This window comes from Halopseudomonas pelagia, assembly GCF_009497895.1.
In the GTDB taxonomy this organism is placed as follows: Bacteria; Pseudomonadota; Gammaproteobacteria; order Pseudomonadales; family Pseudomonadaceae; genus Halopseudomonas; species Halopseudomonas pelagia_A.
In genome coordinates this window covers 1547408-1660784 of record NZ_CP033116.1, presented here as the reverse complement: position 1 = coordinate 1660784, position 113377 = coordinate 1547408, and the positions used below count along the sequence as shown (strand labels likewise).

Sequence of the window (113377 nt, the reverse complement as noted above, 5' to 3'; positions counted from 1 at the left end):
ACAACATGGCGCTCAGGTACAGGCTGATGGTAGCACCCGCTTTTCTCTCTGGGCGCCGAATGCTCGGAACGTCACCCTGGTTATAACGGACTGGGTGATAGCGGGGGACAGGCCAGAAGTGGTCATGGCCGCCGAGCAGGACGGCTGGTTTACCGCACGGGTGCCCGAGGCTGTTGGTTGCCGCTACCGTTTCCGTATTGATCAGCAGCTGGAGGTGCCCGACCCGGCGTCGCGCTGGCAGCCCGAGGGCGCTGCGGGGCCCAGTTGTGTGATCGACCCGCGTTCATATAGCTGGCACGTCAGCGACTGGCTAGGCCGCCCTTGGCATGAGACGGTGCTCTACGAAGTTCATCCTGGCACCATGGGCGGTTACAGCGGCATACAAGCGCAATTGCCGCGACTAGCCGAGATGGGTATTACCGCGATTGAGCTCATGCCTCTAAATGAAGTGCCCGGGGAGCGCAATTGGGGTTATGACGGTGTATTACCTTTCGCGCCCCAGTCGTCCTACGGCACACCCGAGGAATTGCGCCTACTTATAGACCAGGCCCACGCGTTGGGTCTGATGGTGTTCGTCGATGTGGTGTATAACCACTTCGGGCCGGAGGGCAACTATCTTGGCGAGTACGCTGCGGATTTTTTTCGCACGGACATTGTGACTCCCTGGGGTCCGGCTATCGATTTTCGTCGGCCAGCGGTCCGCTCGTTCTTCTGTGAAAATGCCCTTATGTGGTTGCAGGACTACCGGGTCGACGGTCTGCGTCTGGACGCCGTACATGCGATCAGCGAACGGAGCTTCCTGGTGGAACTTGCCCGCCAGGTACGCCGCGTTTTACCACCCGAGCGCCACGTGCACCTGGTGCTGGAAAATGAACACAACAACGCAGGTTTGCTGGCCGAAGGGTTCGATGCCCAATGGAACGACGACGGGCACAATACCCTGCACGCCCTGCTTACCGGTGAAAGCGAAAGTTACTACGCTGACTTCGCCACGGACACCACACAGAAACTCGCCCGCTGCCTGCAGGAAGGTTTTGTCTACCAGGGCGAACCTAACCGGCATGGCATAGCGCGCGGCGAGCCCAGCGGTGGCTTGCCTCCCACCGCATTTGTTCTGTTTTTGCAGAATCATGACCAGGTGGGTAATCGCGCGCTCGGCGAACGCTTGATCCAGCTCACCGAACAACCTGCGCTGAAAGCCGCTACCGCGCTGTTGTTGTTAAGCCCCATGATCCCGCTGTTATTCATGGGTGAAGAATGGGGCAGCGAACAACCCTTTCAGTTTTTCACCGATTACCACGACGAGCTGGCGCAGGCAGTGCGCGAAGGCCGGCGTAACGAGTTCTCCGAATTTTCCGCCTTTGCCGACGTCGTTGCCCGCAACCACATACCTGATCCGAATGCTGCCGCGACTTTCCACGCGTCTCAGCCAAACTGGTCTGATCTGCAACTTCCCAAGCATCAGGAGTGGACTGACTACTATCGCCGGCTGCTGCAGCTTCGCCATCAATATATCATTCCACATCTTGTCGGTAGCCGCGCTGAAGCGGCTCATGTACTGGCCGACAAAGCGGTGACTGCCTCCTGGATTCTGGGCAATCAGAGCCGGCTGCGCATCGACCTGAACTTGTCCCAGTCGTCGGTGGCTATCCCGCCCATGGCCAAAACTGCCGAGGTGATATTCGGTTACGGCGACGCCGCCGATCATCTACCGCCACTTAGCGTGGTTGTCAGCGTGGAGGCCGAGACATGAACGATACATCGCTCATAGAACTGGCCGAAACCGTCGGCATCACGCTGCGCTGGGATGACGCCTTCGGCCAACCACAACAACTGACGCCTGAGGCATTGCAGGGGGTCCTTGGCGCCCTGGGCCTTCCCGCGCAGAACGAGAAGCAGATTCGTTCTAGCCTGGCCGAACAGCGCGAACGGCTGCGTCTGGCCAAAGAAGGCCCTCTGGTCATGGCGCTGGTCGATCGCCCCTGTTCATTGCACGAGCGGTTCCCGGCGGGCAGCGCATTTAGAATACAGCTGGAACAGGGCGGCACTCTTAGCGGCCGACTGGATGAACAAGGTCGTTTGCCACCGATCGCTAGCTGCGGCTATCACCAACTCCTGATCGCAGAGACCAAGCTGACCCTGGCCACGGCGCCGCCTAGCTGCCAGAGCGTCAGCCAGCTCACCGAGGGGCAGCGCAGTCACATCTGGGGGTTGTCTGCTCAGCTATATTCGCTCCGCCGCCCAGGTGATGGCGGCCTGGGCGATACTCTGGCGCTGGAGACGCTGGTCAGGCAGGCCGCAAGTAAAGGTGCGGATGCGATAGCCATCAGCCCGATCCACGCCATGTTCAGTGCCCGCCCGGAACAATACAGCCCCTATTCACCCTCAAGCCGACTGTTGCTGAATCCGTTGTATGCCGCGCCCGCCCGAGTATTGGGTGACGCCCTGGTGCAGCAGGCGCTTGAGGACACCGGCCTGCGGCAAGAATGGAATCGGCTTGAACAGCTACCCCTGATTGACTGGGTTGGTGTGGCCAAAGTGCGCGGACAGCTATGGCGACACCTGTACCAAGAGTTCTGCAAAGCCAGTAACCCACTGACGAAGGATTTCAGCCATTTCTGTAAGCGTATTGGCGACACGCTGGAACAGCACTGCCGGTTCGAAGCGTTGCATGCGCATATGCTCGCAAGCGGACAAGCCGGTGATTGGCGTCAATGGCCCGAGCCTTATCGCGACCCGAATGGCGCGGCCGTAGACAATTTCGCCCGGGAGCATAGACACGAGGTTGATTTCCACGCGTTCTGCCAATGGTTGACCGTCTGTAGCCTGGAACGGGTACAGTCAGTCGCCCGTAGCAGTGGCATGCATATCGGCGTGATCGCCGATCTGGCAGTGGGCGCCGATGGCACAGGCAGTCTTGCCTGGGCCCGACAAACCCAGTTGCTGGCAGACGTCAGCGTGGGTGCACCACCGGATATCCTCAACCAGCAGGGCCAGGACTGGGGCGTCTCAGCGTTCTCACCCGATGGCTTAAGACGCCAGGGTTACAGCGCCTTTATCGATATGCTGCGAGCCAACCTGGCCCACGCGGGCGGTATCCGCATTGACCATGTCATGGGCTTACAGCGTCTGTGGGTGATTCCCCGAGGGGCACCCTCCTCTGCCGGGGCCTACCTCAACTATCCATTGAACGACCTTCTGCACCTGGTCGCTCTGGAATCCTGGCGCCATCATGCATTGGTCATTGGTGAGGATCTGGGCACGGTGGCCCCTGAACTACGCGCCAGCCTGACGGACAAGCATTTGCTCGGCATGCGCGTGTTGCAGTTCGAACATGAGGGTGGCCACTTCGTCGCCCCGGAAAGATGGTCGAATGCGGCGCTGGCCACCACCACCACCCATGATCTGCCGAGCTTGATGGGCTGGTTCAACGGCCGCGACATTGAGTGGCGAGAACAGATTGGCCAACGTGATTCGGAGCAAAGCCAACAGGATCGCGAGCAGCGCGAAATCGACAAGAGCGCTTTGCATCAGGCGTTGCTGGATGCAGGCGAACTACTCCAACCGACGACGAACCCCGAGCAACAACTCACCGCCGCCATTGGCTTTATCGGCAGAACGCCGGCACCACTGGTGCTGTTGCCTCTTGAGGACGCTCTGGCCAGCGCAGAACAACCCAACCTGCCAGGGCCCGGCGATGAACATCCGAACTGGCGCCGACGCTGGTCCCAGCCAGTAGAGCAAATGCTTGACGATGCGCGCACGGCCGAACGACTGGCCCGGCTTAACAACGTCAGGCTCGCAGTCGAGGCCGCGCCGCCACAAAGCCCGCAATCAACACCGGCAGACACAGTAGAGAAAGCAAAGCCATGACCCCATTAAGAGCCACGGTACGGCTGCAGTTTCATCCGGAGTTCACGCTGGATGATGCGCTGCTGCTGCTCGACTACTTTGCTGATCTGGGCATCAGCCATGTTTATGCCTCACCGCTGCTGACCGCAAAGCCCGGTTCGACCCACGGTTATGACGTGATAGACCCCACCCGGATCGATCCAGAGCTGGGTGGGGAGCCCGCTTTTGATCGCCTCGTCAGCGGACTCCGTGCACGGAACATGGGCCTGATACTGGATATCGTGCCCAACCATATGGCGGTCACTCACCTCAATCCCTGGTGGCGGAGCGTGTTGGAATGGGGCCGGGCTAGCCCCTACGCGGAGTTCTTCGATATTCAATGGGACAGCCCCAATCCGTTGCTCAAGGGCCGCGTGCTGCTGCCTATCCTGGCCACCGACTACGCTGCAGAGCTGAGCGCAGGCGAGTTGAAAGTAGTGCTGGACCAAAAAGCTGGACAATTTTGCCTGCACTATTTCGACCACCGTGTGCCGCTCACGCCCCCCAGCTACGGCAGCATTCTGCAGCATACCCAGGATGCCCGATTGAACGACCTGGGGATCCGTTTCGACGCGCTCGAGGATGCCGCTGACCCACTCAGCCAGGCATCAGCGCTCTGTCAGGAACTGGTCGCGCTATGCCAGGAAGGCCCTACCGACGATCTGATTCACTACGCGCTGGCGCATTTCAACCCCGACCCGCAAGAAGCCGGAGAGCGGCATGATCGACTCCATCAGCTGCTTGAGCGCCAACACTATCGGCTGGCCAACTGGCGCACGGCCAACGACGAGATCAATTGGCGGCGGTTTTTCGATATCAACGAATTGATCAGCCTGCGCGCCGAGCGTGGTGACGTGTTCGAAGCCAGCCATGCGAAGGTGTTCCAGCTAATCAGCGATGGCAAAGTTGACGGTCTGCGCATCGATCATATCGACGGCCTGGCCAATCCGCGGGCCTACTGCCGCAGGCTGCGCCGTCGCGTCGAACAAATATGCGCTCCTGACGCCCTCCCCTTTCCGATTCACGTGGAGAAAATACTCGGCGCAGGTGAAGTGCTGGAGCCGCAATGGGGCGCCGATGGCACGACTGGCTATGAGTTCATGAACCAGGTCTCGCTGCTGCAGCATGACCCCATGGGTGGTCACCCCTTGCAGGCTCACTGGCACAGGCTGACCGGCCGCCCGGCAAACTTTATGCGCGAGGTGGAGCAGGCGCGCAGACTGGTGCTGACTCATTCTCTGGCAAGTGATTTCGATAGTGTATCCGACAATCTTTTGCAGATTGCCCGCGCGGACCTTGCCACGCGCGACATCACCTTGAATGCCATCCGCCGCGGTCTGCTCGAGCTGGTCGCGCACTTTCCGGTTTACCGCACCTATGCCGCCGCCGCGGGGCGCAGTCAGGCAGATGAGGCGGTGTTCCAGCAAGCGCTGCAGGGCGCCAAGAACAGCTTGCCGGAAGCCGATTCGGCGCTGCTGGAACAGCTCAACGCCTGGCTGGGTGCCGAACCATTGGCACAATTGCCTCCCGGACCCTACCGTTCATTACGCCAACGCACACTGACTCGCTTTCACCAGCTCACCGCGCCGGCTGCCGCCAAAGCGGTGGAAGATACCGCTTTCTATCGTTACGGCGCATTGTTGTCGCGTAACGACGTAGGCTTTGATCCACAACACTTTGCCTCCTCGATCGAGGCCTTCCACGCCTTCAATGTGGCGCGCGCCCTGGCCTGCCCAAACAGCCTGTTGGCCACCGCCACCCATGATCACAAGCGCGGAGAAGATACCCGTGCGCGGCTGCCGGTGGTCAGTGAGCGCAGCGCCTGGTACACGGAAAAAACCCGCCAGTGGCGCAACCTGGCCGCGCCTCTGCGCAGCCAGATGGCCGAGGAACAGGCACCCTCCCCTGCGGATGAGCTGATGCTGTTCCAGTCGATACTCGCAAGCTGGCCACTTGATCTGGACATCGAAGACAGCGCCCAGCGCCAGGACTACGCCCAACGGCTCCAGGGCTGGCAGGAGAAGGCGCTACGCGAAGCCAAGCTGCACAGTGGCTGGACCGCCCCGAATCGCACCTATGAGGAGGCTTGCCAGCAGTATCTAAAAGCCCTGTTCGAACAACCGGAGGCCACCCCACTGCGCACCAGCCTTGCAAAGGCCGCTGATGAGCTTGCTCCGGCTGGCGCACTCAATGGTCTTGCCCAGTGCCTGCTGAAACTCTGTTGCCCCGGCGTGCCAGATTTTTACCAAGGCACCGAGTTCTGGGATTTCAGCCTGGTGGATCCGGATAACCGCCGGCCTGTGGATTACCCGGCGCGAATAGCTGCTCTAGCCGAGCCTGTGTCCGAGCGAGAGCTGTTGATGCATTGGCGCGACGGTCGGATCAAGCAATATCTGATCGCGCGTACCTTGCAGCAGCGTAAAGCAGATCCACAGCTATTCAGCTCTGGCAGTTATCTGCCGTTGGAAATGGAGGGGTCGCAAAAGCACCAGGCTCTGGCCTTTTTGCGTGAATATCAGGGCCGCCTGTTGCTGGTCCTGGTGCCGCGTCTGGCCTCTGATTTGGTCGCACGCCAGGCTTTTCCGCAGGTTGCTGTGGAGCGCTGGGGCGATACCCGCATTCAGATGCCCGGTCATCTGAAAGATCGCACTTGGACCAGCGTGCTAGGTCCAACTCAGCAGCACTCAGGGCAAGAAACATTGACCGTGGGTACTTTGCTGGCGCCTTTTCCTGTCGCCCTACTCATCAGTTCTTGATCATCATCAAAAGGAGTCAACCCATGAGCAATAATGAACAACGCGTGCGTGAACTCGCTTATCAGCTTTGGGAAAACGAGGGTCGCCCAGAAGGTAAAACCGAGGAACACTGGGCTCTGGCGCGCGAACTGGTGGAAAGTGAAAGCCACGGTGAGACCGCGGCGCCACCCGGCAAGGCAAAGCGCACCCGCAAGCCCCCTACGCTCGCTGAAACTCAGGCAGAAAAACCAGCGCTGCTGGGTACCCCGGGCGCTCGCAAAGCATCTGCGAAAAAACCGACAGCCACTGCCGAGAAAGCAGCCAATACCAGTAAGCCCCGGAAGCCCACTGATCAATAATTGCGAGATACCTAAATGACAAAGCCCCGGCAGTCCGTGCGTGCCCAGTTCCAAGCAACCCAACGCTCACGCGTCAAGGAGGGCCTGCCCTTCCCCCTCGGTGCCACCTGGGATGGCCTGGGTGTCAACTTCGCCCTGTTTTCCGCGCACGCCACCCGCGTCGAACTTTGCCTGTTTGATCATAAGGGCGAGGTGGAGCTGGAACGCATTGCACTGCCGGAGTACACCAACGAGATATGGCACGGTTATCTGCCAGATGCACACCCTGGGCAGATCTACGGGTACCGCGTTTATGGCCCGTATGATCCCCAGGCCGGGCACCGTTTCAACCACAACAAGTTGCTGATAGACCCCTATGCCAAGCAACTGGTGGGTGAACTGCGCTGGGACGAAAGTCTGTTCGGTTACACAATCGGTTCACCGGATGCCGATCTGAGCTTCGACGAGCGCGACAGTGCGCCTTTTGTGCCCAAGGCCAAGGTCATTGATCCGGCCTTTACCTGGGGCGAGCAGCACAAGGTTCAGGTGCCCTGGAACAATACCATCATCTACGAAACCCACGTGCGCGGCACCAGCATGCTGCACCCCGATGTGCCGGAGCATTTCCGCGGTACCTTCGCTGGCCTGAAGAACCCGGAGATCATCAAACACATCAAATCGCTCGGCGTGTCCAGTGTCGAGCTACTGCCAATCCACGCCTTCGTCAATGACCAGCACCTGCTGGACAAGGACCTGAACAACTATTGGGGCTACAACAGCATCGGTTTCTTTGCCCCCCATCCGCGTTATCTAGCCAGTGGTCGCGTTGCCGAATTCAAGGAGATGGTCGCGCAAATGCATGAGGCCGGCCTCGAGGTGCTGCTGGATGTGGTTTACAACCATACTGCCGAAGGCAATGAGCTAGGGCCGACGCTGTCCATGCGCGGAATCGACAATGCCACCTATTACCGGCTGATGCCCGAGGAAAAACGCTACTACATCAACGATTCCGGCACCGGTAACACGCTGGATATGGGCCACCCCTGCGTACTGCAGATGGTCACGGATTCCCTGCGCTACTGGGCCACGGAGATGCAGGTCGATGGCTTCCGCTTCGACCTGGCGACCATCTTGGCCCGGCATGCCCATGGCTTTGATGAACGCCACGGTTTTCTTGTCGCCTGCCGCCAGGACCCGATTCTCAGCCAGGTAAAACTGATTGCCGAACCCTGGGACTGTGGCCCTGGTGGCTATCAGGTAGGCGGGTTTCCACCGGGCTGGATGGAATGGAACGACCGCTTTCGCGATACGGTTCGTGCCTACTGGATGGGCCAGGAAAACCAGCTCGGCGAACTGGCCAGCCGCCTCACCGCATCAGGCGACTTTTTCAACGAGCGCGGGCGCAGGCCGTTCGCCTCGATCAATTTCATCACCGCCCATGACGGATTCACGCTACGGGACGTGGTCAGTTATGACCAAAAACATAACGAAGCCAATGGTGAAGACAACAACGACGGCAACGACAATAACCACTCGCATAATCATGGCTGTGAAGGCCCTACAGACGACCCGGAGATCCGCGAACTGCGGGCCCGCCAGATGCGCAACCTGATGGCGACATTGCTGCTCTCCCAGGGCACGCCGATGCTGCTCGCCGGGGATGAGTTCAGCCGCACGCAACAGGGCAACAACAACGTCTACTGCCAGGACAACGAACTCGGCTGGATCCATTGGGATATTGACGATGAAGGCCGCAGTTTGCTCGCCTTCACCCGCCGGGTGATCAAGTTACGCAAGGCTTATCCGATCCTGCGCCGCGGTCGCTTTCTGGTCGGCGACTACGATGAGGAGCTGGAGGTCAAGGACGTCACTTGGCTGTCGCCCGACGGTTCGGAGATGAACGAAGACCAGTGGCAGGACCCGAACGCCAAATGCCTCGGCATGCTGCTGGATGGACGTGCGCGACCCACTGGCATGCGCCGCAAAGGGGATGATTCGACCATGCTGATGCTCTTCAACGCACATGACGATGTGGTGAATTTCCATCTGCCCGAAGTCCCCCAGGGGACGCATTGGATCTGTTTGCTCGATACCCACCGCCCTGAGCTTAGTCATGAAGAACAACATGACCTGGCCAGCCAATTCATGGTCACCAACAGGTCGCTGCTGCTGTTTGAACTGCACAGGGACGACGCTGCATGAACTAAGCGTGGTTCAATTAGTCGGAAAATATAACGCAAGCGAGCAATAGCCTTGGCTATTGGGGGGTAGTGGGTTAGTGAGTGATATCCATATCGGCATTTCCGGCTGGCGCTACACGCCGTGGCGTGGCGATTTCTACCCGGAGGGTTTAAAGCAGCGTCAGGAGCTCGCTTACGCCTCCCGGGCAGTCAGTTCGATTGAAATAAACGGCTCCTTCTACGCCCTGCAAACACCGGAGCGCTATGCCGGCTGGTACGCCGACACGCCGGATAATTTTGTTTTCAGCGTCAAGGCGCCACGCTATATCACCCATGTAAAACGCTTGCGCGATGTTGAAGAACCCATCGCCAACTTTTACGCTTCAGGGGTGCTGGAATTAGGCGACAAACTCGGGGCGACCCTCTGGCAATTCCCGCCCAGTTTCAAATTCGACACAGAACGCTTTGACCACTTTCTGAGCCTGTTGCCTAAGACGGTCAGCGCTGCTCGCCGCTGCGCTGCCCAGGCCACACGCGGCGAACCGCCGCCGATATCCAAGCTGCCGGCGAAAACGCGTCTGCGCCACGCAGTGGAGATCCGCCATTCCAGTTTTGCCTGCGACGAATTTATCGCATTGCTACGCAAATACAAGGTAGCGCTGGTGATCGCAGACACGGCTGGAAAATGGCCGTTCCTGGAAGACGTCACCAGTGATTTCCTCTACCTGCGCCTGCACGGTGACAAGCAGCTATACAGCAGCGGTTACAGCGAAAAAGCCCTGACTCATTGGGAAAAACGCATACGCAGCTGGACCTCTGGTGCACAACCGCGTGACGCCCAACGGGTATCAAAAAAGCAGCCACCCAAACGCAGCTCGCGAGACCTGTTCTGCTACTTCGATAACGATATCAAAGTACGTGCCCCCTATGACGCTCGGCGACTACTGGAAAAGCTCACGCTGACCGACACCCTCGAAGTCACTCCAGGCGAGATGACGGAGAAGCTCGCATGAACATGCCCAACCCGCTACCCAAACGCCCCACCGAAACGGCGCCCGAGGTTCACTGCCTGCGGATAATGACCGTCAACACGCACAAGGGCTTTGCCTGGTTGAACCGGCGCTTTATTCTCCCGGAGCTGCGCGAAGCAGTGCAAACCACCAGTTCGGACATTGTCTTTCTTCAGGAAGTACTCGGCGCACACCACCGCCATGGCAAGAACGTGCGTGGCTGGCCGGACGTACCGCACTACGAGTTTCTCGCCGATAGCCTCTGGCAGGATTTCGCCTACGGCCGCAACGCGGTATATCCCGAAGGCCATCATGGCAACGCGTTGCTGTCCAAGTTCCCGATTCTCGAGTTCAACAATCTGGATGTGAGCATAGATGGTACCGAGGAACGCGGGATGCTCCACGCGATCCTGGATGTGCCAGGCCATAAGGAAGTGCATGCCATCTGCGTGCATCTGGGCTTGCGCGAAAGCCATCGCACCCAGCAGTTGCACCTGCTTGGCGGGCTGCTCGACAGCCTGGCGCCCGATGCGCCGGTAATCGTCGCGGGCGATTTCAATGATTGGCGCCAGCAAGCCGATACGCAGCTCGCCGAGCGCGGCCTCGAAGAAGCCTTTGTCAAAGCGCATGGGGCACCGGCAAAAAGTTTTCCGGCGCGCTGGCCGTTACTGCGGCTGGACCGCATTTACGTGCGCAACGCCAGTACCCATAACCCTGAAGTCCTGTCAAAACGTCCCTGGTCGCACCTGTCCGACCATGTCCCGTTGGTGGTGGAGATCCATCTATGAGCTATATCTGGCGTGAAGGTAACGATGTCGAACTCTTGATCAACGGCGAAGCCTACTTCCCCGCCGTTTTTGCCCGCATCCGCGCTGCGCAAAAGCAGGTGTTGTTGGAGACCTTCATTATCTTTGAGGACAAGGTCGGCAATGAGCTGCAGCAGATACTGATCGAGGTCGCCAGCCGCGGTGTCGAGGTCCAGGTGATGGTTGACGGCTATGGCACCGCGGATCTGAGTGCGCCCTTTGTGGCGGCAATGACCAGCGTCGGGGTTAAATTGCACATGTTTGACCCAAAGCCGAAGATTCTCGGCTACCGCACCAACATGTTTCGGCGCCTGCACCGCAAGATCATCGTCGTTGACGGCGAAGAGGCGTTCGTCGGCGGTATCAACTTCAGTGCCGATCACTTGGCCGACTTCGGGCCAATGGCCAAACAGGACTACGCGGTACGCGTTACCGGTCCTATTGTGGTGGATATTCACCGTGCCAGCCTGGATCTGTTTCGGCAGAACCGGGAAGGTGGCCGCCCCCGCCGCAGCCTGCCCGCCATGCAGGGCCTGCCACGCTTTACCGGTGATGCGCGAATGCGTGTGGCGATTCGCGACAATGATCTGCACCCCACCGATATCGAACGCCAGTATCTGCAGGCGATCCGCAGCGCCAACTATCGGCTGGTGATTGCCAATGCCTACTTTTTCCCCGGGTACCGGCTGATGCGCGAATTACGCAATGCTTCCCGACGGGGCGTGGATGTGACGCTAATCCTTCAAGGCCAACCCGATATGCCCTGGGTCCGGGCCTGCGCCAAGCTGCTGTATAACTATCTGCTGCGTGACGGTGTGAGCATCTATGAATATCGCGAACGGCCGCTGCACGGCAAGGTCGCGCTGGTCGATCAGGAATGGGCCACGGTGGGTTCGAGCAACCTGGATCCCCTGAGCCTGTCGCTGAACCTGGAAGCCAACCTGATCATCCGCCATCCTCCGTTCAACCAGCAGCTGCACCAGCACTTAAAGGAACTGGTCGCCGAAAAATGCCAGCAGGTGTCCCTGGAAACCGCCATGCGCGGGTCCTGGTGGCGCGCCCCACTGACCGTGATGTGCTTTCACTTTATCCGCCGCTTTCCGTCCATGGCCGGTCAGTTGCCGGCCCATGTGCCGATGATGAAGCTGCTACGCCCGCATCTGGAGCCGGCGAATGATGCTAGTGCTGAACCTGAGCTGCAGCTGAATCAGGAGAAAACCTCTTGAGCAATGCCGGACAGAGCGCAGACCCATCACCGAGCCGACCATGGTGGTATTGGGCCAAGCGGATACTCACCTGGTGTTTTTTCATCGCGGTGCCGGTGCTGCTGTTTTACCTGGCACGCAATGTCGACTGGGCCGAAGTCATTACCACGCTGCGCGATTACCCCCTGAGCACCCTGGCCATCGGCGCGGTCATTGCGCTGGTCAGCTATGCCACCTACAGCTGTTTTGATCTGCTCGGCCGCGCTTACACCCGCCACTCCATGCGCATAAGCGAAGTGCTGCCGGTGACCTTCGTCTGTTACGCATTCAACTTGAACATGGGGGCGATTGTCGGCGGCGTGGCGCTGCGCTACCGGCTTTACTCTCGATACGGGTTGGACGTACCGACCATCACTCGTGTCATGAGCCTGAGCATGGTCACCAACTGGCTGGGCTACATTCTGCTCGCCGGCATTCTGTTCAGCCTGGGTCTGTTGCGGCTGCCCGAGAGTTGGGAGATCGGTCAGACCGGATTGCGATTGATCGGGATCGCGCTGGTAATAGTTGCGTTAGGCTATCTGCTGGCGTGTGGCATATCCAAGCGACGTAGTTGGCATATACGCGGGCATGAAATCGTGCTGCCACCGCTGAAGTTCGCCTTGCTACAAGCCGTGCTTGGTGCAGCGAACTGGTCGATGATGGCCCTGTTGATCTTTCTGTTATTGCCGGAGGGTGCCTTCTATCCAACGATTCTGGCCATCCTGATGGTCAGCAGCATAGCCGGGGTGGTTACGCATATTCCGGCCGGACTGGGCGTCATCGAGGTAGTCTTCATTACCCTGCTGCAACAACAGTTTCCTCAAAACGAAATCATGGCCGCGCTTATCGGTTATCGCGCGCTGTATTTCCTGTTCCCGCTGGCTTTGGCTTGTGTGGTTTATCTGCTTCTGGAAAAGCAGGCCCGAGCCCGCCGTACCGACGGGCCCGTTAGCGCAACAAGCAAAGGTTAAGGCCGCAGAACAAGGGTTGCCAGTGGCGGCAGATCCAGCACCAGTGACTGGTCCTTGCCGTGGCTGGCCACCATTTCGCTCGCCAGCGGCCCCCTACTGCCAGCATTTGAGCCGGAATATTGTTCTGCATCGCTATTGATCAATACTTGCCAGTTACCACCGCAGGGCACACCGACGCGATAGCTCAAACGCGGGGTCGGGGTGAAGTTGTGTACCACCAGCACTGGCGGGTCGTCACTCTCGCCCTTGCGCAACCAGGCAAAAACACTGTTCGCCTGATCGTCGCCAATCAGCCATTCGAACCCGGCTTCGCGATCATCATAACGGTGCAGTGCCGGCTCATTGCGGTATAGACCATTGAGGTCGCGCAATAAACCATGAACTCCCTGGTGCTCACCGTACTGCAACAGGTACCAGTCCAGTTCGGCGTCGTGATTCCATTCGCGCCACTGACCGAACTCACAGCCCATGAATAGCAGCTTCTTGCCCGGATGGGTCCACATGAAGCTGAAGTACAGGCGCAGATTCGCCAGTTTCTGCCAGTGATCACCAGGCATCTTGTCGAGCAACGAGCGCTTGCCGTGCACCACTTCATCATGCGATATGGGCAGAATGAAATGCTCCGAGAAAGCATAGAGCAGACCGAAGGTCAGTTGATGGTGATGATGCTGGCGGTGCAACGGATCTTCGGCCATATAACTCAGGCTGTCATGCATCCAGCCCATGTTCCATTTGAAATCAAATCCCAGGCCGCCTTCGCGACTGGGGCGACTAACCCCCGGCCAGGCGGTGGACTCTTCGGCGATAACCATCGCGCCCGGCACCTCGCTGGCGACCACCTCGTTCAGATGCCGTAGAAAATCGATGGCTTCCAGATTTTCGCGTCCGCCATGCTGATTGGGGATCCACTCGTCAGCCTTGCGCGAGTAGTCGCGATAGAGCATGGAGGCCACCGCATCCACGCGCAGTCCGTCGATATGGTAAGTGCGTAGCCAGTGCAACGCCGAGGCGAGCATAAAGCCATGTACCTCGTTGCGCCCAAGGTTGAAGATGCAGGTATTCCAGTCCTGATGGTAACCCTCGAACGGATGAGCGTATTCATACAGGGCGGTGCCATCGAACATCGCCAGCCCGTGAGCATCATTGGGGAAATGCGCCGGTACCCAATCCAGAATCACGCCGAGCCCGGCCTGGTGGCAGGCATCAACGAATGCGGCGAAATCGTGCGGGCTGCCATAGCGTGCGGTGGGCGCAAACTGTGAGAGCGGCTGGTAGCCCCAGGAGCCGCCGAAAGGATGCTCCATGATCGGCAATAGTTCGATATGGCTGAAGCCCAGATCCAGCACGTACGGGATCAATTGCTCACCCAATTCCTGCCAGTTCAGCACATGAAATTCTTCGCCCTCCTCCGTACTCGGACCGTGGCGCCAGGAACCAGCATGAAGTTCATAGATCGAGAGCGCACTGGCGGTTGCAGGGGCCGATGTACGACGCTGCATCCAGGCGTCATCCTGCCAGTCGAATGCCAATTCCGCTGCAACTACCGAGCCGGTAGCAGGGGGCAGCTCGGTCGCCAGCGCCAGCGGATCTGCACGCAATGGCAACACGCCGTGGCTGCCGAGAATTTCATATTTATATACTTCTCCCGGTCCCAGGCGCGGGATGAACAGCTCCCAGACCCCTGCAGAGGGGTGCAGCCGCATCGGGTGGCGGCGGCCATCCCAGCTATTGAACTGCCCCACCACCGATACTCGCCGGGCATTGGGCGCCCAGACGCTGAAACGCACGCCCTTCACACCCCCGACTTCGACCAGTTGCGCACCGAAGCTGTTACCCAGTTCGCGGTGTTTTCCCTCGCTGAACAGATAAATATCCATTTCACCCAGCTGCGAGGAAAATGCATAGGGATCCTCCGTTTCCTGGACTGCATCAGGCCAACTTATACGATATAAATAGTCGACCAACTCAGGCAGGCGCAGGCTGAACAGCCCACTGTGGTCCTGCTGTTCAAGCATGCCCAGGGAGGCACCGGTTTCAGCTGCAACCAGTTCCACCTGCAGCGCACCCGGCTGCAAGGTTCGCACCACCATGCCCTGTTCGTCGACCTGAGGCCCAAGCAGAGCAAAGGGGTCGCCATGTTCCGCTCGCAAAAGCGCTTCCAGGCCCTGGCGCAGTTGCTCATCACTGCGAACTTCACGGTTACTCATCAGTGCTGCCCCCCAACAAAGGTTTAACCAACTCCGCCATACCCCGCAGCGGCACACTCAGCCAATCACGCCGGTACTGAGCTTCATAGAGCATTTCGTAGGCTGCTTTTTCTATGCCGAACAGGGTCAACGCAGCCCCCTCGCCATCCCGGTCACGCCAGGCATGCGGCAATTCTGCCGCAGCTAACCGGTAAGCATCCAAAAACGCGGCATGAGTCTGGAACAGATAGGTTTGCGCAATTGTGCGTCGTGCCTGCGCAGCTTCTTCAGACAGATCGGTACTCTGTACATTGCGTATAGCCATGGCTGCGGCGTAATCAAAAGAACGCAGCATGCCACTCACGTCTTTCAACGGGCTGTGCCGGGCGCGCCGTTCCGCAAGGCTGCGGGTGGGCTCGCCCTCGAAATCAATAAAGCAGGCATCACCCTGCACCACCAGCACCTGCCCCAGGTGCAGGTCGCCATGCACCCGCGTACAGATACCGCCCTCAATCCGCTCGGCCAATAACTGGACCTGCCTCAACAGCTCGCCGTGGCGGGCGTCGAGTGACTGCAGAAGTTGTTGGTCGTCCTCATTCAGATAAGCTTGATAACGCATTGACTCGGTCAAGGCTTGCTGCAACTGCTCGGCCACGCTATCGGCCCAGTTATTGGCGTCCTCCGCGGTACTGACAACATGACCAAAGTCCGGATTGTCAGACCGCAGCGCAAGTAACACATGCATCTCGCCCAGGCGCTGCCCCAGCAATCCGGCAAAGGTTTCCAGTTCCGCCAGCGCAGTAAATTGACTTTCCTGCTCCGACATACCGCCCGCCAACTGGTCCCGGACGGCTCGCTCAAGGGTATCCAGCGTCCATTGCCACGCATCACCCTGGCTGTTCATGTAACCCTGCAGCACCATCAGCGTATGCGGCTCCCCGGCCTGGTTGACCCGGCGCACCTCACCCAACAGCGGCGGAATGTGCGCAAATCCAGCGTTAGTGAGGAAAGTACCCATTTCTGCTTCAGGGTGAACACCAGGTACCACTTTACGAATCAGCTTGAGCATCATCCGTTCGCCCAGCGCAATGGAGGTATTCGACTGCTCGGCGCCAAACAGCCGAGAAGACTCCTGCTCGTTTGGCTCAAGCGCCTGCAAGCCCTGCGCCGGCAGAAACTGGATTTCAAACGGCTCCTGCTCACCAACCGTCTCACCATTGAGTACACTAGACTGACGTAGATGCTTGACCACCTGTGGAGCAAAGTTCTCCAGGCTGACCGCATCGGTTATCAGGCCCACCTGCCGCCCCCGCCGCAACCGTGCCAGTGCCAGCGCCGACTGCTGCACCGAGCCACTTCCGGCCTGCTGCTCGTCGACATACGCCAGCGGCAGTTGATAACACGCTTGCCGACGCCCACCCGATACTTCCCACTCGCTCAGCAGGCTGGGTACCTTCGAGTCATCCAGCGGTATGGCATAGAGCATCTTTACCTCAGGCTGCGCATCTGACGCAGCAAACCAGCGACGGCTGTGCAGATAAGGCGGCAAGCATTCGCGCTCCAGCTGCTCGCGTTGCGCGGGCCGTGTCAGCTCGGACAGATGACTGGTGATCACCAGGGTGCGCAGATCCGGCATGGCTTCTGACGGCTCAACATGCCAGCTCGGCATCTGTTTTTCATCCGCCAGCAGGAACCAGAAGAAACCGTAGGGCGGCAGTGTCAGCAGATAATTCAGGCGGCCAATCGGCGGGAATGAGGTACCGCCAACCATCTCCACTGGCACCCTTCCGTCATATGCAGCCAGATCCAGCTCTGCCGCCTGGGCCGCGCGTGACAGATTGGCCACGCAAAGGATGGTCTCATGGCGGCCGTCGCCATCATGGTATTCACGCAGGTAGGCGATAATCCGCCGGTTGCTCGGCGACAGCATTTTCAAAGTGCCGCGCCCGAAGGCCTTTTGCTGCTTGCGCACCGCCAGCATGCGCCGGGTCCAGTTCAGTAGCGAGTGGGCATCGCGGGACTGAGATTCAACATTGATGGTTTGAAAGCCATATAGCGGATCCTGGATGGGAGGCAGCACCAGACTGGCCGGATCCGCAGCGGAGAACCCGCCGTTGCGGTCGATCGACCATTGCATCGGGGTACGGACGCCGTCGCGATCGCCGAGGAAAATATTGTCACCCATGCCGATCTCGTCGCCGTAATACAGGGTTGGCGTCCCTGGCATCGACAGCAGCAGACTGTTGAGCAGCTCGATACGCCGGCGATCGCGTTCCACCAACGGCGCCAGCCGACGCCGGATACCCAGATTGATGCGCGCTCGGCGGTCGGCTGCATAGTAGTTCCACAGATAGTCCCGCTCCTTGTCGGTCACCATTTCCAGCGTCAACTCATCATGGTTGCGCAGGAAGATTGCCCACTGGCAGGCCTCGGGGATGTCCGGGGTCTGCCGCAGAATGTCGGTGATCGGAAAGCGATCTTCCTGAGCGATGGCCATATACATGCGCGGCATCAGCGGAAAGTGGAAGGCCATGTGGCACTCGTCGCCATCGCCGAAATACTGCTGCGTGTCCTCCGGCCACTGATTGGCTTCAGCCAGCAGCATGCGGTCGGGATAATGCGCGTCCAGTTCGGCACGGATCTTTTTCAGCACCACATGAGTTTCCGGCAGATTCTCGTTGTTGGTGCCGTCGCGCTCGATCAGATAAGGGATGGCATCCAGCCGCAGGCCATCCACGCCCAGATCCAACCAGAAACGCATAACGCTCAACACGGCCTTCAACACCTGCGGATTATCGAAATTCAGGTCCGGCTGATGCGAATAGAAGCGGTGCCAGAAGTACTGCTTGGCTACTGGATCCCAGGTCCAGTTGGACTTTTCGGTATCCAGAAAGATGATGCGAGTGCCCTGGTATAAATCGTCGGTATCCGACCAGACGTAAAAATCGCGGGCTTTGGAGCCCTTCTTTGCCTGCCGCGCACGCTGGAACCAGGGATGCTGATCAGAGGTGTGGTTGATCACCAATTCGGTTATCACGCGCAAACCCCGGCGATGTGCCTGGGCGATAAAGCGCTTGGCATCGGCCATGCTGCCATAGTCCGGATGCACGCCGCGGTAAGCGGCGATGTCATACCCATCGTCACGCCGCGGCGATGGGTAGAACGGCAGCAGCCAGATGGTGTTCACACCCAGCCCGGCGATGTAATCGAGCTTCTCGATCAGGCCGGCGAAATCGCCGATACCATCGTTATTAGCGTCGAAAAAGGATTTTACATGTACCTGGTAAATCACCGCGTCCTTGTACCACTGCGGATCATTGAGAAAAGCCGACTCTGTCATGATTATGTCCCTTCAACGGTACGTAGACGCCAAATTCCGAATGGCTGGTAAGCGGGATCAATGCGCATCCATTGTGTTTTCCCGTGCCAGATCCAGGTATGGCCGTTCATTAAATCCTCTCCATGCATGCTGGCATCGTCCGGCAAGCCGAACTCCCATAACGGCAGGTCGAAATGCGCTTCCTGCGGATGGTGCGGATCCAGGCTGATGGCAATCAGGATGAAGTTGCTCAGATCCTCGGTGCGCTTGCCAAAATAGAAGATGTTGTCGTTCCAGGCGTTATAGGCCTGAAAACCCAGATGGGTTTGCAATGCGGGGTTCTGCCGGCGAATCAGATTGAGCCGGGTAATCTCCGCCACAATGTTGCCCTCGGCCTGATAGTCCCGCGGGCGAATCTGGTACTTCTCTGAATCCAGATACTCTTCCTTGCCGGGCACGGGCGCCGCTTCGGCAATTTCAAAGCCGGAATACATACCCCACAGGCCCGAGCCCATGGTCGCGAGCGCAGCGCGGATAAGAAAACCCGCGCGCCCCGATTCATGCAGAAAGCGCGGATTGATATCCGGGGTATTGACGAAAAAATTGGGCCGGTAACAGTCGCGCCAAGGGCTGGTATTCAGCTCGGCAAAATAGCTCTGCAGTTCGTCCTTGGTGTTGCGCCAGGTGAAATAAGTATAACTCTGGCTGAACCCCAACTTGCCCAGCCGTGCCATCATCGCCGGCCGGGTGAAGGCCTCTGCGAGAAAAATCGTATCGGGGTAATCGCGGCGGATATCGGCAATCAGCCATTCCCAGAACGGCAGCGGCTTAGTATGCGGATTATCTACGCGAAACAGGGTGACGCCGTGTCCAGCCCAGCCTTTGACCGCATCACGTAAAGCCAGCCACAAGTCCGGGATAGCATCGTCAGCATAAAAGTCGACGTTGACGATATCCTCATACTTTTTTGGCGGGTTCTCCGCGTGCCGGATGCTGCCATCTGGACGCCAGCTGAACCAGCCGGGATGCTCGGTGATCCATGGATGGTCCGGCGAGCACTGAATGGCAAAATCCAGGGCAATCTCCAAGCCGTGGTCACGTGCCTTGCTGACCAGTTCGAGAAACTCATCAAGGCTACCCAGTTCCGGGTGAATGGCTTCGTGACCGCCTTCGGCGCTACCAATAGCATAGGGGCTGCCGGGGTCCCCCGCTTCCGCTACCAGACTGTTATTCCGGCCTTTGCGATGGGTGCTTCCAATTGGATGGATGGGCGGAAAATACAGCACGTCAAAACCCATCTGACTTATTTCCGGCAGGCGCCCCGCGACATCCGCAAAGGTGCCGTGACGCTGCGGATCATCCGTCACTGAGCGCGGAAAGAGTTCGTACCAACTGGCAAATTGCGCCAGTTGCCGCTCCACTTCCAGCGCCTGCACCGGGCTGCGCGTCAGATGACCACGCAAACCCGCCGTGCGCATGGTGGTGACTGTGCCTGGGTCAAGCATCAAGGCCAGCAGTTGATCGTTGCCAGCACGGGAGTCCAGATCGGCGACCAGCTGATTCATCCGCTCTACGTGGTGGGCTGCCGCCTGTGCGGCAGAGTCCCTGATCAGCGCCGCACCTTCGCGCAGCTCCAGATCCACCGAAACACCGGCCTGATGTTTCTTCTGCAACTCATAGTGGAAGGTGCCGTACAGATCGATCCAGGCTTCAATGGCAAACACCACACGGCCGGCCAGGTGTGTTGTCAGGTCAGCACTCCAATGATCGTTGCCCAGCTCTTCCATGGGCGTGCGCTGCCAATGCGCATCTGGGAAGCGACGCCAGACCAGATCCACCGCGAGCTGGTCATGCCCATCGGAAAAAACCACGGCCGAAATGCTCGATTGCTGATGCACTACCGCCTTGGCGGCAAAACGCCCACCTTCGACGTCAGGCGTAATGCTCTCTATCGCGATCCGCGGCATGTCCAGGGCCTGATCCAGGGACAGCGTCTGCTCAGCATCGTGATCAGATGTACTGGAGGCAGTCATATTCATTTCATTGGTACTCCTGGTGTGGAGGGCATATCCAAGGAGAGGCTGCGGGCAATCGCCAGGCCTGATCAGCCATTGAGCACGGTGCCGCCGTTGACATGCAGCACCTGGCCGCTGACATAGGAAGCATCCTCGCAAGCGAGGTAGACGTAGCTCGGGGCCAGCTCGGCCGGCTGGCCAGGGCGTTCCATCGGCGTGTTTCCACCAAACTCGGAGACCGTATCTGCGCTGAAGGTAGAAGGAATCAAGGGTGTCCAGATCGGACCCGGCGCCACGCCATTCACTCTGATGCCACGCTTGGCCAGGTTGACCGACAAAGAGCGAGTGAAACTGGTGATCGCGCCCTTGGTGGAGGAGTAATCCAGTAGCACCGGATTGCCCTTGTAGGCGGTGATCGAGGTGGTATTGATGATGCTCGCACCCTTCTTCAGATGCGGCAGAGTGGCTTTGGTCAGCTGGAACATGGCAAAGATATTGGTGCGGAAGGTTTTTTCCCACTGCTCCTCGGTGATGTCCTCAAGATTTTCCTGAGGATGCTGCTCACCAGCGTTATTCACCAGAATATCGATGCGACCCCAGGCCTGGATGGCCTTGTCGATCAGTGCCTGACAGGTACTCGATTCGGCTACGTCACCGGCATGGCTGATAGCCTCGGCACCCTCGGCTTTGATCGCATCGCAGGTAACACGCGCATCTTCTTCCTCATTCAGATAGCTGACCAGCACATTTGCGCCTTCGCGGGCGAAATGCACGGCGACCGCGCGGCCAATGCCACTATCTGCGCCGGTAATGATGGCCACCTTGCCTTTGAGTTTGTCTGAGCCACGGTAATCATCGGTGATGTACATCGGTTGCGGGTGCATCTGCTGCTCGGATCCTGGCTGCTGATCCTGATGCTGTGCTGGTGGAGTTCTATCTTCAGTCATATGGGCCTCCTGATTTGGTGCTTGAGCCAGATGTGTAATCCAAACTGCTATAAATTCAGGACTGGGCGTACGCTCGCTAGTTCAAGAAGAATTTGTCTGCAAAGCCTCTCGCACAGGCAATTGGATTGCCCGTGGTCCAAAACCCAAGGAGAGTGAGGAATTATCAAAAACTGACGAGGTCAACCACTGGCGACATTGGGGCAACATTCGCCCCCTTGGGAACTGAGCGAGGAGCCCATGGAGTATCTGGATTGGGAGTTTCTGGACTGGGTGCAATGGCCAGCAATGCTGGTGACCATTGCTGCCGCCGGATTAGTGGGATCGCAAAGCGAACAGCGGCGAAAATTTGGCTTCTGGGTTTTTCTTTCCAGCAACGTGCTATGGATAATCTGGGGACTTTACGCGCAGGCATACGCACTTATCGTTCTGCAGTTGGGCCTGGCGGCAATGAACATTCGGGGCAGCATCAAGAATTCGACCTGACACCCGGAAGACGGGAAAGGCGAGCGAGCTCCTCGTGAGCCAGCTCGCCAATCTTCAGGCCTGAGCTGCAAGTTGCTGCTGTAACAGCGCTTTGATGGTACTCACATGACGCTCTTCTTCAGCCAATGCTTTTTCAAAACTGGCGGCTATCTTCGGATGGCCCGCCTTGCTGGTAAGATCCACCAGCAATTCCCACGCAGCATTATCCGTCAGCTCCAGCGTAAGCAACGCGTTAAGTGCTTGAGAAACGTTGGTTCTGGGGTCGGTCAACACCTGCATGATGCCTTGAGCCATCACCCCCGCCACGTCGGCACAGGGCGTCATCGCGGTGGGATCTGCACCCAGCGTTTCGATTGCCTCCTTTACGATTTTCATATGCGCGGCTTCGTCATCGCGTATTCGGCGTAATGTCGGAATCAGTTCCTTGTCGTCAGTAGCGGTGCCTTCAAACTTTGCCAGTGCAGCTTCATACAACCGCACCCCAGTGCGTTCGTAAGCAAGGCGCTCACCGAGTTTGTCGACCAAAAGCTCGGGTTGTTTGCCGAGCATCTTGTCGAAACCGCTTTTGAGCACGCCTTTGACAGATCCGGGGATGGGAACAGACCCCACCGGGCCTGATTCCTTGCGCATTTCCGTACGGGCCAGGGCGAGCCGGGAGGCATCGCCCTTGATATCAGGGGGATACTTCTCCACCGCCTGGAGTAATGATTTTGTGTCTTCGGGCGACATCTGCGCGCCCGTGACATTGTGTCCAAGTTCAGCTGCCTTTTCCATAACCATCTCCTAAGAACGCTTGTCGTTCAGCTCAGTACCTGGGGCCCACTGGTAACCGGCTGACGCAATCTCGGCTGGTACACCGTCTGAATTGAGCTGTTTGCGATAGGTTTGAGAAGCCTTGCTTTCCTTTTCTTTGGGCACGTAATCCACGCCATCCGTGCGCAAATCGACTTCTTCGTCCAGCACTTTGCGGACAAATTCTCGCTGGCTCTTGAACTGAATCATCTTTGGCAATTCGCCGCTGAGCACTTCCGCTGGGTCGCGCCGCTCCAACTTCTTGAACAGCTCACAAGCCATATTCAGATGACCAAGCTCATATTCCATAAAGCGCTCCCACAACGCCTTGAGGCGGGGATTGTCCTCCTGCTCTGCGCAGCTGGAATAGGCATAGACCTCCATCGCCTCATGCACCAGCCACTTTTCCATAAAGCTCTCGTCCGGGTCCTGTAGGGAACCGTACTGAGTGACATGCTGCTCCTCAACTGATGCAATTTCCGCATAAAGCTGTCGGGCGACAGGGTCAGTAAAGGTCGGCCCGATATTCATGTAGTAATCATGCGTCTGGTACTCAGCGCCGGTGATCAGTGCAGCATGAATCTTCGTAATCAACTCGGCTTGGCTTTTGTCGTAACTTTCCCGAAGATCATCTTCTGGCGCTCGGTGGTGATCGGTCGTCACGCGTCCCGGCACAATGTCGGTATAACCTTGAAGGATATTATTAGCGTCTTTCCCTTCCAGCCGATCAAGCATTGCCGAGTACCGATACAGATGATCAAAATCCTCCAGCAGGCCGAATCGATAAGTTTGTGCCTGATAGGGATCTGGCTCATTCTGGGCCACCGCTGCCGTCACCTCTATCGCCACCTGCTCGTAGGCCACAGTGGTTTCCAAAGGCGAATGATCAGCTGACAACAGCCAATTAACCGCGGTCGCCTGATGTTGCTCGACACGACGAATCTGGGCGAGCGGCAACTGTAGCTCGCGGTTAAAGCGCGCACCAAAATGCTTGAGTCTCAGAGCATCGGTTTCAACACCGTTCATGAGGATGACTCTGACGCGGGTAAAAGCGTCATCGTCGAGCTTACTGATAGGCCGGCTGGCCATCTCCTTCCAGGTGAACTGCTGCTTTTCCAGCGGGCAACCTTTGTTGTCGAGTATTCCGGTTAGTCCGTGCATGGTATCTCCTACAGATCAGGCAAAAAAATGGCACGGCGGAAATTCCACTGTGCCTTTGGGCCATCAATGACTCCCGCCTTTTTGGCCAGCTTCGGAAGCATGCTGTGAATCTTCTGCGAAGCTGCCTTTACCGCCACGATGTTCGGTCATGACGCATCTCCTATGTCATTTGGAAAAAACTCCTCCAGCGTTCGCGAGGACTTAACTAGTAGAAAGGTCAGCCCAAGCCATCGTTCAAGAATTTTATAGATCGATTGGTCATTTTATGATCATAGGATATATATTTGAGTACTATCAGACTGACAGTCCACGTTGCTACTTTACAGCTTGGTCCGGAGGTCGATTTTACTCAAAGGCTCTTCGTCGACTCCGGCAGCTAGCCGCCATCCATTATCGGTACGTTCCCCGCTCCTCGCAGATTTGGTCTAGTCCTATCGCCATTGACTCGCGCAACAACGGCAAGACTGGAAACACTTGGCGATTTCAAGTTTGTCTGTGTTCCTTATGAAGATACTGCTGTCGAACGGGGCCCACCCGATAAGTTCCAGAGGGGAGACCGATGGTCGTCTAGCGCGTTAAAAATTGAATTTATCCGCTGCGTGCAGTTCATAAGAACACAGGCAGGTTGGCTGCCCTGCAGGTTCGAACCCGCGGAGAAAAAAGATGCTGCTACAGGACACCCAAAATTCATTGAGGCCAAATGGAACCCATATGGCCGGGATATTCTCGACAACAAAAAACCTTTATGACCAGCTTATTTCTGAGCCTCAGGCCGAGAAGACGGCTGCTGCGTCGCGGCTGTTTTTACAGGAACATCTGAGCGTTGCTGCGGAAATGGACTGCGAGCTACCGGAAGATGTGCGTGCTCTGGAGGCGTGGATAGCTAACAAAGCAGCCAGCGTGGGTAAGCAATATGCCGCCTATCTTGAAGAAAGGAATGCCGGAAAACCTCGGCGTTTTTTTACCAGCAAGGCCCATGCATTGCATTTTCTGCAAGCTGTCGCCCCAACAAAACTGGTAGATGGTGCGTGGTTGTACGGCACGTTAGAACATTGGCAGGATCCACGGTTTCACCCACTGATCCGCACTTATCTGGAAGAGTTGGGCGACGGTGTGGCACAGATGAACCACGTGTTGATGTATCGTCAACTGCTGGCCAGACACGGCTGCGAAGCGCCGCTTGCGCTACCAGATGAATACTATGTTCAAGGTACCCTGCAGCTGTCGCTCGCCTATCATGCCCAGGAATTTCTGCCTGAGGTGATCGGCTACAACCTGGGTTACGAGCAGTTGCCACTGCACCTGCTGATCAGCGCTTTCGAATTGCATGAACTGAATATCGATCCGTACTATTTCACCTTGCATATCACCATTGATAACGCCCATAGCGGACATGCTCATCAAGCGGTTCAAGCGCTATTGCAGCAATGCGCGGGCGGCACCGACCCCGATTTTTATCAACGAGTCCGCGCAGGCTATCAGTTGAATGATGTTGGCGTTGGCAGCGGAACCATTATTCGCAGTTTCGATCTTCATGAAGAGTTGCTGCGGATGCTCGATCAAAAGCGCACATTCGGTCAGCAAATGCATTCCGACTTTTGCAAACTCGAAGGCAAAACGGTAAATGAATGGCTGTCCGAGCCCGGACAGATGCTCGCTTTCCTTGACGCATTAGAGGCACGGGGCTGGATACAGCGCGGAGTCGATCCAGGCCAAAGCCGTTTCTGGCATCTGATTGCCGGCCCGGACGCGTTGATGTTCGGTGTGTTTACCGAGTATGAGCAGCGCCTGATTTATGAGTGGATAGCAGATGGCTGGCTGATGCAGGAAGAAGCAAAAAGCAGCGCTCGTCAGCGCCAATTCAAGCCTGCACGCGGCAGTCGACGCAAGGCTGAAAGCGACACAGCTGTCTGCCCAGCGGACCGCACGCAACTCGCCCTGGAGCCGTTGTCGGAGCCACTGGAAACACTGCGCCAACAGCTCGAAAGCATGCCTCGGATCGAACGCATGGCGACGCTGATCAACATGATGAACCCTTCTCTGCACGGCACACCCGAAGGTTTGCTGGCAACAAGGCTGTTTTCATCACAAATGTATTGAATAAATAGCTGGAAAAGGAACAGGGTCTTTTATGCAGGCAGCATCGAACATACACGACATACCGGGCGGCGCCCCTTCAGAAAGACGCTCGCAGGCACTGGTTGTGCTGGCGGAGAAGCTGCGTTCATACGGGTACCAGTTCACCACAGTGACGCCTCTGACCCACGCTTACAACAACGAGCGACACAGCAGCAAATGGGCACAGGACCTTCGCGATGTATTCGGTTGGAGCCGGCCCTTCCTGCGTGAGCTGGTCGCTCCCGAAGATTTTGATCTGATGCTGCAGGCCGGCATATTACGGCCCTGGGCGGAAGGTTGGCGTAGCAGTATTCGGTGGTCGAGCCTGGGAGACCTGCTGCTCAGCCATTCGGCCTACCCGACCACCAATACTGAAGCAGTTTTCTTTGGGCCGGATACTTACCGATTCGTCAACGCAGTGCAGCGCTGGCTGGATTTCAACAAGCCCTCCGTGGCACGAGCAGCGGACATTGGCTGTGGCTCCGGGGCGGGTGCGATTGCACTGGCTCGCGCTCAACCGGACTGCCAGGTGCTGGCCGTGGATATCAACCCTCAGGCACTGCAGATGACCTGCGTCAATGCGCGGGTAGCGCGAGTGAAGAACGTCACCCCCAAGCTCAGCAGCTTGCTCGACAATGTCGAAGCTGGCCTGGACCTGATCATTGCCAACCCCCCTTACATGATGGATGCCCAGGAACGCGCTTATCGTCACGGCGGTGGTGAACTGGGTGCTGGTTTGTCGATCAAGATCGTTGAACAGGCGCTGAGCAAGCTGGCTCCTGGGGGGACGTTGCTGCTTTATACCGGGGTGGCCATGGTTCAAGGACAAGACCCCTTCCATGCGCAGCTGCAGCGCTTGCTGGAGGGCAGCGAAAGCACCTGGGAGTATCAGGAACTGGACCCCGATGTCTTCTCTGAAGAATTGCGCCGTCCTGAATACGCCTCGGTTGAGCGTATTGCAGCAGTGTTGCTGACACTGACGCTGAATTGACCGCCCCGATCGGGGCCAAAGTTCACGCAATTAACGACGTTCAACTCATTTTCCAGCTTTTTTCGCGACCGTTCATCGGAGTACTTGAATCTAATCATTTATCAGTCGTCAGTTACTTCATGTAACAACGGAGTAAGACCCATGCACGAACGCGATCCGAACGAAACCAGCCGACTGCTAGCTGGATACAAAGTCTCCACTGAAACCACCCCCAACGGTGATCTGATGGTGGTGCTGGAATGCCCTGACAACAAACTATATAAACGCGTGGTACCTAAGGATCTGAGAGACGTCAGTGGGTTCGTTCACCGCTTTAAACTCGATATGTTGATCGACCAGGGGCACCTGCCGCGCAAAGACATATTACAGGCGGTTGATAAACAGAAGTTGCCGGACTATTTGCCAGGCACCTTGGAAACCACCCGATATGCACGCTTGTGGGAGGAGCGAAAACTAAAATTCAAACCCTAATTCCTGCCGCCAGCGATCTGTAAGGGTGGCGCCTTATTGAATCAACCCTGCCTCCCTTTGGCGAAGAGTCACTCACATTTCGTTTGCTTTCAAAGGGGACCGGATGAATACCGAATGGACCACGATGCTAGTTACGCCGGAAATTCAACTTCTGCTGCGTGCGACCATTGCTGTACTGGTGCTGGGCCTGATTGCCAAACTCATTGGCAAACTGCTGACCCGGGTTACGTCGCGACTTTCGTACCTACATCAGCTCGCTGAAAATCTATCTCATCCGCTGGTTTATCTATTACCCCTGTTGGGCTTACAGGCCATTTGGCTGGGAGCATCTGCAGAGATTGCGTTGATTGGTGGCGTTCAACATCTCACTTCGCTGGCAACCATCGCAGTGATCACCTGGATCGGTATTCGCGCGGTGCAATCGGTGCAACAGACTATAGTGGCGCATAACCCGGTCGACATCAGCGACAATCTGCGGGCTCGGCGTATCCAAACACAAACCCGACTGTTGGTACGCACTTTAAGCTTCTTCGTACTGTTGTTCGGAATTGCCAGTATGCTGACCACTTTTCCCGCTGTGCGTCAGGTGGGCACCGGATTGCTGGCATCTGCCGGACTGGCAGGTCTGGCAGTCGGCTTTGCAGCCAAGCCCGTACTGGGCAATATCATTGCTGGTCTGCAAATCGCCATTACGCAGCCGATCAGAATTGACGACGTCGTCATTGTCGAGAATGAATGGGGCCGTGTAGAAGAGATAACCGGTACCTACGTTGTAATCCGCATCTGGGACGACCGTCGTCTGGTCGTACCACTACAGTATTTTATCGAACAACCATTTCAGAACTGGACGCGTCATAACGCTTCCATTACCGGCTCCGTCTTCTTCTGGGCGGATTACACCTTACCGCTACAACCATTGCGGGATGAAATGGATCGACTGCTGGAGCAGGTGCCTACTCTGTGGGACGGGCGGGTAAAAGTACTGCAGGTCACTGACACCACCGACAAGGTCGTCCAGTTGCGGGTGCTGGCCAGCTCGGGGGATTCCGGCTCCAATTGGGATCTTCGCTGCTACCTGCGAGAGAATCTGATCTGTTTTATCAGCCGCGAGTATCCTGAATGCTTGCCCCAGCTTAGAGCCACAATGGAAAGCCCGGCTGCCGAGCCTGCCGCTGAAAAGCCACCTGAACGCTCACCAGGCGCTTGACCCGCCATCAAGGCGCCTTGGCCCCCAGCTGTTGCCACATGGCTTTACCTATACGCTGGCGATGATGAAAATCGGCCCATGGGTCCGCGGATAACTGCTGCAACCGCTCGTGCAAATTTTGCACCGTCCATTGTTGCGCGCTGCGCAAACCGGCCAGCTCATCACGGCTGATCGGCACCGATACCGGCAGGCCGGGGCGAGCCCTCGCGGAATAGGCCGCCACGGTGCTGGCGCCACGGCTATTACGCAAATAGTCGATAAAGATCTTGCCGATACGATTTTTCGGCCCCATCTTGCTGACGAATCGCTCTGGCAACTGCTGCGCCATGAACTCGGAAATGGCTTTGGAAAACGCCTTGAGGCTGTCCCAATCCAAATGCCGCGCGACTGGGATAATCACATGCATGCCCTTACCGCCGCTGGTCTTGAGCCAGGCTTGCAAGCCGATTTCATCCAGCACCGAGAGTAGCAACTGGGTGGCTTCAACCATTGCTTTCCACGGCAATTTGGGATCCGGATCCAGGTCCAGCACGATACGGTCCGGCTTCTCGATACTGTCACTCAACGAACCCCAGGTATGCAATTCGATACAACCCATTTGTACAGCGCCCACCAAGGCCTTCGCCGAATCGATCTGCATCAGCGGCGCATGGCCAGGATCAAGCGATTTATCCAGATGCCGTATATCCGGAATGGCCAGGTGTTCGGCATGTTTTTGAAAGAACTGGTCGCCCTCCACCCCTTCCGGAGCGCGCACGAGCGAAACGGCTCGACCGGCAAGCTGGGGCAGTATCCAGTCCTGTATGTTGTCGTAGAACGCCGCCAGATCATACTTGCTAGCCCCGCTCTGCTTGTCAATGACGCGCTCTGGGTGACTAATGGCGACGCCGCTTAACTTTCCCTGCGTGTCACCCTTGGGTCGTTTGGTTGCTTCTTTCTCTGTCGGACGCCCGACAGAGGATTTGATCTCATCCGGCGTCTTTGGTTGCTCCTTGATAATATCCTCCGCGGGCTTGTCCTCTCGCAGAGCGATGAAAGCAGCTTGGCGCACGATCTGCTCCTTGGTCCATTGCGCGAACTCCACCTCGCAAACAAGCTTGGGCGAGACCCAATGGATATCGCTCTGACGGGCTAAGCCTCGGGTGCTGGCGAGAGGGCTGGTCTTGCGTTCCAGTCTGCGTAGTTGCTTGTGCAGCTGCCTCAGCAAAGCCTCATTAAACCCGGTGCCCACGCGGCCAGCGTAGAGCAGATTCTTGCTGCCGGGGCCATCATGAACCCCCAACAACAGCGCCCCAAAACCGCTTCGACTGCCCTTGGGGGGTGTATAGCCAACCACGACGAACTCCTGACGCAGCCGACACTTGAGTTTGATCCAGTCGGCACTGCGAGCGGACACATATTCGCTACCCGCGCGCTTGCCTATGACGCCCTCGAGCTGCATGGCACAGGCACTTTGGTAGATGTGCTGGTAGTCAGCATCCAGTACTTCCGAAAAACGCAACAACGAACTGCCCTCTTCAATCAGTGCCTCCAGCGCTTCACGACGCTGCTCAAGCGGCGCCTCGCGCAGATCACGACCATTCAGAAAAGGTGCGTCGAATAGGTAATACATCATGCTCTGCGAACTGCCCTTGTCGAAGGCGTTCTGTAGCGCCTGAAAGTCAGGCAGACCTTCATCGTTCAGTACCACTACCTCACCATCAAGCCAGGAATCTGCCAAATCCATTTCGGCAATAGCCTTCGCTTGTTTGGGTAGACGGTCTGTCCAGTCATGGCCGTTGCGGGTAAACAGCCGGACCTCGCCTTCGCGAATCCGCGTCAGAATCCGATAGCCATCAAACTTGATCTCATAAAGCCAATCGCCAGCGGGCGGAGTACTCACGAGCGTTGCCAGCTGCGGTGAGAGCTGCTCGGGCATGGTGGCAACTTCGCCGACAGCGCCGCGAGAGCCCTTGGTCTTTTTTTCTCTGGCGGGCGAAACCTGATCTTTACTGGCTTTGGATGCTGAGCGTGCAGTTTTGGATCTTGCGTCTTTTTTGCCTGTGGAAGCGCCGCCTTGCTGATCACGCTGCAGTCGTTCCCCGGTGATGACGCTCTCGGGGCGTTCGGCAATCAAATCAAAGCTACTGGCAGACTGTGCTGCCTCATCCTGCTCCTTGATTAATAGCCATTGCTCCTTGCTGCCGCTGCCCCTGAGTCGCGTGCGTACCAGATTCCAATTCCCGGCAAGCTTCTCGCCATACAGACGAAATCCCAACTTGCCTGCCTTGTAGGCTTTAACAGGGTCACCTTCGGGCTCCCAGATCCCGCGATCCCAGACGATAACATCGCCACCGCCATACTGGCCTTTGGGAATACTGCCTTCAAAGCTGCCATAGCTGAGCGGGTGATCTTCGACGTGCACCGCCAGACGTTTGTCGGCCGGATCCAGGCTCGGACCTTTAGGCACCGCCCAGCTCTTCAAGGTGCCGTTGAGCTCTAGCCGGAAATCATAATGCAGATTTCGCGCGTCGTGCTTCTGTATTACAAAACTCAAGCCTTCAGACTTCTTCAGGCGTTCCCGCTTTCCCTCTTCTGCTGGCTCAGAGGTGAGCTCGAAATTGCGCTTGCGGTTATATTCACTCTCCGGTCTGGCCATGTCGAATGCCTGTCGTCAAATGGGTTTATTACTTGCTGGAACGCCGAGCCGGCTTACTATCCTGGCTATCTTCATCGTCGGCCTTGGCCTTGCTGGCAGGTCGTTTTTTCGCTGGTGATTTGGCAGGCGCTTTTCCGCCTTTCCCTTTGCCTGCAAGACTGCGCTTGAGCAATTCCGTCAGGTCCACGACATCCGCACTGCGACGCTCCTCTTGATCATCGTCAGCCTGTTCGACACTTTCAATCTTGCCAGCCTTGGCCTTCTCCTCAACCAACTGCATGATCTTTTCACCGAAGGTGTCTCGATACTCCTCTGCTTTCCATTCGGAGGTCATGTCTTCCACCAGTTTGCGAGCCATATCAAGCTCTTGCTTGGACAGTGAAGGGTCGCTTACTTCTTCGTTCAGGTTGAGGCGGTCCAGGCTGCGCACTTCGTCAGGCCAGCGCAACATCACCACCACCAATGCCGAATCCAGCGGCATCAGGGCCGCCAAACTCTGGCGAGTGCGCACCACTACGTTTGCCAGCGCCACCTTGCCGGTCTTGACCAGGGTTTCGCGCAGTAACGCATAGACTTTTTCGCCCCGCCGCTCCGGGCTAAGGAAATAGGGTTTACGAATATTGATTAACGGAATCTCGGCACTATCGACGAACGCAAATATATCGATAGTCTGGGTAGCCTTGGGGTGAGCCCCAGCAATCTCCTCCTCACTGATGACCACGTAGCGATCCTTCTCGTACTCAACGCCTTTGACAATATGCTTGGAGGTAATTTCCTTGCCGGTCACCTTGTTGATGCGCTTGTAACCGACCCGGTCCATGGATCGCTTGTCCAGCCAATCAAAATCGATGCCTTTGGAAGAAGTAGCGGAGACCAATGCCACGGGAATGTGTACCAGCCCGAAACTGATTGCACCCTTCCATATTGCTCTTGCCATGATCCGCACTCCGCTGTTTTAAACACCTGGTTATGATTGGTGACCGCTGCGACTCAAGGAAAGTTTCAGACAAATCACCACTGGCACCGAAGCGTCCTGGCTTGCCTACCCTCTCTTCAATGCTCCCAACCTGACTCTGGTCGGTTGAATTACGGAAAAATACCCGGAACCAATGGCCTTGAGCTGAAGCCCATAGTGAATCGACAACGACATTTTCCGGAGGCCGGCATGTCTGACAACAATCTATTTCTCGTGAGTTTCATTCTGGACAATCAGCCCCAATCCATTGAGGTTAATTGTCACGCCAGGACCCTGAGTGTTGCAGAGGCTCGCAATCAGGTCATAGCGGAAAAAAAGATCACTGATCCGGGGAGCCTTACCGACGTCCAGGTAACCGAAATCCCACATCCTAAGAAAAACAAACCGACTCCTGCGCTTCGTGTTCAGCCATGAACGATCGCACGGGACAAAAACATGCAGGTGTACGATTGATGCCTGCAGCTGACACTTCCGAGCATGAGACTGCCGTCCATGTTCACCTCGCCCAGCGAATTGCGACAATGCTCGGCGTTGAATATCAAGGCACCTCATCGAATGGCAAAAACGCAGCTTATGTCATTCCCGCCGACACCTTGGTGGGGGACCAGGCTCATAGCTTTGGATTGCACGCCGAAAGCGACTTTTTCGGAGGCAGCGTTCCGTTTCCCTTTATGGCCACCAAGACCATTGTTCACCCGTTGATTTCATCACCCCGGGTGGAGCCAGAGGGGTGGTCCACGGAATTGATCAAGCTGGCCGACAAGAGTGTTCTAAGAGGATTCAGCGCTTTCAGCCGCGAAGACGCATTAGACGCGGGTGCGGATTTGCTACTGGCTGGACCCGTCCGCGTGAAGCCTACCCGAGCCAAAGCCGGACGCGGACAATTGGTTGTGCGAAATGAAAGCCAGCTCAGGGAGGCCGTCCTGAACATGGACGCTGCGGAGCTGCAAACCTGGGGACTGGCGCTGGAGGAAAATCTGGAGGACGTCACTACCTTTAGCGTCGGGCAGGTCCGCTTGGCGGGGCTAACCGCAAGCTATTACGGTTGGCAGAACCTCACAGAGGATAATCAAGGTTCTCAGGTCTATGGCGGATCGGACTTGCACATGGTACGCGGCGACTATGCTCAGCTATTTCAGCTGCCAAACCTGTCCCAAGAGGTGATGTTGGCCATATCGCAGGCACAGCTATTCGATCATGCTGTCTCCCAAACCTATCCTGGCATCATCGCCTCGCGACGTAATTACGATGTCGCGCAGGGGCTCCACGCCATCGGCCATCGTGTCTCCGGGGTGTTGGAGCAGTCCTGGCGCATCGGTGGAGCAAGTAGTGCGGAGATATTTGCCCTTGAACGGCTCATCCAGCAACCTGCGTTGACACACGTGAGCGCTAGCTCAATAGAACGCTTTGGCAAGGATATGCTCGTTCCTGATGATGTCTTTGTACTTTACAAAGGCGAGGATCCAGAATTTGGTTTTCTGACCAAAGGAGTAAGGATGAACGCCCATGACAGCTGAAACACGATCCATCCATATTCATTCTGACGGAGAGGACATTGCTGGAACACTCCTGAGCCCGGAGACCTCGGTTCCAGGTGTTCTCTTTGTACACGGCTGGGGCGGTAGCCAACAACGCGATCTGGCCCGAGCCAACAAGCTTGCCGGCCTGGGCTGCATCTGCCTGACATTTGATCTGCGCGGCCATGAAAAAACCCTGGCCCAACAACACACGGTTACTCGTGAGCACAATCTGGCGGATGTGCTTGCAGCCTATGATCATCTGATCGCTCAGCCGAGCATAGACCGTGAAAGCATCGCCGTTATCGGCACCAGCTACGGTGGTTACCTTGCTACTCTGCTCACCTCGCTGCGTCCTGTTCGATGGCTTGCTTTGCGCGTCCCCGCACTTTACTGGGATGAAGAATGGACCGAGCCGAAACAGACATTGAATAGAGAGCGACTTCAAGATTATCGGCGCCGATCGCTTAGCTCTGCAGACAATCAAGCTTTACAAGCATGCTCCGAGTTCCAAGGCGACGTGCTATTGGTCGAATCGGAGCATGATGACTTTGTGCCTCATGCCACGATCATGAATTATCGCGCTGCTTTCTTTCAGGCTCATTCAATGACTCATAGAATTATCGACGGAGCGGACCATGCGCTCTCTACGGATGAAGCACAAACAGCGTACACATCGCATTTAAGCAAATGGGTTACGGAAATGATTATCGGATCCCGAACCGGACAACAGTGAAATATCTTTGCCTTATTCATTAAGGAAATAAACAGCTAACTGATAATAAAAGAACGATAAGATATCAAATAATATTCTCTGAACTTTTATATTAATGCCCCTTCTATCGTAGTGAATACATGACAAGAAGAGGTGAAACATGAAAATTCCTACTGCATCCAAAGTCCTTCATATTTCCGCATTAAGTCTCGTGCTCGGTTTAGCCAGCGGTTATGCCAGTGCAAATGACCCGTCAAAAGAACGGGCCGACAATGGCGCCCAAAAGAGTCAGATGGAACGCGAGGCTGATTCACATCAAAACGGAACCCATACTCCACCGCGCGACCCCGACCTGGAAAGCACTACCCGCTCCGGTGACGAGACACAGCCCGGTGCGGACGACACAGAACCGGCCGGCACTGACGCCACACGCAGCGTACCAGGCGCTCCGGAAGCAGGAACTGATCCAGCTACCGAACCCGGGCAAGACGCTAACTGAACCGGATACGCACATTCCAGCAAAAGTAAGTGGAGATTTTTATGAACAAGCTCAACCTGCTAACAACGGCACTGATTGTGGCACTAGGTGTGGGTGCCCCCGCAGCCTTCGCTCAAAGCACTAACCAACAGCCTGGTGCTGCAAACGAAACCATGCGGGATTCAAGCCAACCTGCTACCGGCCCTGCCGCTGGCCAGGCGGATTTGGAACGCGATATTGAAGACGAAGATTTTATCGAGGAAGCCTCTGCAAAAGGGATGGCTGAGATCGAAACTGCCAATATGGCGCTCGAAAACGGTACCGATGCAGTCAAAGACTTCGCCCAACGCATGATCGAAGATCACGGCAAAGCGAATAAAAAAATGCAGGAGTTGGCGCAGAAGCACGATCTTGATATTTCGGATGAAGCTACGTTAATGGATAAGGCGAAAGCGATGACACTACAGGTACGCGATGGCGAGTCATTTGATGAAGCCTACGCTAATAACCAGGTGAACGCGCATGAGCAAACTATTGAACTGTTCCAACGCGCCAGCAACTCGGATAACGCTGACATAAGCGCGTTCGCCAAACAGACGCTTCCCAAGCTGGAGCAACATTTAGATATGGCACGCGAGCTAGCGGAAGAGACCGGTGCCGCAAATGACTAAATAGCAATAAGCACATAGTTAATTAGCATCAAGTTAGGTTTGGCAATATTGAATGATCCTGTATTTATTGGCTCATTATGTTCAACCTGACGGTAGATATCGCACTCAACTGTAACGCGACATAATTCAATCATAATCAAGGTGAACAACATGAAAGAACTTAAATTTCCTACCGTACTTACCAGCACCGTATTCAGTCTGGCCGTCGCGTTGGCTGCCCCCTACGCGCTCGCAGGCGACAAAGACTATGATTCCAATAAGCAGGGCATGGATGGCCAGCAAACCGAGCAAATGGATCGAGAAGAGGAAATGCGCCGCGAACGTGAAGGCGCAACTAGCCCAGGCGCACCGAACGAGATGAATACCGGCCCCGATGGCACTGGTACCGGCAGTTCAGGGTCAGGTACTGGTAACGGAACAGGTACTGGCGGCATGGGCAATGACGGAGCTGGCACTGGTGCCGGGACTGGAACTGGAACTGGAGCTGGAGGCAGTGCCGGCGGTAACTGAGCCTGCACCTGTTTTAGCGCATTTAGGCTTACGGAGCGCCATGCGCTAGCCTGAAAACCAGGCATAAAAAAAAGCGACCAACAGGTCGCTTTTTTTATGCAACCGCCGAAGCGATCGCGTGCAAATTATGGCGCAGTGGACGGGACTCGAACCCGCGACCCCCGGCGTGACAGGCCGGTATTCTAACCAACTGAACTACCACTGCGTACCACCTCGAGTGGTGGGTGATGACGGGATCGAACCGCCGACCCTCTGCTTGTAAGGCAGATGCTCTCCCAGCTGAGCTAATCACCCATTTGCTCTCGAAGTGGGGCGCATTCTAGGCAGCTTTTATCCGTCTGGCAATACCTTTCGTAAAAAAATCTCTGCCATTTTCAATATGTTAATCAAAGCCCCCGTATTGGCTGGCCGAAGCTGCCGGTGTCAGGCAATATTGGCGGCTTTTGTGGCCAGACGTACAAGGACAGCCTAATGTGGTTTCGTAATCTTCTGCTCTACCGTTTCAGTCAAACCATTCCATTCAGCGAAGCTGAGTTGATCAAGGCACTCGACGAGCGCCCATCCCGCCCTTGTGGCAGCCAGGAAACTCATACCCTTGGCTGGACAACACCTTTTGGCAGGCACTCCGAAAATCGCGTTCAGGTAGCGGACGGTTATTGGTTGATCGCCCTGCGCAAGGAAGAACGCATCCTGCCCGGTAGCGTGGTTCGCGATGGCCTGGCAGAAAAGGTTGAAGAGATCGAAGCACGCGACGGCCGCAAGGTTTACAAGAAGGAACGCGATACGCTCAAGGACGAACTGGTCATGTCCCTGCTACCACGTGCCTTCACACGCACTCAGACCACCCTGGCCTGCGTTGCGCCACAGGAGGGCTGGATAGCTATCGACAGCGCCAGCAGCAAGCGTGCAGAGGATCTGCTGAGCCTGCTGCGCGAATGCACCGGCAGCCTGCCACTGCGCCCGCTGAATGTTAAGACCGCACCAGCGGCCTGCATGACCGAGTGGGTCAAGACCGGCGAAGCGCCTGAGGGTCTGGTAATTGGTGACGAATGCGAGCTGCGTGACACCAGCGAAGACGGTGGCGTGATTCGCTGCAAACGTCAGGATCTGGCTAGCGACGAGATACAGCAGCACCTGACCGTGGGTAAACAGGTCAGCCAACTGAGCCTGCAGTGGCAGGAAAAGCTCAATTTCACTCTGGACGACAAGCTGATCGTGAAGCGTCTGAAGTTCGAAGATCTGCTCCGCGAAGAGGCCGACGACCAGGGTGCGGATGATATGGCTGCGCAGCTGGACGCGAGTTTCACCATCATGGCCAAGACCCTGTCCGAGCTCATCCCATCCTTGACCGCAGCGCTGGGTGGTGAGGAGATTCCGCAGGGTATCTGAAGCGCAGCGCGACAAAAAGCTATCCACAATATCTGTGGACAACTTTGTGGATAGCCTGAAAAAAACCACGTCAGAACCATAGCCCGCGGGGTTGCGGGTCAAAATGGTTAAATTTTGATCAATATTTTATTCAATTAAAACAATAAGTTACGGCGCGCATTAACATATCAATGAGTTACGAGCGTATCTGACAGTTTGATGACAGCAGTGCGCGCAAACTGTGCACAATGTCAACAGCAGGGCGCAACTCGATGTTGAGAAATGCACTGAAAGATGGCAGGCGGCCTGCATTAACGCGGCCGCCCGAACGATCAATCTAGGGCGTAGCGCGTTGCTGGAGCCACTGCTTAGCGCTGCTGGCTGCATCACTGCGGGAATAGTTCTGTACGACATAGCGCAGTCGTTTTACGCCTAACTCACGGCGACCTGCTTCTATGTCCGCCAGGGCCAGATCATATTCTGCGCTAGCCATACCCTCATGCAGCGCCTCGAGCCGAGGGGCGACCTCCTGACGATAGGCCGATTCCGGATACTGACGGACAAATGCCACCAGCCCATCGTGCGCCCGTCGGCCTGTGGTCAGCCGGGCCTGGTCGTCTCCTTCAGCCAGTTCGAAACGGATGAACTGGGCCAGCGCCAGCAGGTAAGCTGAATAGTCCAGGTTGGCTGCCTCTGGATGTCGTGTTTGAAAGTCAGTCAGTAGCCGCTCCACCGCCTGCACCTGGCCTTGCTCCAAGCAGGTATAAGCAGCTTCTTGCTCCAGGCCTGGATAACCAAGGGCGAGAATGTCGTTGGCCAATTCCAGATCACAACGGCCAAGCCCAAGCTTGGCGCGCGCATCCACCAGTGCGACATTGTCCACCGTATCCATTCGCGCGTTATTTCCGCTGGTCGCACAGCCAGCAATGCCTACCGCCAGCATGATGAGCAGGATGACCCGCATAGGTTGACGCTCCAAATCGAGTGTAAAGAAAATTGTCATTGCAGCTTCGCCCGCCATTTGACCCAACCCTGCGCATCGGGTCGGCCAAGCAGGCTAAGCCCACCCACCAGCGCGGCGTCAGCGTCTGCACGGGCCTGCATCTGCGTATTCAAGGCCAGCGCCTGACCTGGGCGCCAACGGGCATCGCCGCGCAGTCCCAGCGGTCCGCCTTGATCGGCCAGCTTGAACACCAGCCAGCCCTCATCTCCGCTTAAATCGGCACTCAGGTGACCTAAGGGGAGAGCCGTGGGCAAGCCCCCAGCGGCGTTCTCCCAGGTCAGTTGACCTTCGGCCTCCCCTACATATTGCAGCTCATTGAGCTCCAGCAGCGGCACGTCCAGCAGCCACTGCCCGGCCAGTACAAAAGGCGCCTTGTTAACAGCGGCCATACTCGCGGCGTCTAGGCGCCCAACGACATTTTTCAATTGCAGGGAATTTAATCCGGCATCCAGTCGCGCGGTCACATGACCGTTGCGCGGCTGCCAGAATAGATCCAGGCTGACCTTGCCACCGAGCAAGCCTGCAGCCTGCCAGTCCCAACTCAGTGCGCCCTGATCTACGCCCTCAACCTGCATCCGGCTGACGCGGCCAGACCATAACGTGCCAGTCAGACCGTGCAACGTGACCTGTGCCGGCAGTTGATTCTGTACCCTGCTCCAGACAAATGAAGCGGGCAGATTCCAGATTAGGCTGCCCAGATACAGCAGCACCAGCAGGACTATAACTTTGATACTCAACACCTTTTTCATCAGCGCGGCTCCACCAGAACGCGTGCCGAAACCAACCCCGGCGCTTCCCCTGCATCCACAGCCAACTGACTGATACGCAAATTCTGCCGGGTCTCCAGCTCGGCCAACCAGCTCACCAGTGCATCGAAGGACACGCTGTCAAACCACAGACGAGCGCCCTGCCCTTCAGGCTGAACGCGCGTCATCGCACTGCGCATGCCGGATGCGTTGGCGGACACTTCGACCAGCGTCAACACCGAGCCGTTGCCTGCCCCAATGGCGCCAGCGCCAGCCTGCGAAGAGGCCCTGCGGCGCACTTCAGCAGCGACCTGCTGCATCCAATCATGATCTGCACTTAATGCGGCGACCTCTCCACGCAAGGAGCTACGACCGTCCGCCAAGGGCTCAACAATGGCCAGCCAGATCAGTAGCCCTGCCAACACCATCATGCCGGCAATCAGAATGACCCGCTCCCGCGGAGCCAAGCCTGCCCACCAGGCGTTCATAATTCCCTCCTTGTTACTTTAAGTCGCGCGGTGACGCCCTCATCCACCGAATCCGCTCCTTGCAGCGATTCGCTGAGCCCTGGCTTGGTCGCCAATGAGGTGCGCAACGATTCAAGGTCGGCAAAGGAGTTCATCTGCAGCTCGACCTCAAGTTCATCCGGGGTAGAGCGGAACTGTCGTATCCGCGCGCCTTTACTTTCATTGATCACCGCCAACACTTCATACAATATCGCCCCACTGCTTTGCCCACCCGCTTCAGCGCCACTACCACGCATCACCTGGCGGAATTGCTCAGGTGCATCCACACGCCGACTGTTCGGCAAACTGGTTTCAAACACGCTATTGATTGATTCGACCAGACGATCACGCTCGCGCGACAGTGTTACCCACTCCAAAGCAAACTGCAGCAGCAGCACCGCCAGGAGCACGCCCACCGCAATCATCGCAGAGCGTGCTTTGCGCCAAGGCGGCGTGGCCATGCTTACCGTGTAAGCACCGCTGAGCAGATTCAACGATGGATTCGGTCCGGTCGCCCTGCGTAGCACCTGTGTTAGATCAATAGCGGCAGGTGCCGGAATGACGGTCAGGTGTTTGACGTCATCAAGCCCCAATGCTGCGGGTTCATAGCCGGCCAATTGCAGCTGACGCTGCTCCTCTGGCAGCTCGGCAAGGCGACGGCGCAGCCACAGCGTCAGCATGCCTTCCTCTATCAGCGCAGGCTCTTGATCTGCTGCTGTTATTAGCGCCTGCGGCGCAGAAGACGGCCAAAGCGACGGCGTGACCAGCAAGCCCGCTTCCGGAGCATCTTCAGTATGCAGGGCGGCCAGTGGCAGTATGGCTTCCAGACGCCAGGCATGTTCCTGGAACAATGCCTGCCACGCATACATATGCTCCTGCTCGACGACGGCTGCGGCGATTTGGCCGTCCTGACGTCGGGGTCCTGGGACGCAGTGCAGCAGCTCAAGGTCCTGACTGAGCTGATCTTCCAATGCGTACGGCAGCGCAGCCCGAATGGATGCCGCACGCTTGACCGGCATATCCAGACGATAGAGCCCGACTGCCATGGCCGGTGCCAGCGCACGCAGGCGCTCGCCGGCGAAGCGCGAGCGCAGGTCAGCCAGCGTATCCTGACCTTCTCCGAGCAGTTGCCCCTCGCGGTCCAGTTGCCACCACGCGAGTGCAATAGCGCCCCCATCTGGCAGCGGCGGATTTTCTGGCAATAGCACTATCAGCATAATTCTGTCCGTTATTATCAGGGCTCGCAGGCCGTTTGTTCTCGCAGTACTACCACCCCATTGGGCGCATCCAGCATTGAGCACTGGAAAAAGCGCCGTTCGCCAAATTCGGCCACCAGCTCAAGGCGCATAAACCAGGGCGCATCGCCTGGCGCCGCACGCCCGCGGAAAACCTCCTGCATCAGCTCCGAGCTACGCTCCAGGTCAATCGGGCTCTCCTGCCCGGGATAAGCGGTGACGTAGGGAGCCAATGCCGCCCAGGCCTCGCTGGTCATGCCGACCACCGAGTTAAGTTCCGAGGCCACCAGCATCGGACGGTTGCCGGACAAACGCGGCGGATCTTCAAGCCTGTACGTGGGGTCATCGGTCTCCGGATTCATCCAGTCACTGACCGCCAGCGCCAATTGCGCACCCGAGGGCATACTCACGCCCGACTCCGTGCCCACCCTATCCACCAGTTGCGCAAAATAGCCTTGCTCGGTTTCGTCGGCGCCGGCCAGCGCATTGAGGTTATAGCGACATTGCATGTTCTCGACCGTGGCCTGAATTTCCACGCCGTCAACGCTGAAGGGCAGGCTAGGCGACCGACAGGTGTCCCAGAGTAGCTCGTCCGGCCCTTCGACCCGCTCGAGCAACTGCAGGATCATTTTTTCCCCTCCCAAAGCAATCTGTCTGGAAAGGTCACGCTCAAACACCGCGCTGGTACGACGTATATCGGTCTGGCTGCGCATGGCCATCGCCACCGCGGCCGCAACCGCCAGCGCCACCACCAACAGGGCGGTGACCAGGGCCACTCCTTGCTGCCGCTGCATCGACTTCACAAGCCGACTGCCATCAGCCGGCGTATTTCGCCATAACCGGGTATGTCCAACACCACCTCCACGGCCAACGGCAGTTGGCTGGCCGAGGGATCGCTATCGGCCGGGGGCCAGGCGTCGAGCCTCTCAAGTCCGCTGGGAGTGCGCACCACCAAGGCGAAACCAGTCTGCATGCCAAGCAGCTCATCCTCCTCGACCAAAAAACCGAAAGGCTGTACCCGTGCGCTTTCCGCATCGGCTATATCAACGCCTGGCCATAACTGCCGCTCCAGCCCGCGATCGTTGATCAGCCAAGCGGTTCTGCGCAGACGCTGATCGCCGCCCGCTCCGGCGCGCACGATCTCCAGCAGCTTGCTGTCACCGCCAGCGCGCAAACGCAGTGGCGGCATGCGGTCCCCAAATTCGTCACGCACTGAAATATCCACTATCTGAGCCAGGTCGCGCTCCAGTACGCTGAGCGTGACCTGCAGATCGGCCAGGCGGCGTGCGTGCTCCTGAGTCACCTGATCCGCACTCAGTACCGCGCGTAAACCGCCGTAAGCAACCACGCTCATCACCGCAAAAACCGCCATCGCCACGAGCATTTCCAACAGGGTGAAACCCCTGGCCCGGCTATGAAAATTCCTCATGGCAGCACGAATCCGCTGACCGATGCGCGCTGTTCCTGCTCGCCCTGATCGAACAACCAGAGCCTCACATCGATACGCTTGACCGGCGGTAGCGCAATCGGCGCTTCCGGCACGTAGTCAGAAATCTCGACGTTGTAACCGTAGCGGAACGGCCCCATGGTGGCCTCGCCAGTGCGGTCACCTTCGCTGACCGGTCGCATTCCCGATTCGTATTCGGCCAGCACATTTTGCCCAGTCCAGTGGGCCAGGGTACGCTCCTGCAAATACAGCGTATTGCGCGAATGGTCAGAGCCGCCTTTGATCAATGCCGCCAGCGCCACCGCCAGAATGGTCATGGCGACCAGCACTTCCAGCAGCGTGAAGCCCTTATTCCGGGAGCGCATCTAACACCTCGATCGTGCCTTCCATGCTGATCTGAATATGCCGCTCGAAGGGTTTACCCGGCACCCGCAAGGTAATCAGCGACGGGGTCATCTCACCGGTATTGCCCAAGCGTATATTCGGCTCCCAGCCGCTTGCCTGTGGCAGCGGCTGGCGCTCGCCTTCCTGTTCATACTCCAGCTCAATCACGCCAGGCTCCAACTGCCAAGGGCCCAGTTGCTGGTCAACCAGCGGTTGCCATTCCCGGGTAGCATCATCCAGAATCATCAGCTCGAGAAAGCTATAACTGTCGCGGCGCAATCCCAGCGCGCGTTCGGCGCTACCGGTAATCAACAGCTCATCGCGCGCCAAGCGCAGTACCCCGGCCAGGCGCTGCGTTTCAGTGCGCAACTGTCGCTCGGCACCATCGCCAATAGACAGCGTTGCCAGGCTGGCAACAATACCCACCAATACCAACACCACCAGAAGCTCCATCAGGGTAAAGCCTGACTGTAATGAGTGATGCTGAGTGGCGGGTTGCATGCTCAGCGACTCTCTTCCTGATCCACATTCCAGTTACCAATATCCGCATTGGCTTCTTCACCACCGGGACGGCCATCGGCGCCCAAGCTGTAAAGGTCATACTCCCGGCCATCACGGCCTGGGCGTAGATATTGATACTCCTGACCCCATGGATCCTTCTGCAGCCGGTCTATATAGCCACCAGAACGGTAGTTACGCGGTACATCACCACTGGTCGGGATTTCAACCAGCGCAAACAATCCCTGTTCGGTAGTCGGGTAATTGAAGTTATCCAGCCGGTAGAGGTTCAGCGCGCTTTCCAGCGCCCGCACATCATTCTGTACCTTGGTTATCCGTGCCTGGTCAGGGCGATCCATTACTCGCGGCACCACCACCGCAGCGAGAATCCCGAGAATCACCACGACTACCATCACTTCGATCAGAGTAAAGCCGCGCTGTCTGCCGGCTGGCTGTTGTGTTGTCTTGAGCATGATCAGTTAACCAGTTGATTGAGTTCAAAGATGGGCAGCAGGATGGCCAGTACGATAATCAGTACCACGCCCCCCATTGCCAGGATCAGCAGCGGCTCGAAAACGCCCATCACGATCGCGATGCGCGCTTCCAGCTCCCGCTCCTGCGTTTCAGCAGCCCGTTCAAGCATGTGATCAAGCGTACCGCTGCTCTCACCGCTCTTGATCAGGCTTAATGTCATTGGCGGAAAATAGCCACTGCGCTCCAGCGCGTGCCCCACCCCCGAGCCTTCGCGCACGCGCTTGGCTGCATCCGTCACCGCGTCGCGCATGGGTACGTTGGTCATGACGCTGGCACTCATGTTCAAGGCATCCAGTAACGGTACGCCACTGCCAGCGAGAATATTCAGCGTACGCGCAAAGCGGGCGGTATTCAGCCCGCGGATCAGCCGCCCCAATAGCGGCACGCGCAATAGCCAGGCATCCCATTTATAGCGAAAGCTGGGCTTTTTCAGCATCTGCTTGAACGCAAATATGCCGCCGACCAGCGCAGCAAGCATCAATAGTCCCCAGGAACGCAAGGCGTCGCTGGTGGCGATCAGGGCCCGGGTCAGCCACGGCAACTGCTGATTCATGCCGGCGAACACTTGTACTACCTCAGGTACCACGTAGGTCAGCAGCGCCACCGTGACCAACAACGCGATCACCGTCAGAATCGCCGGATAGAACATTGCCAGCTGGATCTTCTGACGCATCGCATTCTGCGCCTCAACGTTATCCGCCAGCCGCTCCAGCACCAGATCCAGGCGCCCGGCCTGCTCGCCTGCCGCCAGTGTAGTACGGTAGATCGCCGGGAAAACCGAGGGGAATTCACCCAACGCGTGCGCCAGCGGCAAACCTTCCATCACCCGCGTGCGGACCGCAGACAAGGTCGATTTGACCTTCTGCGTTTCGCTCTGCCGGGCGACGGTACCCAGTACTTCTTCTATCGGCATGCCGGCACGCGCCAGGGTTGCCATTTGCCGCGTAGCCAACGCCAGCTCCAAAGGTTTGATCCGCTGTTGCAGCACCGGCATGCGCATGACCGACTTGCGCTCGGCGACCTGACTGACCGACATCGGCATCAGGCCTTTGTCACGCAGGCGGCTGCGCACCTGACGTGAGGAGTCGCCCTCCTCTACGCCTTTGCGGGTGCGGCCGCTGTTATCCAACGCGACGTATTCATAGGCGGGCATGGTCAGTCCTCCCGGGTCACGCGCAGCACTTCTTCCAGGGTAGTCTGCCCGGCCAGCACGCGACGCACACCATCATGCCGAATCCCCGTTTGCGCCAAACGCGCGTGGCGAATCATGGCCTGCTCACTGGCACCGTCGTGGATCAACCCGCGCAAGGTGTCATCCACTTCAATCAATTCATAAATGCCGGTACGGCCTTTATAGCCATTGTTATTACATTCTTCACAGCCCACGGCGCTGTAAAGAGTCGGTGCTTCCTGTTCGCTGACACCCATCAGCCGGCACTCACTGGCGGACGCCTGGTGAGGTTTGCGGCAGCTGGGGCACAAGGTGCGGACCAGCCGTTGGGCCAGGACCCCGTTCAACGTGGATGACAGCAGAAAAGGCTCGATACCCATATCGCGCAGACGGGTAATCGCCCCGACCGCGGTATTGGTGTGCAATGTGGAAAACACCAAGTGGCCGGTGAGGCTGGCCTGGATGGCAATCTGGACGGTTTCCACGTCTCGAATTTCGCCGACCATCACCACGTCCGGATCCTGGCGCAAAATCGCCCGTAGCCCCCGGGCGAAGGTCATATCCACCTTGGTATTGATCTGCGTCTGGCCGATACCGTCCAGGTAGTACTCGATGGGGTCCTCCACCGTCAGAATATTGCGACTGCGGTCATTAAGCTGCATCAAGGCCGAGTACAGCGTGGTGGTTTTACCCGAACCGGTAGGGCCGGTAACCAACACGATACCGTGCGGGCGGGCGATCACCCGCTCCATGGCCTCGTAGTGGTCTTTACCCATGCCCAGTTGACGCAGTTCCAGCCGCCCGGCCTGCTTGTCGAGCAGACGCAATACCACCCGCTCACCATGACCGGAAGGCAGCGTCGATACCCGCACATCGACCGCCCGGCCGACCAGTTTCAAGCCAATCCGGCCATCCTGGGGAAGACGCTTTTCCGCAATGTCGAGCTTGGCCATGACCTTGATGCGCGACACAATCACCGGCGCCAGGGCGCGCGGTGGTTCCAGGATCTCGCGCAATACGCCGTCTACGCGCAGGCGAATCGACAGGCGATTTTCAAAGGGTTCGATGTGAATATCCGAAGCGTTTTCCTTGACCGCCTCGGACAACAGCGCATTGATCAGGCGGATAATCGGCGCCTCATCCTGCGACTCCAGCAAGTCCTCCGGTTCTGACAGGGATTGGGCTACCGACATCAGATCGGCATCCTCGCTGAGACCTTCCACAAACTGCATGGCGTCGTTCGCCGAGCGCTCGTAACGATCACGCAGGCGCGCAGCAAATGCATCGTCATCCAATACATGCGGCTTTAACGGATGACCCGCCCGGCGTCGCAATTCGAGTAATGCCTGAGGATCGCAGTCGGCACGCACGTAGACATCCAGATGACCATCCTGCAGATGCCCGGGCACCACCCCGAACCGCCGGGCAAACCGGTAACCGGTTTCTGCCTGCGGACTTTGATCAGGAATAAGGCCGCCTATATCGCTATCGGTCATCGCCCCGCCCCTTTTATTGCGCTGCTGGTGGTGGTGCAGGAATGCTGGTTCTGGCTGGCACAGCGCCGCTGTAGGCGTTCTCGAACGGCGGTGGCAAGCTCAACAAATAGTTCCAGTCAGGCAGAACAGGCCGACTGTCCGGCCCCAGGAGGCCGCCTTCACGATTCTGCTCACGCACCTGCTGATCACGGATATAGCTATATTTTGAATGTGTCACATCCTGGGACAGCGCACTGTCACGGATGATTACCGGACGCAGGAAGACCATCAAATTGCGCTTTTCCATGCGCGCGGTGTCGTAGCGAAAGAGCCGACCCAACCCAGGTATATCACCCAGAAGAGGTACCTTGTCGCGCGTTTCGACCAACTGGTCGTCGATGAGCCCACCGAGAACGATCAGGTCGTTGTCATCCACCATGACGTGGGTTTTGAGCGTCCGAGTATTGGTAATCAAGTCAGCCGCGCCGGTGACGCTCTGGGCGATCTGTGACACTTCCTGTTCGATTTCCAGGCGCACCGCATTGCCTTCGTTAATCTGCGGCTTGATCTTCAGCATGATGCCGACATCCTCACGCTGAATGGTATCGAACGCCTGCCCTGACGACTCCACCGATCGACCCACAATAAAAGGCACATTCTGACCAACGACGATTTCTGCCTCCTCGTTATCCAGGGTCATCAAGCTCGGGGTCGACAGAATGTTGCTAGAGCTGTCCGCCTGAAGCGCATTGATCAGTAAAGCGATCTGAGTGCTGCCGATGCTGCCAATACTGCCAAAGGAAAGACCGTCGCTCAACGAAGGCGGCGTGGTTACACTGCCATCCAGGAAGCCTTGGCCCGCAGCGGCCAAGTTGAGGATACCGCCACCACCGCGATTGAAGTTGATAATGCCCACGCCGGCATCGCTACCAATACCCCATTGCACGCCCAGCTCCTTGGCCCGGTCATAAGACACCTCAGCGATGACCGCCTCTACCAGAACCTGCGCACGCCGGATATCCAGCTGGGTAATGATGGATGCCATATCGCGGGATAGCTCGGCGGGGCCAAAGATCACCACCGAGTTGGTGCTTTCATGCGCCTGAATACGTACCGCAGATTGCCGGCTGCCCATCATGCTGCCGCCAGAACTGGTGCCGCCATCCGGGCTCTGGGTCATGTTTTCTTCGACCTCACGGCCTTCGGCTATACCGCGCAGAACCTCTGCCACATCTTCGGCGTTGGCGTACCGCAGGTAATGTACCTGGGTAGCACCGCCGCTGGCCGGCATATCCAACTGCCGGATAATGTCGCGAAGCGAGCCTCTATTAGACGGGTCACCACGCAAAATCACCGTGTTGGTGCGCTGATCGGCTATCGCTCGCGCGCGCTTGGTAAAGTCTTCACCGGCGGCGGGTGCATCCAGCGAATCAACAATGCGCACCACGTCCAATGCAGAAGCGTGCTCCAGAGGGATCAGCTCGAAATCTTCCATGGACTCCAGATCAATACGCTCGATCAGACCTTGTATACGGCGCACGTTGGCGGCGGTATCGGCGATGACCAGGCTATTGGATTCCGCAGCGGCAGCCAGGTGGCCGCCCTTGGGCACCAGCGGGCGCAGAATACGGACCAACTGGCCGGCGTTGATGTGCTTGACCCCGATTACGTGGGTAATGACTTCGTCACCGCGGCTACTGCCAGCCAACGAACCCACCTCGTTTTCCTTCGCCTGTACTTCCGGCAAAATGCGTACGGTGCCCTGCTCTCCTTCAACGGCAGCAAACCCATAGGATTTCAGCACACCCAGAAACAGATCGTACAGCTCGCCCCGCTTGATCGGCGTGCCCGAGACCACATTGACCTGACCACGAACGCGCGGGTCCACGATGAAATTGATCCCGGTTTCCTGGCTGACAATCTCGATCAGGCCATTGATCTCGGCATCACGCAGGTTCAGCACCAGCTCTTCTTCCGGATCCCCGGCAAGCTGAGTCTGCGCATGAACTGCTGTACTCAAAAGACTGAGTCCCAGGAGCAACGGGAGGGTACAGCGGGCAATCTGGGACAACATCGGCATTGTGTCTCAATCCATCGTTATCGTTATGGTCATGGGTTCACCGCCTCTCTCCAGGGTCAGGCTGACGCTATCGCCAGTTAGCCCCTCAAGAATGTCGCGGTAATCATTGATTTCGGAAATCGGAGTGCCTTCGACTGAAGTCACCACATCGCCAGCCTGCAGGCCAGCAGCTTCAAATTCGCGGGCATTGCGTGCAGGGCTGACTTCCAGCCCGTACATGGCGCCGTCGACCATCACCGGGCTGGCCGACACCACTTCGAGGAAGCGTTGAGGGTCATTCATCCAGGCTTCACGATCGATCCGCGCCACCCCACCGTCTGCTGCCAGGGTGACGTTGGAATCCACCTGCGGCAGATCGGCGGTGCGCCTTGCAGGCGCCGCACCGGAGGACAGCGGGCGACGTTGCAGTCTTAGCGTTTCAAGCTTGCCATCACGCGCAAGTATGACCCGGTCAGCCAGCACCTGATCAAGCCGGACGCTGCCTGGCAGGTCATCGCCTACTCGGTAGTATTTTTCCGGTTGACCCTGCGGCGCGAGAATGGCGCCACTTCGCTCGGGATCAGGATCGGCGAGCACGCCCTTGAGCACCCAGCTGAGCGAGGTTTCTGGCGCATTGATTACATTAGCGACACTTTTCGGCGCGGCGCCGAATACGGATAACGCGGCTACATCATCATAACCACGCATCGCCGCTGAGGCTGGGCCACTGGCGACCGGATCAAGGCGGCTGCCGTCCGCCGCAGGCAATATGCTGGAAGGTTCGATGATCATCCAGGTGAGACGCCCGAGCAGAATCACCACCACGGCCACCAACACCAGGGTGATCAGTCTCATAAGAGGCTCGATTGAAAATCGGGAGTCCAAAGGCATGCTTTCTCCGGGGCAAAGACAGGGACTGTACACAGCAGTCAGGTCAGCGAATGACATCCTACTGACCTTTCTTTGCAAAATTATTGTTATAGGTCTGAAACAAGCGCAACAGACGAACTGATTGTCACGAAATTGACTTGCCTCGACAACCCCCTGAAAGGGTTAATGAAATTCTTTTCGCTTATTCTGCGGACCTTTGGCCTCCCGTTCAACGCAAAAGGTCACCCATTTGGGTGAGTTCGCCGACATGTTCATCCATTTAATCAATGCTGGCCTATCCATGGCCGCGAAGCAGGGGCAAATAACCTCTACCTCTCTTGCCGTGCCCGCTTTTTGAGGCTTTACTCTAATTCAGCAATGCCAGCCCAGGTCTGCCCCAACAAAAACAATTTTGGCTTTGCCTGTCAGGAGAATAAAAATGAATGCTTTGAAGAGAACGGCATATTTAGGTGTTGCGATCAGCGCAATTGTATTAAGTGGCTGTTTCGGCGGCGGCGGTGGCGGAAGTGATGACGATGACCAGGCTTCAACCCCCGTCCCAATTGAAGAAAAAACCCAAGCTCAGCGGATAGCTGACGGCGATTTTACAATCGCCCAAGCCGATATCACAGCCAACTTCGAACCCATTGACGGTGTAACGCAATTTGCTGACGTACTCGACGGAGCGATTTATCGCATCGAAGTACCAGATGATTGGAATGGCACTTTAATTATGTGGGCGCACGGCTTCAGGGGTGATGAGCCAGAAAGATTAAGGGTAGACAACCACCCATTACGTGAATATCTGCTTGCTCAAGGTTATGCGTGGGCTGCTTCCAGTTACAGCGCAAATTTCTATGATGTGCGTGCAGGCTTGGTAGACACTAATAAACTCGCGCTCGCTTTCGGTGAAATAACAGGCTTATCGGAGCCTTCAAGATATCTTATCTCCGGCTTCTCCATGGGAGGCCATGTAGCGGGCGCTGCAGTAGAACGGGAAAACAAACTCGCACTGGCACAAGTGGATCTAGACGTAAATTATCAAGGCTCACTGCCGATGTGTGGTGTTATGGGCGACACTACTTTATTTGACTACTTCGGCGCCTATGGCATTGCTCTTCTACAGTTCGGCGGTCAGGACCTGAGCCAATACCCTATTACGCCTGCAGAAGCAGAAGAAAAACTGGCGGCCGCACGCGACGCTCTATGGGTTAACTATGAAAACGACCCAGGAGTTACAGGATTACGGCGTACACAAACTGGAGAACTTACACCGGAGGCCGACCGCTTCTATAAGACCCTTCAAAATCTGACCGGCGGTGTGCGCCCCATATATCAGTTTTCGTTCGGCGGGTTTCAGAGTCTTCTACAAGGTTTTGTGGGCTCTGATGGCACCGTAGATAAAATACTCGATGACAATGTCGTAGACACCACTTACATCCGGTATCGCTTCGAGAGCCAGCAGCCTGGGCCTAATATGCCCGGAGACCCTGACGTAACGAATCTCACCCCAACAGAAATTGGCTTTAACAACACTATTGCTCAGTCAACACCTGATAACAATGCCAATCCTGCCAGGGATGACGGCCCGCCTTCAATCCCGCGCATCAATGGCGATTTCGATGTACCAGTATTGACCTTGCATGGTCTAGGAGACCTCTTCGTACCGTTTAACATGGAACAGATCTATCGGGAACGAGCTATAGCGTTCGGCAATGATGATCTTCTTGTTCAGCGCGCCATTAGAGACACAGGCCATTGCACCTTTGCCCCGGCAGAACTGGTCGAAGCCTTCGATGCTTGGATTAGCTGGGTGGATGAGTTTGCCCTCGTCCCCAACGCTACCCCGCCTGCAGGTGATGAAATTCTCGACCCGGACGCAGTTGCCGCGGACAATTACGGCTGCCAGTTTACCCGAGCCAATCGACTTGAAGGACTGCGCGAAACTCAGCCGGACCTAGTAGCAAGCAACGATTGTCCTACCCCACAATAGGCCCTATCGCAGGCCTGCCACGCTCCGCGTGTCAGGCCTGTTTTTCTTCCAGTGCCAGCACTTCCTGCACTTTGCGCTTTACATTCGAACGCCTGAGAGCAACCACATTTTCCTTGATTTCCTTAAGCTCTTCCTGCGGCAGCTCCTTTTCCACCTGGGCTTGCACATCCGCCAGAGCAGCCTTGGCCTTACCCAACATCACGCCTGCAAACCTGGTAATAGCCAGCGCCCGCTGCGGCCCCAATACCAGCAGGGCGACTGTTAAAACGACCACCCACTCGCTCATGCCATTATCGAACATGTTGCGGCCTCCCGGTCAGGATACCAGCTCTTCTTTTTCCACCTGACGCTTCTGTGCAACGCTGCCGGCATCCAGTGTCAACGCACTTGGAGACTCTTCCTCTTCACGCACTGCCTTTTTGAAACCGCTCAGCGCCCCACCCAAATCACCGCCAATGCTACGCAGGCGCTTGGTACCAAACAGCAACATGACAATGACCAACACGATCAGCAGAGAGCCGATACTTACGCCACCAATACCCATGGGAATTCTCCAAAAACCGCGCAGCCTGTGCGCGGTTGAATAAAAGGAAACCCGGCGGCGTCGAATGACGCTGCCGGGCAACAATCAACTACCGATCACACCACCGTCATCCTTCCAGATCACGACCGTGGATGAGCGCGGCGGGAACTGCGCAGGGTTGTTATCCGGCCAGCTACTGGTGTAGTTACCCGCGGCAAAATTTGCTGACGAGGTCGTGCCACCAGGGTGCTGAACGTTGATAAACATGGTTTTCTGATCAGGGGTAGTGATAACACCGGTAATCTCATTGCCAACAGGCCCAACCAAAAAGCGCTTGAGCTCGCCAGTGTTAGGGTCGGCGGCAAGCATCGCACAGTTACCATAGGGGTCTGTGTCACTGCTATCCATCTGGATCCAGACACGACTGTCAGGATCAATCCACATGCCATCGGGCGAGCTGAGGATATTGTCCGCAGTGAGTCTGTCGCCATTCGGATCAAACCCGATATTGGTCTCTACCCCGCTTTCACCACTGTCACCGCCAAACAGGAAAATATCCCAGTTAAACGTCAGTGCCGCGTGATCCCCACCCTCTTCTGCCCAGCGGATGATATGACCATGACGGTTAGTGGCGCGCGGGTTGGCATTATTGGTTTGATCTTCGCTGCGGCTGCTGTTGTTGGTCAGCGTGAAATACACATCACCATTGGCCGGATCCACTGCGCCCCATTCCGGGCGATCCATCGGCGTAGCATCCATCATATCTGCGGCCATACGCGTGTTTACCAGCACGTCAGCCTGGCTGACAAAACCATTGGTCGGTGTCAGCCCATTCATGCCGAACACCAGCGGCAACCACTCGCCACTGCCGTCATCGTTGAACTTGGCAACATAGAGAACGCCGCTATCCAGCAGGGAGCCAGTTGCAGTATTGGCGTTAAAGTTGCCAGCACTGACAAACTTGTAGATATATTCGAACTGCGAATCATCGCCGGAGTAGCACACCACCGGGCGACCTTCCACAGCCGGAGCAAACACCACGCCCTCATGCCCGAACCGGCCCAGCGCAGTGCGCTTGACTGGCACGCTGTCAGGATCAGTAGGATCAATCTCAACCATCCAGCCGAAGCAAACCGGCTCGTTGCGATAATCCGCTTCGGCACTGGCGCCCGTGGTGCTGGCGTCGAAACGCACGTACTCGTCCGCGGCCGAATCCGCTAGCTCCCAGCCATAACGGCCGGTGCCGCCGGGGCGAATACCGTAGCGATCAAATTCACGGCGGTCGACATCATCAGTGCGGAAGTAACCCGCCCAGTTTTCCTCTGCCGCCATGTAGGTGTTCCATGGTGTCACGCCATTACCGCAGTTGTTCAGCGTGCCACGGGTCATGGTGCCGTTGGGGCTGTAGAGCGTCTTGACGAAATCAGTTCCGCGGACCGGTCCCTGGAGTGTCATCGGGGTCAATGCTGTGATCCGGCGGTTGCGCATATCCGGCTGCACCTGCCACTCATTGTTTACCCCTTTGACAATCCGCACCACGCTGACGCCGTGAGCGTTCATTTCCTTCAGCACTTCGTCCGCTGGACGAGCGCCGTTGATCAGCGGAGGAACACCACCACTGCCCAGCGCAACCCCTGCCGCGCGGGCGTGCATAAAGCGTGGTTCGATATATTCGTGGTTCATCACCAGCAGACCATCATCGGAGCTGCCATCGATGGCGAAGAAGTGCATGCCGTCGTGATGGTTACCCATCTGGAATGCCTGATCTTCACCGGTGCTGTTAATCGAATAGGTCGGAAAGTCACCGGCAATCGGCGTCCCGTAAGGCACCAAAACCTGAGTACTGTAACCTTCGGGCACCGATATCATATCTGCACTGCTTACAGGCACGGCGGTGAAGCCCAGCAGAGCCACAGGCGTTTCGCCCTCACCAGGAGTGCCATCTTCGTCGTCATTGGAAGAACCGCTGTTACAACCGGCCAAGCCAAGCCCCATAAAGCCGATAGCAGCAGCCCCTGCGCTACCTTTAAGAATCTGGCGCCGTCCCAGACGCGCCTCGAGAATACTTGAAAACAAGGTATTCATCTGGCGCTCGGCCACGGGCTCGTCACCCTCGCCGTGATCGATGATGGTCAGTTGTTGTGTATCTGTGGACATCCGGTTTTCCTCATCAGTTTATTGGTTTTGACCGAAACATGATGGGAAACACAGGTGACAGGCAGACAGCAAAAAGATGAAGCTTATGCGTAGATTTGAAGACGGATAGGTGGGAGTTATGTGACAGCGCTTTAAAGCACGGCCGGTTGACCCAGGGTTCGAATTCCTGACTCTCCGCCCATACAGCAAAAAGCCCAGCTGAGCGAGGACGTGCATCCTGAAGCATCATGTCAGGGATTATTCGGCGCGGGGCGCCTCACCCCTCCGGGGCCGTTGTCGCTGCGCAACAACGTTCCTTCGCCTGCTTTGCAGGCTCGGTCGAACGAGGGTTCTCACCGAGAGCTCGCCTGATAAAGCAAAAAGCCCAACTAGGTGACAGTGTGCAGGCTGGACCAGCATGTCAGGGATTATTCGGCGCGGGGCGCCTCACCCCTACGGGGCCGTTGTCGCTGCGCGACAACGTTCCTTCGCCTGCTTTGCAGGCTCGGTCGAACGAGGGTTCTCACCGAGAGCTCGTCTGATAAAGCAAAAAGCCCAGCTGAGCTGGGCTTTTTGCTTTATTGGCGGAGAGTCAGGGATTCGAACCCTGGGAACTGTTGCCAGTTCAACGGATTTCGAATCCGTCCCGTTCGACCACTCCGGCAACTCTCCAGTGGCGCGCATCTTAGCAGATGCGGCGCTGTGGACGGAAGCAGTTCGGCGCTGGCTAGGGTAGAGACACACCCAGACGCTGGGCGACTTCTTCGTAGGCTTCAATGACGCCACCAAGCCCCTGACGGAAGCGGTCCTTGTCCATCTTCTTGCCGGTTTCCTTGTCCCACAGGCGGCAGCCGTCAGGGCTGAACTCATCGCCCAACACGATCTCGCCCTTGAACAGGCCGAATTCCAGTTTGAAGTCGACCAGCATCAGGCCCGCTTGATCAAACAACTGGGTGAGGATCGCGTTAACCATCAGGGTCAGTTCCTGCATGCGATCCAGTTGCGCTGCGGTGGCCCAGCCAAAAGTGACCACATGAGACGCGTTGATGAAGGGGTCGCCTTTGGCGTCGTCTTTCAAAAACAGCTCAAATGTCGGTGGGACCAGAGCGGTGCCTTCTTCAATGCCCAAGCGCTTGACCAGACTGCCGGCGGCGTAATTGCGCACCACGCATTCGACCGGAATCATATCCAGCTTTTTGACCAGCACTTCGGTGTCGGAGAGCAGCGCGTCGAACTGAGTCGGCACCCCGGCCGCCTCTAGCTTTTCCATGATAAAGGCGTTAAAGCGGTTGTTGACCATGCCCTTGCGATCCAACTGCTCGATCTTCTTGCCGTCGAAAGCAGAGGTGTCATTGCGAAACAGCAGGATCAAACGATCCGCATCATCGGTGGTGTAAACCGATTTTGCCTTGCCACGATAGAGTTCAGTGCGTTTTTCCATTATCGGCTCCTGCTATACGCATAACGTGAGGGGTTGCCCCGTAATATCTTGCCAGGGCAAGCCCTGATTCTGTTCCGCCAGATGCAAATCACCCGACCACCCCTGCAGTGCGCGGCTAAGCTCACCCATGGCCAGGTCGGGCCGGTTATTCTTCTCGCTGATGTGCGCGATGGCGACATGCTTGAGCTTGGTTCGATCGATCGCCTGCAACAGTCCCGCCGCCTGCTGGTTGCTCAGATGCCCCAGATCACCCGCAACCCGCGCTCGCAAACTGGGCGGATAAGGCCCTTCGGCGAGCATCTGAGGATCATAATTGGCCTCCAGAAACAGGCCGTCCAGACCACTGTAACGCTCGATTATCCATGGCGTGATGTTGCCAACGTCAGTCAGAATGCCGAATCGATGCTGGCCGTTATCGAATATGAACTGGCAAGGCTCCCGGGCGTCATGCGGCACTGCAACGGGCAATACCTGCAAATCTCCAATCGTGAAACCGCAGTCCAGCTGGATTCGCTCATAGGATAAATCGGCATCGGCAATAGCGCGGCCGGTTCCTGCGGTCATATATACCGGTAACTGATACCGCCGAGCCAGGCGCTGGACGCCGTTGATATGATCGCTATGCTCGTGAGTCACCAGTATCGCGCTGAGCTGCCGCGCATTCAGCCCGGCGGCGGCCAGACGCTGCTCCGTGGCGCGCAAGCTGAACCCGCAATCCACCAGCACACGGGTCCGGCCGTACTCGACGACAGTTGCATTACCTTTGCTGCCACTGCCGAGGGAACAATAACGCACGGCTAGCCTATTGCCCTCAATTCAAGTTGTCGCGAATACGGGTGAGCAGCGCCTGGGCTTCATCTCCCTCAGCTGCCGTTTCAATACTCCGCTCCACGGTGACCTGAACGCCATTGCTGACCTGGGTAAGGCGAACCTGCAACGGACGAGCAGTTACCTCTTCATCCTCATCCCGACCAAACAGGCGTCCAAAAAAGCCCGGCTTTTCCTGTTGACTGCTGGCTGTCTGATCCAGATCGACATAATAGACGCCGCTGCTGCGGTCCAGATCCGTTACCAGTATGTCGGCCTGGCCCAATGCGTCACCGACGGCGGCCCAGGTGCGATTGAAGTCCGACTGAATATTCAGCACTGCGTTACCTGCGCCATCCTCATCCAAGGTCGCGCGCTGGGCGATCAGACCTTCCTGCGACGCGACCAGTGAGGTGCTGCCATCGGCACGCGACTGGCTCAGATAACTTTCCAACTCGGCCAGCACCGCGCGTTCAAGATTGAGGTTGTCGGAGCTCTCCGGCCATTCATCTCGATTGCCGCCCTGGCTGCGGTGGGTGTGCAGTATGAAGATCTCGCTGCTGCCCGACTGGACGCCAGGCTCAACGCGCATGCGGAAGCGGTGCTCGTCTTCCTCGCTGCGACCCTCACCCAACGCCGGAGAAATCCGCCGCACCAGCGGGTTATCTGATTGCACGTCAAAGGCGAGCCAGTCAGTCTCCACTTCGCCAAGATTGGCTGATTCAGATGCGACACCCACCTGGTAATCATTCCAGAACTGTCTGACCAACGGCCAGGTATCTGCAGGGCTGCGCTGTGCATGAACCCAGCGTCTGGCATCATCCTGCTGCAAGGAAAATTCAGAAGCTTCTGCGCTGACCAGCATGGCTTGCGGCCTTGGCATCTCGAATTCGTCAAACTCCTGGTTGCCCGTTACCTGGCCGGGCACCGGAAGCAGATCGCCAATCGGCTTACTTTCAATGCCATCTGGAACCTCCATTCTGGGCTTGATCTGCGCCGCCTGGTAATCGGAGCCGCGGTCACGGAAGTAGCCATCCTCACCATAGATGTACCCACAACCGCTTAGGCTGCCCAGCAGCACGACTGATAGAGCACCCAGTACAGGCTTCATAATGATTTCCTTGCTGAAATTAAGTCGTCGAGTACCGCTCACAACACACCGCATTCACGCAGGGCGTTACGAACCGTCTCATGGCAACGGTCGCTCAGGGGCGTAAGGGGCAGGCGCAAGCCATCGCCCATCAGACCCATCTCATGCAGCGCCCATTTCACCGGTATGGGATTGGACTCGATAAAGAGTGCCTTGTGCAGTGGCATCAGCGACTCATTGATACGCCTTGCCGTGTCGACATCGCCCCTCAATGCAGCAGCGCAAAGGTCGTGCATCGCCTTGGGAGCGACATTGGACGTCACTGAAATGTTGCCTTTGCCGCCCATCAGGATCAATTCCACCGCGGTCGGGTCATCGCCGGAATACACCGCCATGCGATCCCCTACGCGGTCAATCAGCTCGCGAGCACGCTGCAGATCGCCAGTGGCTTCCTTGATACCGATGATATTCGGCGTATCGGCCAGACGCTCTACCGTCTCCGGCAACATGTCGCAGGCCGTGCGGCCCGGCACGTTATAAAGAATCTGCGGAATATCCACTGCTTCGGCAATAAAACGATAGTGCTGATACAGTCCTTCCTGGGTCGGCTTGTTGTAATACGGCGTTACCAGCAAACAGGCATCAGCATTGACGCTCCGGGCCGACTCCGTCAGCTCGACGGCCTCGCGCGTGGAGTTGGCGCCCGTGCCGGCTATCACCGGAACGCGGCCAGCTACTTGATCAACAACGCGCCGAATGGCTTCCTTATGCTCGCTCATGCTCAAGGTAGCCGACTCACCGGTTGTGCCGACAGCGACAATGCCATCAGTACCATTTTCCAGGTGAAAGTCGATAAGCCGCTCAAGGGCCAGCCAATCCAGGCCTCCACGTGAATCCATGGGTGTAACCAGCGCCACCAGGCTGCCTGCGATCATGCAACTGCTCCAGTTGAAACATTGACCCGCAATGGTACTTTCGCCGTGCAGCCAGCACAAGGGAAGCCGGGAAGAATTCCCCCGACAATCAAGGCCGCGAACGCCTTTCAGGGTGCCGGGCTGACTGTCGTGGCTATCCTGCCCTAATAGAATGTTGAACCCGTTGACGTGGGCGGCGACAATAGCAGCCCTGATAGCCCGATGCCGATCCTTCGGAACAGGCTCGCCCTCACGTCAAGGAGCATCATGTCCACCGCCAATAGCCAACGTGATCAGTTTTTGGTGATCAACGCCATGGGCTCGCAGACCACCAGCATGGTCACCACTCTGACGCGGCTGTGTCTTGAGCAGCGCTGCCTGATCGTCAGCAGCCGTATGAGCCGCCACGGCACCTGCACTTCCCTGCTGCTACAGGTCAGCGGCAACTGGGACGCGCTGGCGCGACTGGAAACCCTGATGCTGACCATTGCCAAGCGCGAGCATCTGACGCTATCGATGAACCGCAGCCGTAGCCTGGAGGAGCGTCCGCAGGCTCTTCCCTACAATGTGTTTGTAACCGCCGCCCAGCGTCCTGAATTGTGCGCGGAGCTCTGCACTTTCTTCCAGCAGATCGAGATCGAGATCGAGGAGTTGTTCAGCTTTACCTACATGGCCCAGCACACCGGCACCGCCATGCTGAATATGACACTGACTATCGCCATCCCGGCCAAGACCCAGCTCAGCTGGTTGCGCGAACAGTTTCTCGACTTTTGCGATGAGCTGAACCTGGACGCCGTGATTGAACCCTGGCGACCTATTCATTAATTCCCATACCCGGCTAGAGGTATCAATATGAGCGTCACTCTGGACAAACCCGTTCCCGACTTCAGCGCACAGGCGACCGGCGGGCAGGAGGTCAATCTTGCGACCCTCGCTGGCACTCAACTGGTGATCTATTTCTACCCCAAGGACAATACCCCTGGCTGCACCACCCAGGGCCAGGACTTCCGCGATATGCACGCCGACTTCGTCGCTGCTCACACGCTGATTCTTGGGGTATCCAAGGACAGCCTGCGCACCCATGAGAACTTCAAGTCCAAGCAAAGCTTTCCCTTCGAACTGATCAGCGACGGCGATGAGAGCCTCTGCCGACTGTTTGATGTGATTAAGCTGAAGCAGATGTATGGCAAAGAATACGAAGGGATCGAACGCAGTACCTTCCTGATCGACAAACAGGGCGTGTTGCGTCGTGAGTGGCGCAAGGTCAAAGTCAAAGGGCATGTCGCCGAAGTATTGCAAGCCGCTCAGGAATTGAACGGCTGATCAGTCGAGCTGCTCCGCCGTTCCCGGGTGCCCGACCGGGGCGGCGTCATGGGCCGCTTCCACGCCACGCGGCCATGCGTACAGCACTGCCTTGAACAGCGTCGCCAACGGTATGGCAAAAAATATTCCCCAGAAACCCCACAACCCACCAAAAATCAATATCGCCGCGATGATCGCCACTGGATGCAGGTTGACCGCCTCTGAGAACAGGATAGGCACCAGCACATTGCCATCCAGCGCTTGAATAACCGCATAGACGATCATCAGCACCATGAACTCATTGCCCAGCCCCCACTGGAACAGGCCAATGAGCGCTACCGGTATGGTCGCCACCGTTGCGCCAATATAGGGTACCAATACCGAGAGCCCCACCACCACAGCCAGCAGTGCTGCGTAGTTGACCTTGAGCACCGCAAAACAGATGTAGCTCACCGCGCCAACAATCAGAATCTCGATCACCTTGCCACGGATATAATTGGCAATCTGCTGATTCATCTCCGTCCACACCTGGTTCATCAGTCGGCGCTCACGGGGCAACTGGCTGACCATCCAGTTGCTGATCTTCTGGTTATCCATCAGAAAGAAAAACACCAGAATCGGTACCAGTACCAGATAGACCAGAATGGTCACCAGCATCGGCAGGCTGGCCAGAGATTGAGAAAGCACCCACTGCCCGAACTGCCCCAGTTCACCATTTATAGAGCCGATTAATCGCTCAATCTGTCCCTGGGAGATGAGTGCCGGATATTGCTCGGGCAAGTGTTCAAGCTGAGCCTGCCACTGCACCAACATGCGCGGCAGCTCATTGAACAAATTGGTGATCTGCCTCCAAACCAGCGGCACCACAACACCAAGCAATGCAGACAGCGCGCCGAGAAAAAGCAGAAAGACCAGCCATACCGAGAGTGCGTGCGGGACATGCCAGCGGCGCAACAAGGTCACCAGACCCTGCAGCAGATACGCCAACACCAAACCGGTAAGCAGGGGCGCAAGTTTGTCACCAAAGCTGATGATAATGGCAAAGCCCAACGCCAACACCACCGCCAGCACTACCGCTTCTTCGTCGGAGAAATAGCGGTGCATCCACCCCTGGAAAACCTTCAACATACCTGTTGATCTCACCTCTTGCGCAACCAATAATGAAACTCGTCGTCCAATATCTCAGCTGCAATCAGTTTGTTGCCAGACAGTTCAGAGAAGCGCTGAAGATCACGTTGCGAACCAGCGTCGGTCGCCAGCACATGCAGAATCTCATCCGCCTTCATGGTATTCAGCTCCAGCTTGGTCTTGAGCAGCGGCAGCGGACAGGACAAACCTCGAGCATCCAGAGTGCGGGACACATCGTGATCGATTTTCAGCGCTGTTGGATCAGCCGCCATGCGTAAACTCCTCAGTAGCAAGTGTTACAGTATAGCTCTGCATGGACTCACGCAGACACCCCAATCCGGACAGGCGCAAAGGTAATCATGCAATTCAACCCGTTTGTAACCTTGGCAATGGTCAAGACGCTGGCCTTTTGCGTACTGACCACCATCGCTGTGCCTCAAGCGGCGCAGGCGGATGAGTTCAACCTGCCCTCTCTGGGCGACACCAGTTCATCGCTCATGTCCCGCGAGCAGGAATACCAACTCGGCCGGGCCTGGCTTTCCATGCTGCGTGGCTCAGTGGCGACCATGGATGATCCGTTGCTGAAGGACTTCATTGAACGGCACGTTTTCAGTCTGGCCGAGACCAGTCAGTTAAGTGATCCGCGCCTGACGTTTGTCCTGATAGAAAGTCCGCAGCTGAACGCTTTTGCCGCTCCCGGCGGAGTCGTTGGCGTCAACGGCGGGCTGTTTCTCAACGCCCATACCGAGGCAGAGTTCGCCTCGGTGATGGCACATGAACTGGCTCACCTCTCGCAGCGGCATTTTTCTCGCGGCCTGGAACAACAGCAGCGTATGCGCATACCGGTCATGACCGCGATGCTGGCCAGCGTAATACTGGCTGCGGCCGGCGGCGGTGACGCCGGCTTTGCTGCCCTGGCCTCGACTCAGGCAGCCGCGATCCAGGAGCAGCGTCGCTTCTCACGCCAGAATGAACAGGAGGCCGACCGTATCGGCCTGCTAAATCTCGACAACGCCGGGTACGATCCTACCGCCATGCCGGATATGTTCGAGCGCCTGGCCCGACTGAGCCGATTCAGTCGCACTCCGCCCGAATTTTTGCTGACTCACCCGGTCAACCAGTCGCGGATTGCCGACTCGCGTAACCGCGCCGAGCAATTACCTGGCGATGGTCGGCGTGACAGCGTGGAATATCAAATGATGCGCGCGCGTGTGCAATTGCACCACGAACGCAATCCTGGCCTGGCAGTGCAGCGCTTTCGCATTCTGCTGGACGAGCATGAGGGTGACCACGCCGCGGCGCGCTACGGGCTGGTACTGGCATTGACCCGCAGCGCACAGTATGCGGAAGCAACAGAGGCGCTTGAACCTCTGCTTGAGGAATATCCGGATAACGTCACCGTCACTCTGGCAGCAGTGGAGCTTGACGCCGCACAGAACCGCCTGGATCAGGCACTTGGCCGAATCGACCGACTGCTGCAGATAAATCCAGGCAACTACCCGTTACTGGAAGCGCGGGCCGACATGCTGTTGCGTGCCACGCGTTACCAGGAAGCAGAGCAAGCCATCGACAAACTCGCCGCCCAGCGCAGCAGTGATCCGGATGTCTGGTATCTGGCAGCCGAAATTCGTGGTTTGGCGGGTAATATTCTCGGCGTACATCTGGCCAGGGCCGAGTACTTCATGCTCGCCGGCGACCTGGACCAGGCAGGCCAGCAACTTGACCTGGCGGCCAGGCGCGCGGGCGACAATTACGTCATGAGCGCACGTATTGACGCCAGGCAGCAGGATCTCGCCAATCAGCGCGAAATCCTCAAAAGCTTCTGATCAGGCGTTACCCTTGGCCGCCAGATTAGCCTGGCGGGTGAAGTTGAGCATCCGCTCCAACGGCTGCACCGCGCGCGGTATCAGCTCGGCCGCCACGTGAATCTCGTTACTGCCCTGCTGCAGGCTCTCCAGCAGACGGGGCAGCGTGTTCATCGCCATCCAGGGGCAATGTGCGCAACTGCGGCAGGTGGCGCCATTGCCGGCAGTAGGTGCTTCAATAAGTTGTTTATCCGGCGCGCCCTGTTGCATCTTGTAGAAAATGCCGCGATCGGTGGCGACGATAAAGGTCGGGTTGGGCAGCGTCTGCGTTGCCTTGATCAACTGACTAGTCGACCCTACCGCGTCAGCCAACTCAATCACCGACATCGGCGACTCAGGATGAACCAGAATCGCCGCATCCGGGTACACCGCTTTCAGATCCAATAGCGCCTTGGCCTTGAACTCCTCATGCACAATGCAGGAGCCTTCCCACAGCAGCATATCCGCACCGGTTTCACGCTGAATGTAATTACCCAGATGCTGATCCGGCGCCCACAGAATCTTTTGCCCCTGGTCCATCAGGTGCTCGACAATCTGCAAGGCGCAGCTGGAAGTCACGACCCAATCGGCGCGTGCCTTCACCGCCGCAGAGGTATTGGCATATACCACCACGGTGCGATCCGGGTGCTGGTCGCAAAACGCAGAAAACTCATCGATTGGGCAGCCAATATCCAGCGAACAGGTGGCATCCAGCGTCGGCATCAGCACGCGCTTTTCCGGGCTGAGAATCTTCGACGTCTCGCCCATGAAACGCACACCGGCAACCACCAGTGTGGTGGCCGGATGGTCACGGCCAAAACGCGCCATTTCCAGCGAATCCGATACGCAGCCACCGGTCTCCTCCGCCAACGACTGCAGCAGCGGATCGGTGTAGTAATGCGCCACCAGCACCGCATTCTGAGCCTTGAGCTCTTCGGCAATGCGGCGCTTGTAGTCAGCCTGTTCGGCGTCGGTCAGCGGCGCAACCTGCTTGGCCGCGAGGTGCGCCTGCACCAGGACCCGTTCGGGAATCTGTGACATGAGTTGATCCTGTGTTGAATAGCATGCCCATATTACCACGCGGCACCCTTGTGTAACTTGAACTTAACCCCGTGCGCACCAGTCGAGAAAGTAAGGGCATAAAACCAAGCAAGAGGAGATTGCCATGCTGGCTCACTTACCTGCACTACTCACCACCCCAGCTGACGCCTGGACCAATATCCGCAAGGATGCCGATCAACATCCGTGGGGGTTTCTCCCCTTGATGCTGCTCGGGCCACTGATTCCCGCTATCGCCTGCTATATCGGTGCCGCCCACACTGGATGGAGTTTTTACGGCGGCGAGGAAAGGCAGTACTTGACCCCCGGCAGTGCAGCTTTGCTGGGGCTGATGTGCTACCTGGGTTTTCTAGCGGGGTTGCTGGTGATGAGCTTTATGACCCGATGGGTGTTGTTTCGCGTCCCGCAAAGACCCTCGCTACCAATCAGCTTGACCTTTATGACGGTGACATCAATTCCGATGATGCTGGCAGCCTTGGCGGCCATGCTCCCCTATCGCCCGGTACTGCTGATCGTTGGCGCCCTGGGCGCGGCCCTGTCATGCATCTTGCTGTTCTTCGGCCTGCCGTCCTATATGAAAATGCCAAGGAACGACCACACCCGTTTCTTCGCCGCCTGCATTATCGGTGTCGGTCTGCTGACACTGGTGACTATCGGTTTTGTCTTCATGGAAATGTGGTGGCAGCCGCTGGAAGGTGGCTCATACGAAAACGTAGCTGATCCCGGGGAGTGACGGATAGACAGCAATCGGTTTAATGGGATTTGAATCGACAGGGAATGAGCTGGTAACGAGAAAGGACTCGGGAAGAGCTGGCAAAGCGAAGATACAGTCGTAGCAAAACAAGGCTCTCGAGCGCAGCTTTCGCTGCACTCGAGAGCAGGCACTATCAGCTTTTCGCACGCTCGGAGTCGCGCAAAGCCTTGATCTGATCGTGGTTGCGCAGCACACCCTGATACTGACGCTCTACCACTGCACGCACATCGGCGGGCAGATCCTTTTCAAGCGCTTCTTTGTAGCTCTTCTTGGCGACATCTTCGCCACGCTCGCACTCATTGAGCACGCCTTCATCACTCTTGCCAGTAATTGCCGACTTCAAGTCAACCCAGCGACGATGCATGTCGCCTGCCAGACTCGTGCTGTTCTCTGGGTCGCCGCCCAGCTGGAATACAATCGCCTGCAGTTCACTGGCGGCTTTCCCACACTCAACGGCACGGTCTGAAAACAAGGCTTTCAGGTCGGGGCGTTTGACGTCTTCGGCACAGACCTTGAAACCCGCTTCACCATCTTTGCTGGTTTCGATCAGATCGTTGAGAACTTCAATTACATCTTTCGAATTAGTAGTGGTCATTGCATCCATCCTTCTCTGCGCATACATAAAACACATTGGGTGTTTTGCATACCTGAGTATGAAAGTAGCTACTTAAATGAGCAGCTTTACCAGGCTTTATCGCCTTCAGGAAATGTGACTCGGCGCCAAGCATGGGGTTCAACATTTTTCTACGGGCAGAAGAGCGAATGGCAGAACACAACAAGAAAACGCCAGCGGTATAAATGCCGGGAGGGAACTCTGGAGGGGGTTTACGCGGAATAAAATGGTGGGTCGTGTAGGATTCGAACCTACGACCAATTGGTTAAAAGCCAACTGCTCTACCAACTGAGCTAACGACCCGGAACGCGCGCTATAGTACTGATTTATCAGATAAAATCAAGAAGAAATTAGCAATAAATCAGACGGTGTTACTTGATGGCTGGTAGACAGTAGCATCCGCTACCCCAGCGGCGGAGAACCCCGCAGAGCGCAAACGGCAGCTATCACAACGCCCGCACGCGCGCCCCAGGTCATCAGCCTGGTAACAAGACACCGTCAATGCGTAGTCGATACCCAAGCGGGTGCCTTCAGCAACGATTTCGCCTTTGGTCATATCTTGCAAGGGAGCCAGAATCCGAAAACCCACGCCTTCAACCCCGGCTTTGGTCGCCAGATTAGCAACCCGCTCAAAGGCTTCAATAAACGCCGGCCGACAATCCGGGTAGCCCGAGTAATCCACTGCATTGACGCCGATGAAGATATCCTGGGCGTCGAGCACTTCCGCCCAACCCAAAGCAAGCGCTAGAAATACCGTATTGCGCGCCGGCACATAGGTAATCGGTATACCCTGCTGGAGCGACTCAGGCACTGCCAGCGAGTCATCTGTCAAAGCCGAGCCACCCATACCATCCAGATCCAGACCGATGACCTTGTGCTCAACCACCGCGGCACTGGCAGCCAGGCGTTTCGCAGCGTCGAGCTCAGCGCGATGTCTCTGACCGTAATCAAAACTCAGGGTGTAGCACGAATAGCCGTCAGCCTGGGCCATCGCCAATACCGTAGCGGAGTCCAGACCGCCAGATAGCAATACCACGGCTTTTTTCTTCATTGCATCGGTCATATCAATGTCCTGGCTCGTCATTCCACAGGTATTTATGCAACTGCATCTGAAATCGTACGGGTAGATTGTCTTCAACAATCCATTCGGCCAATTGCCGGGGAGTGAGTTGCGCGTGGCTCGGGGAAAACAGCACTTCGCCCACGCTATCCGCCAAGGCATATTCATCCAGTTTGAAGCGCGCCCACTCATAATCACTACGGCTGCAGATCACGAATTTGACCTGATCATGCTGCCCCAGTAATGCCAGATTGGCGTAAAGGTTGCGTCCCATCTCATCGGAATCGGGGGTTTTAATGTCCACCACCCTGCTCACCCGCTCGTCCACCGTGCTGACATCCAGCGCGCCGCTGGTCTCCAGTGACACCTTGTAGCCGGCTTCACAGAGCGCCTGCAGCAAAGGAATGGCACTTGGCTGGGCCAGCGGCTCGCCACCTGTAACGCACACGTAGCGCGGCCTATAGGAAGCAACCTGCAGGAGAATCTGCTCCAGGCTCATCAGCTCGCCACCACTGAAGGCATATGCCGTATCACAATATTGGCAGCGCAGCGGGCAGCCGGTCAGGCGCACAAAAACCGTGGGCAGGCCCAGGCTGCGACTTTCCCCCTGGATGGAATAGAAAATCTCTGTCATGCGCAGAGTCGCGGACGAATCAATGGTCATGCTTGGTTTCCCCGGGCTGGACTGCTAAACAGGCAGAGGCCCAAATACAATCATTCAGCAGCCAGGCTGAACGCAGTGCGCTCGGCTGAAGCAATAATTGTCTGTAGCGTGAAAGTGTCTTAAGAGTGACGGCGCGTAGTGTAGCGGAAAGGTCAGTCTGGGGAAACGCAGCCAACAGGACGTTTAGGCACGTCCTGTGGTTCGAAAATACCGGGGGGAGGAACGGCTACTAGCTCTGCGCATCCAGATCACGGCGTGCCAACTGAGCGGCCGATGAATTCGGATGCTTGGATAGCACTTCACGATACAGCGCTGCGGCTTTGTCCTGGTTGCCCAAGCGGCGTTCTACCTCAGCCAGCTTGTAAAGAGCGTCAGCCTCTTTGCGATGGCCAGGATATTCGCTGACCACCAGCGCAAAAGCGCGCCCGGCAGATTCCAGGTCGGACTCCACCAGATGAATCTCGCCCAACCAATACTGGGCGTTACCGGCATACTCGCTGCGCGGGTAACGACGAACGAACGCAGTGAAAGCTTGAATGGCTTTGTCAAAATCACGCGCCTTGACCAGGTCAAAAGCCGCGTCATAAATCAATTTTTCTCGCTCTGGATCAGCCTCAGCCGTGCTGGCTGCGCCGTTTTGAGCAGGAGAGTTACTTTGGCCATCCGCTGCGGATGTGCCGTTACTGCTACCGGTCGGAAGAGGTCCGTCCAGCGGGCCCTGCGCGTTGTTCGGAGCTCCACCGCTCATGCCCGAAGACACTCTACGGTCAAGATCTTCATAACGATCCAACTGATCCTGCTCCATCTGCTTGAGCTTGTATTCCTGCTCTTCTACCAAGCCACGCAGCATGGATACTTCCTGTTGCAGCTGATACAACTGCTGCATAAGCTGGCCTTCCATGGAAAGGCCAGCCTGGGCCTGTCCGGGTGCAGAGGACACCGACTGGTTGCCGCGGGCACCGCCCACACTACCGTCGGTTACGGGTACCTGCGCCACAGCCGCGAACGGCAATAACAAACAGGCTGCTGTAAATCCTCTGAACCCTTTCATAAGACCTCTTACTTACGCAGTTCTACGCGACGATTCTGGGCCCAAGCTTCTTCGCTGGAACCAGTAGCAGCCGCATTTTCTTCACCGTAGGAAACCAGTTCCAGCTGACCGGCAGAAACACCCTGCAGAACCAGATAGCGCTGAACAGCAGCAGCACGACGCTCGCCCAGTGCCATGTTGTATTCGCGGGTGCCGCGCTCGTCAGTGTGGCCTTCCAGCACTACACGGTTACCAGCAGCCTTCAGGTCCTTGGCGTGAACGTCAAGGGCGCGCATGGCTTCTGGCTTCAGATCAGCACTGTCGTACTCGAAGTAGAAGGTAGTGATAGCACGCAGAGCGGCTTCTTCGCTGCTCATGCCGTTATCGCTGGAGGAAGAGGACGGGCTGGTGTAACCGGCATTCGGATCAACCGCGCCAGTACCAGCGGTATCGCCGCCTTTAGAGGAACAGCCAACGATTACGCCGAAAGCCACAACCAGTGCCGCAAACTTGCCAATTTTAGATACTTGCATCATAGAACTCCTGGAAAACCCCATATGGTTTAGTGTTGTTACACCCTTAAGGCAGGTATGGGGACCATGATGGCACGCGCAGGTCAGTGAATTGAGTCGGAATCTCCGACCTAGCACGACCATTGGTAGATACCAGCATGAGAACGCCCCGTCCCTGTTGACGGGTTGCATAAATTAACATAGTACCGTTAGGTGCGACAGTAGGTGACTCATCTAACGATGTCTGTGTTAAAACCCTCAGATTGCCGCGCTTGAGGTCTTGTGCGGCAATATGAAAATTACTGTTGCCATCCTGGCGGTGGACCATGACCATGGTGCTGCCGTCCACCGACATTTTCGCATTGGCATTATAGTTGCCGACAAAGGTCAGCCGCTCGGCACTACCCGAGTTTATATTGGTTTTGTAAATCTGCGGACGCCCGCCTCTATCGGAGGTAAACGCGATAGTGCTGTTGTCCATCCAGGTCGGCTCGGTATCAATCCCAAAGTGATTGGTCACCCGGCGCATCTGCTTGGACGCCAGCTCCATTACATAAATCTCCGGGTTACCGTCACGTGACAAGACGAAGGCCAGTCTCTGACCGTCCGGCGACCAGGCCGGCGCCCCGTTAAGCCCTTCGAAACTGGTGATCCGCTCGCGGCGACCGGTTTGCACGTAATGGATAAAAATTTCCGGGCGACGCGACTCAAACGACACATAAGCAATACGCTGACCATCCGGTGCGTACGAAGGCGTCAGAATCGGTTCACGCGACTGCAATAAGGTAGTAGCGCGGGCACCATCGTAATCCGAACGCTGCAAGGTATAGCGCGTATTCCCTGCGGAAAAACGTTCCGCTGAAACATAGAGTAGCTTGGTATTGAAAGCGCCGCGAATGCCGGTTATTTCCTCGAATATCTCGTCACTGAGATGGTGAGCCATGTCGCGTAGCTGGCCTTGCGTACCGCTCACGGTCTTTGACAACAGCACTTCTTCGCGCACCACACTGTAAAGGCTGTAAGTCACCTCAAAGCGATCCGCGGCAGGATCTTTGGTAACCCTGCCAGCGACGACATAATCCACACCCAGCATGGTCCAGTCGCGCGGGAAAATCTCACTCGGCTGGGTGGGGTTGCTGAGCATATTGCTGCGGTCAAAGGGCGCAAACATGCCTGTATTGCGCAAATTGTTCGATGCGATCTGAGCCAGATCTTCCGGCAATGGCGAGCCACCCTGCCAGCCAAAGGGCACTACGGCAATCGGAGTGGCCTTGTCAGTACCACGGGTAATCTCGATTGCCTCCTGGGCAACCAGGCTCTGTGCCATCAGCAGTAAAACTGCGGTGGCCAGCCAATGTTTCATGACATTCATCAAAATGACAGATCCTCTGGTTTGAAACGCAATGTGCGCTTGCGATACATGCGATCAAAAGTCGCGGGGTTGTCACGGGATAGCTGTTGCATCTCCGGGATGCGTCCGACGTTTCTTACTGCCTGAACGGCGGATTGATCAAAACCAGCATCGCCACTGGAGCGAGCTACCACCGCATCGGTAATCTGACCGGTTGGCAACATGCTGACCACCACTTCTACCACCATACCATTACGGGCAGTCGGTGGGCGGCGCCATTGTTCACTGACGTAGCGGCGGATCAGATCGTCAAAGCTGGCTGCGACCTCGTCGCCAATCTCATCAGCCTGCGCCTGCTGATACTGCGTCTCGTCAGCCAGCAGCTCTGCCAGGGCACGGGCCTTGGCCTCTTCGGCGTCACGGCGTTGCTGCGCGGCCTTGTCGGCCTCGGCTTTCTTGGCCGCATCAGCAGCTACTTTCTTTTTCGCCTCGTCTGCGGCCTTCTTCTTCGCGGCTTCTGCAGCAGCCTGCTTCTTGGCTGCCTCATCCGCTGCTTTCTTCTTGGCCGCCTCTTCCGCAGCAAGCTTCTTCGCGGCATCGGCTTTACGCGCTTCAGCAGCTGCAGCGGCTTTTTCCGCTTCCGCTTCTTTCTGCGCTTCTGCCTGTTCCTGCTTCTGCGCCTCAGCCTCTTCCTGCTGTTGCTCTCGGGCTGCGGCGGCAGCGGCAGCAGCCTCGGCGGCACGCTCTTCGCGCGCTTCGGCCGCCTGCTCTTCCTGTTTCTGCTGTTCCTGCTTCAGCTCTTCTGCTTCGTGCTGCGGCGCTGCAGTTTTGGCAGCCTCGCCAGCAATACTTTGATCCGTTTGCGTGGTCGCAGGACTCTTCGAGTTCAACTGCACCAGGGTCGCTTGCACTATGGGCTTGGCCGGCTCAAATTCCGGCGCACTGCTGAATGACACGAACAGCATCATAGCTACGCCCAAATGCACTGCAAGCGCTTTTAAAACTGGCGCAGCAAGCGAACCTGAAGACGCCTGCGGCTGATCTTCGCGAGTATTCACGGCGCCTCGGTAATCAGTCCGACGTTGGGAACGCCAGCTTGCTGCAGCGTCGCCATCGCAGTAACGACCAGACCATAATTGGCTTCTTGGTCGCCACGTATATACACAACGGTATCGGGACGCGCGTTGATGATTTTGGTCACACCATCAGCCATTTGTTCCAGGTTAATGGCACTGTCGGTCTGATTTTCAGTATCAACGGCCTCGCCAAGGTTCCAGTAGTAAGTCCCATCGGCCAATACCGACAGCGTCAGCACCTGCTGGTTGGCATCCGAGGGCAACACGTCACTGGAAACCTGCGGCAGATCAACGTTAACGCCCTGATTCAGCATCGGCGCGGTCACCATGAAAATAACCAGCAGCACCAGCATCACGTCGATATAGGGCACGACGTTCATCTCTGCGACCGGTTTGCGTTTCTGCCGTCTACCGTGGCGAACCTGCATGTAAACTCCCGATTATTCGTCGTTGCTGGCGTGAACGCGGCGATGCAGAATGCTGGAGAACTCATCCGCAAACGTGTAATAGCGGCTGATGAGCATTTCCGAGCGAGCAGCGAAACGGTTGTAGGCAATGACCGCAGGGATCGCCGCAAACAGGCCGATCGCCGTCGCGATAAGCGCCTCGGCAATACCCGGAGCAACTGTCGCCAGAGTAGCCTGCTGCGCACTGGCCAGGCCACGAAACGAGTTCATGATGCCCCACACCGTACCGAATAGGCCGATATACGGACTGGTAGAACCGACTGTGGCGAGGAACGGCAAATGTTGCTCCAGACGCTCCTCTTCCTTGGAAATCGCTACGCGCATGGAGCGCTGTACTGCATCCATCACCGCATCCGGATCCACCCCCGGCTGCTGACGCATGCGTGAAAATTCTTTGAAGCCTGCACGAAAGATCTGCTCCAGGCCGGAATTGGTATCCGGACTACCGGTGATCTGGCGATACAGCTTGGACAGATCAATGCCTGACCAGAAACGGTCTTCGAAGTCGTCCAACGCCGACTTTGCCGAACGCAAGAAGCTGCTGCGCTGGAAAATCATCACCCAGGACACAACCGATGCGAGCACCAGGGTCAACATCACCAGTTGCACCAGCACACTGGCGGTGGAAATCAGGTGCCACATGGACATTTGATCAGCTTGCACGCGTTGCATCTCCTTCGATCTGACTACTAATTGCTTGAGCAGCTCTGAATGCATCACTCAGGGCCGCCGGAATGGCTCTTGGTTTGTATTGATCGGCACTGACACAGGCGACCAGCACTTCACCCTCACATAACAGTTTTCCGTCGACATGGGTTATCAGTTGACGGAAGCGGATACTCGCGCGCCTGAGTTCCAAGACCTCAACACCGACCACAAGTTCATCATCCAGGCGCGCAGGTGCGTGATAACGAGCCGCTACCGAATGAACAACAAAAATAATGTTTTCAACCTGCAGGACACTTTGGTCAAACCCTAGAGAACGCACCAACTCGGTTCGCGCACGCTCCATGAACTTGAGGTAATTGACGTAATAGACAATGCCGCCGGCATCGGTATCTTCAAAGTAGACACGGGCTCTCAGCGCGAATGGCGGCCCGGAATTGTCAGCGCGCATAATGTAGAGCCAACGGTAACCTTTGCATAGTGCTTCCCCGGTAAAATCGAAAATATTTTTTTATTATTCGCTCAGACCACCACCATCCAGAAAAAGGTCCCCGACCGGCTGAGTCATGCGCGCCGGCAGATTGAGACCAAAATGCGCATAGGCATGACGCGTCAGGATGCGCCCTCTAGGTGTACGAGTGATGAACCCCTGCTGGATCAGAAACGGCTCCAGCACGTCTTCTATGGTGTGGCGCTCTTCGCTGATCGCGGCTGCCAGGCTATCGATCCCCACTGGTCCGCCATCGAACTTGTCGATCATGGCCAACAACAGACGCCGATCCATATGGTCAAAACCTTTCTCATCGATATCAAGCAAGTTCAATGCCTGATCGGCTACCTCTCGGGTAATGCTGCCGCTGCTGCGCACCTCGGCGAAGTCACGCACTCGTCGCAGCAGGCGATTGGCAATACGCGGCGTACCACGGGAACGGCGAGCGACTTCAAGCGCGCCCTCCGCCGCCAGGTCCAGACCCAGAATGCCGGCTGAACGCCGCACAATGGTGGCCAGGTCATCCACGCCATAGAATTCCAGGCGCTGCACGATCCCGAAGCGATCTCGTAATGGGTTGGTCAGCATGCCGGCGCGGGTAGTTGCGCCCACCAGCGTGAAGGGTGGCAGGTCCAGCTTGATGGAACGGGCGGCGGGCCCCTCGCCGATCATGATGTCGAGCTGATAATCCTCCATCGCCGGATACAGAATTTCTTCCACTACCGGCGATAGCCGATGTATCTCGTCAACAAAGAGCACATCGCCTGCTTCCAGATTGGTCAGCATCGCCGCCAGATCCCCGGCACGCTCCAATACCGGACCGGAGGTACTCTTGATCTTGACGCCCATCTCCTGGGCAATGATATTCGCCAGCGTGGTTTTGCCCAGGCCCGGCGGGCCAAAGATCAGCACATGATCCAGCGCTTCACCTCGGCCCTTCGCCGCCTTGATAAACAGCTCCATCTGCTCGCGCACTGTCGGCTGGCCAATGTAATCGGCCAGGCGATAGGGGCGGATGGCCCGGTCTATGACTTCTTCCTGTTGCCGCGGACTCGCAGCAATCAGGCGATCTTCTTCCAGCATGAGTTACCCGTGCGTTTTGAATCTGCTTAAACGATGCCCTTGAGGGCGCGACGTATCAACTCTTCACTGCTCAAACCGTCCTCTTCCACCGATGCTATCGCCCGGCTTGCCTCTTGAGGCTTGTAGCCGAGCGAAATCAAGGCGCTCACCGCATCGGCACTGTGTGAGGCCGGCGCCGCAGCGGCGGCACCAGAGGCCAATGGCTTGAACGAGCCAGGCAGCGTTTCCCAGGCTTTAAAGCGGTCACGCAATTCGATCAGCAGGCGCTCCGCGGTCTTCTTGCCCACGCCCGGCACGCGCACCAGCGCACTGGTATCCTGAGCCTGGACCGCCCGAATCAACTCGTCCACTTCGAGACCAGACATCAACGCCAGCGCCAATTTAGGACCCACACCGTTAAGCCGGATCAGCTCACGGAACAATTCCCGTTCGCGCTTCTCGGCAAAAGCATAAAGCAATTGCGCGTCTTCACGCACTACCATATGGGTATGCAGAGTGACCATTTCACCCAAGGTCGGCAGCTTGTAAAAAGTGCTCATCGGCGCGTCCAGCTCATAGCCTACCCCCTGCACATCCAGCAGAATATGCGGCGGTTGTTTTTCCAGCAGAATGCCCTTCAGGCGTCCAATCACGCAGCGGCTCCTCGTTCAATGTTGTTTTTGCTCATCGCCTGCGCACCCGGCCATTACGCAAGCCAAGCAAACCGCCACCCAACTGCAGGTTCAACGCGGCGGAATGGGCGTGGCAGAGCGCGGCAGCCAAAGCATCTGCAGCATCGGCCTGGGGCGTGCCAGAGAGCCCAAGCAACTGGGTGACCATGTGCTGCACCTGGGATTTATCCGCCGCGCCGGTACCGACCACCGATTGCTTGATTTGCCTGGCAGTATACTCATGCACCTGCATATCAGCATGAACGGCGGCCACTATGGCGGCGCCGCGGGCCTGCCCCAGCTTCAGAGCCGAATCCGGATTACGCGCCAGAAACACCTGCTCAATACTGAGTATTTCTGGCTTGTATTGGCCTATCAGCTCGGTCAAGCCTTCAAAGATCAGCTTCAGTCGTTCCGGGAAGGGTCCGCCGCCCAGCCGAATGCAGCCAGAGGTCACATATTCACACTTGCCCGCGCGCTCACTGACTATCCCGTAGCCAGTGGTGCGCGAGCCGGGATCTATGCCCAGAATCAATGCCATACGCTGTTGCCACTCTCATTTTACCTGCGGCACAGTGTGCCACATTGGCTTGGGCCAGAATCAAAACTTCAACTGATCAGGGCAATAAAAAAGGGAGGCATTCGCCTCCCTCTTTCACTAACCGGGATCACTAACTCATCTGCTCCAGCACCGCATCGGGAATCTCCGCATTGCTGTAAACGTTCTGCACATCGTCCAGGTCCTCCAGCATATCGATCAGCCGGATGACTTTCTCGGCGGTATCCAGATCCAGTTCGGTCGTGGTCGCGGGAATCATGCTGAGGTCCGCAGCATCTGCTTCGAACCCGCGCGCATCAAGGCTGTCCTTGACCGCACCGAATTCCTCGAAGGTGGTGAACACCTCGATAGAGCCATCGTCGTTGCTCAACACGTCCTCGGCGCCCGCTTCCAGCGATGCTTCCATCAGCGCGTCTTCATCCACACCTGGGGCGTAGCTGATCTGACCACGGCGAGTAAACAGATAGGCAACCGATCCATCCGTACCCAGATTGCCGCCGCATTTATTGAACGCGTGACGTACCTCACTGACAGTGCGATTGTGATTATCAGTCATCACCTCGACCAGAATCGCTACACCGCCGGCGCCATAACCTTCATAGGTCAGCTCTTCCATATTGTCGGCGTCGTTACTGCCAGCCCCGCGCGCGATGGCGCGGTCAATGGTGTCACGGGTCATGTTGGCGGTCAGCGACTTGTCCACCGCCGAGCGCAGCCGCGGATTATCTGCCGGCTCAGGACCGCCCAATTTGGCCGCCACAGTCAGCTCGCGGATCAGCTTGTTGAACACCTTGCCGCGCTTGGCATCCTGGGCCGCCTTGCGGTGCTTGATATTGGCCCATTTGGAATGTCCGGCCATCATCGCCTCCGTCTATCTAAAACTGAATTACTCGGCCTTGGGTTGCTCGCGCAGGCGAATATGCAGCTCACGCAACGCTTTACTGTCGACCGCACCCGGCGCCTGAGTCATTACACAGGCAGCGCTCTGGGTTTTCGGGAAAGCAATGACTTCACGGATCGACTGGGCACCGGTAATCAGCATCACCAGACGGTCCAGGCCAAAAGCCAGGCCACCGTGCGGCGGCGCACCGTATTTCAGCGCATCGAGCAGGAAGCCGAACTTCTCCTGCTGCTCTTCGGCGCTGATGCCGAGGATATTGAACACTGCTTGCTGCATTTCCTTGCGGTGGATACGGATCGAGCCGCCACCCAGCTCAGTACCGTTCAGCACCATGTCATAGGCACGGGACAAAGCCGTCGCCGGGTTTGCTGCCAGCTCTTCCGGGCTGCATTTGGGCGCAGTGAACGGGTGATGCAGCGCGCTCAGGCTACCGTCATCGCTTTCCTCGAACATCGGGAAGTCGACTACCCACATCGGCGCCCATTCACAGGTCAGCAGTTCAAGGTCATGACCCAGCTTGATGCGCAGTGCACCCAGCGCCTCGGACACCACCTTGGCGCGGTCCGCACCAAAGAACACCAGATCGCCATCTACCGCACCGACCCGGTCCAGAATCACTTCCAGATTCGATTCGGGGATGAATTTGACGATAGGCGACTGCAGGCCTTCGACACCTTTGGCGCGCTCGTTGACCTTGATATAGGCCAGGCCCTTGGCACCGTAGATGCCCACGTACTTGGTGTAATCGTCGATCTGTTTGCGCGGCATGCTTGCGCCTCCGGGTACCCGCAGCGCAGCAACACGGCCCTTGGCATCATTGGCCGGGCCACTGAAGACCTTGAAATCGACTTCGGTCAACTGGTCAGCCACATCTACCAGCTCCAACGGGTTACGCAAGTCCGGCTTGTCGGAGCCATAGCGACGCATCGCTTCCTCGAACGTCATGTGCGGGAAGTCGCCCAGGTCGACGTCTAGCACTTCCTTGAACAGTTGGCGGATCATGCCTTCGGTCAGACCGATGATGTCCTTCTCGTCCATAAAGCTGGTTTCGATATCGATCTGAGTGAATTCCGGCTGGCGGTCGGCACGCAAATCCTCGTCACGGAAGCACTTGGCAATTTGGTAGTAGCGATCAAAGCCGGACACCATCAGCAGTTGCTTGAATAGCTGCGGCGATTGCGGCAAGGCGAAGAAGGTGCCGGGATGGGTACGGCTGGGCACCAGGTAGTCACGCGCACCCTCGGGGGTGGCGCGGGTCAGAATCGGCGTCTCCACATCCAGAAAGCCGTTCTCGTCCAGGTAACGGCGCACGCTGCTGGTAATGCGCGAGCGCAGCTTCAGCTTGGCGGCCATTTCCGGACGACGCAGATCAATGAAGCGATAGCGCAGGCGGGTTTCTTCACCCACATCGGAGTACTCATCCAACGGAAACGGCGGGGTTTCAGCCTGGTTCAGCACTTCCAGCTCATACCCCAGCACTTCAATCGCGCCAGAAGCCATGTTCGGATTCACCGCTCCCGCCGGACGTGGGCGCACCTTGCCGGTGACCTTGACCACGTACTCGCTGCGCACACGATCGGCCAGCGCGAAGGTCTCTTCGCGATCCGGATCAAACACTACCTGCGCCAGACCTTCACGGTCACGGATATCCAGGAAAATCACCCCGCCATGATCACGGCGACGGTGGACCCAGCCGCAGAGAGTGATTTCCTGGTCCGCCAGTGTCTCGTTCAACTGGCCGCAATAGTGGCTACGCATCATGGTGTAGTGTTCCTGTATTGAGTCGGGCCGCTTGCGCAGTGAAATACTGCCTGCGGCATAGGGCGCACGGATAAAAGCGCCATAATATACCCGAAAATTGGTCCACGCGGGGAGAACCTGGCGGATCTATTGTCGCCACTAATCCGACGCAGACTGTTGCGAAACTCACAGTCCGATAAGCGACAAACACATTTTGCATCGGTATACCTGGCCTTGAGCTGGCGATTTCTGAACAAGCCCGATGCTATGCTGTCAATACAGCAGTGCAGCCATTTTTGACGTACATAACTCAACAGGAGTGATGATGAAAATTGATATTGGTATTAAAGAAAAGGATCGGGAAAAGATCGCTGAAGGCCTGTCGCATTTGCTTGCAGACACCTACACCCTGTATCTGAAAACGCACAATTTCCATTGGAACGTCAAAGGCCCGATGTTTCAGACATTGCATCTGATGTTTGAAACCCAGTACAACGAGCTGGCTTTGGCAGTCGACGATATTGCCGAGCGCATCCGGACTCTGGGCTTCCCCGCGCCAGGAACCTACAAGCAGTTTGTGGAGCTGAGCAGTATTAAGGAAGAGGAAGGGGTTCCTGAAGCCAAGGAGATGATTCGCCTGCTGGTTGAAGGTCAGGAAGCCTGTGTACGCACTGCGCGTACCGTTTTCCCTATCTGCGACGAAACCCACGACGAGCCGACCGCAGATCTGTTGACTCAACGTATGCAGGTCCATGAAAAAACGGCCTGGATGCTACGCAGCCTGCTGGAGAGCTAAGCTGGCTGAGGCACGCTCGTAGTTGAGCTGCATCTACCGTGGAGCGGTCTCCCCGCTCCACTCTTCATACCCCGCTCCTTCAAGCTTGCCGCTTTGAGACATTGGCACATTCAGGTTACAGTGCGCGCCCCGACCATGACCCTTACAGTCGGACAGCCACTAATCTCATTGTTAATGTATCCAAGGTGAACTACTTGAAACTCTTTCATTACCTGCATTTTATTGTCGGCCTGACAGCCCTGATCATCGGACTCGTCAACGCATTACCCTTCTTTACCCAACAAGGTCCTATCGACCTGATGGGCATTCTGCTTCTGCTGACCGGCCTGCTCAATCTCCAGCAGTTCAATAGCAACAGCGAATTCTACTCAGCACCAAAACGCGCCGCCAGCATGGTCGCGTCGGTACTGATCCTGTTAGCTGCCCTTATCCCCTTGTTCGCGACACTGATTAGTCCCGCGCTCGCTGCCTTCGGCATACATGCTATTGGGCTCGCTATCGGCGGAGTGTGCCTACTGACTATCCTGACCCTGACCGAAAAGCTATCCAAGGTATCGTTCAGCATGCCGTCCATGCCGGGCAAATCCATGTTGAACAAATCCTCCGACCGCGAAGCGGGCACGGTGAAATGGTTTAACACGAATAAAGGTTTTGGCTTTATCTCCAGAGACCAGGGCGATGACGTTTTCGTCCACTTTCGTGCTATTCGTGGCGAAGGCCACCGTGCATTGGCAGAAGGCCAGCGCGTAGAATTCGTGGTTGCCAACCGTGACAAAGGCCTGCAGGCCGAAGACGTGGTGATTCTCTAGTCACCGCGCTTCTGTCAATAATGGGGAGGCGGCGCGTCATCGCTGGCTTCTCCAGGCATGGAGGCAGCCAGATCGGCCTGCCTCCGCGCCAACACTTCCAGCGATCGCCTGAGCTTTTCAAGCTCCATCTGCTGAGCGGCTACCACGTCATTTAAAGCCTGCAAAGTATCGTCCTGAAACACCAGACGTACCTCAAGATCGGCAATCCTGCTTTCCAATTCACTCATCGAAATGACTCCGCAAAGGTAAACCCACCGGTCAAGACCGCCCTCAGCTTGTTTATACGTTCAACAATGAGCTCTGGCGGACACTTCACCACCGGCATCTTGCCCCATACAGGAGCAGGCCAGGCCGCATCGGTGCGATATCTCACCACATGATGCACATGCAACTGACTGACTACATTACCCAGCGCCGCTATATTCATCTTTTCAGCGGCAAATGCGTCCTTGAGGGTCTCGGCCAGCAGGCAGGATTCCGCCATTAGCTGACCGCGATCAGCCGCAGACAGCTGGAATATCTCAGTCATGTCTTCCCGGCGAGGCACCAGAATAAACCAGGGATACTGAGCATCATTCATTAGCAGCAGGGTACACAGCTTGAAATCGCCCAATACAACGCAATCAGAAGCTAATTGCTCATCAAGCTTGAACATGTCAGAATCCCGAAAATAAAGGTTACATTATAGCTTTTTTGCGAACTCAGTCCCATTTCGAGACGGTTTCGCTATAAAAAACACCCAAATAGCGCGTTTTACCGCGACGCTGTTCGATTTTCCTTAGGAAAAAGGCTAGCATTGATGCGACAGATTATAGAAAAATAGCGACAAGGTGCTGTTTTTCCAGTGATTGGTTTCGCAAATAATGTTTTGATGCTTTAATCTAAGGCGACAATAAAAAAGATACCTGGTTCCCTGATACCGCGATTTCTAAGAAGTTTAAAAAAATTGAAGGAGCAACGAACGAATGAAAAATGCTATTAAGTGGAGTTCCATCGCGCTGGCAGTTGCTGTAGGCAACGGCCTGCTGGTTTCTAACGTAACTGCACAGGAAAGCGAAGGCTTCATCGAAGGCTCTTCCGCTACCCTCAGCAACCGTACCATGAACTTCAACCGTGATTTCCGCAGCAGCGGCGCCGGTCAAAGCAAGCGTGACGAAACTGCTACTGGCTTCGTGCTGAACTTCGAATCCGGTTATTCCCGCGGCCCGATCGGCCTGGGTTTCGACACCATTTCCATGCTGGGCATCAAGCTTGACAGCACCGGCAAGACAGCTGAAACCGGTCTCCTTCCTAGCAGCTATGATGCCGCCACGCGGTCGGGCGACACCGGTCCAAGCAACTACTCGGAAATTCGTGGCGCAGTAAAAGCCAATATCCTGAACGATACCGTTTTGCGTTATGGCGTACACCTGCCAGAAAACCCCGTTATAGCATACGATGACGCCCGCCTGCTGCCGAACCACTATTCCGGTTACAGCGTTACCAACAACACAATCGACGGCCTCTTTGTTGAAGCCGGCCGCATGAACGACCGCGGCGAGATGGCCCTCTCCTCTGAAGACGACGGCGCTTTCGGCGTTGAAGACGAGAAGGTTGTTTACCTCGGCGGTACTTACGATTTCAGCGATGCACTGGGTGCAACTCTGTACACTTCCAAGGCCGATGAGCTGTGGAAGCGTCATTTCGCTGGCCTGTCTTACACCTTCGACCTGGCCGAAGGCCTGTCGCTGAGCACTGACCTGGCTCACTACGAGACTTCCAACGAAAGCTCAATTGCCGAATATGACAACAAAGCTACTTCCATTGGTGTGACTCTGGGCGCCGGCAACCATGGCTTTACCCTGGCAGCACAGCGTATGGGTGGCGATGCAGGCTTTGCTTACCTGGATGGCGGCATCTTTATCGCCAACTCGGTTCAATACCTGGATTTCAACGCCAAGGATGAAAAATCCTACCAGGCTCGTTATGACTATGACTTCGAAGGCCTTGGCATTCCTGGTCTGACGTTCATGACCCGCTACATCCGCGGCAGCGACATTGATACCGGATTTGTTTCGGATCCAGCCGAAGATGTAATTGTTTCTCGCGACACTCGTTGGGAGCGTGACACCAACATCAGCTACACCATGCAAGCTGGGATGCTGGAAGGCGTCAACGTTTTGTGGCGTAACGCTACCATTCGTCAGGACGCAGCTCTTGACGGTGGTGATGTTGATGAAAACCGCCTGATCGTTTCCTACACCTGGGACCTGCTCTAAGCAGACCTGAGGTAAGAAACAGAAAACCCGGCTTCGGCCGGGTTTTTTTATGCTTGTATTCAGCCCCGCTGCCCCGCTTCGTGGGCTATACGTCACATGATGACAACCGTACAATACGCCCAATACATGACTCTGCCCCAGGATTATCCAGCCCCATGCGTACCAGCCAATATCTGATATCGACCCTGAAGGAAACTCCTGCTGACGCCACAGTGATCAGCCATCAGCTGATGCTGCGCGCAGGGATGATCCGCAAGATAGCCTCGGGCCTGTACACCTGGCTGCCTATGGGTTTGCGGGTACTGCGCAAGGTCGAAGCCGTGGTGCGTGACGAGATGAACAATGCCGGTGCCATGGAAGTACTGATGCCGGCCATTCAGCCCGCCGAGCTATGGCAGGAATCGGGACGCTGGGAGCAGTACGGCCCAGAGTTGTTGCGCCTGAAGGATCGCCACGATCGCGAATTTTGCGTCGGCCCGACCCATGAAGAAGTGATTACCGATCTGGCGCGTACCGAGATCACCAGCTACAAGCAATTGCCATTGAATCTGTACCAGATTCAGAACAAATTTCGCGACGAGATCCGTCCGCGCTTCGGCCTGATGCGCGCCCGCGAGTTTGTCATGAAGGATGCCTACTCCTTCCACCTAGACCAGGATTCTCTGCAGCAGACCTACGACGGCATGTACCAAGCCTATTGCAACGTCTTCAGCCGGCTGGGCCTTAACTACCGCCCAGTAGTGGCGGACAACGGCTCCATCGGCGGTGAAGGCTCGCACGAATTCCATGTGCTGGCTGATTCCGGTGAGGACGCTATCGTGTTCTCGGATACCGGCACCTACGCCGCCAATATGGAAAAAGCCACGGCGCAACTACCCCAGGGTGACCGCCCTGCCGCAATGCAATCGAAAACGCTGGTGGATACCCCTGACCAACTCACGATTGAAGCCGTCAGCCAGTTCCTGCAACTGCCAGCAGAACAGTCGGTTAAAACGCTGATTGTGCTCGGCCAATCACCGGATGGTAAACACAACCCACTGGTCGCACTGATACTGCGTGGCGATCACGAGATGAACACCATCAAGGTGGAAAACCATCCTGCAGTGCATGCGCCGCTGACCTTCGCCACCGAGTCCCAGATTCAACAGGCCATCGGCTGCAAGCCTGGATCGATTGGCCCGGTGGGTCTAGATATCACCGTGATTGCCGATTATAGCGCTGCGCACCTGGCTGACTTTGTCTGCGGTGCCAATCAGGACGGTCGCCACTTCACCGGCGTCAACTGGGACCGCGACGCCAAGTACGATGAGGTTGCTGACCTGCGTAACGTCGTGGAAGGGGATATCAGCCCGGACGGCGACGGCACGCTGGTCATCCGCCGCGGCATCGAGGTGGGGCATATCTTCCAGCTGGGCCGCAAGTACAGTGAGGCCATGAACTGCAATGTGCTGAACGAGCAAGGCAAAGCCAGCACGCTGATCATGGGTTGCTACGGCATTGGCGTGTCACGCGTGGTCGCCGCCGCCATCGAGCAGAATTACGACCAACGCGGCATTATCTGGCCTGACGCCCTGGCGCCCTTCCAGGTCGTGCTGGTGCCTATGAAAATGGAAAGCTCGGACGAAGTACGGGAAGTCACCGATCAGCTCTATCAGGGGCTGCAGAAGGCGGGCATTGAAGTATTACTGGATGACCGTGACAAAAAAGTCAGCCCCGGCGTCAAATTCGCTGATATGGACCTGATCGGTATTCCCCATCGGGTAGTGATCAGCGACCGCGGGCTGGCCGAAGGTCACCTGGAATACAAATACCGGCGCGACAGCGAAGCTCGCAACATCCCTAGTGCGGACATGCTTGGCTTCCTGCTCGAACAATTCGGCAAGGCCTGAGGGCAGAGAGACAATGCAAGCGCATGCGGCAAACTGGTGGCTGTGGATGCCCGCCAGCCTGATGTTAACTGCCTGCGGCATGAATATGCCGCATAGCGAAAGCTCGCCCGCTCGTGTTGAGCGTACCCTGCTTAACCACAGCATTCAGATTGATGCGGGCGAAGTGTCGGTATTGTCATTGCCCCAGCGCACCCTGCGTGTGCAGCAACAGCTGCATTACGATGTTACCGAGCTCAATGCACGCGGCCGCATCATTGATCGGCGCGAAGAACACCAGACGCTGCCCTGGGCCAACAAGCCGGTCGACATCATTGCCGGAAGCTTTCGCACCAGCCTTGATACCGACGTTGATGGGGTCCTACGCCTGAACCTGCTGAACGACGGCTTTCTCAATTTGGACTATGACAACCTGCGTGTCATACAGCTGGCTGCCAGTGCCGGGCCGAAAGCCCGCGATGAGGTGAACTTGCTGATCGACCGCGAGCTTCGCAGCAAGCTGCATGAAGCGGTCAGGCTTATCTACGACAATCTGGAAAACGATGACGTGGATCAGTGGGCCTATCGCGTTCATCGTCTCTCCGAGCTGGGCCTGGCGGAAGAGTCCAATCAGCTGGAAAACATGCTTATCCTGCTGACCACCGGCGATCCGCATCTGCAGGGCGAGTTTGTGAACGCCCTGGAAGTCAATCAGCGACCCTGACATGACCCCACTCACAAGGATAGTGACCGGTCTGATGCTGCTCTGCGCCAGCACCCTGTGTGCGGCACAGAGCAATTTCACTGAAGAAGTGGACCCGCAACTCAAAGCCTTGCTGATGCAGACCGTATCCCAGGCGGACAGCTTTCATGACCGTTTTGATGCGGAGGTGTGGCTGCTGGACATGTCCACCCGGCTGAGACATTTTCTCCCCAATGAGCAGCAGCGTCTGGAATTTCTGCGGCTGGTGCACCGTGAAGCGCGTATCGCCGGGCTGAAGCCGGATCTGGTTATTGCCGTTATTCACTCGGAAAGTCTGTTTGATCGCTACGCGCTTTCAAGCGTCGGCGCCCAGGGCGTGATGCAGGTCATGCCATTCTGGAAAGCCGAGCTGGGGCGCCCGGACGACAACCTGATCGATCTGGCCACCAATCTTCGCTATGGCTGCACCATCCTCAAGTTCTATCTGGATAAGGAAAAAGGCAACCTGCGCCGGGCTCTGGCACGCTATAACGGTAGCCTGGGTAGCCAGAAGTACCCCGACCGTGTTCTCGACTACTGGTACACCTTCTGGTACGTCAACGAGTAATCAGGTGCGCGAGCTATAGCTGCACAAACCCGGCAATCTCCTGCCAGGCGCATCCTGTGAGTTCTACCGCATCGACACTGGCTGCATCAGGCCCCGTGCGCAGCCAGGCTGTCATGGCCTCCAACGCAGGTTCCTCGCCGCAAAGCATGACCTCGACCGACCCGTCTGGCAGATTACGCACCCAACCACTGATACCGAGTTTGTTTGCCTGGCGCACCGTAGCCTGGCGGAACCCCACGCCCTGTACCTGACCACGCACATACCCCTGAAGACTCAGACTACTCATAATCGCTCCGTTTCTCGGCTACTGAATCAGGGCCAATAGCCCTGCCTCATCCTGCGGACCTTGCAGCGTATGCGCCAGTTCGCCCGCAGGGTTGATGATGTAGGTGGTGGGCAGAACCTGGGGCAGCGGCAACGCGTACGCTGCGGCGAAATCGTGCCCCAGTACCGGGAAACGGATATCCATGCGCTCGCTTAGCTCCAGCAATTCGGCTCCCTCGTAGGCATCGAAGTGAATGCCTACCACCTGAATATCCTCGGCCACCTTGTTCAGCGCATTCAGCTCGGGCAGCTCATCACGGCACGGGGCACACCATTCGGCCCAGTAGTTCACGACCAGCCAGCGCCCCTCAAGATCCGCAGCCGAATAAGCTTTGCCATCCTGATCACTCCAGCGCTCTCCACCACAGGCAGCCAAAAGCATACAGCCGATCAATACCAACGGCATACGCCAGCGTTTTACGTGCGAACCAACATGCGAGAAGATCATGCTTTCAACTGCTCCTGCTCCGGATTGCTCGATGCTTGCGTATCAGCCAGTGGATTACTGGGCGGTAGCCTGATAGCCGGAGGCAGTCCGGCATCCGGCCCGAGCCAACTCTTGACGCTGCCTTGAAGAGCCAGCTTGCGTTGTTCTTCCAGGCGACCCAACGCCTGCAAAAAAGGCGGATACCACGCCCCATCGCCTTCGACCCGATCCGGCAATTTCTCGACTCCCGGTAGCGGCTCAGGCAAGCGCGAGAGCAAGTAAGCCATGTCCAACTCGCCGAGGTCGCGGCTGAGCACATAGCCGCCCTGTTGCGCGCGGGTGATGATCTGTTCACCTTCGAGGAATTCGGTCAGTTGCAGCCACAACTCTTCGTGTATGACCCAGCCGGCTGCATTCATCCGCCCCAGGTCAACTACCTGGCCCTTCTGCTGGGCCTGGATCAATACACGCAGCAGCGCCATCAGTGTTATCAGTCGCGGCAACAGAGGCCGCTGCCAGGCGGAACTGCTATCCAGATTGGCCACCAACTCGGCGCCAAAGAGGATGATCAGCCAACTGATATAGACCCAGATCAAAAACAGCGGAAAGGCGGCGAAAGCGCCGTAGATCAGCTGGTAACCGGGAAAGAGTGCAACATAGAGAGCAAAGCTGGCCTTTGCGCCTTCAAACAACAACGCGACCAACACGCCGCCGACCAACCCATGGCGGAAGGGCACACGCGTATTGGGTACCGCGACAAACACCAGGGTAAAGGCCACCACGCTAAGCAGTATTGGCACCCAGCCCAGCGCCCAGCGATACGCCGAACCAATTGCCGCATCGCCAGAGAGAAAATTCAGTGACGCCAGATAGGTGCTGACCACGAAACCGGCGCCCAATAACAAAGGCCCGAGACTGAGTACCGCCCAGTACAGCAGGAAACTGGATATGCCCCGGCGACGCTGACGGATGCGCCAGATGGCATTGAAGGCGCGTTCAATATTCACCAGCATCATGAACGCGGTGATGATCAGCAAGGCGATGCCCACGCCGGTCAATTGCCGCGCCTGATCAGAAAAATCTCGCAGGTACTCACGCAGCGTATCACCCGTCGCTGGCACGAAATTATTAAAGATAAAATCCTCTATCTGCATACCCACCTGGCTGAAAGCCGGTATCGCAGCGAGCATGGCATAGGTCACCGTCATGACCGGCACGACGGCGAACAGCGTGGTGTAGGTCAGTGCGGCAGCATTCTTGGCACAGTTGTCTTCGCCGAATCGTCTGAACAGATAACGGAAAAAATGCAGTAACAGGTTGAGTCGGCGCGGCATCCAAGTTCCCTGACAGCCAGATGGATTAAGGCTTAGAATAAACCCCATACTCGGCATAAGCCACCCGCTTACCCCATCTGCAACGGAGAGTCACATGTCCGCGGTGCGAATCTACCACAACCCACGCTGCTCCAAATCCCGCCAGGCACTGGCCCTGCTCGAAGAGCAAGGTGAGGCCTTCGAAGTCATCAACTACATCGAAAACCCAATGGACAACGCCACCATCAGCGACCTGTTGGTCAATCTGGGGCTCAGCGCGCGCGAATTAATGCGCAAAGGCGAAGACACCTACAAGGAACTCAATCTCGGTAACGAAGAGCTCAGCGAAGCGCAGTTGGTACAAGCCCTGGCCGACTACCCCAGACTTATCGAACGGCCGATCGTGATCAAGGACAACCGCGCCATCATCGCCCGGCCGCCAGAGAAGTTGCTGGAGCTGTTTTCATGAGTAATGCGGAACGCTATGTTTTGGTCCTGTACTACAGCCGTCATGGCGCCACTGCCAAGATGGCCCGCCTGATTGCCGAAGGCATAGAAAAAACCGGCATGCCTGCAAGGCTGCGCACTGTCCCCAGTGTCTCAGCCGACACCCAGGCCAGCCAACCCGCAGTACCTGAGCAAGGTGCGGTGTATTGCACTGAAGACGACCTGCGCCACTGTTCCGCGCTGATACTCGGCAGCCCTACCCGCTTTGGCAATATGGCCGCGCCGCTGAAATACTTTATCGATGGCACCAGCAGCCTGTGGCTGGCCGGAAGTCTGGCGAACAAGCCCGCTGCCGTGTTCACCTCCACTGCCAGCCTGCATGGCGGCCAGGAGAGCACGCTACTGTCCATGCAGCTGCCGCTGCTGCATCACGGGATGCTGCTGGCCGGCTTGCCCTATACCAATCCCGAGCTGACCGAAACGCGCGGCGGGGGCACGCCCTATGGCGCCAGCCATCATGCCGGCGCAGATGGCGCGCGCGGACTGGACAAACACGAAGCCGCGTTATGCCGCGCACTGGGCGAAAGAGTCGCCCGGCTGACTCAGCAACTGCACGCCGGAGCCGCCCATGTCCCGAGCTGACAAGCCACTGCCCAGCATCGACTATCTGAATCCACGCGTGCGCCTGTGCCGCGTGGTTTCGCTGATTGGGTATCTGGGTTTAATCGGCACATTGCTGATCTACAACGCATTGATTGCTGATCTGCATGGTGCCAACCCTTGGATCATCATTGGCACACTGACCGTGCCGCTGTTGATCTTTATGCCGGGCATGCTCAAAGGCAATATCCGCACGCATGCCTGGCTGTGCTTCGCCGTGAACCTGTATTTTATCTACGGTGTACTGACCTGCTTTCAACCCGAGCGCATGCTCTACGGCTCGCTGTTAACCGGTTTCAGCACGCTGTTTTTTATTCCAGCGATGGGTTACGTGCGCTGGGGCTTTCAAGCCCAGCGGGTGAATAACGGCGAGAGCTGAAAGCCTTACCAGCCCATAACCCGTTTGACGAAAGGAATTGTTAGACGGTGTTGGGCCTGGAGGGATGCCTGATCGAGCTGTTCCAACACCTGAAACAACTCGCCCATACCGCGGGACCCGCGATTGAGCAGATAACGCGCCACCTCTTCGCCAAGCTGCAGCCCGCGTAATTCGGCACGTAACATCAACATGCGCTGCTTATCTTCATCGCTTAATGGCTGCAGCTGAAACACCAGCCCCCAGCCCAGGCGCGATGCCAGATCCGGCAAACTGAAACCCATGGCTCTGGGCGCGGCAGACGCCGCCATCAGCAGCCGGCTGCCCTGCTCACGCAGGCGATTGTATAAATGAAACAGCGCCTCCTCCCAGTCCGCATGTCCTACCAGCACATCCAGCTGATCCAGGCACAGCAGATCAAACTGCTCCATGCCCTCAAGCACATCCGGACCGAGATTCTGTACTTCGGCTAGCGGCAGATACATGGCCAGACCGTCGGCTTCCGCCATGCGGTGACAGGCGGCCTGCAGTAGATGTGAACGGCCGCTCTGCGCTGGTCCCCACAGGTACAGGCAGGTATCGGGTAAAGCCGGCTGGGCACTGGAAAGCGCTGCCACGGCACTGGCCGCGGCCGCATTCGGGCCCGCGTAGAAGTTGGTGAACGTAGCTTCGTCATTGAGCTTGATGCTCAGTGGCAGCTGCATGGGTTGACCTATCGGCATCAGGCTCTCGCGTCCTCGCAAATGACGCCACAGGCCATTGAGGGCCAGAGTGCATTAACCCTCATTTCAGACTCCCACATGCGCAGGCTCACAGCCCTCAGCGCCAACGGTAATACAGGGTATTCGGCGCAGGCTCAGGGGCCGGGGCCGGGGCCGGTGGCGGCGCCAGTTCAGGCTCGGGGCTCGCAGAGCCGTCGGAGCCGTCTACTGGCGTCTCGGCACCAACACCCTCACCCACTGTCTCGCCTCCCAGAGCAGAATCAGTGATAGCTGGGCTAACCGGCGTAACAGGAGCAGGCTCGGGTGCCGGGGCTTGGGTCTTGATCAGCCGCTGATCGAGCGCCAGCAACCGCTGCAACTGCGCTTCGCTGCCTGGGAAATCGAACTTCAAGCGCACCTGGCTACCGTTGATAGCCTGCAATTGCGGCATTACCTGGCTGCCCAACTGCTGCAATATGCGCTGCAAACTGGCAAATGCGTCCAGCCCATTAACGTCATCGACAACGATAATCCAGCTACCCAGATCTCCCGCTGACGCTGAAGAAACGGCATATTGGGAGAATACCTGGTTCGCTACCCGCAACATCAACTCATCTGCGGCTTGCTCAGGGGTCTCGGCACTAATGCTCCCCTTATCGGCCTCGTCATCCAGCCACAGATTCCAGTCCAACTTCCAGCCAGCCGTCTCCTGGGTAATATGCACGGCCAATGCCGCGCTGGCCTCATAACGCTCGGTTGCTTTTACCAGGGTAGCTTTGTCAGCCTCAACAATCGTCTCTTCGCTGACCTCAGCCCGATCCTGCAGATCGATAAGCGGAAAGCTCAGTGCCACTGCGCGATGCTGGGCTGCTGCACTCAAGACCTCAGACCACTCGCCACCGGGATTCAAAAACTCATTACCCAGTGTGCGTTCTTCCACAGCCCAGAGCATTACCCCTGGCCGAGTCGGCCCTAACATCGGTTGCCGAGCCGCGCTCATCAGTTCACGCAACTGCGCCGGCTCGAACTCCACATCGAATCCGCCGTCGTCGGTCGAGCCCATACGCCGCATCATCGTGCTCGGATCCGCCAGCGCTTTGTCGAAACGGTCAGGCTTGCTCAGCGCCTCGGATCCGCCCAAGCGGGTCAGCATGACCTCCAGTGCCTGGCGCATGACTTCATCCCGTGGCTGATCCTCCGCTACCGGTAATTGCACCTGATAGAAGCTCTGCACGACCGCAGCCTGCAAGCTAACGGGGGCCAGGGTCAGCGCCAACAACAGCAAGATTTTTCGCATTGAGTACATGAATGGTTCCGCTTGGACATGTCAACGGCAACCCGGACGGATGGCTGGCGTGAACAGAGATAAAGCGCATACATTAAACAACCGTCGCGGTGGCGGCAACCAAGCCTGCGAGGCATCGCAGATCGATCGTCCAACCGGCATGGTTCTTGGCCCTGCATATTGTTAAACTAATGCGCTTTATCGCAGCGGCTTGCATTGGCTGGCTGTTATTCCTTTCATCACCGAGATTCGCGCATGAGCAGCCAAACGCCACCCAAGCCTTCCATCAGCTACAAGGACGCCGGAGTTGACATCGACGCCGGCAATGCCCTGATCGACCGGATCAAGCACGTCGCCAAGCGGACCAGCCGGCCCGAAGTCATGGGTGGCCTGGGTGGTTTTGGCGCCCTGTGCGAAATTCCTGAAGGCTACAAGCAGCCGGTGCTGGTGTCCGGCACCGACGGCGTGGGCACCAAGCTGCGTCTGGCGATGGACCTGGGCAAGCATGACAGTATCGGCATCGACCTGGTCGCCATGTGCGTCAACGATCTGGTGGTCTGTGGCGCCGAGCCGCTGTTCTTCCTCGACTACTATGCCACCGGCAAGTTGGACATCGATGTCGCAGCGCAAGTCGTCAGCGGCATTGGCGCCGGTTGCGAGCTGGCGGGTTGCGCACTGGTGGGCGGCGAAACGGCAGAAATGCCCGGCATGTATGAAGGCGGAGATTACGACCTGGCCGGATTCTGCGTAGGTGTGGTGGAAAAAGCCGAGATTATTGACGGCAGCCGCGTGCAGGCTGGCGACGTACTACTGGCCCTGCCGTCCTCCGGCCCGCACTCCAACGGCTACTCGCTGGTGCGCAAGATCATCGAAGTCAGTGGCATGGACATCAACACCACCATGCTCGACGGCAAATCACTCAGCGAACTGCTGATGGCGCCCACGCGCATTTACGTGAAAGCGTTGCTGCAGCTGATCAAGGAAACCGGTGCGGTCAAGGCCATGGCTCACATTACCGGCGGTGGCCTGTTGGAAAACATCCCCCGCGTCTTGCCGGCCGATGCCTGTGCGCATGTTGACCTGAACAGCTGGCAGCGCCCCGCGGTGTTCAACTGGTTGCAGGAAGAGGGCAATGTGGATGAAACGGAAATGCACCGCGTGCTTAACTGCGGCGTCGGCATGGTGATCTGTGTCGCCGAAGAACAGGCCGCCAACGCCATCAGCGTGCTGGAAAAAGCTGGCGAAGCGCCCTGGATCATCGGGCATATCGCCCAAGGCACTGAAGGCGGCGAAGCAGTCGTTCTCAACCGCAAGGGTAACTAAGGCGGTGCCGGGCACACAGCAGACCTGCCGTATCGTTGTACTGATCTCTGGCTCCGGCACCAACCTGCAAGCCTTGATCGATGAACTGGCCGACAAGACCACGTCCGGTCAGATTGTCGCCGCCATATCCAACCGCCCTGGTGTGGGCGGATTGGAGCGCGCGGCCCGGGCAGGCATCGCTACTGCGGTGGTCAACCATCAGGACTTTTCTGATCGCGACAGCTTCGATGCCGCGCTGATAGCGTGCATCGATAGCTACCAACCTGACCTGGTTGTGCTCGCCGGATTCATGCGCATTCTCACACCCGCCTTTGTTACGCATTTTCATGGGCGGCTGTTGAACATTCATCCCTCGTTGTTGCCCAAGCACAAGGGTTTGCACACCCACCAGCGGGCGCTGGAAGCAGGCGACAGCGAACACGGCACCACCGTGCACTTCGTTACAGCAGAATTGGACGGTGGGCCGGTAGTCATACAGGCCAGTATTCCGGTATTGTCTGAGGACACCGTTGCCAGTCTGGCAGCGCGCGTACAGCAACAGGAACATCTTATATACCCGTTGGCGATGAACTGGTTTATCCAGGGTCGCCTGCGGTTGGTAGACAACCAAGCCTGTCTGGATGGAAAACCTATTCCTGCTGGCGGGCTAAGGTTGGATGACTTCGAGACCGACATGCGAGTACAACCAGATGCCTGAAAGCACGTCTTATCCCCGCCGCACCAGCCGCTGGCTGGCGGCCCTTGCCCTGACTCTGGGCGCCAGCAGTCTGATGGCTGCCGAACTGATCCCCTTCTCCGCCAGCTACGCCGCTGATATGAAAAGTATTCCGGTAAATGGCGAAGCCAACCACTCACTGGTCAGCAATGAAGACGGCACCTGGACGCTGAACTTCAACGCCGGCATGTTTGTGGCGCGCCTGACCGAGCAAAGCACGTTAAGGCTTGAGGAAGACAGGGTCATCCCTCTGACCTATAAATACGAACGCCGCGGGCTCGGACGTGGCCGCGAGACCACGCAAACCTTTGACTGGACCAATGAACAAGTCACTGGCGTGCACAAGGAAGATCCCTTCAGCCTGCCAACCGAACCAGGCCTGCTGGATAAAACCACCTACCAGCTGGCGCTGCAGCGCGATCTGATGGCCGGCAAGACCGACATGTATTACCGCGTAGTGGATGGTGACAGCATTGATGATTACCACTTCCGCGTGACCGGCAACAAACGAGTCACCACCCGGGTAGGCCAGTTCGACGCAGTGGAAGTAGACCGCGTACGCGAGCCCGACTCGAAGCGCGAGACCACTCTGTGGTTCGCCAAGGATTTCAATTACCTGCTGGTGCGCCTGATGCAGACTGAAACCGATGGCCAGGAGTACCGCATCATGCTCAAGGAAGCCACACTCAATGGTGAGCCGGTAGTAGGAACCCCAGTTGGCGGCGACGAGTAAAGCCGCGCATGATCTTCCGGCATAAGAAAACCGCATTCAAGCTACCTTGAATGCGGTTTTTTATTGACTGACCGAATCAGCCCTTGGTGAAACGCTCACCAGCTTCAGCACGCTTGACCAGACCAGCAGCCGGCTTCCAGAACTCACCCTGGCTGGCTTCCAGCTCACGGATCTGCTCCAGCACCACGTCCAGCCCGAGGCTGTCAGCGTAGCTCATCGGGCCACCGCGCTCCGCAGGGAAGCCGTAGCCGTACAGGTAAACGCGATCGATATCCTCGGCAGACTCGGCAAAGCCTTCATCCAGAATACGCGCGCCTTCGTTGACCAGCGCCAGAATGCAACGACGGACGATTTCCTCGGCACCGACGTCACGCTGGGTGTAACCGGCTTCTTCGGCTACTTCACGGGCCAGCATGTCGGTTTCGGGATCATGAATGGCCTGACGGCTGCCGGGCTCGTACTTGTAGAAACCGTGACCGCTCTTCTGACCAAAACGCTCCATTTCACACAGCTTGTTGTCCAGCCATACAATCGGCTCACCACGGCCAATACCGGCCAGTTGGCGTGAACGCCAGCCCAGATCGATACCCACCACGTCATACATGCGGTACGGGCCCATCGCCATGCCGAAGCCCTGCAGCGCCTGATCGACTTCCCAAGGTGTGGAACCTTCCAGCACCACTTCGCGGGATTGGCGCGAGTACTTCTCGAGCATGCGGTTGCCGATAAAACCATGGCAGTTACCGGCCAGAACGGCCTGCTTGCCAATCTTCTTGCCAACCGCCAGACAGGCATCCATCACGTCCTGCGCCGTCGCCTTGCCACGGACCACTTCCAGCAGCTTCATGATGTGCGCCGGGCTGAAGAAGTGCAGGCCCAGAACCTGAGTCGGACGGCCAGTGGCCGAGGCGATCTCGTCGATATCCAGGTAAGAGGTGTTGGTCGCCAGAATCGAGGAGGCTTTGACCGCTTTATCCAGCTCGGCAAAGATCTTCTTCTTCAGATCCATGTTTTCGTAAACAGCTTCAACTACCAGATCCATATCCTGGAGATCGGCATAATCCTGAGTGGTCGTGATGCGGCCCAAACGCGCCTGCGCTTCAGCATCGTCAAAACGCTCCTGCGCGACCGAGCGCTTGTAGACGCTGGCGATATCAACCAGGCCCTTTTCCAGCATCTCGCCGTTTACATCCAACCAGGTCACCGGATAACCGGCGTTGACGAAGTTCATGACGATACCGCGGCCCATGGTGCCCGCACCGATAACGCCGACCTTCTTGATACTTTCAAATGAAGCCATTGCAGCCTACCTCCAGATCAATTGACATAAACCGACTCCGGCCACAGCAATACAAGGGCCGGAAGTCGTAAAACCAGAAGTTGAAAAAACAGGAGCGTACACTACGCAAAATCAGCGCAAATTTAAAACGAATAACCTGGATAGGCTGTATTCACGGCATGAATAAATACCCGCCTGACGAGTGCGTCGGCCGCGCGCGAATTACGCCTACCGGCCCGAGGGGATCAGCAAGCGTGGCCATGCGCGGGTTACTACCTGTTGCGCTGGGGGGGTTCAGAACGCTCGGTGATATCGGCCGGATCCTCTGACTCCAACTCATCCTCTACGCCGGGCAAGGGCCGGAGTGGCTCCTCCGGATCACCATCCCAGGGCTGTCCATCCAGGGGGTGCACCCTCCCTTCCTCAGCTTCATCCAGACTCCCGCCAGCACCAATATCGCCAGCACCGACCACATCCATCTCACGGTCAGCCGCGCCGCCGCTCCCCGGCTCCAAGGGGCCTCGTGCGCCATCTTCATGTATCAGCGTTTCCGGCGTCAGATCATCATCGGTAGGGCCCTGACCAGGCTGGGAAGCGCCGGTCAAACCGACGTCGTCGGTGTCATCGACCGCTTCATCGAGACGTCTTCCCGGATCGCCATTGATCGGCCCTGCCGGACCACGCTCCTTCTCTCGCTCGTCATCGGACCATATTTGCGCAGGTACCGAATCCCGACGGCCATCTGCATCAACCTCTGGCTTGAAATTGTCATCTTTGCTCATGTGCCTGTCCTCCTGATCGGGTAGCCTTTATGCTTTACCCATAATCAGTTGACGACCAGGCTCATGGAAAATTCCCCCCGCAAACTTCTACACGGCGTCGGCTTTCGCAGAGCGATTGCTGTATGCGCGACAGCGACCTTCTGGCTATGAACGCCTTTGCAACGCTGATCTCTCAGGTTAAAGCCTGCACCCTCTGCGAGGCTCATCTGCCCCTTGGCGCACGTCCGGTAGTACAAGCCCACCCGTCAGCGCGCATATTGATTGCCGGACAGGCGCCGGGGCGCAAGGTACATGAAAGCGGGATCCCCTTTAACGACGCCAGCGGCGAGCGGCTCCGCGAATGGATGGGTGTTACTCCCGAGATATTTTATGATGAGCGTTGTATTGCCATTCTGCCGATGGGGTTCTGCTATCCGGGTACCGGAAGTTCAGGTGACCTGCCGCCACGCCCTGAATGCGCACCTACCTGGCGGCAGCCACTGATGGCCGCACTGCCGAATATCCAGCTGACGCTTGCGCTGGGGCAATATGCGCAGGCTTTTCACTTCGATGGCAAGCGCTTGCCGGTCACCGAGCGCGTCGCCGATTGGCAAAGCCACTGGCCCAATCTGTTGGCTCTGCCACACCCCAGCCCACGCAATAATATCTGGCTACGTCGGCACCCGTGGTTCGAGGAACAGGTAATACCGTTACTACGCCAGCGCGTGGCCGAGGTGCTGGCGCAGGCTTAACAAGCGTAGCCAGAGCCTATGCGCCTTGCTCGGCGGCAGCGCGAGTAAGGCGTGTACTACGGCGCCGCATGACCACAACCACTGTTGCCGTCACATACATCACCAGCGAATAGAGCGCCGCAGGCACCGCCAGCTCATCGTCCTGCAAAAAGCTGGTAGCGATCAGCATGGCCAGCGTGCTGTTCTGAATCCCCGTCTCCAGCATGATGGAAGTGGACTGAGCGCTGTCCAGACGCAGCAGCAATGCCGACCCCAGGCCTAGCGCCATCATGATCACGTTCAACAGAATGATCGCCACCCCGCTGTCCATCAGGCCGGTGACCACTTGATCACCTTCGCGCACCAACACACCGAGGATCAAGGCGCCCAGAAACAGCATGCCAAACAGGCTGATTTTAGGCTCCAGCCAGCGAGCCAGTTTTTCGCTACGGGTGCGCACCCACATACCCAGCGCGATCGGCAGCAACGTCATCAGCATCAGGCTGATCATCATCTGCGCAGCCGGCACGCGAACACTCTGGTAGCCACCACCAAACACCTGAAAGGCCAGCCCCACCAGCAACGGAATGCTGATCACCGCCAACAGGCTGCTGACCGCGGTCAGTGTGACTGACAGGGCCAGATCTCCGCGCGCCATGTAGGTCACCATATTGGAGGTCACGCCACCCGGGCAGGCCGCCAGTAACACCAGCCCAATGGCCAGCGCCGGCGTAGGCATCAGCCAGGCAGCCAGGGCAAACCCCACCAGCGGCAATAACAGCATCTGTCCGCCGAGACCAGCCAGCGCCGGGCGCGGAAAACGAAAAATACGGGTAAAGTCGCCCGGCGCCAGGGTCAGTCCCATGCCTAACATGATGATAAACAGACACAGTGGGAGTACTAGCTGAGATAACAGACCGCCGGTCATGACCTATCCTTAGCGGGCCACGGCGAAGCCATGCCACCCATCATTATTGTGATATTCAGGGATTGCAGCCGCAGGGATTAATCGGTCTCTGCCTTCTAGCCCCCGCGTAATCTGGGCACACTAACGCAGCGCATCCTATGTGTATAATGATGTTTTTGCAGGTCAAACAATGAACGAAATTCATTCCAGAGGCGACCTCAACCTGTTTCGCGTGTTGCTCGCGGTGGCCGATACCGGCAGCACCATCGAGGCAGGCGTGCAGTTGAACCTGTCCCAGTCAGCCGTTTCCCACGCATTGCGCCGCCTGCGCGATTTGCTGGGCGACCCACTGTTCGTCAAGAATGGTCGGCAACTGGTCATGACTGCGCACACCCGGAGCATTCTGCCCAAAGTTCGCAGCGCGCTGGAAGATTTATCCAGCGCCACCCTGCGCAGCACGCCCTTTGATCCCACCCGCTCCGCCATGACCTTTCAGTGCGGGCTGCGCGATGCATTGGAGTACCTGATCATGCCCGCACTGATGCAGCGCGCCCGGCAGGAACACTGGCAAGTGCGCTTTCATAGTCAGCGGGTGTCCGGCGAAGATATAGAAGCGCGCATACTCTCGGGCGCGCTGGATATGGCGGTCAGCCTGGAATATCCAGCTGGCGAACAGATCGCCAGTCGTGAGCTGCTGCGGGAAGAACTCAGCGTGATGGTCGGCCCCTCGCATCCGGCTTACGCCAGCGGCAAGCTCAGCCTTGAGGATTACGTTAACAGCGCCCACGTACTGGTCACGCTCAACGAACGCGAACGTGGTTTGGTGGACCAGGATCTGGTCGGCTTTGGTGGCAACCAGCGCCATATTGCCCTGCATTGTGAGCATTACCACGCTGCCGCGCAGGTGGTCGCCGAGACCGATCTGCTGCTGACCATGCCACGAACCTACGCCCGCAGCCTGGCGCAGCTCAACGGCAATCGCCTGCTGCCCGTCCCCTTTGCCTGCCGCACTGTTCCAATCCGCCTGTATTGGCGCAAATCGCTCAGCGAAGAGCCCTATATGATCTGGCTAATGACCGAGCTAGAAACGCTGCTGCAGCATATGCAAAGCCGCGCCGGGCAGCCTTAACTCTGCCCCGGCAATACCACCCATTCCGGCTCCTCGAACTCACCGAGCAGGGTGATCTCGCAATTGCGCGCATGCTTTTCCAGAATCGCCTTGACCATCTGATCACGGCTGTCGTCCTTGGCATCCCGCGCCGCCTTGGATTCCCAACTGGCAATCGCCAGCAAGGTATCCGGCTCGCCGATCTTGCGATGCAGCCGTGTGCCCAACGCACCAGGAGTACGCTGAATCACTTCACTGGCGCGGATCCAGGCTTCGGCATATTCATCCACGGTGTAACCGGGCTTCATGCGCACTTCAAAAATGAATTTCATATGGTTCTCCCTTGCTCTCTGGTTGGAACGCGCAGAGAGCAAGGGGTTTCATCCGTTCACCGGGTCAACACAGATGATCGCCTAGGGAATCAGCTTGCCCGCGCGCAGACGGTCGAACACATCAAAAAACGCCTCATCGCTCGGCTGATAATCCAGAAAGCCGAACTTCCGGCTTTTCGACATATCCGTCACCACTTCAATCGGCCGCCCCAGATCAGCGTCGGTATGCCAAGGGGAAATCAGCTTGTGGATATCTGCCTCGGCCAGGCCGAACTCTTTGGCCATCGATTGCCATACTTCGGCATCATTGGCCATCTGCTGCTCCAGCGGTGCCAGCGTGCCGTCAAACTCTGCGGGCTCGATCTCGAACCATTCCGCGATGCGCGCCCACATCCATTTCCACCGAAACACATCACCGTTGACCACGTTGAAGGCTTCGTTAGCGGCATCAGGCGTCGTCGAGGCCCAGAGCATATGCCGGGCAAGCTGCGCCGCGTCGGTCATATCGGTCAGGCTGTTCCACTGCACTTCAGAACCTGGAAAGCGAAACGGCCGGCCCGTGACGCGGCATACCGACGCATAAACCGCTAAGGTAGTCGCCATGTTCATCGCATTGCCCACCGCGACACCGGTGATGGTGTGCGGCCGATGCACGCTCCAGGTGAAACCATCGCGCTCGGAGGCGGCAAACAGTTCGTCTTCCTGGGCGTAATAGAAATTGGGAACATCCAGACGCCCCTGTTCCTCGCGGAACGGAGTCTGCGGCAGGGCGCCCTTACCGTAGGCCTCAAACGGTCCCAGATAATGCTTGAGGCCGGTGGACAACGCCACGTGTTTAACCGACCCGGACGGGCGTACTGCTTCCAGCACATTACGCACCATCTCTGCGTTAACCCGAATGTTTTCCGCTTCAGTTGCCTGGCGCGCCCAGGTGGTCAGAAATATGTGAGTCGGCTGCATATCCTTCAATGCCGCTTTGAGCTTTTCAGGATCGAGCAAATCTGCACTGACCGAGGTAACATTCGCTTCTTCATTAGGGCGTCGAGCCAGACCCGCGACACTCCAGCCTTCGTTCGCAAGCAATTGCGTCATAGCACTGCCGATGATGCCGCTCGATCCTACAACCAGCGCTTGATTTTTCATGCGCAAACCTCCAAAACAGAATAGGCAACCACCTTAACCGCTCGTACACGCCGATCCTAGTCGGCACCAAATGGTACCTACCCCTTATGCAGACCGGATCAGACGAAGAAAAATGGGAGGAGGATTGCGCGCCCAGACGCGTACTGGAACTCTTCTCGACAAAGTGGACCAGCATGATTCTTCACACCCTGCATGCCCGGCATGACGGCATTGCCCGTACCGGCGCATTGCACCGATCCCTGCCAGGCATCTCGAAAAAGATGCTGATTCAAACACTGCGTGAGCTGCAAGCCAGCGGGCTGATCGAGCGACACGCCCAGGATACTGTGCCGCCCGCGGTAAGTTATGCGCTGTCGCCACTGGGTAAGCTGATGGTTCAACCCATCGAGATGATCTACGACTGGGCGAGAACCAACTCGAGTGCCCTTGACCAATTGCAGCCGCGATCGACGTCGCGAAGACGGCCGTGAAAACTAACCGAGCAGCCTTGGCATCAATACGCTGAAACCGCCTGTCTATTGGTCATACGGCTTCATGCGAGCCTAAAACTCAGCGCCTCAATGGCAGCTCTAGCGTCACCAGCATGCCATCACTACTATTGCTGAAGCGCAACTGACCGCCCGAGCGCTGAACGATCGCATCAACAATCGCCAGGCCTAGCCCGCTGCCGCTTTCCGTACCCTGGCGCCAGAATCGCCGCGTTAACATCATCATGCTCTCCTCGGCTAATCCAGGGCCATGGTCACGTACCTTGAAACTCGCCCAGTCGCCTTGGCATTTGACCTCCAGTTCCACCTTTGTGCCTTCAAGGGTATGCCGCAATGCGTTATCCAGCAGGTTACGTAATGCCATAGTCGCAAGCGCGGGTGGGATATTCAGAGCTCGATGCGACAATTCCGCGGTAGCACACAGTTCCACACGCTCTTTGGTGCCAGGCACATCCTGAATCGCCAATCGGGCTACCTCTAACGCGGTGGCTTGAGCACCCTCCTCAAAAGATTGCTGCCCCTCAACCCGCGCCAGTAGCAGCAATTGTTCAAGCGTGCTCTGCAAACGATCGGCGCCCTTCTCGGCCTGCACTAGTGCATGAGCAGACTCCGCACCCGTAGTCATTCCCGCCACCTGCAAATGCACTTTGATGGCGGTTAGAGGGCTGCGCAATTCATGGGCTGCGTCGCCGGTAAAGCGCCGTTCTCGCTCGATGGCATGGGCGATCCGTTCAAATAACTGATTCTGGCTGTCCTGGAGGGGCTGCAGTTCACTCGGCAGCGGCGAAAGCTGCAATGGTTCAAGCGAATCCGGGCCACGTTGAAGCAGAGCATCAGCCATGTGCCGCAGCGGCTCCAGGCCTTTGCGCACGCCCAACCAGAGCAACAGCAGTGTGCCTAGCAACGCCACGCCCACCGGCAGAGCCGCCGCCAACAGTACTGAAGATTGCAGAGTATGGCGCTCGTCCAGCCGATCCGCAGTGGTGATGCGCATGCCGTGCTGCTCGAATGTATAACTGCGCCAACTCACACCATCCACTTGCTGGTCGCGAAAGCCGATCTGCTGTGCGTCGAGCGGCTCCGCGAGCTCCGGGTTGCTGCGCGCGATCACTTCGCCACGTAAAGAACTGACCTGGCATGTGAGCCCGTCTGGCATACCCAGCCGTTGAGCGGTTATGCGCTCCGCGGTCTCTGGCTGCGATGACTGCGGTATTTGTACCAGCAGACCCGCAACCATCTGCGCCGACGCGGCGAGACGCTGATCCAGCGAACGCATCATCTCGGCCCGCAGGTCATAGAGCATCCAAGCTGCCGCCAATGACCATAAAATGATGAACGTGGATCCCAACGTCAGGGTCAGGCGCAAGCGTAAACTCATTCTCCCGAACCTCTTGCAGGGGACGTAGCAGAGGCCGCCGGACCTAGGCGATAACCTGCCCCGCGCACAGTCTCGACGATGTGGTTGCCCAGCTTGCGGCGTAAATGATGGATATGGACGTTGAGCGCGTTACTTTCCAGCTCATCACTCATGCCGTAGACGCTGTCCTTCAATTGCCCTGCGCTCAGCACACGGCCCTTATGAAGTAGCAAAGTGTTGAGTAAGGCTCGCTCACGACGTGAAAGATCCACCGGAGCATCGTTCAGCCATACCAGTGCAGCATCGGGATCATAAACCAGCGTTCCGTGCTTGATCAGATTGGTGCTGCGGCCACTGGAGCGTCGCACCATGGCATGCAGGCGGGCGCTCAATTCGCGCAGATCAAAGGGTTTTACCAGATAGTCATCAGCGCCCGATTGCAACCCGGCAACGCGATCACTGATCGCATCACGGGCGGTCAATATCAGCACTGGTATAGGTACTTCTCGAGCGCGCAACCGGCGCAGCAGCAATAATCCATCCTCGTCCGGCAAGCCCAGATCAAGAATCATCACATCAAAGGTGATGGTGCCGAGCATGGCTTCAGCATGAGCAGCAGTGCCCACCGAATCAACAGTCATGCCCTGAGCTGCCAACCCAGCGGCTATACCACTGGCAATCAGGGGGTCGTCTTCGACAAGGAGAATATGCATAGTTCATCCGCTGCTGCGTGGCATCAGTATCCATTGTAATGATTAACGGCGGATTAACAGTCATAACGGCCGCAGGGTGTTGGGTTAATTCGACGTTAATCCTGCTAACCCATACTGCGCTCCATCGAATCGCGGTTGGAGCAATTACAGCATGAGATGGCGCTATGTTCTGGTTTTACCCTGTCTATTGGTGTGGTCGAGCCTCGCATTCGCTCTCGTAAGTCTGAGCAGCGGGGACGGTAGTGACAGCGAGTTTCTGCCAGTGGAAGAAGCCTTTGAGCTGGTGGTCGGCGAGAGTACCGATGGTAAAACCCAACTGACCTGGCACATTGCCCCCGGCTACTACCTGTATCAGCAACGCCTGACGTTCTCCGGCCTGGATCAGGAGTTTCACCCGGCCCTGCCTGCTGGCCTTCCTCACAGCGACGAGTTCTTTGGCGAATCCGAGATTTACCGTGACTCGCTACAACTGACAGTTCCACCAGGGTATTCCGGCCAGTTCACAGTTGCCTGGCAAGGCTGCGCCGATGCCGGTCTGTGCTATCCGCCGCAAAGCCTTGATATCGGTACAGCAGACGAGGCAGCGGCTGATGCGCCAGAGGCACAGAACTCACTAGCCCAAGCGGAAGACCAGCGCATGGCCAGCCAGCTCCATGAGTGGTCGTTACCATTGGCACTGGCGCTGTTCTTTGGCCTCGGGCTGCTGCTGGCTTTTACCCCGTGCTCGCTACCCATGTTGCCGATTCTGGCTGGGCTGGTGGTCGGCAGCGGCGCGACTCCACGCCGCGGACTGATGCTCGCTTCGGTGTATGTCATCAGCATGGCCATGGTCTACGCCGCACTGGGCATGCTTGCCGCAATGCTCGGCGGCAATCTTCAGGCAATGCTGCAGCAGCCTTGGTTACTCGGTGCTTTCGCGGGGCTTTTCGTTCTACTTGCCCTGCCCATGTTCGGGATCTTCGAGCTGCAACTCCCCGCCTTTGTTAGGGACAAACTCGATCAAGCCGGACGCAAGCAAACCGGCGGTCATCTGGGTGGTGCCGCCATGCTCGGGTTATTCTCCGGCCTGCTGGTTGGACCGTGCATGACCGCGCCGCTGGCCGGTGCGCTGCTGTATATAAGCCAGACGGGAGACATCCTGCAAGGCGGCCTGGCGCTCTTTGCGCTGGGCATCGGCATGGGCATTCCGCTGTTGCTGGTGGTCACTCTGGGGACGCGGTTTTTACCGCGCCCTGGCCCCTGGATGAATCAGATCAAAGTAGTTTTCGGCTTTGTATTTCTGGCATCGGCGCTCTTGATCGTCCGCCCGGCACTGGACGAATCCTTATGGCTAGGCCTGTTCGCCGTGTTACTACTCGGCGCCACCGCCACGATTATGCAGACCGCACGCCACAGCACCCACAGTGCAATACTGCATACTCTTGCCGCACTCGCCGGCGTATGGAGTCTGACGCTGCTGCTGGGCGCCGCCGGTGGCGCTACCAATCCTTGGCAGCCTCTGACGGTCTATACAGCCTCAGCCATCGGCGCGCCTGCCGAAAGCCACATGGATGCCTTTACTACGCTGGACACGACAGCAGAGCTAGACCAGCAACTGGCTGATGCCAGCGCTGCGGGCAAGTGGGTACTGGTGGACTATTACGCCGACTGGTGCGTGTCCTGCAAGGTCATGGAGCAGCAGATCTTTGGCCGAACTGACGTAATGGCCAGCCTGGAAGGTGTCCGGCTGTTGCGCCCGGATGTGACCAGCAATAGCTTAGAAAGCCGCCAACTCCTCTCAAGATACGAGATACATGGCCCACCCACACTGTTGTGGATCGGCCCCGATGGCCGAGAGCGCCGGGCGAACCGTATCACCGGCGAAGTGAACGCTGAAGAATTCCTGCAAAAATGGCAAACCACTAAAGAGGACGGGTAATGCTGACGGTCAATGTAGGCCCGCTGGCCATGGCCAGCTCACATTTCATCCTGCTGGTCAGCCTTGTCGTGGCAACCCTGACCGGCTGGTGGTTAGGTCGCCACCGCGAACGTAACCCTGAAAAGCACCTGTTCAACCTTTTGCTGCTCGGCTTGGTCGTCGCGCGCCTGGCATTTGTGGTTATGTATTTCGAGCACTTCACTGACAGCTTTTGGCGAATTATCGATATTCGCGATGGCGGATTTATCATCTGGCCAGGGATCGTTGCTGCGCTAGGAGCAGGCCTGGGACTCGCCTGGCGTGATATTACCTTGCGCGTGCCGTTGGGTGGCGCTCTGGCAGTGGGGCTGATTTTCTGGGGCGTCAGCAGTTACATGCTCCACGCCATGCAGCAGGGTACACAATTGCCCGAGATGATACTGCTGGACATGGAGGGAGAACACGTCTCGCTGCAAGAACTCAATGGCCGGCCACTGGTGGTCAACCTATGGGCTACCTGGTGCCCGCCCTGCCGGCGGGAAATGCCGGTGCTGGCCGACGCCCAGCAACAGCACACCGATATCGTCTTTGCCTTTGTCAATCAAGGCGAAGGTCAGGGCGAAATCGTCCGATTTCTCGACGAAAACGAACTAACGCTGAATAACGCGCTGCTGGATACCGGTGGCCAGTTCGGCCAGCAGGTCGGCTCACAGGCGCTACCTACCACGCTTTTTTACAACGCCCAAGGCCAGCAGGTCGCCAGCCACCTCGGCGAGTTGTCCGCTGCGAGCCTGTCCCGCCAGATTGCCAAACTCAAAGAGGAACCAACACCATGATCCGACTGCAAACAAAGCATATGCTCCCCGCCCTGCTGTTAAGCCTGAGCCCATTGATCCATGCCGAAGACTGGCCCGCACCCATTGCCGCGACAGTAGAGCGTGGTGTCGAGATCGTCGGTCAGTTTGACGCGCCCTCGGGTCTAAAGGGCTATGCCGGCAAATTCAACGGCCAGGGCATGGCGCTATTCCTTACCGAAGACCAGCAACACGTGATCGTCGGCACCATGCTGGATGCTACCGGCACAGACGTAAGCCGCGCGGCTCTCGATAAGTTGGTTTATGGCCCCATGGGCGAAGAAATGTGGGCGCAACTGGAAGCCAGTGACTGGATCGGTGACGGCGCGGATGATGCCGGGCGTGTGGTCTACACCTTCACCGACCCCAACTGCCCGTTCTGCAGCATGTTCTGGAAACAGGCACGTCCCTGGGTCGAATCAGGCAAGGTTCAACTACGACACATCATGGTCGGCATATTAAGGGAGGACAGCCCCGGCAAATCAGCTGCCATTCTCGTCGCCAAAGACCCGGCAGCTGCACTGCACGAGCATGAAGCAGGTGATGAAGTAAAAGCGCTGGACACCATCCCCGCAGCGATCGCCCAGCAGTTGAAAACCAATCATGACCTGATGGCCCAGCTCGGCGCCCAGGCTACACCGGCCATCTTCTATCTGGATGACAAGGGCAATATGCAACAGCAGCAGGGCGCACCGCGGCCGGATCGTCTGGCAGAGATCATGGGGCCGGAATAATAGATGCGCAGCGCAGTCCGGCGCAGACTACACTCCCACCATCAACGCAGATCTTGCACGCTAGCCCGCCGGTTATCGCCACAACTAAACAGAGGCCTATATGAAAATTGCTTACTGGTCGCTCGCCGGTATTCTTCTGGCCTCAAGCCTGCAAGTCTTCGCCGCAGACGCAACTGCTGTGTACACGAAAGGGGGTGCCAACCCCGCTGCGATGGCATGCAGCACCTGCCATGGCACCGAGGGCGAAGGGATGGCGGCGGCCGGCTTTCCTCGGCTCGCCGGTTTGTCTGCTGATTACATGCAAAAACAGCTCGACGATTACCTGTCAGGTGATCGCGCGAACCCGATCATGCAGCCTATCGCTGCCGCACTAACGCCTGAAGAAGTGGAAGCCGTTACCACGATGCTGGCCAATAAGCCAGCCCCACAGGTTAAAAGAATCGGACGTGCGGCTGAGGCCCACACGCTTGGCGAAATCCTGGCGCTCCGGGGTGCTTGGGATCGTAATATTCCTGAATGCGTAGCTTGTCATGGACCAAGCGGAGTAGGTGTCGGCGAAGCCTTTCCGCCACTCGCAGGGCAATCAGCTCAGTATCTTTCCTCGCAGTTGAATGCGTGGCGACAGGGTACGCGCAAGAACGACCCTAATGACCTCATGGGTCATATAGCCCGCAAGCTAACCGACGACGAGATCAAGGCGGTCTCGGCGTACTTCGCCAGCTTGATTGAAACAGGGGCAGAACAATGAAAACGTCCTCAAGCGCTCTGCTGTTCATCGCCCTTGTCATGCCGGCCCATGCTGACACCAGCAGGACCGAGGATCAGTCGCAGATTCACACTGATGCGACCGCGGGCAGCGACCCGTATTTCCAACCCCCATCGGAGAGTGAGCTGCCGGATAACGCCTTTGGCAAGCTGGTACAGGAAGGCCGCGCCATATTCGTCGATACCAAAAATCGCGCTCCCGAGTATGTCGGCAACGGTCTCGCGTGCGCCAACTGCCACCTGGAGCAGGGTCGCAAAGCCAACTCGGCACCGCTATGGGCTGCCTACACCATGTACCCAGCCTATCGGTCAAAAAATGACAAGGTGAACAGCTATACCGAACGTCTTCAGGGTTGTTTTCAGTACAGCATGAACGGCACGGCGCCGGAGGCAGACAGCCCAGTGATTGCAGCCCTTTCTGCGTATTCATACTGGCTTTCCACCAGCGCACCGACCGGCCAAGAGCTGCCAGGACGCGCTTATCCCGAAGTACCTGAGCCCGAGGGCGGCTATGATCTTGCCAAAGGCAAGCAAATCTATACTGCCCAGTGTGTGTTATGCCATGGCGAAAACGGTGAAGGACAGAAGGCAGGAAATGACTATGTGTTTCCTCCCTTGTGGGGAGCTGATTCGTTCAACTGGGGCGCGGGGATGCACAGGATCAACACAGCGGCCGCATTCATCAAAGAAAACATGCCGCTGGGCCAGGGCGGCACCTTGAGCAATGAAGATGCCTGGCACGTGGCAGCTTTTATGAACAGCAAAGAGCGTCCTCAGGACCCTCGCCTGGTCGACGGTTCGGTGGAGAAAACACGAGTTAAATACCATGCCAATGATGGGGTGAATCTATACGGCAAAGCAGTTGAAGGGAAGGTTCTGGGCAAGGGCCTGTAACCTGCCAATGCCTGGTGAGAATGGATGACCCTGCAGAATCTTGCTCCAGGACAATTATCAGCCCTGCACCGCTCGTTACACTCACACAATCAACACAAACCTTTCGCGGAAGACCTTATGATATTCAGGCAGCTATTCGAACCCGTCTCCAGCACCTATACGTACCTGCTGGGCTGCGAAGAAACCGGCGAGGCTATTCTGATTGATCCGGTCATCGCCACCATTGATCGCGATCTCACGGAGATCGGCAACCTGGGGCTGAAACTGGTCTACAGCCTGGATACGCATATCCATGCCGACCACATCACCGCCGCACTGGAATTGAAGAAACGTGTGGGCAGCCGTATCGCCGCGCCGGCATTCGATCACCTACCCTGCGCCGATATCGGTATTGAAGAAGGCCGGCCGTTCAGGGTCGGCAGCCTGGATATCACTCCACTGCATACCCCCGGGCATACCGACGGCCACTTCGCCTACCTGCTGGGTGATCGCCTATTTACCGGTGATGCCCTGCTGATCGATGGCTGCGGGCGCACGGATTTTCAGAACGGCGATGCCGAGGCACTGTACAAGAGCGTCAGAGATAAGCTGTTTGTGCTGCCCGACGATTATCTGGTGTATCCGGCCCATGACTATCAGGACCGCCGCGTCAGCACCATCGCCCAGGAAAAAAAGCGCAACCCGCGGCTCGGCATGGACAAGACCCTGGACGAATTCAAGACCATCATGGCCAATCTGAACCTGCCCTACCCCAAGTTCATCGACCACGCGGTGCCCGGCAACAAGCAATGCGGCGTCTGCCCTGCCGACCTGCCGGACAATCTGATGCAGTATTGCGAGCAGATTGCCCTGACGCCGCAAGGCTGACGCAATCGCCTTTTACTGCTTGTTTACCGCCAGTGGATCCACCGATGCGCCGGCGCCCAGCTCGGCGCGTACCTTGGCCAGACGCGCACCTTCCTTGGCAGTGATCGCGAACAGTTTGGCCGGATCGGCTGTACGCAGCTGCAGCGCACCCAGCTCCATACCTTCAGCCACGACGATGTCATGCTGGCGGGCGCTCAGGCCATCCAAAATGGTTTTCGCCGCATCAACCGGATCGATACCGTTGTCGATATTGGTATCCGAACGCCCGCGCGCAGCGCCGCTGCCTTCCAATGCGTTCTGGGCAATAGCGGTACGCACCGAGCCCGGCAGAATCACGCTGACGCCAATCCCGTAGGCGTCTTCGACCTCGGCCCGCAGCGCCTCGAAATAGCCGACGACCGCATGCTTGGCACCGCAGTAACCGGTGCGCAGCGCGGTACCGACCTTGCCGGCCACCGAACTGACAATTGCCAGCTGCCCGCCACCCTGCTCGACCATGCGCGGCAGTAATGCCTGGGTCAGCGCCAGGGGCGCCAGGTAATCGACTTCAATCAGTTTGCGGTAAACGTCAAAAGAGGTATCCAGCGCCAGGCTGCGCTGGCTTATGCCGGCGTTGTTGATCAGCACATCAATGCGCCCGCGCCAGTTCCAGGCCTGTTCGACCAGAGCAGGCAGGCGATCATATTCGGTGGTTTCAAACGGCAGGACCAGCGTGCGTTCCGGAGCTTGAGCTGCGACGGTTTCCAGTGCGTCGGCCCGGCGGCCGGAAAGAATCACCTCCGCGCCCTATGCCAGGAATGCATTGGCCAGCGCCTCGCCAATACCTGAGGACGCGCCGGTGATCCAGACTACCTTGGATGCAAATGACATAACGAAAATCTCCATGGCCAGCGGGCAACGAGCGTCCCGCAAAACCATGGAAAGTAGCCTGTATTCGCGGCGCGAGTCTGTCTCGGGTTTGACAGTCGCGCCGCGAATAGTGGCCGCCTGATCAGGCCAGGGTGACCCGTATCGGCAGGGGGTACTCGTCGCAGTTGTGCCCGGCACCGCCGCGATCAACCACCAGGAATTCACCTTCGCTCTCAAGCACTGACTGGATCGCATGCCAGGTGCCGGCGTGATAATTCACACCCTGGCGACCATCGGTTACAAAAGCGCGCACCTTGGCCGGATCAATCGCATCACCTGCTGGGGCGACCACCACCACAAAACGTTCGCCGTGCAGCGGCACAAAGGCCTGACTGCCCAGCGGGTGACGCTCGAGAAAGGTCAGTTCCAGCGGCATCTCGACCGGCTGGCTGACAAACAGGCTGATCAGGGTTCGGGCTTCCTCACCCAGGGTCTCGACCTTGGCCAGATCATGATAACGGCGGGTGCGGCCGCTGTTGATCATGAAATATTCGGCTTTACGATGGTCGATCACATCGCCAAAGGCGGCAAAGGCCTCGGGCGTCAGCGGCTCGGCGATCAGTTGCAACACAGTGTCAGTGCTCATCAGCTTCTCCGCTCAGCTGCCGTAAGTCGGCAGTTTCATGTGACGGTTGACGTCCTTGTACAGCAAATAACGGAACGGGCCGGGGCCGCCGGCGTAGCAGGCCTGCGGGCAGAAGGCGCGCAGCCACATATAGTCGCCGGCTTCTACTTCTACCCAGTCCTTGTTCAGCAGGTACACCGCCTTGCCCTCCAGTACATAGAGGCCATGCTCCATCACGTGGGTTTCGGCAAAGGGAATCACGCCGCCGGGCAGGAAGTTGACGATATTCACATGCATGTCGTGGCGCATGTCCTGGGTATCGACAAAGCGCGTGGTGCTCCAGCAGCCGTTGGTGTCGGGCATCACCAGTGGCTCGACGTCATTTTCGTTGGTGACAAAGGCCTCTGGCATCTCAATGCCTTCCACCTTTTCATAAGCCTTGCGAACCCAGTGGAAACGCACCGTGGCATCCGAGGTGTTGCGCGCGGTCCAATCACTGCCCGGTGGAATAAAGGCGTAACCACCCGGCTGCATGTTGTGCACCTGGCCGTTCAGGGTCAGCGCCAGTTCGCCCTCGACGATAAACAGCACGGCTTCGGCGCGCGGATCGGTTTCCGGCTTGTCGCTGCCACCGCCGGGCTGTACTTCCATAATGTACTGGGAAAAGGTTTCGGCAAAACCGGTCAACGGCCGCGACAGCACCCACAGGCGGGTACCGGTCCAGAACGGCAGATGGCTGGTGACGATATCGCGCATCACGCCCTTGGGAATAACGGCATAGGCTTCGGTAAATACCGCGCGGTCCGTCAGCAGCTGCGTTTGCGGCGGGTGCCCGCCGGTCGGCGCGAAATAGCTTCTGGGTTCATTCGAACGCTGGGTCATCGGTGACTCCTTGACGTGAAACGGCTGAAAACGGACTAGTTAAACAGGATGATGCTCGGCCCAATGGCGGGCAATGTCGATGCGGCGCGTTACCCAGACCCGATCATGGGTCTCGATATAATCCAGAAACCGCTGCAGCGCGCGGAAACGCCCGGGGCGGCCGATCAGCCGGCAATGCAGACCAACCGAGAGCATCTTCGGCTGCTCACTGCCCTCTTCGTAGAGCACATCGAAGGCATCCTTCAGATAGCTGAAGAAATGGTCGCCAGTGTTGAAACCCTGGGGCGAGGCGAAGCGCATATCGTTGGTGTCCAGGGTATAGGGCACTATCAGGTGATTGTGCAGCTCGCCCTGGCTGTCGGCGGCGCGGGTCCAGAACGGCAGGTCGTCGCCGTAATAGTCGCTGTCATACAGAAAGCTGCCCTCGTCCAGCAGCAGGCGACGGGTATTCGGGCTGTCGCGGCCGGTGTACCAGCCCTGGGGCTTCTCACCATACAGCCGCTGGAAGATATCCATTGCGCGCTGCAGATGCTCGCGCTCGGTGGCCTCGGGCATATCCTGATAATGGATCCAGCGCCAGCCGTGGCAGGCAATTTCATGCCCCAGTTCCTTGAACGCCATGGCCACATCCGGATGACGCTCCAGCGCCATGGCCACGCCAAACACCGTCAGCGGCAGGCCGCGCTTTTCAAACTCATTGAGAATCCGCCATACCCCGGCGCGTGAGCCGTATTCGTAGATCGACTCCATGCTCAGATGCCGCGCCGGGAACGCCTCGGCGCCGACGATTTCCGAAAGGAATTTTTCCGAATGGCTGTCGCCATGCAGCACACAGTTCTCGCCGCCTTCTTCGTAGTTGAGCACAAACTGCACGGCGATACGGGCCTTGCCCGGCCAGTTGGCATGTGGCGGGTTCCGACCATAGCCGACCAGATCCCGCGGGTAATTGGCATGAATGCTCATGACTGCATAACCTTTCTAGACCAGTTGAGAGACCAACTGTATTTTTAGTTTTTGACCAAAGCAATTGTATACAATTAAACTCGATCTTTGTGTACAAATCTAAAACAGGCCAAAGCCATGCATATCCGCGTCATCAATCCGAACACCACGCAAGCCATGACGGACACTATCGGAGAAGCGGCCAGGGCAGTGGCCTCACCCGGCACGCATATTACTGCCTGCCAACCCAAGAGCGGGCCGGTGTCGATCGAGAGCCACTTTGATGAAGCCGTCAGCGTCATGGGCGTAATCGAGGAAGTGCTGGCCGGCGAACGCGAAGGAACTGACGCCTATATCATCGCCTGCTTTGGCGACCCGGGCATCTACGCTGCCCGCGAGCTGACCCGCGCGCCGGTGATCGGCATTGCCGAGGCGGCCTTTCATATGGCCAGCCTGATCAGCACGCGCTTTTCCATTGTCACCACCCTGCCCCGCACCATGATCATCGCCGAACACCTGCTGGAAAGTTACGGCTTCAGCCATAACTGCCGGCGTATCCGCGCGGCCGACATTCCCGTGCTGGACCTGGAAGAGCATCCCGACCGGGCACTGGAGCTGATTATCGAAGAATGTCTGCGTGCCAAGCGCGAGGACAACATCGGCGCCATCGTCCTGGGTTGCGGCGGCATGGCCGACCTGACACCGAAAATCAGCGAAGCCGTCGGCCTGCCGGTCGTGGAAGGTGTCACCGCTGCAATCAAGTTGGCTGAAGCAGTGGTGGGCCTGGGACTGGGCACCAGCAAATTCGGCGATCTGGCCTTCCCCCGGCCGAAGCCCTTTGTCGGGCGCTTCGAGAGCTATTCCAACCTGAAGCTGGAATAAACATTGCACTACCCATAACAACAACGCCATGGAGAGAATGATGAATAACAACAATAGCGAGGTTGCCTCATGAGCAACGAAACCAGCACACACACAGCCCAGCCCGGCCAACCGGCGACCAAGGCCATCGGTGAAGAATCGCTCGCACCCCAGCAAACCCGCATCATGGGGCGCGTGTCCTATCTGTTGGCCTGGTTTGGCGGCTGCGTTTCCATCGGTACTTTTACCATGGGCTCCAGCGTTGTCGGCAGCCTCAACCTGATCCAGGCGACCCTGGCGATTGCCATCGGCTGCTTTGTAATCGGCATTGCCCTGGCCCTTAATGGTGCAGCCGGCTACAAATACGGCATCCCGTTTATGGTTCAGGCGCGCGCCGCCTTCGGTTTTGCCGGTACCCGCTTGCCGGGTCTGGTGCGCGCAGTGCCGGCTATCGTCTGGTACGGGTTTCAGAGCTGGATTGGCGCCGGCGCGTTGAACATGGTGTCGGCCACTCTGTTTGGCTTCGACAACCTGGTGTTCTTTTTCATTACCTTCCAGTTCCTGCAGATCGGCCTGTCGGTCATGGGCTTTCAGGGCATCAAGTGGCTGGAGAACATCGGCAGCGCCTTTATTCTCGCGTCGCTGGTGTACATGTTCTACAGCACAGTGCAGCGCTACGGTGATGAACTCTCGACCAACCTGCTGACCATGGAAGGCTCCTGGGGCTTGCCGTTCTGGAGCGCAACCATGCTGTTCCTCGGCATCTACAGCACCATGATCCTCAACGTCAGTGACTATTCGCGAGAACACAAGCACGGTTCCAGCCCGTCGCTGCTGACCATCATCTACTCGATGTCGATCCTGCCGTGTACGCTGTTCATGGGCCTGATCGGCTACATGGTCTCGGAAGCGACCGGCGTCGCCGACCCGATCCAGGTATTCGCCAACGCGGTAGACAACACCCCGTTACTGATGACCACGTTGCTGTTTATCGCCTTCGCCCAGGTCACCACCAACGTGTTGAACAACGTGGTGCCGCCGACCTATATCCTGATGGATGTGTTCAAGCTGTCGTTCCGCCCGGCCACCATCATCGTCGGTCTGCTGGCCTTTGCCACCTTTCCCTGGAAGCTGGTGACCGCAGAATCAGCCGCCGGCCTGCAAGTGTTTGTGCAGACCTACTCGGCATTCCTCGGTCCGATCTTTGCGATTCTGGTGGTGGATTACTATCTGATCCGCAAGCGCACGCTGAACCTGGAGCATCTGTACAACGCCCAGGGGCCTTACAGCGGTATGAATTATGCGGCACTGATCGCGACCGTAGTGGGTGTGATAGTGGCGCTGACGTTCTCGTCCGTGTCCTGGTATGCCAGCCTGATCCCGGCGGGTCTCGTGTACTTCCTGCTGATGAAACACTGGGCGCCCTGCCAACGGTTCCGTCAGTAATCGCGCCATCGGCTGGCCTTGCTCGGCGAGGCCAGCCGTCTCCGGTTGACTGCCGCGCTAGCTGGCACTTTCCTGCTGGTA

The 113377-nt window shown here is 57.4% G+C and carries 115 protein-coding genes and 4 tRNA genes (2 of these 119 cut by a window edge); 49 read left to right on the top strand and 70 right to left on the bottom strand.

Features of this window, described 5'->3' with window-relative positions:
* The 9 genes from treZ to EAO82_RS07855 all read left to right on the top strand — a co-directional run.
* Window positions 1-1753: the 3' portion of a malto-oligosyltrehalose trehalohydrolase gene (gene treZ / locus EAO82_RS07895; RefSeq protein WP_231703308.1), read on the top strand. The gene continues 26 nt to the left of window position 1, outside the view; 1753 of the gene's 1779 nt are visible here — the last part of the coding sequence; the start codon falls outside the window, past its left edge; its stop codon occupies window positions 1751-1753.
* Complete coding sequence (gene malQ, locus EAO82_RS07890; RefSeq protein WP_096346176.1) at window positions 1750-3873, top strand: 4-alpha-glucanotransferase; 2124 nt, start codon at window positions 1750-1752, stop codon at window positions 3871-3873. Before treZ ends, malQ begins: the two co-directional genes overlap by 4 nt.
* Complete coding sequence (treY, locus tag EAO82_RS07885) at window positions 3870-6647, top strand: malto-oligosyltrehalose synthase (protein WP_096346177.1); 2778 nt, start codon at window positions 3870-3872, stop codon at window positions 6645-6647. The genes malQ and treY overlap by 4 nt, the downstream gene beginning before the upstream one ends.
* A gap of 23 nt (window positions 6648-6670) precedes the next feature.
* Window positions 6671-6985 (top strand): DUF2934 domain-containing protein, encoded by a 315-nt coding sequence (locus EAO82_RS07880; RefSeq protein WP_096346178.1) that lies wholly within the window; start codon window positions 6671-6673, stop codon window positions 6983-6985.
* Between the two features lie 15 nt (window positions 6986-7000).
* Entirely contained in the window at window positions 7001-9166 is a 2166-nt protein-coding gene (gene glgX, locus EAO82_RS07875) for a glycogen debranching protein GlgX (RefSeq protein ID WP_096346179.1), read from the top strand.
* A 76-nt stretch (window positions 9167-9242) separates the two neighbouring features.
* Complete coding sequence (locus tag EAO82_RS07870; protein ID WP_096346180.1) at window positions 9243-10157, top strand: DUF72 domain-containing protein; 915 nt, start codon at window positions 9243-9245, stop codon at window positions 10155-10157.
* Complete coding sequence (locus tag EAO82_RS07865) at window positions 10154-10942, top strand: endonuclease/exonuclease/phosphatase family protein (RefSeq protein ID WP_096346181.1); 789 nt, start codon at window positions 10154-10156, stop codon at window positions 10940-10942. Before EAO82_RS07870 ends, EAO82_RS07865 begins: the two co-directional genes overlap by 4 nt.
* Window positions 10939-12186, top strand: a complete 1248-nt coding sequence (gene clsB, locus EAO82_RS07860; RefSeq protein WP_096346182.1) for a cardiolipin synthase ClsB — start codon at window positions 10939-10941, stop codon at window positions 12184-12186. Before EAO82_RS07865 ends, clsB begins: the two co-directional genes overlap by 4 nt.
* Window positions 12183-13175, top strand: coding sequence for a lysylphosphatidylglycerol synthase domain-containing protein (locus tag EAO82_RS07855; RefSeq protein ID WP_096346183.1), 993 nt, complete (start codon window positions 12183-12185; stop codon window positions 13173-13175). Before clsB ends, EAO82_RS07855 begins: the two co-directional genes overlap by 4 nt.
* Here the strand turns inward: EAO82_RS07855 and glgB are convergent.
* The 4 genes from glgB to EAO82_RS07835 all read right to left on the bottom strand — a co-directional run bounded on the left by glgB (window position 13172) and on the right by EAO82_RS07835 (window position 21642).
* Entirely contained in the window at window positions 13172-15382 is a 2211-nt protein-coding gene (gene glgB / locus EAO82_RS07850; RefSeq protein ID WP_096346184.1) for a 1,4-alpha-glucan branching protein GlgB, read from the bottom strand. The genes EAO82_RS07855 and glgB overlap by 4 nt on opposite strands.
* A complete protein-coding gene (gene treS / locus EAO82_RS07845; protein ID WP_096346185.1) occupies window positions 15375-18701 on the bottom strand; it encodes a maltose alpha-D-glucosyltransferase in 3327 nt (1108 codons plus the stop codon). Before treS ends, glgB begins: the two co-directional genes overlap by 8 nt.
* 2 nt (window positions 18702-18703) lie before the next feature.
* The gene (locus EAO82_RS07840; protein ID WP_096346294.1) at window positions 18704-20713 is read right to left on the bottom strand and encodes an alpha-1,4-glucan--maltose-1-phosphate maltosyltransferase; all 2010 of its coding nucleotides are present in this window, start codon (window positions 20711-20713) and stop codon (window positions 18704-18706) included.
* Window positions 20714-20784: 71 nt separating this feature from the next.
* Window positions 20785-21642 (bottom strand): SDR family oxidoreductase, encoded by an 858-nt coding sequence (locus tag EAO82_RS07835; RefSeq protein WP_096346186.1) that lies wholly within the window; start codon window positions 21640-21642, stop codon window positions 20785-20787.
* Window positions 21643-21879: 237 nt separating this feature from the next.
* Here EAO82_RS07835 and EAO82_RS07830 point away from each other — a divergent pair, with 237 nt between their 5' ends.
* Window positions 21880-22125, top strand: a complete 246-nt coding sequence (locus EAO82_RS07830) for a hypothetical protein (RefSeq protein ID WP_096346187.1) — start codon at window positions 21880-21882, stop codon at window positions 22123-22125.
* Window positions 22126-22179: 54 nt separating this feature from the next.
* Here EAO82_RS07830 and EAO82_RS07825 read toward each other — a convergent pair whose 3' ends face one another.
* The 3 genes from EAO82_RS07825 to EAO82_RS07815 form a co-directional block, all read right to left on the bottom strand.
* Entirely contained in the window at window positions 22180-22899 is a 720-nt protein-coding gene (locus EAO82_RS07825; protein ID WP_096346188.1) for a demethoxyubiquinone hydroxylase family protein, read from the bottom strand.
* A gap of 9 nt (window positions 22900-22908) precedes the next feature.
* A complete protein-coding gene (locus EAO82_RS07820) occupies window positions 22909-24078 on the bottom strand; it encodes a hypothetical protein (protein WP_096346189.1) in 1170 nt (389 codons plus the stop codon).
* 63 nt (window positions 24079-24141) lie between these two features.
* The gene (locus EAO82_RS07815; RefSeq protein WP_143520297.1) at window positions 24142-24228 is read right to left on the bottom strand and encodes a KGG domain-containing protein; all 87 of its coding nucleotides are present in this window, start codon (window positions 24226-24228) and stop codon (window positions 24142-24144) included.
* 561 nt (window positions 24229-24789) lie between these two features.
* Here EAO82_RS07815 and EAO82_RS07810 point away from each other — a divergent pair.
* The 4 genes from EAO82_RS07810 to EAO82_RS07795 all read left to right on the top strand — a co-directional run bounded on the left by EAO82_RS07810 (window position 24790) and on the right by EAO82_RS07795 (window position 28865).
* Window positions 24790-26178 carry an iron-containing redox enzyme family protein gene (locus EAO82_RS07810; protein ID WP_174958790.1) on the top strand — a complete coding sequence of 463 codons (1389 nt, stop codon included), beginning with the start codon at window positions 24790-24792 and terminating at the stop codon, window positions 26176-26178.
* Between the two features lie 31 nt (window positions 26179-26209).
* Window positions 26210-27187: a methyltransferase gene (locus EAO82_RS07805; RefSeq protein ID WP_096346191.1), complete on the top strand. Its 978-nt coding sequence runs from the start codon at window positions 26210-26212 to the stop codon at window positions 27185-27187.
* Window positions 27188-27328: 141 nt separating this feature from the next.
* The gene (locus EAO82_RS07800) at window positions 27329-27658 is read left to right on the top strand and encodes a DUF3509 domain-containing protein (protein ID WP_096346192.1); all 330 of its coding nucleotides are present in this window, start codon (window positions 27329-27331) and stop codon (window positions 27656-27658) included.
* A 103-nt stretch (window positions 27659-27761) separates the two neighbouring features.
* Entirely contained in the window at window positions 27762-28865 is a 1104-nt protein-coding gene (locus EAO82_RS07795) for a mechanosensitive ion channel family protein (protein ID WP_096346193.1), read from the top strand.
* Between the two features lie 7 nt (window positions 28866-28872).
* Here EAO82_RS07795 and ligD read toward each other — a convergent pair whose 3' ends face one another.
* Window positions 28873-31503 carry a DNA ligase D gene (gene ligD, locus EAO82_RS07790; protein ID WP_096346194.1) on the bottom strand — a complete coding sequence of 877 codons (2631 nt, stop codon included), beginning with the start codon at window positions 31501-31503 and terminating at the stop codon, window positions 28873-28875.
* Between the two features lie 28 nt (window positions 31504-31531).
* Entirely contained in the window at window positions 31532-32440 is a 909-nt protein-coding gene (locus tag EAO82_RS07785; protein ID WP_096346195.1) for a Ku protein, read from the bottom strand.
* Between the two features lie 228 nt (window positions 32441-32668).
* Between EAO82_RS07785 and EAO82_RS07780 the strand changes: the two genes are divergently transcribed.
* The 6 genes from EAO82_RS07780 (at window position 32669) to EAO82_RS07755 (ending at window position 36370) form a co-directional block, all read left to right on the top strand.
* Window positions 32669-32893 carry a hypothetical protein gene (locus tag EAO82_RS07780; RefSeq protein WP_096346196.1) on the top strand — a complete coding sequence of 75 codons (225 nt, stop codon included), beginning with the start codon at window positions 32669-32671 and terminating at the stop codon, window positions 32891-32893.
* Window positions 32890-33996, top strand: a complete 1107-nt coding sequence (locus EAO82_RS07775; RefSeq protein ID WP_096346197.1) for a DUF3182 family protein — start codon at window positions 32890-32892, stop codon at window positions 33994-33996. Before EAO82_RS07780 ends, EAO82_RS07775 begins: the two co-directional genes overlap by 4 nt.
* The gene (locus tag EAO82_RS07770) at window positions 33986-34732 is read left to right on the top strand and encodes an alpha/beta hydrolase family protein (protein ID WP_096346198.1); all 747 of its coding nucleotides are present in this window, start codon (window positions 33986-33988) and stop codon (window positions 34730-34732) included. Before EAO82_RS07775 ends, EAO82_RS07770 begins: the two co-directional genes overlap by 11 nt.
* 139 nt (window positions 34733-34871) lie before the next feature.
* Window positions 34872-35210 (top strand): hypothetical protein, encoded by a 339-nt coding sequence (locus EAO82_RS07765; protein WP_096346199.1) that lies wholly within the window; start codon window positions 34872-34874, stop codon window positions 35208-35210.
* A gap of 152 nt (window positions 35211-35362) precedes the next feature.
* Entirely contained in the window at window positions 35363-35860 is a 498-nt protein-coding gene (locus EAO82_RS07760) for a DUF4142 domain-containing protein (protein WP_096346295.1), read from the top strand.
* Between the two features lie 150 nt (window positions 35861-36010).
* The gene (locus EAO82_RS07755) at window positions 36011-36370 is read left to right on the top strand and encodes a hypothetical protein (protein ID WP_153274274.1); all 360 of its coding nucleotides are present in this window, start codon (window positions 36011-36013) and stop codon (window positions 36368-36370) included.
* Window positions 36371-36498: 128 nt separating this feature from the next.
* On the opposite strand, the gene EAO82_RS07750 is transcribed toward EAO82_RS07755, so the two are convergent.
* A tRNA-Asp gene (locus EAO82_RS07750) sits at window positions 36499-36575 on the bottom strand.
* A 13-nt stretch (window positions 36576-36588) separates the two neighbouring features.
* Window positions 36589-36664: transfer RNA gene (locus EAO82_RS07745), tRNA-Val, on the bottom strand.
* A gap of 177 nt (window positions 36665-36841) precedes the next feature.
* Here EAO82_RS07745 and rdgC point away from each other — a divergent pair.
* On the top strand, window positions 36842-37759 hold the full coding sequence (gene rdgC / locus EAO82_RS07740) for a recombination-associated protein RdgC (protein ID WP_096346200.1): 918 nt from the start codon (window positions 36842-36844) through the stop codon (window positions 37757-37759).
* 316 nt (window positions 37760-38075) lie between these two features.
* Here rdgC and bamD read toward each other — a convergent pair whose 3' ends face one another.
* From bamD to EAO82_RS07675, 13 genes are all read right to left on the bottom strand, one after another.
* Entirely contained in the window at window positions 38076-38702 is a 627-nt protein-coding gene (gene bamD, locus EAO82_RS07735; RefSeq protein WP_174958787.1) for an outer membrane protein assembly factor BamD, read from the bottom strand.
* A 35-nt stretch (window positions 38703-38737) separates the two neighbouring features.
* A complete protein-coding gene (locus tag EAO82_RS07730) occupies window positions 38738-39490 on the bottom strand; it encodes a type II secretion system protein N (protein ID WP_096346202.1) in 753 nt (250 codons plus the stop codon).
* Window positions 39490-39975: a type II secretion system protein GspM gene (gene gspM / locus EAO82_RS07725; RefSeq protein ID WP_096346203.1), complete on the bottom strand. Its 486-nt coding sequence runs from the start codon at window positions 39973-39975 to the stop codon at window positions 39490-39492. Before gspM ends, EAO82_RS07730 begins: the two co-directional genes overlap by 1 nt.
* Complete coding sequence (gene gspL / locus EAO82_RS07720) at window positions 39972-41210, bottom strand: type II secretion system protein GspL (protein ID WP_096346204.1); 1239 nt, start codon at window positions 41208-41210, stop codon at window positions 39972-39974. Before gspL ends, gspM begins: the two co-directional genes overlap by 4 nt.
* A 17-nt stretch (window positions 41211-41227) precedes the next feature.
* The gene (locus tag EAO82_RS07715; protein ID WP_096346296.1) at window positions 41228-42022 is read right to left on the bottom strand and encodes a type II secretion system protein GspK; all 795 of its coding nucleotides are present in this window, start codon (window positions 42020-42022) and stop codon (window positions 41228-41230) included.
* A 5-nt stretch (window positions 42023-42027) separates the two neighbouring features.
* On the bottom strand, window positions 42028-42657 hold the full coding sequence (gene gspJ / locus EAO82_RS07710) for a type II secretion system minor pseudopilin GspJ (RefSeq protein ID WP_096346205.1): 630 nt from the start codon (window positions 42655-42657) through the stop codon (window positions 42028-42030).
* A complete protein-coding gene (gene gspI, locus EAO82_RS07705) occupies window positions 42654-43040 on the bottom strand; it encodes a type II secretion system minor pseudopilin GspI (protein WP_096346206.1) in 387 nt (128 codons plus the stop codon). The genes gspJ and gspI overlap by 4 nt, the downstream gene beginning before the upstream one ends.
* Window positions 43024-43560 carry a prepilin-type N-terminal cleavage/methylation domain-containing protein gene (locus EAO82_RS07700; protein ID WP_096346207.1) on the bottom strand — a complete coding sequence of 179 codons (537 nt, stop codon included), beginning with the start codon at window positions 43558-43560 and terminating at the stop codon, window positions 43024-43026. The genes gspI and EAO82_RS07700 overlap by 17 nt, the downstream gene beginning before the upstream one ends.
* Window positions 43561-43562: 2 nt before the next feature.
* Window positions 43563-44030, bottom strand: a complete 468-nt coding sequence (gene gspG / locus EAO82_RS07695) for a type II secretion system major pseudopilin GspG (RefSeq protein ID WP_096346208.1) — start codon at window positions 44028-44030, stop codon at window positions 43563-43565.
* A 2-nt stretch (window positions 44031-44032) separates the two neighbouring features.
* Window positions 44033-45244: a type II secretion system inner membrane protein GspF gene (gene gspF / locus EAO82_RS07690; protein ID WP_096346209.1), complete on the bottom strand. Its 1212-nt coding sequence runs from the start codon at window positions 45242-45244 to the stop codon at window positions 44033-44035.
* A gap of 2 nt (window positions 45245-45246) precedes the next feature.
* Window positions 45247-46758 (bottom strand): type II secretion system ATPase GspE, encoded by a 1512-nt coding sequence (gene gspE, locus EAO82_RS07685; RefSeq protein WP_096346210.1) that lies wholly within the window; start codon window positions 46756-46758, stop codon window positions 45247-45249.
* A 13-nt stretch (window positions 46759-46771) separates the two neighbouring features.
* Window positions 46772-48757: a type II secretion system secretin GspD gene (gene gspD / locus EAO82_RS07680; protein WP_218838587.1), complete on the bottom strand. Its 1986-nt coding sequence runs from the start codon at window positions 48755-48757 to the stop codon at window positions 46772-46774.
* Between the two features lie 66 nt (window positions 48758-48823).
* Window positions 48824-49651, bottom strand: a complete 828-nt coding sequence (locus tag EAO82_RS07675; protein WP_174958784.1) for a type II secretion system protein N — start codon at window positions 49649-49651, stop codon at window positions 48824-48826.
* 454 nt (window positions 49652-50105) lie between these two features.
* Between EAO82_RS07675 and EAO82_RS07670 the strand changes: the two genes are divergently transcribed.
* Window positions 50106-51659: an alpha/beta hydrolase gene (locus tag EAO82_RS07670; RefSeq protein ID WP_096346212.1), complete on the top strand. Its 1554-nt coding sequence runs from the start codon at window positions 50106-50108 to the stop codon at window positions 51657-51659.
* 31 nt (window positions 51660-51690) lie between these two features.
* Here EAO82_RS07670 and EAO82_RS07665 read toward each other — a convergent pair whose 3' ends face one another.
* From EAO82_RS07665 to dapA, 8 genes are all read right to left on the bottom strand, one after another.
* Complete coding sequence (locus EAO82_RS07665; RefSeq protein ID WP_096346213.1) at window positions 51691-51960, bottom strand: twin-arginine translocase TatA/TatE family subunit; 270 nt, start codon at window positions 51958-51960, stop codon at window positions 51691-51693.
* Between the two features lie 15 nt (window positions 51961-51975).
* Window positions 51976-52203, bottom strand: coding sequence for a twin-arginine translocase TatA/TatE family subunit (tatA, locus tag EAO82_RS21100; RefSeq protein WP_096346214.1), 228 nt, complete (start codon window positions 52201-52203; stop codon window positions 51976-51978).
* Window positions 52204-52287: 84 nt separating this feature from the next.
* Window positions 52288-54339, bottom strand: a complete 2052-nt coding sequence (locus EAO82_RS07655) for a PhoX family protein (protein WP_096346215.1) — start codon at window positions 54337-54339, stop codon at window positions 52288-52290.
* Between the two features lie 561 nt (window positions 54340-54900).
* Window positions 54901-54990: transfer RNA gene (locus EAO82_RS07650), tRNA-Ser, on the bottom strand.
* Between the two features lie 55 nt (window positions 54991-55045).
* Complete coding sequence (gene purC, locus EAO82_RS07645; protein ID WP_096346216.1) at window positions 55046-55759, bottom strand: phosphoribosylaminoimidazolesuccinocarboxamide synthase; 714 nt, start codon at window positions 55757-55759, stop codon at window positions 55046-55048.
* Window positions 55760-55771: 12 nt separating this feature from the next.
* Window positions 55772-56554, bottom strand: coding sequence for an MBL fold metallo-hydrolase (locus tag EAO82_RS07640; RefSeq protein ID WP_096346217.1), 783 nt, complete (start codon window positions 56552-56554; stop codon window positions 55772-55774).
* 16 nt (window positions 56555-56570) lie between these two features.
* On the bottom strand, window positions 56571-57677 hold the full coding sequence (gene bamC / locus EAO82_RS07635; protein ID WP_174958781.1) for an outer membrane protein assembly factor BamC: 1107 nt from the start codon (window positions 57675-57677) through the stop codon (window positions 56571-56573).
* A 38-nt stretch (window positions 57678-57715) separates the two neighbouring features.
* Window positions 57716-58591 carry a 4-hydroxy-tetrahydrodipicolinate synthase gene (gene dapA / locus EAO82_RS07630; protein ID WP_096346219.1) on the bottom strand — a complete coding sequence of 292 codons (876 nt, stop codon included), beginning with the start codon at window positions 58589-58591 and terminating at the stop codon, window positions 57716-57718.
* Between the two features lie 246 nt (window positions 58592-58837).
* Between dapA and EAO82_RS07625 the strand changes: the two genes are divergently transcribed.
* Both EAO82_RS07625 and EAO82_RS07620 read left to right on the top strand, forming a co-directional pair.
* The gene (locus tag EAO82_RS07625; RefSeq protein ID WP_096346220.1) at window positions 58838-59395 is read left to right on the top strand and encodes a glycine cleavage system protein R; all 558 of its coding nucleotides are present in this window, start codon (window positions 58838-58840) and stop codon (window positions 59393-59395) included.
* 27 nt (window positions 59396-59422) lie between these two features.
* Window positions 59423-59893, top strand: a complete 471-nt coding sequence (locus tag EAO82_RS07620) for a peroxiredoxin (protein WP_096346221.1) — start codon at window positions 59423-59425, stop codon at window positions 59891-59893.
* Here the strand turns inward: EAO82_RS07620 and EAO82_RS07615 are convergent, their stop codons facing one another.
* Both EAO82_RS07615 and EAO82_RS07610 read right to left on the bottom strand, forming a co-directional pair.
* Entirely contained in the window at window positions 59894-61000 is a 1107-nt protein-coding gene (locus tag EAO82_RS07615) for an AI-2E family transporter (protein WP_096346222.1), read from the bottom strand.
* A gap of 11 nt (window positions 61001-61011) precedes the next feature.
* Window positions 61012-61272: a sulfurtransferase TusA family protein gene (locus EAO82_RS07610; protein ID WP_096346223.1), complete on the bottom strand. Its 261-nt coding sequence runs from the start codon at window positions 61270-61272 to the stop codon at window positions 61012-61014.
* Window positions 61273-61359: 87 nt separating this feature from the next.
* Between EAO82_RS07610 and EAO82_RS07605 the strand changes: the two genes are divergently transcribed.
* Window positions 61360-62826 (top strand): M48 family metalloprotease, encoded by a 1467-nt coding sequence (locus EAO82_RS07605; RefSeq protein ID WP_231703306.1) that lies wholly within the window; start codon window positions 61360-61362, stop codon window positions 62824-62826.
* Here the strand turns inward: EAO82_RS07605 and nadA are convergent, their stop codons facing one another.
* Complete coding sequence (gene nadA, locus EAO82_RS07600; RefSeq protein WP_096346224.1) at window positions 62827-63885, bottom strand: quinolinate synthase NadA; 1059 nt, start codon at window positions 63883-63885, stop codon at window positions 62827-62829.
* Window positions 63886-64009: 124 nt separating this feature from the next.
* Between nadA and EAO82_RS07595 the strand changes: the two genes are divergently transcribed.
* Entirely contained in the window at window positions 64010-64636 is a 627-nt protein-coding gene (locus EAO82_RS07595; RefSeq protein WP_096346225.1) for a Yip1 family protein, read from the top strand.
* Window positions 64637-64790: 154 nt separating this feature from the next.
* Here the strand turns inward: EAO82_RS07595 and EAO82_RS07590 are convergent, their stop codons facing one another.
* From EAO82_RS07590 to aspS, 16 genes are all read right to left on the bottom strand, one after another.
* Window positions 64791-65252 (bottom strand): PA2169 family four-helix-bundle protein, encoded by a 462-nt coding sequence (locus tag EAO82_RS07590; protein ID WP_174958778.1) that lies wholly within the window; start codon window positions 65250-65252, stop codon window positions 64791-64793.
* Window positions 65253-65497: 245 nt separating this feature from the next.
* Window positions 65498-65573: transfer RNA gene (locus tag EAO82_RS07585), tRNA-Lys, on the bottom strand.
* A gap of 58 nt (window positions 65574-65631) precedes the next feature.
* On the bottom strand, window positions 65632-66321 hold the full coding sequence (queC, locus tag EAO82_RS07580; protein WP_231703344.1) for a 7-cyano-7-deazaguanine synthase QueC: 690 nt from the start codon (window positions 66319-66321) through the stop codon (window positions 65632-65634).
* A gap of 13 nt (window positions 66322-66334) precedes the next feature.
* A complete protein-coding gene (gene queE, locus EAO82_RS07575; protein WP_096346228.1) occupies window positions 66335-66994 on the bottom strand; it encodes a 7-carboxy-7-deazaguanine synthase QueE in 660 nt (219 codons plus the stop codon).
* A gap of 229 nt (window positions 66995-67223) precedes the next feature.
* Entirely contained in the window at window positions 67224-68045 is an 822-nt protein-coding gene (gene ybgF, locus EAO82_RS07570; RefSeq protein ID WP_096346229.1) for a tol-pal system protein YbgF, read from the bottom strand.
* Window positions 68046-68053: 8 nt separating this feature from the next.
* Complete coding sequence (pal, locus tag EAO82_RS07565; protein ID WP_096346230.1) at window positions 68054-68557, bottom strand: peptidoglycan-associated lipoprotein Pal; 504 nt, start codon at window positions 68555-68557, stop codon at window positions 68054-68056.
* Window positions 68558-68603: 46 nt separating this feature from the next.
* Window positions 68604-69911, bottom strand: a complete 1308-nt coding sequence (tolB, locus tag EAO82_RS07560; RefSeq protein ID WP_394243659.1) for a Tol-Pal system beta propeller repeat protein TolB — start codon at window positions 69909-69911, stop codon at window positions 68604-68606.
* Complete coding sequence (tolA, locus tag EAO82_RS07555; protein WP_321540966.1) at window positions 69908-70945, bottom strand: cell envelope integrity protein TolA; 1038 nt, start codon at window positions 70943-70945, stop codon at window positions 69908-69910. The genes tolB and tolA overlap by 4 nt, the downstream gene beginning before the upstream one ends.
* Window positions 70942-71391: a protein TolR gene (gene tolR / locus EAO82_RS07550; protein WP_096346232.1), complete on the bottom strand. Its 450-nt coding sequence runs from the start codon at window positions 71389-71391 to the stop codon at window positions 70942-70944. Before tolR ends, tolA begins: the two co-directional genes overlap by 4 nt.
* A 12-nt stretch (window positions 71392-71403) precedes the next feature.
* Window positions 71404-72078, bottom strand: coding sequence for a protein TolQ (gene tolQ / locus EAO82_RS07545; RefSeq protein ID WP_096346300.1), 675 nt, complete (start codon window positions 72076-72078; stop codon window positions 71404-71406).
* 4 nt (window positions 72079-72082) lie between these two features.
* On the bottom strand, window positions 72083-72547 hold the full coding sequence (gene ybgC, locus EAO82_RS07540) for a tol-pal system-associated acyl-CoA thioesterase (RefSeq protein WP_096346233.1): 465 nt from the start codon (window positions 72545-72547) through the stop codon (window positions 72083-72085).
* A 63-nt stretch (window positions 72548-72610) separates the two neighbouring features.
* The gene (gene ruvB, locus EAO82_RS07535) at window positions 72611-73669 is read right to left on the bottom strand and encodes a Holliday junction branch migration DNA helicase RuvB (protein WP_096346234.1); all 1059 of its coding nucleotides are present in this window, start codon (window positions 73667-73669) and stop codon (window positions 72611-72613) included.
* 26 nt (window positions 73670-73695) lie between these two features.
* The gene (ruvA, locus tag EAO82_RS07530) at window positions 73696-74301 is read right to left on the bottom strand and encodes a Holliday junction branch migration protein RuvA (protein ID WP_096346235.1); all 606 of its coding nucleotides are present in this window, start codon (window positions 74299-74301) and stop codon (window positions 73696-73698) included.
* Between the two features lie 31 nt (window positions 74302-74332).
* Complete coding sequence (ruvC, locus tag EAO82_RS07525) at window positions 74333-74860, bottom strand: crossover junction endodeoxyribonuclease RuvC (protein ID WP_096346236.1); 528 nt, start codon at window positions 74858-74860, stop codon at window positions 74333-74335.
* A gap of 130 nt (window positions 74861-74990) precedes the next feature.
* Window positions 74991-75737, bottom strand: coding sequence for a YebC/PmpR family DNA-binding transcriptional regulator (locus tag EAO82_RS07520; RefSeq protein ID WP_096346237.1), 747 nt, complete (start codon window positions 75735-75737; stop codon window positions 74991-74993).
* Between the two features lie 27 nt (window positions 75738-75764).
* Window positions 75765-77540: an aspartate--tRNA ligase gene (aspS, locus tag EAO82_RS07515; RefSeq protein WP_096346238.1), complete on the bottom strand. Its 1776-nt coding sequence runs from the start codon at window positions 77538-77540 to the stop codon at window positions 75765-75767.
* A 304-nt stretch (window positions 77541-77844) separates the two neighbouring features.
* Between aspS and EAO82_RS07510 the strand changes: the two genes are divergently transcribed.
* Both EAO82_RS07510 and EAO82_RS21095 read left to right on the top strand, forming a co-directional pair.
* A complete protein-coding gene (locus EAO82_RS07510; protein WP_096346239.1) occupies window positions 77845-78315 on the top strand; it encodes a Dps family protein in 471 nt (156 codons plus the stop codon).
* A gap of 194 nt (window positions 78316-78509) precedes the next feature.
* Entirely contained in the window at window positions 78510-79124 is a 615-nt protein-coding gene (locus EAO82_RS21095; protein WP_321540965.1) for a cold-shock protein, read from the top strand.
* Window positions 79125-79138: 14 nt separating this feature from the next.
* Here the strand turns inward: EAO82_RS21095 and EAO82_RS07500 are convergent, their stop codons facing one another.
* Together EAO82_RS07500 and EAO82_RS07495 are read right to left on the bottom strand one after the other, a co-directional pair.
* The gene (locus EAO82_RS07500; protein WP_410402926.1) at window positions 79139-79351 is read right to left on the bottom strand and encodes a SlyX family protein; all 213 of its coding nucleotides are present in this window, start codon (window positions 79349-79351) and stop codon (window positions 79139-79141) included.
* Complete coding sequence (locus tag EAO82_RS07495) at window positions 79348-79779, bottom strand: HIT family protein (protein ID WP_096346241.1); 432 nt, start codon at window positions 79777-79779, stop codon at window positions 79348-79350. Before EAO82_RS07495 ends, EAO82_RS07500 begins: the two co-directional genes overlap by 4 nt.
* A 310-nt stretch (window positions 79780-80089) precedes the next feature.
* Here EAO82_RS07495 and EAO82_RS07490 point away from each other — a divergent pair, with 310 nt between their 5' ends.
* The 4 genes from EAO82_RS07490 to EAO82_RS07475 all read left to right on the top strand — a co-directional run bounded on the left by EAO82_RS07490 (window position 80090) and on the right by EAO82_RS07475 (window position 84557).
* Window positions 80090-81382 carry an OprD family outer membrane porin gene (locus EAO82_RS07490; RefSeq protein ID WP_096346242.1) on the top strand — a complete coding sequence of 431 codons (1293 nt, stop codon included), beginning with the start codon at window positions 80090-80092 and terminating at the stop codon, window positions 81380-81382.
* A gap of 155 nt (window positions 81383-81537) precedes the next feature.
* Window positions 81538-83271 (top strand): proline--tRNA ligase, encoded by a 1734-nt coding sequence (locus EAO82_RS07485; RefSeq protein ID WP_096346243.1) that lies wholly within the window; start codon window positions 81538-81540, stop codon window positions 83269-83271.
* 46 nt (window positions 83272-83317) lie between these two features.
* Window positions 83318-83971, top strand: a complete 654-nt coding sequence (locus EAO82_RS07480) for a hypothetical protein (protein ID WP_143520296.1) — start codon at window positions 83318-83320, stop codon at window positions 83969-83971.
* Between the two features lies 1 nt (window position 83972).
* Window positions 83973-84557, top strand: a complete 585-nt coding sequence (locus tag EAO82_RS07475) for a lytic transglycosylase domain-containing protein (RefSeq protein ID WP_096346245.1) — start codon at window positions 83973-83975, stop codon at window positions 84555-84557.
* 13 nt (window positions 84558-84570) lie between these two features.
* Here EAO82_RS07475 and EAO82_RS07470 read toward each other — a convergent pair whose 3' ends face one another.
* From EAO82_RS07470 to EAO82_RS07460, 3 genes are read right to left on the bottom strand one after another with little or no spacing between them, the layout of a single operon-like run.
* Complete coding sequence (locus EAO82_RS07470) at window positions 84571-84843, bottom strand: acylphosphatase (protein WP_096346246.1); 273 nt, start codon at window positions 84841-84843, stop codon at window positions 84571-84573.
* An 18-nt stretch (window positions 84844-84861) separates the two neighbouring features.
* Window positions 84862-85329: a TlpA family protein disulfide reductase gene (locus tag EAO82_RS07465; RefSeq protein WP_096346247.1), complete on the bottom strand. Its 468-nt coding sequence runs from the start codon at window positions 85327-85329 to the stop codon at window positions 84862-84864.
* Complete coding sequence (locus EAO82_RS07460; RefSeq protein WP_096346248.1) at window positions 85326-86642, bottom strand: YihY family inner membrane protein; 1317 nt, start codon at window positions 86640-86642, stop codon at window positions 85326-85328. The genes EAO82_RS07465 and EAO82_RS07460 overlap by 4 nt, the downstream gene beginning before the upstream one ends.
* Before the next feature lie 94 nt (window positions 86643-86736).
* On the opposite strand from EAO82_RS07460, the gene arsC reads away from it, so the two are divergent.
* From arsC to EAO82_RS07445, 3 genes are read left to right on the top strand one after another with little or no spacing between them, the layout of a single operon-like run.
* On the top strand, window positions 86737-87090 hold the full coding sequence (arsC, locus tag EAO82_RS07455; RefSeq protein WP_096346249.1) for an arsenate reductase (glutaredoxin): 354 nt from the start codon (window positions 86737-86739) through the stop codon (window positions 87088-87090).
* The gene (wrbA, locus tag EAO82_RS07450) at window positions 87087-87710 is read left to right on the top strand and encodes an NAD(P)H:quinone oxidoreductase (protein WP_096346250.1); all 624 of its coding nucleotides are present in this window, start codon (window positions 87087-87089) and stop codon (window positions 87708-87710) included. Before arsC ends, wrbA begins: the two co-directional genes overlap by 4 nt.
* Window positions 87697-88107 (top strand): DUF2069 domain-containing protein, encoded by a 411-nt coding sequence (locus EAO82_RS07445; protein ID WP_096346251.1) that lies wholly within the window; start codon window positions 87697-87699, stop codon window positions 88105-88107. Before wrbA ends, EAO82_RS07445 begins: the two co-directional genes overlap by 14 nt.
* Before the next feature lie 5 nt (window positions 88108-88112).
* Here EAO82_RS07445 and hda read toward each other — a convergent pair whose 3' ends face one another.
* Window positions 88113-88826: a DnaA regulatory inactivator Hda gene (gene hda / locus EAO82_RS07440; RefSeq protein WP_096346252.1), complete on the bottom strand. Its 714-nt coding sequence runs from the start codon at window positions 88824-88826 to the stop codon at window positions 88113-88115.
* A 97-nt stretch (window positions 88827-88923) separates the two neighbouring features.
* Window positions 88924-90111: a DUF2066 domain-containing protein gene (locus tag EAO82_RS07435; protein WP_096346253.1), complete on the bottom strand. Its 1188-nt coding sequence runs from the start codon at window positions 90109-90111 to the stop codon at window positions 88924-88926.
* Between the two features lie 234 nt (window positions 90112-90345).
* On the opposite strand from EAO82_RS07435, the gene purM reads away from it, so the two are divergent.
* Genes purM through EAO82_RS07420 form a run of 3 tightly spaced genes read left to right on the top strand, consistent with a single transcriptional unit; the run spans window position 90346 to window position 92861 of the window.
* Complete coding sequence (gene purM, locus EAO82_RS07430) at window positions 90346-91413, top strand: phosphoribosylformylglycinamidine cyclo-ligase (protein ID WP_096346254.1); 1068 nt, start codon at window positions 90346-90348, stop codon at window positions 91411-91413.
* Between the two features lie 4 nt (window positions 91414-91417).
* On the top strand, window positions 91418-92110 hold the full coding sequence (gene purN, locus EAO82_RS07425) for a phosphoribosylglycinamide formyltransferase (RefSeq protein WP_096346255.1): 693 nt from the start codon (window positions 91418-91420) through the stop codon (window positions 92108-92110).
* Window positions 92103-92861 (top strand): DUF3108 domain-containing protein, encoded by a 759-nt coding sequence (locus EAO82_RS07420; RefSeq protein WP_096346256.1) that lies wholly within the window; start codon window positions 92103-92105, stop codon window positions 92859-92861. The genes purN and EAO82_RS07420 overlap by 8 nt, the downstream gene beginning before the upstream one ends.
* Window positions 92862-92937: 76 nt before the next feature.
* Here EAO82_RS07420 and EAO82_RS07415 read toward each other — a convergent pair whose 3' ends face one another.
* Complete coding sequence (locus EAO82_RS07415) at window positions 92938-94161, bottom strand: 3-hydroxyacyl-CoA dehydrogenase (protein ID WP_096346257.1); 1224 nt, start codon at window positions 94159-94161, stop codon at window positions 92938-92940.
* Window positions 94162-94412: 251 nt separating this feature from the next.
* On the bottom strand, window positions 94413-94922 hold the full coding sequence (locus tag EAO82_RS07410) for a phosphotransferase system, HPr-related protein (RefSeq protein ID WP_096346258.1): 510 nt from the start codon (window positions 94920-94922) through the stop codon (window positions 94413-94415).
* A 122-nt stretch (window positions 94923-95044) separates the two neighbouring features.
* On the opposite strand from EAO82_RS07410, the gene EAO82_RS07405 reads away from it, so the two are divergent.
* Window positions 95045-95653: a uracil-DNA glycosylase family protein gene (locus tag EAO82_RS07405; RefSeq protein WP_218838588.1), complete on the top strand. Its 609-nt coding sequence runs from the start codon at window positions 95045-95047 to the stop codon at window positions 95651-95653.
* A 16-nt stretch (window positions 95654-95669) separates the two neighbouring features.
* On the opposite strand, the gene EAO82_RS07400 is transcribed toward EAO82_RS07405, so the two are convergent.
* On the bottom strand, window positions 95670-96560 hold the full coding sequence (locus EAO82_RS07400; RefSeq protein ID WP_096346259.1) for a bile acid:sodium symporter family protein: 891 nt from the start codon (window positions 96558-96560) through the stop codon (window positions 95670-95672).
* A 169-nt stretch (window positions 96561-96729) separates the two neighbouring features.
* On the opposite strand from EAO82_RS07400, the gene EAO82_RS07395 reads away from it, so the two are divergent.
* Window positions 96730-97668 carry a LysR family transcriptional regulator gene (locus EAO82_RS07395; protein WP_096346260.1) on the top strand — a complete coding sequence of 313 codons (939 nt, stop codon included), beginning with the start codon at window positions 96730-96732 and terminating at the stop codon, window positions 97666-97668.
* Here the strand turns inward: EAO82_RS07395 and EAO82_RS07390 are convergent.
* Both EAO82_RS07390 and EAO82_RS07385 read right to left on the bottom strand, forming a co-directional pair.
* Window positions 97665-97979: an antibiotic biosynthesis monooxygenase family protein gene (locus tag EAO82_RS07390; RefSeq protein WP_096346261.1), complete on the bottom strand. Its 315-nt coding sequence runs from the start codon at window positions 97977-97979 to the stop codon at window positions 97665-97667. The genes EAO82_RS07395 and EAO82_RS07390 overlap by 4 nt on opposite strands.
* An 81-nt stretch (window positions 97980-98060) precedes the next feature.
* Window positions 98061-99122, bottom strand: a complete 1062-nt coding sequence (locus EAO82_RS07385; RefSeq protein WP_096346262.1) for an SDR family oxidoreductase — start codon at window positions 99120-99122, stop codon at window positions 98061-98063.
* An 86-nt stretch (window positions 99123-99208) separates the two neighbouring features.
* Between EAO82_RS07385 and EAO82_RS07380 the strand changes: the two genes are divergently transcribed.
* Window positions 99209-99592, top strand: coding sequence for a winged helix-turn-helix transcriptional regulator (locus EAO82_RS07380; protein ID WP_096346263.1), 384 nt, complete (start codon window positions 99209-99211; stop codon window positions 99590-99592).
* Between the two features lie 79 nt (window positions 99593-99671).
* Here the strand turns inward: EAO82_RS07380 and EAO82_RS07375 are convergent, their stop codons facing one another.
* Both EAO82_RS07375 and EAO82_RS07370 read right to left on the bottom strand, forming a co-directional pair.
* Complete coding sequence (locus EAO82_RS07375; RefSeq protein WP_096346264.1) at window positions 99672-100988, bottom strand: sensor histidine kinase; 1317 nt, start codon at window positions 100986-100988, stop codon at window positions 99672-99674.
* On the bottom strand, window positions 100985-101680 hold the full coding sequence (locus tag EAO82_RS07370) for a response regulator (RefSeq protein ID WP_096346265.1): 696 nt from the start codon (window positions 101678-101680) through the stop codon (window positions 100985-100987). The genes EAO82_RS07375 and EAO82_RS07370 overlap by 4 nt, the downstream gene beginning before the upstream one ends.
* Window positions 101681-101831: 151 nt before the next feature.
* Here EAO82_RS07370 and dsbD point away from each other — a divergent pair, with 151 nt between their 5' ends.
* The 6 genes from dsbD (at window position 101832) to EAO82_RS07340 (ending at window position 107691) form a co-directional block, all read left to right on the top strand.
* Entirely contained in the window at window positions 101832-103598 is a 1767-nt protein-coding gene (gene dsbD / locus EAO82_RS07365; protein WP_096346266.1) for a protein-disulfide reductase DsbD, read from the top strand.
* Window positions 103598-104413: a TlpA family protein disulfide reductase gene (locus EAO82_RS07360; RefSeq protein ID WP_096346267.1), complete on the top strand. Its 816-nt coding sequence runs from the start codon at window positions 103598-103600 to the stop codon at window positions 104411-104413. Before dsbD ends, EAO82_RS07360 begins: the two co-directional genes overlap by 1 nt.
* Window positions 104410-105165 (top strand): thiol:disulfide interchange protein DsbG, encoded by a 756-nt coding sequence (dsbG, locus tag EAO82_RS07355; RefSeq protein WP_096346268.1) that lies wholly within the window; start codon window positions 104410-104412, stop codon window positions 105163-105165. The genes EAO82_RS07360 and dsbG overlap by 4 nt, the downstream gene beginning before the upstream one ends.
* A 100-nt stretch (window positions 105166-105265) precedes the next feature.
* Window positions 105266-105913, top strand: coding sequence for a c-type cytochrome (locus tag EAO82_RS07350; protein ID WP_096346269.1), 648 nt, complete (start codon window positions 105266-105268; stop codon window positions 105911-105913).
* On the top strand, window positions 105910-106824 hold the full coding sequence (locus EAO82_RS07345; RefSeq protein ID WP_096346270.1) for a c-type cytochrome: 915 nt from the start codon (window positions 105910-105912) through the stop codon (window positions 106822-106824). The genes EAO82_RS07350 and EAO82_RS07345 overlap by 4 nt, the downstream gene beginning before the upstream one ends.
* Window positions 106825-106941: 117 nt before the next feature.
* Window positions 106942-107691: an MBL fold metallo-hydrolase gene (locus EAO82_RS07340; RefSeq protein ID WP_096346271.1), complete on the top strand. Its 750-nt coding sequence runs from the start codon at window positions 106942-106944 to the stop codon at window positions 107689-107691.
* A gap of 12 nt (window positions 107692-107703) precedes the next feature.
* Here the strand turns inward: EAO82_RS07340 and EAO82_RS07335 are convergent, their stop codons facing one another.
* From EAO82_RS07335 to puuE, 4 genes are all read right to left on the bottom strand, one after another.
* The gene (locus EAO82_RS07335; RefSeq protein ID WP_218838589.1) at window positions 107704-108468 is read right to left on the bottom strand and encodes an SDR family NAD(P)-dependent oxidoreductase; all 765 of its coding nucleotides are present in this window, start codon (window positions 108466-108468) and stop codon (window positions 107704-107706) included.
* A gap of 214 nt (window positions 108469-108682) precedes the next feature.
* Window positions 108683-109171 carry an ureidoglycolate lyase gene (locus tag EAO82_RS07330; protein WP_096346302.1) on the bottom strand — a complete coding sequence of 163 codons (489 nt, stop codon included), beginning with the start codon at window positions 109169-109171 and terminating at the stop codon, window positions 108683-108685.
* A 27-nt stretch (window positions 109172-109198) separates the two neighbouring features.
* Window positions 109199-110047: a bifunctional allantoicase/(S)-ureidoglycine aminohydrolase gene (locus EAO82_RS07325; RefSeq protein WP_096346272.1), complete on the bottom strand. Its 849-nt coding sequence runs from the start codon at window positions 110045-110047 to the stop codon at window positions 109199-109201.
* Window positions 110048-110086: 39 nt separating this feature from the next.
* Window positions 110087-111004 (bottom strand): allantoinase PuuE, encoded by a 918-nt coding sequence (gene puuE / locus EAO82_RS07320; RefSeq protein WP_231703340.1) that lies wholly within the window; start codon window positions 111002-111004, stop codon window positions 110087-110089.
* Window positions 111005-111127: 123 nt separating this feature from the next.
* Here puuE and EAO82_RS07315 point away from each other — a divergent pair, with 123 nt between their 5' ends.
* Both EAO82_RS07315 and EAO82_RS07310 read left to right on the top strand, forming a co-directional pair.
* Entirely contained in the window at window positions 111128-111871 is a 744-nt protein-coding gene (locus EAO82_RS07315; RefSeq protein WP_096346274.1) for an aspartate/glutamate racemase family protein, read from the top strand.
* 69 nt (window positions 111872-111940) lie between these two features.
* Window positions 111941-113296 (top strand): NCS1 family transporter, encoded by a 1356-nt coding sequence (locus EAO82_RS07310; protein ID WP_096346275.1) that lies wholly within the window; start codon window positions 111941-111943, stop codon window positions 113294-113296.
* A 57-nt stretch (window positions 113297-113353) separates the two neighbouring features.
* Here EAO82_RS07310 and EAO82_RS07305 read toward each other — a convergent pair whose 3' ends face one another.
* Window positions 113354-113377: the 3' end of a GntR family transcriptional regulator gene (locus tag EAO82_RS07305; protein WP_096346276.1), read on the bottom strand. Its footprint extends 750 nt past the window's final position; the window shows 24 of its 774 coding nt (coding positions 751-774); its start codon lies beyond the right edge, outside the window; the stop codon is at window positions 113354-113356.

Coding starts and splice junctions, on each gene's coding strand:
- EAO82_RS07775 (WP_096346197.1), top strand. CDS start 32,890: ATGAACGATCGCACGGGACAAAAACATGCAGGTGTACGATTGATGCCT.
- EAO82_RS07780 (WP_096346196.1), top strand. CDS start 32,669: ATGTCTGACAACAATCTATTTCTCGTGAGTTTCATTCTGGACAATCAG.
- EAO82_RS07715 (WP_096346296.1), bottom strand. CDS start 42,022: ATGCAGCGGCAGCAAGGAGTGGCCCTGGTCACCGCCCTGTTGGTGGTG.
- gspF (WP_096346209.1), bottom strand. CDS start 45,244: ATGCCCGCCTATGAATACGTCGCGTTGGATAACAGCGGCCGCACCCGC.
- EAO82_RS07820 (WP_096346189.1), bottom strand. CDS start 24,078: ATGCACGGACTAACCGGAATACTCGACAACAAAGGTTGCCCGCTGGAA.
- queE (WP_096346228.1), bottom strand. CDS start 66,994: ATGACCATTGATTCGTCCGCGACTCTGCGCATGACAGAGATTTTCTAT.
- EAO82_RS07395 (WP_096346260.1), top strand. CDS start 96,730: ATGAACGAAATTCATTCCAGAGGCGACCTCAACCTGTTTCGCGTGTTG.
- EAO82_RS07390 (WP_096346261.1), bottom strand. CDS start 97,979: ATGAAATTCATTTTTGAAGTGCGCATGAAGCCCGGTTACACCGTGGAT.
- EAO82_RS07385 (WP_096346262.1), bottom strand. CDS start 99,122: ATGAAAAATCAAGCGCTGGTTGTAGGATCGAGCGGCATCATCGGCAGT.
- EAO82_RS07310 (WP_096346275.1), top strand. CDS start 111,941: ATGAGCAACGAAACCAGCACACACACAGCCCAGCCCGGCCAACCGGCG.
- EAO82_RS07795 (WP_096346193.1), top strand. CDS start 27,762: ATGAATACCGAATGGACCACGATGCTAGTTACGCCGGAAATTCAACTT.
- EAO82_RS07415 (WP_096346257.1), bottom strand. CDS start 94,161: ATGGCTTCATTTGAAAGTATCAAGAAGGTCGGCGTTATCGGTGCGGGC.
- ligD (WP_096346194.1), bottom strand. CDS start 31,503: ATGGCCAGACCGGAGAGTGAATATAACCGCAAGCGCAATTTCGAGCTC.
- EAO82_RS07490 (WP_096346242.1), top strand. CDS start 80,090: ATGAAAAATGCTATTAAGTGGAGTTCCATCGCGCTGGCAGTTGCTGTA.
- bamC (WP_174958781.1), bottom strand. CDS start 57,677: ATGAAGCCTGTACTGGGTGCTCTATCAGTCGTGCTGCTGGGCAGCCTA.
- EAO82_RS07840 (WP_096346294.1), bottom strand. CDS start 20,713: ATGACTGCCTCCAGTACATCTGATCACGATGCTGAGCAGACGCTGTCC.
- EAO82_RS07610 (WP_096346223.1), bottom strand. CDS start 61,272: ATGGCGGCTGATCCAACAGCGCTGAAAATCGATCACGATGTGTCCCGC.
- EAO82_RS07700 (WP_096346207.1), bottom strand. CDS start 43,560: ATGCAACCCGCCACTCAGCATCACTCATTACAGTCAGGCTTTACCCTG.
- tolR (WP_096346232.1), bottom strand. CDS start 71,391: ATGCAGGTTCGCCACGGTAGACGGCAGAAACGCAAACCGGTCGCAGAG.
- gspG (WP_096346208.1), bottom strand. CDS start 44,030: ATGCTCAAGACAACACAACAGCCAGCCGGCAGACAGCGCGGCTTTACT.
- malQ (WP_096346176.1), top strand. CDS start 1,750: ATGAACGATACATCGCTCATAGAACTGGCCGAAACCGTCGGCATCACG.
- EAO82_RS07350 (WP_096346269.1), top strand. CDS start 105,266: ATGAAAATTGCTTACTGGTCGCTCGCCGGTATTCTTCTGGCCTCAAGC.
- gspM (WP_096346203.1), bottom strand. CDS start 39,975: ATGAACGCCTGGTGGGCAGGCTTGGCTCCGCGGGAGCGGGTCATTCTG.
- rdgC (WP_096346200.1), top strand. CDS start 36,842: ATGTGGTTTCGTAATCTTCTGCTCTACCGTTTCAGTCAAACCATTCCA.
- EAO82_RS07345 (WP_096346270.1), top strand. CDS start 105,910: ATGAAAACGTCCTCAAGCGCTCTGCTGTTCATCGCCCTTGTCATGCCG.
- gspJ (WP_096346205.1), bottom strand. CDS start 42,657: ATGAGGAATTTTCATAGCCGGGCCAGGGGTTTCACCCTGTTGGAAATG.
- EAO82_RS07620 (WP_096346221.1), top strand. CDS start 59,423: ATGAGCGTCACTCTGGACAAACCCGTTCCCGACTTCAGCGCACAGGCG.
- queC (WP_231703344.1), bottom strand. CDS start 66,321: ATGAAGAAAAAAGCCGTGGTATTGCTATCTGGCGGTCTGGACTCCGCT.
- gspI (WP_096346206.1), bottom strand. CDS start 43,040: ATGCGCTCCCGGAATAAGGGCTTCACGCTGCTGGAAGTGCTGGTCGCC.
- aspS (WP_096346238.1), bottom strand. CDS start 77,540: ATGATGCGTAGCCACTATTGCGGCCAGTTGAACGAGACACTGGCGGAC.
- EAO82_RS07340 (WP_096346271.1), top strand. CDS start 106,942: ATGATATTCAGGCAGCTATTCGAACCCGTCTCCAGCACCTATACGTAC.
- EAO82_RS07825 (WP_096346188.1), bottom strand. CDS start 22,899: ATGGAAAAGGCAGCTGAACTTGGACACAATGTCACGGGCGCGCAGATG.
- EAO82_RS07755 (WP_153274274.1), top strand. CDS start 36,011: ATGAAAGAACTTAAATTTCCTACCGTACTTACCAGCACCGTATTCAGT.
- EAO82_RS07495 (WP_096346241.1), bottom strand. CDS start 79,779: ATGTTCAAGCTTGATGAGCAATTAGCTTCTGATTGCGTTGTATTGGGC.
- EAO82_RS07400 (WP_096346259.1), bottom strand. CDS start 96,560: ATGACCGGCGGTCTGTTATCTCAGCTAGTACTCCCACTGTGTCTGTTT.
- EAO82_RS07670 (WP_096346212.1), top strand. CDS start 50,106: ATGAATGCTTTGAAGAGAACGGCATATTTAGGTGTTGCGATCAGCGCA.
- glgX (WP_096346179.1), top strand. CDS start 7,001: ATGACAAAGCCCCGGCAGTCCGTGCGTGCCCAGTTCCAAGCAACCCAA.
- EAO82_RS07765 (WP_096346199.1), top strand. CDS start 34,872: ATGAAAATTCCTACTGCATCCAAAGTCCTTCATATTTCCGCATTAAGT.
- EAO82_RS07360 (WP_096346267.1), top strand. CDS start 103,598: ATGCTGACGGTCAATGTAGGCCCGCTGGCCATGGCCAGCTCACATTTC.
- EAO82_RS07485 (WP_096346243.1), top strand. CDS start 81,538: ATGCGTACCAGCCAATATCTGATATCGACCCTGAAGGAAACTCCTGCT.
- EAO82_RS07730 (WP_096346202.1), bottom strand. CDS start 39,490: ATGAAAAAGGTGTTGAGTATCAAAGTTATAGTCCTGCTGGTGCTGCTG.
- EAO82_RS07655 (WP_096346215.1), bottom strand. CDS start 54,339: ATGTCCACAGATACACAACAACTGACCATCATCGATCACGGCGAGGGT.
- tatA (WP_096346214.1), bottom strand. CDS start 52,203: ATGGGTATTGGTGGCGTAAGTATCGGCTCTCTGCTGATCGTGTTGGTC.
- EAO82_RS07835 (WP_096346186.1), bottom strand. CDS start 21,642: ATGACTGAAGATAGAACTCCACCAGCACAGCATCAGGATCAGCAGCCA.
- arsC (WP_096346249.1), top strand. CDS start 86,737: ATGTCCGCGGTGCGAATCTACCACAACCCACGCTGCTCCAAATCCCGC.
- dapA (WP_096346219.1), bottom strand. CDS start 58,591: ATGATCGCAGGCAGCCTGGTGGCGCTGGTTACACCCATGGATTCACGT.
- EAO82_RS07475 (WP_096346245.1), top strand. CDS start 83,973: ATGACCCCACTCACAAGGATAGTGACCGGTCTGATGCTGCTCTGCGCC.
- EAO82_RS07325 (WP_096346272.1), bottom strand. CDS start 110,047: ATGACCCAGCGTTCGAATGAACCCAGAAGCTATTTCGCGCCGACCGGC.
- hda (WP_096346252.1), bottom strand. CDS start 88,826: ATGCCGATAGGTCAACCCATGCAGCTGCCACTGAGCATCAAGCTCAAT.
- EAO82_RS07810 (WP_174958790.1), top strand. CDS start 24,790: ATGGCCGGGATATTCTCGACAACAAAAAACCTTTATGACCAGCTTATT.
- EAO82_RS07380 (WP_096346263.1), top strand. CDS start 99,209: ATGCAGACCGGATCAGACGAAGAAAAATGGGAGGAGGATTGCGCGCCC.
- ruvC (WP_096346236.1), bottom strand. CDS start 74,860: ATGGCATTGATTCTGGGCATAGATCCCGGCTCGCGCACCACTGGCTAC.
- EAO82_RS07760 (WP_096346295.1), top strand. CDS start 35,363: ATGCGGGATTCAAGCCAACCTGCTACCGGCCCTGCCGCTGGCCAGGCG.
- EAO82_RS07665 (WP_096346213.1), bottom strand. CDS start 51,960: ATGTTCGATAATGGCATGAGCGAGTGGGTGGTCGTTTTAACAGTCGCC.
- EAO82_RS07520 (WP_096346237.1), bottom strand. CDS start 75,737: ATGGCCGGACATTCCAAATGGGCCAATATCAAGCACCGCAAGGCGGCC.
- dsbD (WP_096346266.1), top strand. CDS start 101,832: ATGAGATGGCGCTATGTTCTGGTTTTACCCTGTCTATTGGTGTGGTCG.
- EAO82_RS07785 (WP_096346195.1), bottom strand. CDS start 32,440: ATGGCAAGAGCAATATGGAAGGGTGCAATCAGTTTCGGGCTGGTACAC.
- gspL (WP_096346204.1), bottom strand. CDS start 41,210: ATGCTGATAGTGCTATTGCCAGAAAATCCGCCGCTGCCAGATGGGGGC.
- treY (WP_096346177.1), top strand. CDS start 3,870: ATGACCCCATTAAGAGCCACGGTACGGCTGCAGTTTCATCCGGAGTTC.
- EAO82_RS07480 (WP_143520296.1), top strand. CDS start 83,318: ATGCCCGCCAGCCTGATGTTAACTGCCTGCGGCATGAATATGCCGCAT.
- EAO82_RS07880 (WP_096346178.1), top strand. CDS start 6,671: ATGAGCAATAATGAACAACGCGTGCGTGAACTCGCTTATCAGCTTTGG.
- gspE (WP_096346210.1), bottom strand. CDS start 46,758: ATGACCGATAGCGATATAGGCGGCCTTATTCCTGATCAAAGTCCGCAG.
- dsbG (WP_096346268.1), top strand. CDS start 104,410: ATGATCCGACTGCAAACAAAGCATATGCTCCCCGCCCTGCTGTTAAGC.
- EAO82_RS07615 (WP_096346222.1), bottom strand. CDS start 61,000: ATGTTGAAGGTTTTCCAGGGGTGGATGCACCGCTATTTCTCCGACGAA.
- EAO82_RS07625 (WP_096346220.1), top strand. CDS start 58,838: ATGTCCACCGCCAATAGCCAACGTGATCAGTTTTTGGTGATCAACGCC.
- clsB (WP_096346182.1), top strand. CDS start 10,939: ATGAGCTATATCTGGCGTGAAGGTAACGATGTCGAACTCTTGATCAAC.
- EAO82_RS07595 (WP_096346225.1), top strand. CDS start 64,010: ATGCTGGCTCACTTACCTGCACTACTCACCACCCCAGCTGACGCCTGG.
- EAO82_RS07435 (WP_096346253.1), bottom strand. CDS start 90,111: ATGTACTCAATGCGAAAAATCTTGCTGTTGTTGGCGCTGACCCTGGCC.
- EAO82_RS07410 (WP_096346258.1), bottom strand. CDS start 94,922: ATGAGCAAAGATGACAATTTCAAGCCAGAGGTTGATGCAGATGGCCGT.
- EAO82_RS07865 (WP_096346181.1), top strand. CDS start 10,154: ATGAACATGCCCAACCCGCTACCCAAACGCCCCACCGAAACGGCGCCC.
- EAO82_RS07605 (WP_231703306.1), top strand. CDS start 61,360: ATGCAATTCAACCCGTTTGTAACCTTGGCAATGGTCAAGACGCTGGCC.
- EAO82_RS07815 (WP_143520297.1), bottom strand. CDS start 24,228: ATGACCGAACATCGTGGCGGTAAAGGCAGCTTCGCAGAAGATTCACAG.
- EAO82_RS07460 (WP_096346248.1), bottom strand. CDS start 86,642: ATGCCGCGCCGACTCAACCTGTTACTGCATTTTTTCCGTTATCTGTTC.
- treS (WP_096346185.1), bottom strand. CDS start 18,701: ATGACAGAGTCGGCTTTTCTCAATGATCCGCAGTGGTACAAGGACGCG.
- EAO82_RS07510 (WP_096346239.1), top strand. CDS start 77,845: ATGAAAATTGATATTGGTATTAAAGAAAAGGATCGGGAAAAGATCGCT.
- ybgC (WP_096346233.1), bottom strand. CDS start 72,547: ATGCGCGCTGACAATTCCGGGCCGCCATTCGCGCTGAGAGCCCGTGTC.
- purM (WP_096346254.1), top strand. CDS start 90,346: ATGAGCAGCCAAACGCCACCCAAGCCTTCCATCAGCTACAAGGACGCC.
- EAO82_RS07445 (WP_096346251.1), top strand. CDS start 87,697: ATGTCCCGAGCTGACAAGCCACTGCCCAGCATCGACTATCTGAATCCA.
- tolQ (WP_096346300.1), bottom strand. CDS start 72,078: ATGTCCATGTGGCACCTGATTTCCACCGCCAGTGTGCTGGTGCAACTG.
- EAO82_RS07675 (WP_174958784.1), bottom strand. CDS start 49,651: ATGAGACTGATCACCCTGGTGTTGGTGGCCGTGGTGGTGATTCTGCTC.
- bamD (WP_174958787.1), bottom strand. CDS start 38,702: ATGCGGGTCATCCTGCTCATCATGCTGGCGGTAGGCATTGCTGGCTGT.
- EAO82_RS07405 (WP_218838588.1), top strand. CDS start 95,045: ATGCGCGACAGCGACCTTCTGGCTATGAACGCCTTTGCAACGCTGATC.
- EAO82_RS07465 (WP_096346247.1), bottom strand. CDS start 85,329: ATGATCTTCTCGCATGTTGGTTCGCACGTAAAACGCTGGCGTATGCCG.
- ruvB (WP_096346234.1), bottom strand. CDS start 73,669: ATGCTGGAAGAAGATCGCCTGATTGCTGCGAGTCCGCGGCAACAGGAA.
- EAO82_RS07375 (WP_096346264.1), bottom strand. CDS start 100,988: ATGAGTTTACGCTTGCGCCTGACCCTGACGTTGGGATCCACGTTCATC.
- EAO82_RS07420 (WP_096346256.1), top strand. CDS start 92,103: ATGCCTGAAAGCACGTCTTATCCCCGCCGCACCAGCCGCTGGCTGGCG.
- EAO82_RS07830 (WP_096346187.1), top strand. CDS start 21,880: ATGGAGTATCTGGATTGGGAGTTTCTGGACTGGGTGCAATGGCCAGCA.
- nadA (WP_096346224.1), bottom strand. CDS start 63,885: ATGTCACAGATTCCCGAACGGGTCCTGGTGCAGGCGCACCTCGCGGCC.
- EAO82_RS07315 (WP_096346274.1), top strand. CDS start 111,128: ATGCATATCCGCGTCATCAATCCGAACACCACGCAAGCCATGACGGAC.
- EAO82_RS07370 (WP_096346265.1), bottom strand. CDS start 101,680: ATGCATATTCTCCTTGTCGAAGACGACCCCCTGATTGCCAGTGGTATA.
- ybgF (WP_096346229.1), bottom strand. CDS start 68,045: ATGAAAGGGTTCAGAGGATTTACAGCAGCCTGTTTGTTATTGCCGTTC.
- EAO82_RS07470 (WP_096346246.1), bottom strand. CDS start 84,843: ATGAGTAGTCTGAGTCTTCAGGGGTATGTGCGTGGTCAGGTACAGGGC.
- EAO82_RS07500 (WP_410402926.1), bottom strand. CDS start 79,351: ATGAGTGAATTGGAAAGCAGGATTGCCGATCTTGAGGTACGTCTGGTG.
- EAO82_RS07800 (WP_096346192.1), top strand. CDS start 27,329: ATGCACGAACGCGATCCGAACGAAACCAGCCGACTGCTAGCTGGATAC.
- EAO82_RS07770 (WP_096346198.1), top strand. CDS start 33,986: ATGACAGCTGAAACACGATCCATCCATATTCATTCTGACGGAGAGGAC.
- purC (WP_096346216.1), bottom strand. CDS start 55,759: ATGGAAAAACGCACTGAACTCTATCGTGGCAAGGCAAAATCGGTTTAC.
- wrbA (WP_096346250.1), top strand. CDS start 87,087: ATGAGTAATGCGGAACGCTATGTTTTGGTCCTGTACTACAGCCGTCAT.
- glgB (WP_096346184.1), bottom strand. CDS start 15,382: ATGAGTAACCGTGAAGTTCGCAGTGATGAGCAACTGCGCCAGGGCCTG.
- EAO82_RS07805 (WP_096346191.1), top strand. CDS start 26,210: ATGCAGGCAGCATCGAACATACACGACATACCGGGCGGCGCCCCTTCA.
- EAO82_RS07590 (WP_174958778.1), bottom strand. CDS start 65,252: ATGACCACTACTAATTCGAAAGATGTAATTGAAGTTCTCAACGATCTG.
- pal (WP_096346230.1), bottom strand. CDS start 68,557: ATGCAAGTATCTAAAATTGGCAAGTTTGCGGCACTGGTTGTGGCTTTC.